Origin of the sequence: Rhizobium sp. B21/90, assembly GCF_019355815.1 — a bacterium.
GTDB classification, from domain to species: domain Bacteria; phylum Pseudomonadota; class Alphaproteobacteria; order Rhizobiales; family Rhizobiaceae; genus Rhizobium; species Rhizobium rhododendri.
Genome location: NZ_CP072162.1, coordinates 1632321 through 1746885, shown reverse-complemented (window position 1 = coordinate 1746885; position 114565 = coordinate 1632321). Strand labels below are relative to the sequence as shown.

Genomic DNA, 114565 nt, shown 5'->3' with positions numbered 1-114565 from the left:
CAGAGCGCGGATTGTCGTCGGTGACGATGACCACATCGGCCAGCCGGCAGGCAATCTCGCCCATGATCGGCCGCTTTCCACGATCCCGGTCGCCACCGCAACCAAAGACAACGATGACACGACCGGTGGTAAAGGGCCGAACAGCCGCCAGCACGTTTTCCAGCGCATCCGGCTTGTGGGCGTAATCGACATAGGCAAGCGCGCCGTCTCGCGTCTGGCCGATCAGTTCGAGGCGTCCGGAAGCTCCCTGCAGCTTTTCGAGCGCCTGCATGGCCACGGCTGCCGGAACGCCGGTCGATATGGCAAGCCCTGCGGCAACCAGCGCATTGGCAATCTGGAAATCGCCGGCGAGCGGAATGTGAATCTCGAAGATTTCAGTGCCGAAATGAACCTCGGCGACCTGCTTGTGGCGCGAATGCTCGACCCGCTTCAGCGTCAGGAAGTTGCCCTTGCGGCCAACGGTGCGGATATCGTGACCGGCCTGCCGGGCAGCAGCTACGGCCTGATCCGACCAGGCGTCGTCAGCAAAGATGACGGCCGGCGATCCCTGCGGCAGCAGCGTATCGAAAAGCCGCATCTTGGCGGCCATATAGGCCTCTACGGTCGGGTGATAGTCCATGTGATCGCGGCCGAGATTGGTAAAGCCGGCGGCCTTGAGGCGCACGCCATCGAGACGGAACTGGTCGAGCCCGTGGCTGGATGCTTCCATCGCAGCGTGCGTCACACCCTCGTCGGCAAGCTCGGCCAGCAATTTGTGCAGCGACACCGGGTCCGGCGTGGTCAGCGAGCCGTAATCGTTGCGGCTGGGCGAGATGACGCCGGTCGTGCCGATCATTGCAGCCGTGCTGCCGGCATGCGCCCAGATCTGGCGGGTGAAGGAGGCAACGGAGGTCTTGCCGGCAGTGCCCGTGACGGCGACCATGGTCTCCGGCTGGCGCCCGTAAAAACGCGCGGCTGCCAGCGCCAGCAGGCGGCGCGGCTCGGAGACGGCAACAACGGGTACAGAACCGGCATCCGCAACATGCTGGGCGAAAATCACGGCGGCGCCGCGCGCAGCAGCGTCGGCGACGAAGGCGGCGCCATCGGCCTTGCTGCCGGCAACCGCGACAAAGGCCATTCCCGGCGTAATCTGCCGGCTGTCGGCGGAAAGACCCGTGATGTCGATGTCGCCCAGCGAGCCGCCGACCGGTCCGTTCAACTCGGGAAAATCGGTCCCGACGAGATCACGCAATTTCATGGCGTCTACTTCTTTGTTCTAGGCCTGCCCGCCCCACGCGAATCGACCGCGTTATCCATTCAATCTCAATAAGACACCAGCAAGGCGGAGCCGCCCTCACCGAATTTCGGTTTTACACCGAGAATCGCCGCCGAACGGGCGATGATATCGCGCGCGATGGGAGCTGCCGTATAGGCTGAAATCGTGCCTCCATGCTCGCCCGTCAGCGGTTCGTCGCAAAAGCTCATGACCACATAGCGGGGATTGTCGATCGGGAAGGCTGCCAGGAAGGTGTTGAAGTTGGCGGTGTGGGAGTAGCGACCGTTAACGACCTTGTCCGCCGTACCCGTCTTGCTGCCGACATCGTAGCCGGGAACGCGGGCGGCACGACCGGAACCCTTGGAGCCGTTGAAGTCGAGCAGGAAGCGGACATCGTCGCTGGTGCTCTTCTTGATGACGGTTTTCGCGACCAGGTCGGCCTGCTCTGCCGTGCGTGGCAGGAAGGTCGGCTCGATGAGCTTGCCGCCGTTGACGAGCGCCGCACCGGCCACCGCCGTCTGCAGCGCCGTCGTCGAGACGCCGTGGCCGAAGGAGATGGTGATCGAGTTGATTTTCTTCCAGACTTTCGGCTGGCTGGGCGTCTTGACCTCAGGCAGTTCCGTCGGCATCCGGGTCAGGAGACCGAGGCGCGTCAGGAACTCCTTGTGGGCATCGATGCCGACGAGATCGGCGATCTTGGCCGTACCGATGTTGGACGAATACTGGAAGATTTCCGGAACGGTCAGCACGCGGCCCTGCCCGTGGAAGTCGTGGATCACGAAGCCGCCGATGCGGATCGGCGCGCTGGCATCGAAAGCGTCCCGAAGCGTCACCTTGCCGCTATCGAGCGCCATCGCCATCGTGAAGGTCTTGAAGGTCGACCCCATTTCGAAGGTACCGTTCGACATGCGGTTCAGCCAGCCTTCGGCGGCACTCGCATTCGGCTCATTCGGATCGAAATCGGGCGCGGACGCCATGGCGATGACTTCTCCGGTCTTGACGTCGAGGACGATGGCACCGCCACCCTTGGCCTTGAAGTTGACTACGGCCTTGGTCACGACATCGCGGGCAATCGCCTGAACGCGAACGTCGATCGACAGCTTGACCGGCTCCAGCGGGCTGTTGCTGGTCATACCTACGGCGGCGAGATCGGCCAGGCCCTGGTCGTCGATATATTTTTCCATGCCCATTACGCCACGGTTGTCGATGTTGACATAGCCGAGGATGTGGGACGCGGTCGGGCCGCCTGGATAGAAGCGGCGCTTTTCAGGCCGGAAGCCGATGCCGGGAATACCGAGCGCAAGAATCTGGCTCTGCTGCTTTGGCGTCAGCTGGCGCTTCAGCCAGGCGAAGTGCGACGTGTTGGTCGAAAGCTTCTTGTAGGTGCCCTTGAGGTCGATATCCGGCAGCACGGTCGAGAGTTTTTCGACGGCGTCGTCGACATCGACGATCTTGTTCGGCTCGGCAAACAGCGACACCGTACGGATGTCGGTCGCGAGCAGCGCCCCGTTACGGTCGACGATGTCGGGCCGCGAGGCCATCAGCCTGTCGGCCGGCAGAATGCTCGATACCGTATCGGGCATGGCAGTGCCATATTCGACCAGTCGCGCGCCGATGATGCAGTAGACGACGCCGAAGCTCACGCTCAACAACAGGACACGGCTTCGCGCCTGCCCCGTCTTGCGCTTTCGCGATCCCTCGACGACAGCGCTTGCAAGCGCGTCGACTGGCTTGCCGTTGGTACCGGCGGAAAAATGTGCCTTGCTCTTCAAGAGCATGATGCGGGACAGAAAAGACATCAGCGCTTCACCGATCCCGTTTTGATATCGTCGACACCGGACTTGCCATGCCTAGCCGGTGCCAGCCTTGCGACTGGTTTCGGCGCAGGCTTGGCTGCCACGTCGGCTATAACCTTGCGGATATCGGCATCGCTGTCGTCGCCCTTTGATGTGCCGGGCTTTGCGGTCGGCTTGCCGTCCATGATACCCGGAGGTGGCGGCAGCTGGCTGCGCAGCATGGGCAGTTCGTTCGGCTGCACGAGGGATGTCGACAGCGTCGGCTGCAGCTGCAGTTCGCTGTTATAGTTGGCGACCAACCGCTCGAGGCGGTTCGGCTGTACGACCAGCGCCCAGTCGGCCTTCAGCAGCTCGATGGTATCCTTCTCGAGCTTGATCTCGGCTTCGAGGTGATGCACCTCCTCGAGCTTGAGCTCGGCGCGGTGCTTGATGGTGTAGGTCACGGCTGCCGCAGTGGTCATGACGCCGATGAGCACGATATCGAAGGTCTTCAGCATCTCAACCTCCAAGCTTTGCAAGGGTGGCAAGGTTCGGCAGCTCGAAAATCGAGACGTCGGCTGCTTCTGCCGGCGCAGCGGTTCGCACAGCAGCACGCAGCTTGGCCGAACGGGCACGTGGATTGAGCTCGGCCTCGACCTCGCCGGCCGAGACGACCTGCTTGCCGATGGCATCGAAAGTCGCCGCCCGCTCGTGGACGACTGGCATATGGCGCGAGCCCGTCGAGCGGCCCGAACGATCGGTGAGGAACTTCTTGACGATCCGGTCTTCCAGCGAATGGAAGGTGACGACGACGAGGCGGCCGCCGGGCTTCAAAGCCCGCTCGGCGGCAAACAGCGCTTCTGCGAGTTCACCGAGTTCGTCGTTGACGAAGATGCGCAGCGACTGGAAGACACGGGTCGCTGGATGGATCTTGTCCTTGGCCTTGCGGGGCGTCACCAGCTCGATCAGTCCTGCAAGATCACGCGTGGTCTCGAAAGGCTTTTCGGCACGGCGCTTCTCGATGGCATGGGCAATGCGCGGCGCCTGCTTCTCCTCGCCGAGAAAGACGAAGATTCGGATCAGGTCGGCGAGCTTGGCATTGTTGATGACGTCGGCAGCAGACACGCCCTTTGCAGACATGCGCATGTCGAGCGGACCGTTCCTCTGGAACGAGAAGCCGCGCTCGGCCTCGTCGATCTGCATCGAGGATACGCCGATATCGAGAACGATGCCGTCGAGACCGCCCTCAGGAGCATGCTCTGCCAGCTGCGAGAATTGCGAGTGAATGAGAGTAAGTTTGCCGGGATGAGCTTCGACTAGCGCCTGGCCTGCCGCAATCGCCGTCGGATCGCGGTCGAGCGCAATCACATCGGCGCCCGACGCCAACAGCGCCGACGTATAGCCGCCAGCCCCGAACGTGCCGTCGAGAATGACCTTGCCGGGCGCAGGCTCCAGCGCCCTTACGACTTCGGCCAGGAGAACCGGAATATGACGAAGCGGCCCGCCACCGGCTTCAGCACAATCTCCGCCAGGTTGAGCTTCCATTCCGTCCCCTCGTTGTATCAGGAACGCATGCCCGCCAGCCTGCGCTCCTCTCTTGAGGTTGCCTGCAGGGCTTGAAACGCCTGCGGCTCCCAAAGCTGAAAGTAGTCCGCCCGACCCACGAAGGTCACCTCGTCGGTGATTCCGGTGAAATCGCGGATGAAATCCGTGACCATCAACCGTCCCTCGGCATCGAGCTTCATGAAGACCCCGCCCCCATGGATGAGGAGCGACATCTGATTCGCCTGCGACGAAAACGGATCTTCCGCCGCAATCTGTTGCTCGAACCGGTCGAGCAGATCCAGTCCGCCGATGCTGATCGCCGGGAACACGAAATCCTGGAAGCAGTACAGCTCCGGAATGGCGCGCTCCGACAGCACCGATCGAAATACCGAAGGCACGGAAACGCGGCCCTTGGCATCGATCTTGTTCGTCGCATTCGACAGGAAGCGTTTCATGACGCGAAACACCCGTTTCCATTGGTCGCGCGAAAATCCTTCGCCCACATTCACTGCCGCCATCGCACAAAGCTTCGCCCGCCGGAAAAACTATTGTCTTCCCGGTCTCCCCGAGAGGAGCACGACCTTTACTTTGCGATGATTGGGCCTTGATTTGCCCCTGTGCAGTGCGAATTTGGGATACCATGGGACCATATGGGCGTCAATGGGATACGGCCTGCGGAAGCCGGTTGCAGTCCCCCATATTCATAGGCCGTTAAGCTTAACGAAAGGTTAGGAAGTGCGGCATTTGCCCGCCGCGAGCGCCTGAGAGGCGATCGCATTGCTTGAAAAAATTGGACATTTGACTATCGATTAGCGACCGCAAATAAAGGGCGCGAGGCGCCACCGCAGTGCTCGAAAAAAATTACCAGTTGGCCTGTAAGCCGGGTTCTGTAAGGCCCCGACCGAAGTCGGAACGTGGCAGCCATTCATCTGGGACGACACTTGCGTGCCGCCTCGTGCAACCCACCCGGATGACAGGCCCGGAAACAGGCTGGTGCGCTTGCGCGCCCCGCGTCATCCCTATTCGGTTTTGCTCCCGGTGGGGTTTACCATGCCGTCGCTGTCACCAGAGACGCGGTGGGCTCTTACCCCACCCTTTCACCCTTACCCGGTCGGGACCGGGCGGTTTACTTTCTGTGGCACTTTCCCTGAGGTCACCCTCGCCGGACGTTATCCGGCACCGTGTTTCCGTGGAGCCCGGACTTTCCTCACCCCACCGCCTTTCGACATTGTGAAGCGCGGCTGCCCGGCCAACTGGTAGGCGCTCATTAGCCGAGGCCGCAGGCAATTGCCACCTTAAATCCAACGACCGCCGGCAAATCCGCTCACTGGCGAAAATATGGTGCAAAATCCGTGCTGTAGGCGTCGTCGTTGATTCGACCCTCGAGCAGCAATTCGGCACCAAGCCGGCCGATTTCATCCGAACTCTTCGCCGACGTGCCGCTGCAGCCGGTCAGGACGCCAATCCGCGGCGACGCCGTGTAGCCGATCATCGGATAGGTCGACGGTGAATAGGAGGTGACACAGGCGCCCGACGATATCGACAACGGCCGCAAATCGGGAACCAGCTGTCGAACGATCCGCGTCAGGTGATCGCGTACCGAGGCCCGGCCATCGGTGCGAAACCAGGCACGCATCTCGGCGTCGCTGGTGATGTCGTAGTCGTCGGGATCCCCGCCGATCTTGAGGTAATACTTGCCGTCGGGATATCGGATCGGCGGCAGCAAATAAATGCTGTCGACGTCATCAGGGCCCTTGGTGATCAGCGACGGCATGGTTCCGAGCGCCATTGCATCGGCTTCGCTGATCTCAAAATAGGCAATCGTCCGGCCACGGACAATCATCTCGACCGGAGCCGCCAACAGGCTGGCGGCAATGGAAAACCCGCCGGCAGCCAGCAGCGCCTTCTCCGCCCGGTAGACGTTACCCTCGCCCGTCGTCACCACGGCAATGCCGCCCTCGTCGCGGATCGATACTACGGTCTCTTTCAGCACCTTCGCCCCGACCTTTTCGGCAAGCAGCGATTGCGCCTTCACCAGCCGGCGCGGGCTGATATGGCCGGCACCCTGTGGCTCATAGATGCCCTCGCTGCCGCGGTCGAACGCAAAGAATGGAAACCGGGCACGCAGGCCATCGTCATCAAACCGCTCGGTACGCACTTTCAGAGCCTCGGCAGCTTTGGCGACGTGATCGATATAGGCATCTGCGCCACCCTGCCTCGGCCCGACCGCAAGGCAGCCAACCTGGGAGTAGAAGGCAATGCCGCTTTCCCGCTCCAGTTCGCGGTAGCGCGCAATCGACCGGTTTGCCAGCAAGGCCCAGTTCGGATCGGGATCTATCGTCCGGGTGATACGACCCTCGTCATAATGGCTGGCGAAGACGCCGCTGTGGACCTTCCGATCCGCAGGTTCGTCAGGCCCTATCACGGCGACGCCGTTCGTCTGGCGGGCGAGGTGGCGAGCAGCCGCCGCCCCCATCATGCCGCGACCGATGACGATGAACTTGAAATCCGCTGCCATGTCAGGTCTCCATCGATATCGGGAATCGATAGCATGACAATCGGCTGGATTTCCAGACGAAGTTCACCTGATAAACAATTCGTCTTCAAGCACTTGCCGCCTAGTCGAGAAGCGCCAGCACCTTGCCGCAGTACCGCTTGGACACCGGGTTCATGCGCGTCGCGCCATGGCCGGCATTGTATTTGAGGATAGTATTGCAAGTCTCGCCACCGCCGAGCGTCTGCGCCAGGGCCAGATATTTCATGCCGATGCGGATGTTGGTATCGGGATCGGCGAGCCCCTTGACCGAGCCGGAATAACCCATCATCCGTGCCGTTGCCGGCTTCACCTGCATCAGGCCGACCTCGCCATGGCTGCCGCGCATACGCGGGTTGAAGTTGCTTTCGATCTTGATGACTGCCGTTGCCAGCGCGACATCGACGCCGTTCTGCCTGGCATATTTGGTGATGATCTCGGAATAGCGATTGTCGCTCGGACCCGGAACAACGGTGTTGCCGGTGCTAGCCGTTGCATCCTGCCTGGCGTAACCGATGCTGCGGCCGAGTGTCTTGAACGATTTCGTCTCGACCCTGACCCGGTGCTGGCCTGCAAAAGCGCAATCGTATCCCATCAGCAACATGCTTGCGCATGCTGCCGTCGCAACAATCAAATTTTTCATTCAGTCTCTCGTCTCCGGGTGGGATCGCGGCAGCGGCGCATGGCGCTGCCCTGCCGTCGGGATAGCCATCTCGATGGCCAGTTCCCGCAAAAATCCACGTTGTCGTCTACGGCTGCTGTTCCGGATAAGTGAACGGTTCAGCGCCGCTGTTCATCGGCGCCGTTAGACCATCGCAATGCGCAGATAATAGGGAAATGCTGTGGCAGCGTCCGGATCTGCAGCCTTTTGCGATGCCGGAAGCCGTAAGCAGGCATTCAAAAGACAATTGGACAGGTGCAATCTTCAGGCGAAGTGCGGCAACGCCCGCAGCAGGCGATGCAGCGTATCGATGGTCGAGAAATCGGCGATCCCGTCGACCCGTTCCTGGCGGAAATGCCGCTGGAAAGCCTCGACATCGCCGGCCATGGCTGCGGAAAAATCGCCATTGATTTCCGTGCCGTAACCATAGAGTGACAGCATCGACTGCAGCGCCTCGACCGGCTGCCCGCTGTCGCCCATCTGGAAAAAGCGCCCCCCGGATATCGGCGATGGCTCCACCCAGTGACCGACCCCTGCGGCATGCAGCCTTGCCCACGGAAAGCGCTCGCCGGGATCGACCTTGCGAATGGGTGCTATATCGGAGTGACCGAGCACCCTTTCCGGCGCTATGGACCAGCGCTCGCCGCAATCGCGACACAATTCAATGACCGCATCGATCTGCGCATCGGGGAATTGTGGCAAGCCGCCCGGGTGGCCTGCATTGGCGATCTCGATGCCGATGGAGAGCGAGTTGATATCGTTTTCCTTGCGCCAGACACCCTTGCCCGCATGCCAGGCACGACGCGCTTCGGGCACGAGTTGCAGCACCCGGCCGTCTTCATGGATGAAATAGTGGCTGGAGACCTGGCTTTCCGTCCGACAGAGCCAGTCGAGGGCGCCATCGGCCGTGCCCATGCCGGTATAGTGCAACAGGATCATATCCGGCTTGCGCCCACCTGCCCGCTCGCCGTGGTTCGGAGACGGTTGCACCAGGGCACCGCTGTAGTCAGCCGCAAACGATGTCATGCGGCGCGGCGTTCCTTCTCGATTTCCTCGTAGGCAGCGTTCAGTGCCGCCATCCGCTCGTTGGCGATGACGTGGAACTCCTCGGGCACGCCACGCGATACGAGGCGGTCGGGATGGTGTTCGTAAACCAGGCCGTGGTAGCGCTTGCGGATGGTCGGGAAATCGTCGGAAGGCTTGACGCCCAGAACCTTGTAGGGATCGCGCCCGTTACCGGAGACATGCCGCGCCATGATCTGCTCGAAGCGTTCTTCGTCCATCTGGAAGATCTCGGCGATGTGGGCGAGGAACGAGATTTCCTTCTCGTGGATCAATCCGTCGGCCTTGGCAATGTGGAACAGGCCGTCCAGCACGTCCTCGAGCACGGGGCAGTTTTCGCTGCAAGTGACGCACAGCGTTGCCAGCCGTTCGGCATAGGCCTCGTAGCCGGCAACGTCCTGGCGCGCCAGATTGTAGAGGCGCGCGACATTCTTCGCCTGGTCATCCGGAAACTCAAAAATCTCGCGGAAGGCATTGACTTCATTCTCGGTGACGACACCGTCTGCCTTCGCCATCTTGGCAGAAAGCGCGATGATCGCGACCGAGAACGCCACCTTGCGGCGGGTTTCGGGATCGCCTTCGAACAACGTCCGGATGGCTTCGACCACGCCTGACAGGGCATTCCCCGCGGTGCCGACGGCATTCAGCAGCTTTTCCCAGATAGACATGACGATCCCGATTACTCCAAAGAATGAGCAACACGTTGATCAAAGAATGGTGGCGAATGCAAGCTGACCATTGGCCGCAGCGTTGAAAACACCTTTCACGAATAGGTAATGATCTAACCATAAATGCCGCTCCCATCGGTTTCGATGTTGCCCGCATAAGTCAAATGAATTGGACAGGGGCGCTCCGGCCTGTAAGCGCTGGCGTCACCCTTATCCCGGAGCCACCATGCCCTTTGCAGACCGACCGCAGCTTCTTGGCCTCGCCCTCGGGCTGATCGGCGTCCTCATTTTCAGTGCAACGCTGCCTTTCACCCATATTGCACTGGAAGGTTTCTCCCCGGCCTTCATTACCTTCGGCCGCGCGCTGGTCGCCTCCGCTGCCGCCATCGTGACGCTGCTCGTCCTGCGCCGCCGACCGCTGCCGCGCGGTCACTTCGGTCAGTTGTTCGCTGCCGGCCTCTGCGTTGTCTTCGCCTTTCCCGGTTTTTCGTCAATCGCCATGCAGACCATCCCGGCAAGCCACGGCGCCGTCGTCCTCGGCCTGCTGCCGCTGTTGACGGCGATCTTTGCCGCCATCATCGACGGCGAGCGACCCGGGATCCTGTTCTGGATCTGCGGCGTCATCGGCGCCACCCTGGTCGTCAGCTTCTCGGTGACGCAAAACGGTTTCCAGATGCAGCCCGGCGACCTCTGGCTGTTTGCCGCCGCGGTCATCGTGGCGCTCGGCTATGTCCTGCTCGGCAGGCTTTCGCGCAGCCTGTCGGGCTGGGAGGCAATCTGCTGGGCGCTGGTCGTGACCCTGCCGATCTCGCTCATCGGTACCGCCATGACAGCCTCGAACGGTTTTCACGCGCCAACGGTGACAGCGTGGGGCGCCTTTGCCTATCTCGGGTTGATGTCGATGTTTGCCGGCTTTCTCTTCTGGAATGCGGGGCTTGCGATCGGCGGCATCGGCCGCGTGGCCCAGGTCCAGCTGATGCAGACCTTCTTCACGCTCGGCATTTCCGCCCTCCTCCTTGGCGAGCATGTCGGGCTGGAGACCGTGGGCTTCGCGATGCTGGTCGCCTTCGTCGTCTGGCTCGGCCGCAAAGCACGCCATTCGTAAATTCTTTACTTTACAGCCCTCCCCACCTGTCGCATCCATCAGGCAACACCGAGTTGATGCACTGACCTTGCAAGGAGGCAACCATGGCCAGACAGAAAGTCGCAATGCTCACCGCCGGAGGGCTCGCGCCCTGCTTGTCGTCCGCTGTTGGCGGGCTGATAGAGCGCTACACGGACATCGCGCCCGACATCGAGTTGATTGCCTATCGCTCCGGCTACCAAGGTGTCCTGACGGCCGACCGAATCGAAATCACCCCCGCCATGCGTGAAAAGGCGCACCTGCTGCATCGCTATGGCGGATCGCCGATTGGCAACAGCCGCGTCAAGCTCACCAACGCCGCCGACCTCGTCAAGCGTGGGATGGTGAAGGAAGGCGAGAACCCGTTGCGTGTCGCTGCAGAACGGCTGGCATCCGACGGCGTCACCATCCTCCACACCATCGGCGGAGACGATACAAACACGACGGCAGCCGATCTCGCTGCCTACCTCGGCGCCAACGGCTACAACCTCACCGTCGTCGGACTGCCGAAGACGGTCGATAACGACGTCGTGCCGATCCGGCAGTCGCTTGGCGCCTGGACGGCAGCCGAAGTCGGCGCCCACTTCTTCGATAATGTCAGCAACGAGCAAACGGCGGCACCGCGCTCGCTGGTCATCCATGAGGTCATGGGCCGCAGCTGCGGCTGGCTGACGGCAGCAACGGCGCGCGCCTACATCCAGAAGACCAGCGCCAACGAATATGTCGATGGCATGATGACCAACGCCGCGATGAAGAGTATCGACGGTCTCTACCTGCCGGAGATGGCTTTCGACATCCATTCCGAGGCCGCCAGGCTGAAAGAGATGATGGACAAGAACGGCCATGTGACGCTCTTCGTCTCCGAAGGTGCCTGTGTCGATGCCATCATCGCCGAGCGCGAAGCTGCCGGCGAAAACATCAAGCGCGATGCCTTCGGCCACGTGAAGCTCGACAGCATCAATGTCGGCAACTGGTTCCAGAAGCAGTTTGCAGCCCTGCTCGATGCCGATCGGTCCATGGTCCAGAAATCCGGCTATTTCGCCCGCTCGGCGCCGGCCAATATCGACGATCTCAGGCTGATCCAGGGCATGGTCGACCTCGCAGTCGAAAGCGCCCTCAACAAGGTCTCCGGCGTCACCGGCCATGACGAAGGCCAGGGCGGAAAGCTGCGTACAATCGAGTTCCCGCGCATCAAGGGCGGCAAGAAGTTCGACATGTCGGCAAAGTGGTTCGGCGAAGTGATGGACCACATTGGCCAGCAATACCGCGAAGGATGATTGACGAAGCGTGAAGACGGTGTCTTCGCTGGTGGCGGATGGGATGAGGATGATTCGATGTCCGTTGAAACCTGGCTTGCCTTCGCCGCCGCTTCTGCCGTCATGCTGGCTATCCCCGGCCCGACGATCCTGTTGGTGATATCGTATGCGCTTGGCCACGGCCGGCGCACGACGGTCGCAACCGTTGCCGGGGTGACGCTCGGCGACTTCACCGCGATGACCGCCTCGCTTGCCGGCCTCGGTGCCCTGCTGGCAACTTCGGCAGGCCTGTTCACGGTGCTCAAACTGATCGGCGCAGGCTACCTGATGTTTCTCGGCATCAAGCTCTGGCGCGCCCCTGTCGTGACCGGCCCGATGGGCGACAACGATAACCTTCCCGAGGAAAGATCGTCCAAGATTTTCCTGCACGCCTATGTTGTAACGGCACTCAATCCTAAAAGTATCATCTTCTTTATTGCCTTCGTTCCGCAGTTCCTCGACCTCGGCAAGCCGTTCTTGCCGCAAACCCTTATCCTGGAAGCAACTTTCCTCGTCCTCGCAGCCCTCAATGCGTTTCTCTATGGCCTGCTGGCCGACGTTGCGCGCGGCTACATCCGCAAGGCCAGCGTGCAGCGCGCGGTCAACAGGACAGGGGGAACGTTGCTGATTGCGGCCGGCGCCGTCACGGCCGGATACCGGCGAATGGCGGCTTAGTCGCCGTCCCACCTTGCGGGGCTGTCACGAATAGGTTAATTGGCGTTCATAATTTAATTCCCCTGTGACCGAATTGCATCGCAGGTGGAACGCAATTTTCGAAAGAGACAGCATGATAGCCAGCGGATTTACGAGCCTGAAGCGCAGCGTCGCCGTCTCGGCAATCCTTTGCGGTGGCCTCGCCGGTTGTGCCACCCAGCAGCAGACATCCCAGGCAGATCTCTCTCATACGACGACAAACGTCCCCCACCCGACATCGACGGCACAAGTTTCCACAACAGCAGCGCCCGGTTCCACGACGGCGATTGTGTCGCAGGCCCAGCCACAGGCGACAGCGACCCTTTCGAAATCCGGCCGCCTGCCAGGGACCGAGACAGCTGCGGCGATAGGCCCACGCCTGCCGGCCGACCAGGCCTCGAATATGCAGGACCGCATGGGGCAACCTGCTGGAAAATCCGGCAAGGGCAGCGAGGCGCAGGTCGCCATTGCTTCGGTCACCGGCGCTCCTGCGGCAAATACCTCGGCGTCCGCCGCCTATGCCTCTTCAGACGATATGCTAATCCCGTCAGTGGTTGCCATTCCCACACCCAATCCTTCCCGCCCCGGGGATCTCACGCAGACCCCGGCCTTGAGCTCGGCGCTGGTTGAAAGCGGCAACGCTATCCCGATGACGCCGGAAATGGTAGCGATCCAGGCAGTCGTGCCGACACCACGCCCGGGCGAAGCCAGCCCCTTCACCGCGACGCAGGTTGCCTATGCCGCCCCCTCTCAGGCTGCAAACCTCAGCTACGCGGACAACCGTCTTCATTACGACTTCAACTTCGACACGACAGGCCCGAGCATCGTACCTGCCGTTCTGGAAGAGAGAAGCGATGACAATGTGTCCTCCGAGGAAAAGGGCCACATCACCACGCTGATCGAGAAATATGCGAAACTCTATCAGGTGCCGGCAGCACTAATCCACCGCGTCGTGCACCGAGAAAGCCGCTATGATCCAAAGGCTTTCAACAATCGCGGCTATTTCGGCCTGATGCAAATCAAGTACAACACGGCAAAATCCATGGGCTACGACGGCCCAGCCTCCGGCCTTTTCGATGCCGAGACCAACATCAAGTATGCCGCAAAGTATCTGCGCGGTGCATGGATGGTGGCCGACAACAAGCTCGACACCGCAGTCGCCCTTTACGCGCGTGGCTATTACTACGATGCCAAGAACAAGGGCATGACCAACGTCGCCAACGGCAACTACTGAGGTTGCCTTTGGGTTTTTACAGTTTTGAGCGCATCGACGATCTTTTGCACAAGAATCTGAGGCCGATAGTTCAATTCGTCTGGAGTAAGTCCGAGGCGAACGACAACGATATTGGCCGACGGCACGATCGCAACGCTCTGCCCGTCATGCCCAACCAGCCAGAACGTATCCAGCGGCAATCCGAAATGCCGGCTTCCACCGCCCGGGGCTGACAACCACGCCTGGCCTTGGGTGAATATCCCGTTTGATGCTTTTGTCGGCGTCCGCATCGCGCCCACGAAGCCCTCCGATAGCAACCGCTGCCCGTGCCAGACGCCATCCTGAAGCAGGAATTGCCCAAACCGCGCCCAGTCCCTGGCCGTCGCGTAGAGATAGGATCCGCCGACAAGGGTGCCGTGCTCGTCGGCCTCCAGCACGGCGCTCGACATGCCGAGCGGGGCAAACAGGGCATCGTGGGGGTAGTCCCGGGCCGCGTGCTGATTGTCGAACCTGTTCATCCAGATCCGCGACAGCAGCACCGCAGTCCCCGTGGAATAATGAAATTCCTGCTTTGGAGGAGAGACCTGCGGCGCGCTTGCAGCCATCGCCGCCATGTCCGGCTCCAGGAAGAGCATCCGCGTGACATCGGTGACCGAGCCATAGGATTCGTTGAAGGCAAGACCGCTTTCCATCGCCAGGAGGTTTGCCACCGTGATCTTCGATCGGCTGTCGCCGTGCCATTCCGGAAGCAGGTCGGCATCATCGAAGGACATCCGCCGCGCCTGCATGAGGCGCCCGATAATCGCTGAATTAACAGTCTTGGTCATCGACCAGCCGAGCAGCGGCATGCCGGCATCGAAGCCTTTGCCATAGCTTTCGGCCACCAGCCTGCCATCCTTAATGACCACGATCGCCCGCATCCCGGGCCCGCCAACGGCAGGATCCTTGATCACGTCCGAGATAGCGGCATTGGGTTCGCCGGCTGCGTTATCGCCGTCCGGCCAGTCGGCATCCCGTCCCGTCACGACCGGAACGCGAGGCATCGACAAGTGTGCGGCCATCTTCATGTCCCCGTCGGGCACGCTGGCGCAACCGAGCGGCCCGCGATAGACGGCGAAATTGGGAGCAAACAGGCCGAGCATCCGGGCAGAGACGACGCCCTCGTCGCGGGAAATGGAGAGGCGAACGAGCCTCAGCGCCGGATTGCCGGGCGCCTGCACGTCTTCGGAGAGAATAGCCTGGGGATCCCGGCCCGAAATGAAGACGCCGGAGCAGACTATCTTGGCGGCATAGCCATCGGCAACCCTCAGCAGATCGGGGGGCGCGATGGCGAGCCAGGCAGCGGCACCCGCCACGCCCGCCATCATGAACCCCGCCAATCCCAGCCCGATCTTCGCTCTCAAACGCATCGCATGTCTCCGCCAGTTCGATGACGAAACAAGCAGCAAAGTCGGCAGCGATCAAGAGGTGACCTATCAATAGACCGAGAGGGCCATGCTGGCCGCTGCCCCGCCGCGCCGGCCTGTCACGCGGCTGTAGCACTGCCGCGTTACATGCGCCGAACCGCAACGGGGTGACGAATCATGACGGAATTCGCTTCGGACAGCAGCTTCCCGAAGAACAGGAAGATCAAAGACGCGCTCCTCCAGCACAAGGCGCTGTCAAAGGCCGGCTTTTCCGAGCGCCTGTTCGGCCTTCTGTTTTCCGGCCTCGTCTACCCGCAGATCTGGGAAGACCCGGATGTCGACATGGAGGCAATGGAACTCCGTCCGCACCACCGCATCGTCACAATCGGCTCCGGCGGTTGCAACATGCTCGCCTACCTCTCGCAAAACCCCGCCTCTATCGACGTCGTCGATCTCAATCCGCACCATATCGCGCTGAACAGGCTGAAGCTCGCCGCCTTCCGGCTGCTGCCCGGCCACGGCGATGTCGTCCGCTTCTTCGGCACGCCGGATGTCGGCGTCAATAGTCAGGCATTCGATCGCTTCATCGCACCCGGCCTCGATGAGGCGACCGGCGCCTACTGGAACGGCCGCGACATGCTCGGCCGTCGCCGCGTCACGGTATTCAACCGCAACATCTACCGCACCGGCCTGCTTGGCCGCTTTATCGGCGCCGCCCATCTGCTCGGCCGCCTGCACGGCGTCAAGTTTGCAAAGCTTACGGAAGCCCGCACCCTGCAGGAGCAGCGCCAGTTCTTCGATACCGAGATCTCGCCGGTCTTCGAGCGGCGCATGGTGCGCTGGCTGCTTGGTCGCAAGAGCTCGCTCTTCGGCCTGGGCATTCCCCCGCAGCAATACGACGAACTGGCAAGCCTTGCCGGCGACGGCTCCATCGCTGCGGTCCTGAAGTACCGGCTGGAAAAGCTCATCTGCCATTTCCCGATGAGCGAAAACTATTTCGCCTGGCAGGCCTTCGCCCGTCGCTATCCCGAAGCCGACAAGGGGCCCCTGCCGACCTACCTCAGACCGGAACACTTTGCAGCGATCCGGGCCAATGCAGAGCGCGTCACCGTCCATCATCTGAACTTCACCGAGTTGCTCGCCACCAAGCAGGCAGCGTCGATGGATCGCTATGTGCTTCTCGACGCGCAGGACTGGATGAACGACGCCCAGCTCAACGAACTGTGGGCCGAGATCAGCCGCACAGCGGCACCGGGCGCCCGGGTCATTTTCCGCACGGCCGCCGAGAAAAGCATCATCGAGGGGCGCCTGTCTCCCGCCATCCGCGACCAGTGGGAATATGTCGAGGAGCGCTCGCACGCCCTCAACGCTCGAGACCGCTCGGCCATCTATGGCGGCTTCCACATCTACGGTAAAAAGCCATGAGCCGCGTCGAGGCCGGCCCGGAGCCTGAAGTCGGCGGCCATGCCGGCCTGATGGACGGCATGTACCGTTACCAGCGGCACATCTACGACCTGACGCGCAAATACTACCTGTTCGGTCGCGACCGCACGATCAACCATCTCAATATGCCCTTTGGCGGCTCGCTCCTGGAAGTCGGCTGCGGCACCGGCCGCAACCTGCTCTACGCCCACCGCCGCTTCCCATCCGCCCGGCTCTTCGGCCTCGACATCTCGCAGGAGATGCTGATATCGGCCCGAGCGAGCTTTCGCGGCATATCGCCGATGCCGGATTTCAAGGTTGCCGATGCGACCAGCTTCACCGCGCAGGATTTCGGCACAGAAGGTTTCGACCGGATCATGATCTCCTACGCGCTGTCGATGATCCCCGACTGGAAAGCCGCCATCGACGCCTCAATCGATGCCCTGAACCCCGGCGGTGAACTGCATATCGTCGACTTCGGCCAGCAGCAGCGCCTGCCCGGCTGGTTCCGCAAGGGGCTGCAGTCGTGGCTGCGAAGCTTCCATGTGACACCCCGCGCAGACCTGCAGGCCGTACTGGAAGAGCGCTGCAACAGGCTGGGCGCCAGGCTTTCCGTCGAAGATATCGGCCGCGGCTATGCGATACGGGCAGTTATTGTGACCGCGCGCGCATAATTAGCTTGAAGATAACGCATTTTTTACGTTGATATGATGAAAACGGCTTCAGTGCCTTTTCCGCCACGGCTGCGATTCGTCGGCCGAAAACTTGAACTTGGGCAGAATAACACCTCACCTGGATACGGGACGCCCATGCGCCGGCTTTTGTTATGTTTACTGCCGTTGGTCCTGCTGCTGAGCGGCTGCAATTCGAGCTATGACTTCATGGAGACGAAGTCGATCCCGAAATCTCGCTTCCGCGATACCAAGCCGCAGGATTTCGGCGCCGACCATCCGCAACTGCACCCCATCCACGGCATCGACATTTCCAAATGGCAGGGCGACATCGACTGGCGGACGGTCAAGTCGTCCGGCGTAGCCTTCGCCTTCATCAAGGCGACCGAAGGCAAGGATATCATCGACACCAAGTTCCAGGAATATTCGAGCGAGGCGCGCGCTGCCGGCATCCCGAGCGCGCCGTACCACTTCTACTATTTCTGCTCTTCCGCCGACGAGCAGGCCGACTGGTTTATCCGCAACGTGCCGAAATCGGCCATGGTGCTGCCGCCGGTGCTCGATGTCGAATGGAACGCGGAATCCAAAACCTGCCGGCTGCGCCCCGATGCGGTTACCGTACGGGCGCAACTGCAGCGCTTCATGGACCGCCTCGAGGCCTATTATCACATGCGGCCGATCATCTACACGTCCGTCGATTTTCACCGCGACAACCTCGTCGGCTACTTCAAGGACTACCACTTCTGGGTCCGCTCGGTTGCCAAGCATCCCGGCGTCACCTATGCCGATCGCCGCTGGGCCTTCTGGCAATATACCTCCACCGGCGTCATTCCGGGCATCAAGGGGCCAACGGACATCAACGTCTTTGCCGGCAACGAAAAGAACTGGCGGAACTGGGTCGAGGCGGTCACGAAGCTCAAGAATTCTTGAAGCCAGCGCCATTTCCTTCTTGCATCGAAGCTCATGTTCTGGGAAAGCGACCTCATCCGTAAGCAACGAGGACCGCCCATGGACCGCTTCAACGCTCGACGCACTGCACTCGCGATGATCTTCGCATCAACAATGGCAGGTGCTGCCGCGGCCCAGACGAGCGCCCCGGCCCCGCAGAACCCAACACCGGCAGCCGCCTGCGGCGGTGACCTCTCCACATTTCTCGAAGGCGTCAAGGCCGATGCTATCAAGGCAGGCGTAACGCCGGAAGCCGCTGAAAAGACGGTCGCCGGCGCCCAGATCGACCCCAAGGTCCTCGCCCGCGACCGCGCCCAGGGCGTGTTCAAGCAGACCTTCCTCGAATTCTCGCAGCGCACCGTCAGCCAGGCGCGCCTCGATATCGGCCGCAAAAAGATGGCGCAGTACGCCGACGTCTTCGCGCGCGCCGAGAAGGAACACGGCGTACCGGCCGGCGTCATCACCGCCTTCTGGGCCATGGAAACCGACTTTGGCGCCGTCCAGGGAGATTTCAACACCCGCAACGCTCTCGTCACGCTCGCCCATGACTGCCGCCGTCCGGACCGCTTCCGCGAACAGCTGATCGCACTCAGCGAACTCGTCCAGCGCAACGATGTCGAACCTGCAACGACCCAGGGCGCCTGGGCCGGCGAGATCGGCCAGACGCAGCTGCTGCCGAAGACCATCATCGCTTATGGCGAGGACGGCGATGGAGACGGCCTGGTAAAATTGCGCGAGAGCGCCCCGGACGTCATCCTGACGACTGCCAACTTCCTGCAGTCGCTGGGCTTCCAGCGCGGCCAGCCCTGGCTCCAGGAGGTGACGCTTCCGGCGACGCTTCCATATGAAAAATCAGGCATCGGTGGCACCATGACCGCCGCCGACTGGTTCGCCCTCGGTGTCAAGCCACGCGACGGCAACACCTCCTTCGGCAATCTGGTCTCTGCGCTGATTCTGCCGCAGGGCCGCTTCGGTCCGGCCTTCCTCACCTACCCTAATTTCAACGTCTATCTGGCGTGGAACCAGTCGTTCATCTACACGACGTCGGCCGCCTATCTCGCGACCCGCTTCGCGGGCGCCCCGACCTATAACAAGGGCACGCCGGAGAAGGGCCTGAGCGACACCGACATGCGAGCGCTCCAGACCAAGCTCAAGGCGCACGGCTACGACGTCGGCGAGATCGACGGCATCCTCGGCTCCGGCACCCGCATTGCCATCCAGAAAGAACAGTTCCGCCTCGGCCTCCCCGCCGACGGCTGGGCCACGGAAGCGCTGCTGAACGCGCTTTGAAGACGCAGACTATCGAGGATAGGGCGGCTGTGAAGACCGCCCTTGGAATGACAGCCAAAGTGCAGTCAAGTGCCTAGCACATCAAGTTTCGGCAGCCTTTGCTTTAGCGACGTCAAAGAGAACGCAGGCACACTTCGTTCCAGACCGGCGACTTCACGGCATCGAAAAGATCAGGCACACAGCTTACGGCTTCACCGGAATATTCCAACTGTGGAGACAGGAACGCATGGGCATATTGATTTCCGGCAGTTCCAACGTAGGCAAGACGACATTGGCGACGCGCCTCGCTCGCCAGCTTGGATGTGACATGATTTCAACGGATAGCCTCGCCCGTCATCCCGGGCGCCCTTGGCCGGAGGTACGGCCGCCTGTCGCTGAATATTATTCCCGGCTTTCCGATGAGACCATCTATTGGTTTCTAAGGGTCCATCACGAAAACATGTGGCCGGCCATACGGCAGCAGATCGACGCCAGGGTCCATTCCAGAACACCTTTTATAATCGAAGGCTCTGCGCTTCGCCCCGAGTTCATAGCGCCGCTTGTCTCTGACGAGATCTCTGCTGTTTTCCTGTATGCCGACAACGACGTCCTTCGGGAAAGAATGCGATCCGAGGCCGAATATGCCCAGCGCGATCAAGCCAGACGCAGCATCATCGACAAATTCATAGAACGATCCTTGCGTGACAATGCGGAAATGTACCTCGCCGCTCGCAGCCATGACATAACCACCCTCGACACCTCCGACGCCGTCGCCGTATCCAATCTGTGTGACGAGCTGGTGCAGCTTGAGATCAGTGCAAGGTCACGACAATTCTGAGTTTGCCAATAAAACGGGGGATTGTTTAGGATCTCCTCACCGCCCCCCTTCACCAACTCCGCCCCAACCTAACACCCCTTGCACGGCAAGCGGGAATCGGCTGGATGCAGGGGGTGGGAGCTGCGATTGTGTTGCTTTGGACTGGGGGAGCCGGGATGGAAGCTGACAATCGCATGAATGCGGTGACCTGGGGGCTGCTTGTGCTCCTCAGCCTGATCTGGGGCGGGTCGTTTTTCTTTGCGCGTATCGCTGTGCACGATGTGCCGCCGTTCACGCTGGTCTTCCTGCGGCTGATTTTGGCCGCCGCGGCGCTGCATCTCTATATCGGTGGCCGATACGGTATCTACGGCCTGCTGCGCAGCCACTGGCGGCAATTCTTGCTGCTCGGGCTGATCAACAACGCCATTCCCCACGCCATGATCTTTCTCGGCGAGACCGAGATTGGCGCCGGCCTTGCCTCGGTGCTGAACGCCACGACGCCGATCTGGACGGTCATCGTCGCCCATTACGCGACGCAGGACGAGAAGCCCGGTCGGGCGAAAATCATCGGCTGCTTCGTCGGGCTGATAGGCACCGTCGTGCTGGTGGGGCCGGGAGCGCTGGATGCCGCAGGTGCGCCGCTCTGGGCGCTGCTGTTGCCCATCGTCGCCGCCATGTCCTATGGCCTTGCCGGCGTCTATTCCAAGCGCTTCAAGGGCATCCCCGCGCCGGTGACCGCCGCCGGCCAGCTGACCGGCTCGTCGCTCATCATGCTGCCGGTTTCGCTGCTGGTCGATCAACCCTGGACGCTCGCCATGCCGCCGATGCAGACGATTGCTGCCATTGTCGCCCTGGCCCTGCTGTCGACCGCCTTCGCCTACATTCTCTATTTCCGCATCATGACGCTTGCCGGCGCCACCAACACGTCGTTGGTCACCTTGCTGGTTCCACCGAGCGCCATCCTCCTGGGCTTCGTCTTTCTGGGCGAACGGCTGGGCGCCACGCAGGTCGCCGGCATGCTGCTGATCGGTCTCGGCCTTGTCATCCTCGACGGACGGCTTTTTTCGCGAAGGGCACCTTCGACGGCAAAGAGATAAGCGAAGGCATGGCGTTAATCTGGCGTTAGGATTCGTGAAGAAATACACAATTATTTTGACGTTTAGAATCAACGGCTAACGACAAAACATTAGCGAATCTCGCACAGCCCGCTGCGGTGCAGTATGGAAATTGCTTTCGGGCGACATATTTGTGACATAGGCTTTAAGGGTTAACGGAGGAGGCAGACCATGGGACTGACGCAATCCATCAACGTCCTTCTGATCAGTGCAGCATTTATGTTCGTCGTGACGATGCTATTCATCTGAGACGCCGTTCGCGGCAATCCGCGACCGGAAATGCAGGCTTCTCTAAGCTTAACATACGGGTTTGAAATGAGCGCCGGTCCTGAAAAGGCCGGCGCTTTTTCCGTCGTTAGGCAGCAGCGCCTGCCGCCGCTGCAATCTTGGTGCGCTTGAAACCCAGTCGCTCGAGCACGGCGCCGACCAGGGGAGCGCGGTTCATCGTATAGAGATGAAATTCACGGTGGCCCCGGCGCACGAGATCCTCGATCTGCTCTGCCGCGACATCGGCCGCCACCTTGGCCCGCTCTTCAGGCTTGTCGTCGAGCCCGGCAAAGCGTTCGTCCAGATAGGACGGGATACTAGTGCCGCACATGCCGGCAAAGCGCTTTAGCTGCGTCAGGTTCTGGATCGGCATGATGCCCGGCAGCACGGGAATGGCGATACCGGCCGCCCGCACCCGCTCCATGTAGGTCTCGAAGACGTCATTGTCGAAAAAGAACTGGGTCAGAGCACGGTCGGCGCCGTTGTCGGCCTTGCGCTTCAGCATGTCGATATCGGCAGCCGTGTCGCGGCTCTCCGGGTGCTTCTCCGGATAGGCAGACACCGAGATCTCGAAGTCGCCGATATCGCGCAAGCCCGCCACCAGCGCTGCGGCATTCTCGTAGCCGCCGGGATGTGGCTGGTAAGCGGTGCCGATGCCGCCGGGCGGATCGCCGCGAAGGGCAACGAAGTGCCTGACGCCGGCCGCACGCAACTCATCGACGACCCGGTGTGTGTCTTCGCGCGTGGCACTGACGCAGGTCAGGTGCGAGGCAGTCGGCAGTGGCGTCTCGGCGATCATCCGGCGCACGGTATTCAGCGTCGGTGCCTTGGTCGAACCGCCGGCCCCATAGGTGACGGAGACGAATTCGGGCTGCCATTCCGTCAGCTCCGTGATGGCGGCCCAAAGCTGGCCTTCCATGTCGGGTGTCTTTGGCGGAAAGAACTCGAAGGAGATGCTGACGTCGCTGCGCCCTGTGTCCGGTGTAGAAGTCATGTCACGCCCTCTTTTCTGCGCGTAATGTTGGTTGACGGCTTTCACTGGTCGCGATCAGCAGGCGCGGATCGCGCGCCACCCAGATCGTTACCGTCAGATCCTCGCCACTCTGCTTTCCGGAATGAAGGTCCCTGACCTCCTCGAGCTCCAGCCCGGCCTTCTTCAACCACTCTTCCATCGTCGCGTGGCTGAAGCCGAGGCGGAGATGGGCATGGTCGTCGCGCAGGTATTCCAGCGCATGCGGGGCGAGATCGACGATCACAAGCCGGCCGCCCGGCCGCAGCATGCGCGCCGCCTCGCCGATCGCCAGTTCCGGCTGGTAGAGAAAATGCAGGACCTGATGAATGGTGATCAGGTCGAAATCCTGCGCCTCGAGCGGCAGGTTGAAGATATCCCCGTGGCGCACCGAGGCGGTGGTGATATTCGCCTTGTCGAGATTGGCGCGCGCGACTGCCAGCATGTCGCGGCTGGCATCGACGCCGATGGCGCGGCGGTAGACGCCGGACAGCAGCTGAAGCATGCGCCCCGTTCCCGTGCCGAGATCGAGAAACGTGTCGATCGGCCGGGTGCCGATCAGCTGCTTCAGCGCAGCGTCGACATCCTCGTCGGCCACATGCAGGCGGCGGAGCTCATCCCATTCGGCAGCGTTGTGGCTGAAATAGGCCTGGGCACGCTCGGCGCGTACATGCTTCACCGAACCGAGACGTTCGCTGTCGCGCAGCAGGACAGGGTCGCTCTCGTCGGCGTGGCGCAGCAGCGTGCGGGCGAGATGCACGGCAGCACCATCCTGCTTCAGGCGGAAATAGGCCCAGGCGCCCTCCTGGTAGCGATCGATCAGGCCCGCCTCGCCCAGAAGCTTCAGATGGCGCGAAATACGCGGTTGGGATTGACCGAGGATTTCGGTGAGGTCGGTGACCGTCAAATCGCCGGCGGCCAGCAGCGCCAGCAGCCGGAGCCGCGTCGGCTCGCCTGCTGCTTTCAGGACATCGACCAGCCCCTCGAGACCAAATTTAACAAGATCCGCCATACGCTCACCCAATCAAGACATAAACATATCTTTATGTGATTGAGGGCAATGGCGCAAGTGGGAAATGGAAGGTCGCTACTGTCAGATGCGAGCCGGCGAACCGGCAGTTCAGGGCCGCAAATGAAAACCCCCGCAGCTGCGGGGGATCTCGAATTTGTGTAGCGCGCGCCGATGGCAATCAGCGCGTCAGGCGCTTGTAGGCCTGGCTGCTCGGGTTCAACGCATCGGCGCCGAGGCGGCGGATCTTGTCCTGCTCGTAGTCCTCGAAGTTGCCTTCGAACCATTCGACATGGCTGTCACCCTCGAAGGCGAGGATGTGGGTCGCCAGCCGGTCGAGGAACATGCGATCATGGCTGATGATGATGGCGCAGCCGGCGAAGGATTCCAGCGCGCTTTCCAGTGCACCCAGCGTTTCGGTATCGAGGTCGTTGGTCGGTTCGTCGAGGAGCAGCACGTTGCCACCAGCCTTCAGCATCTTTGCAAGATGCACACGGTTGCGCTGACCGCCGGAAAGATTGCCGACCTTCTGCTGCTGGTCACCACCCTTGAAGTTGAACGCGCCACAATAAGCTCTTGAATTCATGTCGAACTTGCCGAGCTTGATGATTTCGGCGCCGCCCGAGATTTCTTCCCAGACGGTCTTCGAGCCATCCAGTGCATCGCGGCTCTGGTCGACATAGCCGAGTTGCACGGTGTCGCCGATGCGGATGGTGCCGGCATCGGGCTTTTCCTGGCCGGTTATCATCTTGAACAGCGTCGTCTTGCCGGCGCCGTTCGGGCCGATGATGCCGACGATGCCGCCGGGCGGCAGCTTGATCGACAAGTCCTTGATCAGCAGCTCGTCGCCGAACCCCTTGGAAACGTTCTCCATCTCGATGACAACCTGGCCGAGACGCTCGCTGACCGGGATGATGATCTGGGCGTCGCCGGGACGCTGCTTCTCGGCGGCATCGACCAGCTGTTCGTAGGACTTGATACGGGCCTTGGATTTTGCCTGGCGGGCCTTCGGGCTGGAGGCGATCCATTCCTGCTCGCGCGAGATCGCCTTCTGGCGTCCTGCCTCTTCGCGGTTTTCCTGCTGCATGCGCTTGGCCTTGGCAAGCAGGTAGGCCGAGTAGTTGCCCTCGTAAGGAATGCCGCGGCCACGGTCGAGCTCGAGGATCCAGCCGGTGACATTGTCGAGGAAGTAGCGATCGTGGGTGATCATCATCACGGCGCCGGGATAGGCGCGCAGGTGCTTTTCCAGCCAGGCAATGGTCTCGGCATCCAGATGGTTGGTTGGTTCGTCGAGCAGCAGCAGGTCCGGCTGCGACAGTAGCAATCGGCAGAGCGCAACGCGACGGCGCTCACCGCCCGACAGGCTGGTGACTTCCGATTCAGGCGGCGGGCAACGGAGCGCATCCATCGCCATTTCGACCTGGCTTTCGAGGTCCCAGAGGTTCTGGCTGTCGATGATGTCCTGCAGCTTCGAGCCTTCTTCGGCCGTCTCGTCGGAGTAGTTCATCATCAGTTCGTTGTAGCGCTCGAGAACAGCCGTCTTCTTGGCAACACCTTCCATGACGTTTTCACGCACCGTCTTGGTCTCGTCGAGATGCGGCTCCTGCTCGAGGTAGCCAAGGGTCGCGCCTTCGGCGAGCCAGGCTTCCCCGGTGAATTCCTTGTCCAGGCCGGCGATGATCTTGAGAACGGTCGACTTACCCGCGCCGTTCGGGCCGAGGATACCGATCTTGGCATCGGGGTAGAACGACAGGTTGACGTTCTCGAGGATTTTCTTCGCGCCGTAAGACTTGTTGAGTCCCGACATGTGATAGATGAATTGGCGTGCCATTGCTGGGCTTCTCCTAGGCGCAAGAGATCTGGGTTTGAGCCGCTATGTAAGGGAAACCACGCCGCGCGGCAACGCCGAAACCGGCCTTGTGCCGCATTTGTCGACCACCGGGGTGACGCAATCAGCCAAACCGCTGACGTCCAAGCCTGCCCCGCCGCTGACGATACCCATCGGACAACGCCGCCGCGCAGTCAGAAATCCTAGCGGCCGACTGCCTGCACCAGACCTTCGTTGCAGCCGAACGCTGTACTACCGGCGCCCTGGATCAGCTTGCCCAACCTCGGACCGCTCTCGCCGGGCGATACCGCATCCTGCGACAGGCCGATGGTGAGCTCGGAAATCACCCGCGCGCTGCCGTTGCCGCGGCAGCTCATCTTGACGCGGCCACTGGCGCCCTCGCCAAAACTCTTGTCGAATGCGGCCTTGATGCGTTCGGCATCCAGTGTCTTGCCGACGTTCGCCGCAAACAGCGCGCCGACGGCAGATGCGTTCAATTCATCGATCAGAGACACGGCAGTGCCGAAATAGGCGTCTGCCGAGAGTTTCGTGCAGGTTCCGTGCTTCAGCCACTCATGGCGCTCGAGGCCAGACTGCGTGCCCGGCATTGCCTTGTCGAGAGCGGCCTTGGTCGCCGCCGACAGTTCGACGGCAGGCAGGCTGTCCCAGCCATGACTGCGGTCGGCCTGTTGCAGCGCATCCGGCACACCGCAATAGTTCTGCCGCATCGGCCAGAGCCCGTGCAGCGACAGGTGGGTGGCATCGAAGCCGTTGGCGCTCTCGTCCCGGCACTCGGCCTTCTCAGCGTTGGTAGCGCAGAATGCCGGCTCCCAGCTGGCCGCAAGAATAAACCTAGTCTGTCCATCGCGTGCTTCGGCCGGAAGGGAGAGGCTGCCCAGCAAAACCGGCAGGCAGGCAAGAGCGGCCAGAAGCCTCAATGAAACAACGTGCATGATGACCCACCCCAGGAACAATAAGAGAACAAGTAAGCAGATCGCACCTTCCGTCGCAAGCTGTAAATTCCCCACCGCCGGATTATCATTATCCTGTGCGCCTCCCCGAAGTTGCATTGCAAAGTTCCAGCCATTGCCGTCAGGTGCAGCGATGCGAGGAGATCCCATGTTTCAAGAGATAAGACGGCACCAGAGCCCGACGGGCGCGACACTTGCCTACCGTCATCAGCCCGCATCGGGCACGGCGCGCGGCATCCTTCTCGTGCTGCACGGGCTTGCCGAGCATTCCGGCCGCTACGGTCGCTTTGCCGAGGCGATGGCGGGCAACGGTTATCACGTCTACGCGCACGACCACCGTGGCCATGGCCGCACGAAGGCGCCGGATGCGCCGCTTGGCCAATTCGCCCGCCGCGATGGCGTGGCGTGCGTCATCGCGGACGTCATGGCCGTGAGGTCGCTGGCCTCGGCTGACCACCCCGGCCTGCCTGTCGTCTTCTTCGGTCATTCCATGGGCGGACTGATCAGCCTTTCCGCCGCCATCGCCCATCCCGCAGACTTCGATGCCGTCGCAGTGTGGAACTCGAACTTTCATCCCGGCCTCGCCGGACGGGCTGGACAGCTGATCCTCGGCATCGAGCGCATGCTCAAAGGCTCGGATGTCCCGAGCGCCCTGCTACCGCGACTGACCTTCGGCGCCTGGGGGCAGTCCATCCCCGATCACCGCACGCTGTTCGACTGGTTGTCGACCGATCCGGCCGAGGTCGATGCCTACATCGCCGACCCGCTCTCCGGCTTCGATGCCTGTGTATCCCTCTGGCGCGACCTGCTGGCGATGAGTTTTGCCGCACCGAAGCGACGCCACCTCGCCCGGTTACGTCCCACCTTGCCAATCCATCTGGTGGCGGGCGCGCAGGATCCGGCGACGGATTACGGTAAAGCCATAACCTGGCTGGCAAACCGTTTGAAAGGATTCGGCTTTTCGAATATCACAACGGAAATCTATAGCGAAATGCGGCACGAGACCCTGCACGAGGTCGATGCCAACAGGGCCACGGCGAACTTTGCCGCGTGGTGCGAACGCGTCTTGCCAAAGCCCTGACGCCGGAGGAATGTCGATGCAAAGCCCCAGCCATACGCTCAGCCAGCGGCATTCGTCGGAAATGACGATGGGCCTGACCCTTATGTTCGTGTCGGTCATGCTGTCGCCGATCGTCGACATCTTTTCCAAGCTGGCGGCTGTCACCATCCCGCCGGTCGAGGTCACAGCGGCACGCTTTCTTTTTCAATGCCTGTTCGCCCTGCCGATGATCGTCTGGAAACGCAGTTGGATGCCTGGCACGTGGTGGCAGAGAAGAATTCACGCCCTGCGTGGCGGCTTGCTGGTGTTGTCGATGATCACCTTCGTGACGACGTTACAGGTGATGGAGGTTGCCGATGCCATCGCCATCTTCTTCGTCCAGCCGATTATCCTCACCGTTCTCAGCAGCATCTTCCTGAAGGAAACGGTGGGTTGGCGGCGTTACGCGGCCTGCGTCGTCGGATTCAGTGGCGCCTTGCTGATCATCCAGCCCAGCTTCCAGCAACTCGGCTTCGTCGCTTTGCTCCCCGTTGTTACAGCGCTCTGCGGCTCGATCTTCGTGCTTTTGACGCGCGTCCTGTCCCACAGCGAACCGGCCTCGTCGATGCAGCTGAACACCGGCCTCTGGGGATTGCTGTTCTCCGTGATCCTGCTGGCAATCGGCAGCCTCACCGGCAATGCTATCCTGTCGCCTGTCATGCCGGACGCCACTGCCGCACTCCATCTCCTCGGCGTCGGCGTGACGGCAGCCGTCTGCGGGATGCTGACACTTTATGCATACCGCGCCGTCCGGGCATCGACGCTCGCACCGCTGCAGTATTTCGAGATCATTTCGGCGACGATCTTCGGCTGGCTGGTGTTCGACAATTTCCCGAACATGCTGAAATGGGTAGGCATTCTCATCATCATCTGCTCCGGTCTCTACATCCTTTGGCGCGAGCGGCGGCTTGCATCCAAGCCGGTATCCGATACATCTCAATCGCTCCGCGCACCCTGATCGAAGATCTGCAAAACATGACCAACCGACCGATAAAAAAGCCACCGCTCGCAGGCATCCGCGTCATCGAACTCGCGCGCGTGCTGGCTGGACCTTGGGCAGGCCAGATGCTGGCCGATCTCGGTGCCGATGTGATCAAGGTGGAAAACCCGCATGGCGGCGACGACACGCGCCAATGGGGACCTCCGTTTGTCGAGGATGCGGAGGGCGCAAATCTCTCCGCCGCCTATTACCACTCGGCCAATCGCGGCAAGCGTTCCATCGTCGCCGATCTGCGCACTGCCGACGGCCAGGATCTGGTTCGCCGGCTGGCCATGACGGCAGACGTTCTGATCGAGAATTTCAAGCTCGGCGGCTTGGTCAAATACGGCCTCGACTACGAGAGCCTGCACAAGCTCAATCCGAAATTGGTCTATTGCTCGATCACCGGCTTTGGCCAGACCGGTCCCTATGCCAATCTCGCCGGCTACGACTACATCGTCCAGGGCATGTCCGGCTTCATGTCGATCACCGGCGAGACGGACGGACAGCCGATGAAGGCGGGCGTCGCCATCGCCGATATTTTCACCGGCATCTACGCGGTCTCGGCAATCGAGGCGGCCCTGATCCATGCCCTCAAATCCGGTGAGGGGCAACTGGTCGACATGGCGCTGCTCGACGTCCAGGCGGCAGTGCTGGCCAACCAGAACATGAACTACCTGATATCAGGCAAGGCGCCGGAGCGGCTGGGCAATGCCCATCCCAACATCTCTCCCTATGAGGTCGTGCCCGTCGCCGACGGCTTCCTGATTCTCGCCATCGGCAACGATGGCCAGTTCCGTCGTCTTTGCGGCCTGCTCGGTATCGAGGCTATCGTCGGCGACGAGCGCTTCGCCACCAACAAGGCCCGCGTTGCCAACCGCATGGAAGTTCGCCAGCTCGTCTCGACCGAGACGCTGAAATGGACCAAGGCCGCCCTGCTGCAGCGCTGCGAGCAGAATGGCGTTCCGGCTGGTCCCATCAATACCATCGAGGAAATGTTCGCCGACCCCCAAGTGGTGGCGCGCGGCCTGCGCATCGATCTCGACGATGCAGCCGGCAATGCCATTCCGGGCGTTCGCACCCCGGTCATTCTCTACGAAACACCCCTACGCTACGAACGGCCGAGCCCGAGGCTCGGCGAACATCAGGACGAGGTGCTGGCGGAACTCGCTGCCCTCGAAGGAAAGGCAAGATCATGAAACGCACAGGCGGCCAGCTCATCGTCGAGGCTTTGAAAGCCAATGGCGTCAAGCGCATCTCCTGCGTTCCCGGCGAAAGCTTCCTGGCCGTGCTCGACGCGCTGCACGACAGCGACATCGAGGTTCTCGTCTGCCGCCAGGAAGGCGGGGCTGCGATGATGGCCGATGCCTGGGGCCGGCTGACCGGCGAACCCGGCATTTGCATGGTGACACGCGGCCCGGGCGCTACGAATGCTTCTGCCGGCCTCCACATCGCCCGCCAGGACTCCATACCGATGATCCTGTTCATCGGCCAAGTGCAGCGCGATGCCCGCGAACGCGAGGCGTTTCAGGAAGTCGAATATCGCCGCGCCTTCACCGAGTTCGCCAAGTGGGTCGGCGAGATCGACGATGCCGCACGCATTCCGGAATTCGTCACCCGCGCCTTTGCCGTCGCCACATCCGGACGCCCCGGCCCCGTCGTGTTGAGCCTGCCGGAAGACATGCTGCGAGACCTCGTCGAGGCGCCCGAGGCAAAGCCCTATATGCCGGTGGCGAGCCATCCCGGTAAAAGCCAGATCGACGAACTCCAGCGCCGGCTGATGGCTGCGGAGCGGCCAATGGTCATCGTCGGTGGCACGCGCTGGAACGAAGAAGCGGTGGCATCGCTCCGGACGTTCGCCGAACGCTTCCAGCTGCCGGTCGGCTGCTCCTTCCGCCGGCAGATGCTGTTCGACAATCTCCACCCCTCCTATGCAGGCGATGTCGGTATCGGCATCAACCCGGCGCTCGGCAAGGAGATCAAGGAGGCCGACCTCCTCATCCTGGTAGGCGGTCGTTTCTCCGAAATGCCGTCCTCCGGCTATACGCTGATGGATATCCCATACCCGGCGCAGACGCTGGTGCACATCCATCCCGACCCGTCGGAACTCGGGCGCGTCTATCGGCCGGATCTTGCCATCTGCGCCAGCCCTGCCGATTTCGTCTCCGCTCTGGCGGATCTTCCCGCGCCGGCAACGCCCATCTGGGCAGAGCGCACCGCCCGGATGCATGCCGCCTACCGCACATGGTCCAAAACCCCTGAAACCAGCCCAGGCGATGTCCACATGGGCCGGATCATGGACTGGATCGAGGCGAACACGGCAGCCGATACCATTTTCACCAATGGCGCCGGCAACTATGCGACGTGGCTGCACCGCTTCCATCGCTTCCGCCAGTTCAACACCCAGGCAGCCCCCGCCTCGGGCTCGATGGGCTACGGCCTGCCGGCGGCGGTGGCTGCAAAGGCATTGTTTCCGGAGCGTGAAGTCATCTGCTTTGCAGGCGACGGCTGCTTCATGATGCACGGACAGGAGTTTGCGACGGCGGTCCAATACGGCCTGCCGATCATCACGCTGGTGATCAACAACGGCATGTACGGCACGATCCGCATGCACCAGGAACGCGACTATCCCGGCCGTGTCAGCGGCACGAAGCTCACCAACCCCGACTTCGCGGCTTTCGCCCGGGCTTATGGCGGCCACGGCGAGACGGTGAAGACAACGGCAGAGTTTGCACCTGCCATCGAGCGCGCACGGGCAAGCGGCAAGCCCGCAATCATCGAGATCGTACTCGACCCGCAGGCAATCACGCCGACGCGGACGCTCAACGAGATTGCCGGCCTGAAGTAGCCGGGGGGCGGCCTGCCGTCAGGCCGCATCTTTGGGACAAGTTCAGACTAATAGGCAGCCAATTCGGCGCTGCCGAAGTCGGGCTCCACGCCCAGCAATGGCGCCGCCCTGGTGATGATATCGTGCACCATGGGTGCCGCTGTTTCAGCGGCAAGGTTCAGGTTATGTACGCCCGTCAGCGGCTGGTCGATGAAGGTCAGCACGACATATCTCGGGTTCCCCATGGGAAAGGCGCCCAGGAACGAATTGAAGCTGAGCTTGTGCGAATAGACACCGTGGATGACCTTGTTGGCGGTGCCCGTCTTGCCGCCGACATGATAGCCAGGCACGTCGGCTGTTCTGCCGGTGCCCTGCTCACCATTGAGGCGGAAGAGGTAGCGAATAGTGTCGCTTGTGCTCTTCTTGACGATCATCGTTTCGGTTTTTTCTGCATCTTCCTGGGTTCGCATCAGGAAGGTTGGCTCGATCAGCTTGCCGCCGTCGATGAGAGCAGCACCCGCGACGGCAGTCTGCATCGGCGTCGTAGCAACGCCGTGGCCGAATGCGATGGTGATGGAATTGAGCTTCTTCCAGACTTTCGGCTGGCTTGGCGCCTTCACCTCAGGCAGCTCCGTCTGCATCTTCGATAGCAGTCCGAAGCGGGTCAGGTAGGCCTTCTGGTTATCCATCCCGACCTTCTCCATCATCTTGGCAGTACCGATGTTGGACGAATAGCGGAAGATTTCCGGAATCGACAGGACACGACGCGGCACATCCCGGTCGTCATGGATTGTAAAGCCACCGTAGTGCAGGGGAGCGCTGGCGTCGAAGGTGTCGGTCAGCTTAACGAGGCCGGTATCGATGGCCATTGCCACCGAGAAGGTCTTGAAGACGGAGCCCATTTCGTCGGTGCCGTTAGACATCCGGTTGAGCCAACCATCGGAGCCATTGGCATTCGGTGCGTTAGGATCGAAATCGGGTGCCGAAGCCATGGCCAGGACTTCACCGGTGTGAATATCGAGGATGACCGCTCCGGCGGCCTGGGCCTTGTAGGTATTGATAGCATCCACGACGACATCGTGAACGATGTTCTGAACGCGGATATCGATCGACAGCTTCACCGGTTCAAGCGGTTCGCTGCTGGCAAGACCCGCCGACGTCAGGTCGGAAAGGCCCTGGTTGTCGAGATATTTCTCCATGCCGGCAACGCCATGATTGTCGATATCGACATAGCCGAGCACATGCGCAGCGGTGCTGCCGCCGGGGTAGAAGCGGCGGACTTCCGGGCGGAAGCCGATGGCGGGAAGTCCGAGGGCGAGGATTTCGCCCTGCTGCTTCGGTGTCAGCTGACGTTCCAGCCAGACAAAATGCGACCGCTTGTCGGACAGCTTGCGATAGGTTGATTTCCTGTCGAGATTGGGAAATATCTTCGTCAGCTTTTCGATGGTGTCGTCGACGTCGACCATCTTGATCGGCTCGGCATACATCGAGAAAGTCCGGATGTCGGTTGCCAGCAGCGCGCCGTTGCGATCCTCGATATCGGGACGCGAGGCCATGGCCGGACCTGCGGGAATGTTCGTCGTGTCTGCCTGCGGCTGCATGCCGAGGAAGATCAGCTTCCCGAACACCACGCAGTAGACGACGCAGAGAGTACCGGCGAGGATGCCGAGTCGCGACTTGCTCTGCCGTGACTTGCGGACATTGCCCTTCTTGGAATCCTTGCCGCGGGGGGCGCCAAGACTAAGCCTTATCAGGCGATCGCTGCGAAGCGTAAGGGCGTGGATAAGAGACATCGTCCAACTTTTTAACAGGCACGGATGCGGTTGAAGACGGCAACCTTATAATCAGATTAACTTAGCGTTAAGGATATTAAGAAACCGTAAAGCCGGAGGCACCGCTGCCCTCACGGTTCCGTTACGACCGCCTATCCACAAAAAAGCCGGCGAGGATAAGGCACCCGCCGGCTTTCTTTGTACAATACCAATGATCAACCGATTGCGGCTGTGACCGTGAACTCGACCTTGTATTTCGGTGCGGCGAGCTTTGCTTCGCTGGTGGCGCGGGCCGGCGTGTTGGCCGGATCGACCCAGGCTTCCCAGGCAGCGTTCATCTCGGCGAAATAGGACATGTCCGAGAGATAGATCAGCGTCTGCAGGATCTTGGACTTGTCGGTGCCGGCAGCCGCCAGCAGGCGGTCGACTTCGGCCAGCGCGTATTTGCACTGTTCGGTAACGGTTTCGCCTTCGCCGACCTGGCCAGCGAGATAGACGGTGTTGCCGTGGACGACTGCGCCGCTCATGCGGGCGCCGGGGTCGATGCGCTTGATGCTCATGTGGTTCTCCTGATGGTGGTCGAATTCTATGGTCGTGATGCCGCAGGGCGCGGCACCGGCAGGCATGTCCGCAGGATGCGGATTACATGCGCATATGCTTGGTCTTTTCGTAGATCGCCGTCGAGCGCGCGCCGGAGCGGCAATAGCCGAGCATCGGCCGCGGAAACTCGTCAAGCGCATCCATCATGCTGCTGACCGCTTCCTCGGTGACACCCATCGGGCCGACCGGCACATGCGCGACGATGAAGCCCAGTTCCTCGGCGCGCGTGGCGATATCGTCGAACAGCGGCTGATCCGGGCTTTCATGGTCTGGACGATGGCAGACGATCGACTCGAAGCCCATCGCCTTGATCTCGTCGAGATCGTCGACCGATATCTGACCTGTGACCGAGTATTGGTCGTCGATCTTGCGGATATCCATGGCACATTCCTCCTTGAGACCGGTCTTTGGGATCGGCTTTCTCTGAAACGGTAACGCTGATCTACGACGCGAGACCGCGAGCGTCAACCGCTCAGCGGGCCTCGACAAAGGCAAAGCTGAGGCCGAAATTCCGCCCCTCGCCCGGCTGCAAAATGTTGAACTCGCCGGCCTCTTCGAGCTCTGCGCGTGGTACCCATCGGTGCGACACCGGTTCGATGCCGAGCACATCGGCGGGTGCCTTCTGGTTGCGCCAGACCTGCAGAAACGGCAGCGTTTCGGTTGCAATCCGCACCCGCAGCGTCTTGCCGCCGATCTTCGCAATCGGCCCGAGAGAAACCTCGGAAAACCCGGCCTCCGTTGCCGGCGCCGGCACGCAGAATATGCCGCCGAGTTCCTCTCCGAAAGTCCAGGGAAAACCACCGCCTTCCAGCATTTGCCCGGTCAGGCGCACAGCGTCGTCGAACCATTTTCCACCGATGTTCATGTGATACATCAGGAAGACAGGCATCGGCTCGCTGCCAGTGTTGATCACCCGGTCCTCGAGGAAAACCTCGCCCGTCGCCCCGTCGATCCTCCACAAGCGCTCGAGCCGCGCTGTGCGTCCTTCGGCCGTCACCACGTCGACATCGGCCCGGCATTCTGCATTGCCATTGTCGAAGCGCGTCCAGAGCACCCGGGCAGGCGTCGCCGAAAAAGACCCGTGCAGCGGATAGGTCCGGCCGGCATGGGCACCCTGCATCGGTTCGCGATGGCGGATATGGTCCGGGCCGCAGGTGAACAGGAAACCCTCGACCGAATGGGAAATCCGCGCATCGCCATCGTCCGGAACGGCCTTGCCGGGCGCAAGGTCGATGCCATCGACGACACAGGCGCCGATATCCATGACCGACGCTTCGTCCAGGTTCAGCTTCGGCCCTTTAATGGCTGAAAATTCGATCATGCGCAGTACCCTCCCTTGCGCCGGCGCTGCCTGCCCGCCACCGCGCGTTATAACACTGTTAACCATACCGACCGTGGCCTGGATCACGAAATCAGGAGCCGGCAACCAATCCCGCAGCGCGGCGTTACGTCGATAACCACAACGTGACGAATTTTTATCTTTTATTCAGCATGCTGCCGAAATATTCCACACTCGTGTCAAGATTGAAGTGTGTGTGGCAACCGACGACCGATCAAGGACAGACCTAACGTGAACCGATTCTTCCAGACAGGCTTATCGCTGGCCGCCGTGCTTGCTGCTTCCGTCGCGACGCTCTCGCCCGTCGAGGCGCAGCAATACTATGGAGGCCAGAACAGTGACACGGTGCTGGTAGCACCCGATGGACGCATCCTTGAGCAGATCCCGGAACAGGGCGACGTCGTGATGACGCGCGACCGCCGCGGCAACCGCGTCCTCGTCGACCGCTACGGCACCGTCATCGCAACCGAAATGCGCGCCAGCACCTATTACCCCAAGGCTCCGAGCCGCGATGGATATGGCGGCGGCGACACGAACCGTTATGGCGATACCGAACTCAGCAGCAACCGCGGCTATGGCAACGATTACGGCAACGGCCAGCCAGACGATTTCTACGGCCAGCGGGAACCCGGCGCCGTCACCGGCGGCATTCCGGGCAGCGGCTCCATCGAACGGATACCTTTGGACAACCAGGGCATTCCGGATGCGCAGGGCAATGGCGGCGGAAATGGCGACTATGCGTCGCTCAACCCCGATGACGCGCCCGCGAGACCAAGAACGGTAGAGCCCGTCATCACCCTCAAGAACAAGTCGAAGATGGAGATCACCGCGCTCGAGGTGTTCCTCGATCGCAAGGGTATTTCACCCGGTTCCATCGACGGCCGGATCGGTGGCAACGTCACCAAGGCGATCTACGCCTACCAGCAAATGACCGGCCAGCAACTCGACCCGAACAACACCGACGCCATCCTCGAGGATCTCCGCAACTCGGGCGGCATGCCGATCGTCAACTACACGATCACGCCGGCAGACGCAGCCGGACCTTACGTGGCCGAAATTCCGGAAGACTATGCCAAGAAGGCAAGCCTGACGTCGCTCGGATACACCTCCACGACCGAAATGCTCGCCGAGCGCTTCCATATGGATGAGGGTTATCTGAAAGAAATCAATCCGGGCGTGGATTTCACCGTGCCGGGTGCGACGGTCAAGGTCGTCAACATCGGCCCGCCGAAGACCGGCGAAGTCGCCCGCATCGTCGCCGACAAGGCGCGCAAGCAGGTGTTCGCCTATGACGCCAGCGGCGCACTGATATCCGCCTATCCGGCATCGATCGGCTCGACCGACACCCCCTCGCCTTCGGGGACGGTCACCGTCGAGCGCGTCGCCTTCAATCCGGGCTACACCTACAATCCGAAGATCAATTTCAAGCAGGGCGCCAACGACAAGGTGCTGGACATTCCGCCAGGCCCGAACGGTCCGGTCGGTACTGTCTGGATGGCCCTATCGAAGCCGACCTACGGTATCCACGGCACACCGGAGCCTTCCAAGATCGGCAAGTCGCAGAGCCACGGCTGCGTGCGTCTGACGAACTGGGACGCAACGGAACTGGCAAAGATGGTCAAGCCGGGCACTGTCGTCGAATTCGTCGACTAGAAAAAATCAGACACGATAAAAAGCTGCCGGACATCCCTCCGGCAGCTTTTTTATTTGAAGAACGCGGGTTTTCAGGAACGAGCACTGCCTTCCTCGCATATTGACCAAGCGCGATAGGAAGTTCCGAAATGAAAGTTTGATGGCGGCATTGCGCCAACAGCTGCCATACTCAATTCAACTTTTGAAAGTCGGAAAAGGGGCAGGGAGGGGACTGGCGGCTTTGAACCAATTGAGGGCAATAGCAGACATCAATCGGCATTCGGCATTGCGGTGAACGGGGCATCGTTCGGGGTGTGTCCCGGAGTCAAACATAAAAGGGAAAATCAGCACACCGCCGGCATTGGGCCTGCGTTTTGTTGATAACTACGAGTTTCGACACCCCATCGATTGTATGTTACGTGTGCTAGTATAGGTTGCGGGCTGCTGCCATTGTCGCAAACACCTCCAAGTAAAGCTTTGATTATGCACCAAGCTGGCCCGCCGAAAACTGTGCTTCAAACGATACTGGATTGGTCGCAAGGGCGTCCATTGTGGCAGCGAGATGCACTGCGGCGTATTGTAACGGGTGGTACACTTGATGCTGCGGCCATCGACCAAGTTTTGGACCTCTGTAAGAAAGAGCACGGCGCGCCCGATATCTCACTGATGGCCGCAGCGCTGGAAGCGGTGCATTTGCCTGCGAACCCCGGTAACGGCGCAACCATCGCATTAGTCTCCCTCGGCGATGTCGTCGGCGTGAACCAATTGGCTCCGAGGCAGACCCTTACGTTCGAACAACAGGGCCTGACAGTTGTTTACGGACCAAACGGAGCCGGCAAATCGGGATATGGGCGAGTGTTGAAGCGTGCCTGCAGGGCACGCAAAGCCGGTGAAATTATGCCCGACGCATTTTCCTTAACGATCGGCGGCAAGGCCACGGCCAGTTTTACAATCTCGCAAGACGGCGTGCAGCAGTCTGTGCTGCCATGGGAGGACAACAAGAATCCTGATCCGGTGCTTTCTGCCGTTAGCGTGTTCGACCGCGAATGCGGCGCAGTCCACATCCAGGACAAGACAGAGGTTGCCTTCCGGCCGTTCGGGCTCGACATTCCCGACGACCTCGCGGCGGTCTGCACGCAGATCAAAGTGCTGCTACAGGCCGAAGAGACCCAGTTCAAGGCGCTCCGCGATCCCGTGTTCGAGATGCCTACTTGGCGGGCGACCACAGCCGTCGGGCGTATCATGTCCAATCTCAAGCACAATACCAAGCTGGAGCCGCTGGCGACCCTCGCAGTCATGACCGATGCCGAACGGGCACGGCTCCAGCAACTCACCGAAGACCTCGCCAAAAATCCGGTTGAGGCCGCCGCCGAGCAGCACCAGTTTGCCGATGGTATCGCGAGGGTCCTGCGCTATCTCAGAAAGGTTGAGGAATACTATTCCGACGACGCTCTCAACACGCTGAAATCGCTTGCAGACGATGCCAGAACCAAACGGTTTGCCGCGACGATCGCCGCGGAAAACGCCTTCAAGGACGCCACCTTCCCCGGCGTCGGCGCGGAAGTATGGCGGGAGCTATGGGAGGCGGCGCGGCACTATTCTAAGCATGTTGAGCGGCAGTTCCCGGCGGCGGAAGGTGAACACTGCATATTGTGCCATCAGCCGCTCAGCGCCGAGGCCGGTGCGCGGCTGGGCGGCTTCGAGGGTTTCATCCGCGATGATACGGAAAAGCAGGCTGACGCGGCCGAGAAGGTCTATATGAATACACTCAAAGAGTTCCGGATGCGTAAACCGGATATTCGGCTAGTGGCGGACATACGCAGGCGGATTTCCATCCAGCGCGCTGATGTCGCCGCCGAGGTGCTGCGCTTTATGGCCACCGCCGATCTGCGTAGACTACAGTGTCTGCGAGACATCGAGCACAGCGTTGTCATGACACTGTCGCCGATGTCGGTGATCCCGGAAGCAGAGCTGCTGGCACTTGAGAGTGACACCCGTACCTATGCCGGCCAGTTAGAGGCGGCAGCCGATGTCGTAGGCCGTCAGATCCTGCAGGCCGAGCATGACGAGCTCGAAGACCGAGCTGCAGCTACCGCCCTTCACGCGGTCGCCATGAAGGAGGTCAAGCGGCTGGCAAAGCTCGAGCGCATTGCCAAGTGCCTGGGGCAGACCGCGACGACAACTATCACGAAACTTGGCAACGCACTTGCCGATGATATCATTACTCCCCGGATGCGTGATCGCTTCCAGAGAGAGATCGTCAGGCTTGCGGCGGAAAAGGTGCGTGTTGAAGTGGTGCGTTCCGGCGGCCAGTACGGCTCGCCAAACTACCAAATCCGTCTGTTCGCAAATCCCAAGACCAAGGTGCATCTGGTGCTGAGTGAAGGCGAGCAAACCTGCGTAGCACTGGCGGCTTTCCTGACCGAGCTCGCGACAGCCACACACAAGTCCGCACTCATCTTCGACGACCCTGTGACATCGCTCGACCACCGCTGGCGTAAGAAGGTCGCGCAAAGGCTCGTGGAGGAGGCGAAGGAACGTCAAATTATTGTTTTCACCCACGACCTGGTGTTCGTGAACGATCTGAATGACAACGCCCGCGGCCAAGGCATTCCCGCCAAGCTTGCAAACCTTTCACGCGGCCCGGAAGGTACTGGTATCGTGGGCGATGGATTGCCGTGGGATCATGCTGGCGTCAAGGCGCGCTTGGACCGGCTCGAGAAAGACCAACGGGCTGCCAAGGCTCTTTATGATGCCAACGACGAGGACGGCTACCGCAGCTCCGCCGTCAGACTTTACGGTTTTCTGCGGGCCACGTGGGAGCGCGCGCTCGAGGAGATCGTTTTCGCAGGTGTGCTGATGCGGCACCGGGATTACATTGATACCAAGCATTTGAAGAAGGTCACCGCGCTTTTGGAGACGGATACGGAAGCGTTCCGAGCAGCGTTTAATAAATGCAGCGACTTCATCGAGGCGCATGATCCGTCGCGCGTTCGTAATGAGGAGCCACCGCCACCTTCGGAGATCTCGGACGATATTAAGGCCCTAAAGGACTGGGCCGACGCTCTTCGTATTCGGCAGAATGCAGTAGCATAGTCATTCTGAGGCCCGCGTAGGAAACATGGCGCGGCAGCGAGGCTATGCCCGCTCTCGGGCGCGTGCCACTACAACATCTACGACTGCCATGAAGGCGCTAGGCCGACGTTGGCTTAGCGCCTCCTCGATGGCTGCTTCGGGCCGACAGCAGACTTCAGCCGTTTGTTCGTCCAGAATAATTCCACGGCATCGGCGGCGCTGACCGCTCAGCCGTCTGGCAAAGCGAGCCTCCGGATCGAGCCCAGGCAGTTCAGCCTCGATCCAATACAGCTCTGCAAGCCACTTAACGACTGAGCCGTTGCGGGTCATCTCGACCAGCTCGCGCCAGGCGTGCGCCCTGCAATACGCAAGCCGGATGTCCGGGCCAACGCGCCCTGGCCTGTCTGCTTTTCAGGCCGCGCGGGACATCAGTCGATGGGCTGCGATGCGGGCTGAGGAGGTGAGGCGGACGGGCAGTTTCGCCAGCATCTCCTCGGCGAATTCGCTGGCATTGTGGCGCGCCTTTTCGAGGTTGCTTACCCTGGTCGGGTCGAGCGTCTGCAGAGTACCGCCAACGTCGAAGATATCGCGGAAGGCCGAGCGTTCGACGATCGGCGTTTCCAGCACCGATACCTGACGCTGGTTGAGCAGCGTCTTGACGGTCTGCAGGGCGCGGGTCGTCACCATCGAATTGACACGCGTGAGCACGACGGAATGGTCGATGTGGATGCCGCCCTTCTGTGCGAGGTATTGCAGCAGTTCCAGCACCTGCGCCCCGCCGCGAGCATCCATGGCGCAGCCCTGGATCGGGATCAGCACATGGTCCGACAGGCCGATGGCGGTTGCCAGCAGCGGAGTGCGCGTGCCCGGCAGGTCGATGATGAAATAATCGGTCGATGCCTGGTTCTCGCGGATATGCAGCGGCAGCGACGTGGCGGTGACGAAGTCGATAACGGAGATATTGGCAACCGGCCCGGACATCTCGCTCCAATGCGAAATCCAGTGCTGCGGATCGGCATCGAGGATGGTGACGCGATAGCCTCTGCGAGCCAGTTCGGTCGAAAGCAGCAGAACCGCAGTGGTTTTACCGGCGCCGCCCTTGGTATTGGCAAATGTGATGACTGGCATGGTATGTCCTAGGCAAAGGGAGCTTCACCATCGCTCCGGCTTGCACCGGGGGTCATGGTGCGTTTAACCATCCTTTCGAATTATGGTTAACAAAGTACAAACGTCGCCACCCTCATTTCATGCGGACATTCTCATAATCACATCCGAACAGCGAGATGCAGCCTCAAGACCGGGAGCGCTTTCGCCTCCCCCGGCCGTCGTCTGGGCTCGCTCCAGCGGCTAGAAGCAATCGCGAAACAGCGTCTTTGTGTTTTCCAGCGTCAGCGGAACAGGATTGCCACCGGCGCTGGGATCTTCGATCGCCATCGCTGCGAGATCGTCGATCCGGTCGCTGGCGATCCCCATTTTGGTGAGGTTATCCGGGACACCGAGATCGGCCCGCAGTTGCAGCACGTAGTCGTAAAACCCGTCGAACCCGCCGGAAATACCGAGATAGGCAGCAGCTCGGGCGATCTTCTCCTCGATCGGCTTCCTGTTGAAGCGCAGCACAGCCGGCATGACGACAGCGTTGGTCATGCCATGGTGGGTATTGTAGACGGCGCCGATCGGGTGGGAAAGCGCGTGGATGGCGCCAAGCCCTTTCTGGAAGGCGACCGCACCCATGGCGGCAGCCGCCATCATGTTGGCGCGGGCCTCGAGATCGGTGCCCTCCCTGACTGCGCGCGGCAGGAACTCCTTCACCAGCCGCATGCCCTCGAGCGCGATACCGGCCGACATCGGATGATAGAAGGGCGAGGAGTAAGCCTCGAGGCAATGGGCAAAGGCATCCATGCCCGTGCCAACGGTGATGATCTTCGGCATCCCGACCGTCAGTTCCGGGTCGGAAATGACGACGCCGGGCAGGAACTTCGGGTGGAAGATGATCTTTTTGACATGCGTCACCGAATTGGTGATGACGCTGGCCCGGCCAACTTCCGAGCCCGTGCCCGCTGTGGTGGGCACCGCAACGATGGGCGCGATACCGTCGACGTTGGCGCGCGTCCACCAGTCGCCAATATCCTCGAAATCCCAGACCGGGCGCGTCTGCGCCACCATGAAGGCGACGCACTTGCCGAGATCGAGGCCAGAGCCACCACCGAAGGCGACGACACCATCATGGCCACCATCCTTGAAGGCCTTGACGCCGGCTTCCAGGTTTTTCTCGTTCGGGTTCGGGTCGACTTCGGCAAACATCGCCCGCCCGAGGCCCGCTTCTTCCAGAATGTCGAGAGCCGTCTTGGTGATCGCCATAGTCGCGAGACCACGGTCGGTAATGAACAGCGGCTTCTTCATTCCGAGGCTCTTGCAGGCCTCGGCCAGCTCCGAAATACGGCCACGGCCGAGCTTCAGGGAGGTCGGATAGCTCCAGTTGGCAGTAATCGCGCTCATGCTGTCACCTTCTTCAGATGGTAGGATTTGGGACGTGTCAGATTGTGGAAGCCAAGTACGGACAGCGAGCCGCCACGACCCGTTTGCTTGACGCCGGTCCAGCAAAGCGCAGGATCGAGATAGTCGGCGCGGTTCATGAACACGGTGCCGGTCTCGATCTCGCGGCCAAGCCGGGCTGCCCGATCCGAATCCTGCGTCCAGAGCGACACCGTCAGCCCGTACTGGCTGTCGTTCATCAGTTCGAGCGCTTCGGCGTCGCTTTTCACCTTCATGATACCGACCGCCGGACCGAAGGTTTCCTCGCGCATGAACGCCATGGAGTGATCGACATCGACGAGGATCTGCGGCGCGAGATAGGCACCTCCGTCATCGGCCGGAAACAGTTTCGGGTCGACCAGCGCCTTCGCACCCTTGCCGACGGCATCTGCAATCTGTTCGCGGACAACCTTGGCAAAGCGCTTGTGCGCCATCGGCCCGAGCGTCGTTTCCGGGTCGAGCGGGTTGCCAAGCTTGTAGTTCGATACCCAGGCAACGGATTTTTCGACGAAGGCATCATAGAGGGTTTCGTTGACGTAGATGCGCTCGATCCCGCAGCAGCACTGGCCGGAATTGAAGGTGGCCCCGTCCATCAGCGTGTCGACAGCCGCGTCCAGATCGGCGTCCTCCATAACGTAGCCTGGATCCTTGCCGCCAAGCTCCAGGCCAAGCCCGGTAAAGGTGCCGGCCGCAGCCCGCTCGACGGCGCGACCGCCTGCGACCGAACCGGTGAAATTGATGAAATTGAAGCTGCCTTCGGAGATCAACGCGTCGGCGATATCGTGCTCGAGAAAGACATTCTGGAACACATCGGCAGGCACGCCAGCCTCGACAAAGGCCTGCACCATGCGCTCGCCAACCAACAGCGTCTGGGCCGCATGCTTCAGGATGATGACATTGCCAGCCATCAGCGCCGGGGCAATCGTGTTGATCGCCGTCATGTAGGGGTAGTTCCAGGGTGCTATGACGAAGACCACGCCGTGCGCCTCCCGCTCGATGCGGCGTTCGAAGGTTGCACTGTCCTCGACCACCAGCGGCGCAAGCGCGTCGGCTGCAATGGCCGCTACATAGTTCGAGCGCTCGTTGAAGCCGCGGAACTCGCCGCCATACTTGATCGGCCGCCCCATCTGCCAGGCCAGTTCCGGCACGACGGCATCGACCATCTCGTTCAGCCGCGCCACGCCCTTCATCACCAGTTGCACGCGATCTTCCAACGGCCGGCGCGCCCAGTCCTTCTGCGCCTTGCGGGCGCGGGCGACAGCCTCCCTCGCCACTTCCAGCGACAGGCCGGGGCGCTCGGCATAGACCTCGCCGTTAACCGGCGAAATGCATTGAATCATGCTCATTCTCTCTGCTCCAAAAGGCTCAACAAGCCAATGTCTTGACGTGACCGGCGGCACCATAGGCTAGGATCGCACGGTCGCGGGTGATAATTGTCAGGTCGTGTTCGCGGGCGGTCGTCTGGCATGGCCAAGTGCCGCAAGGGCAAGGGGCAACAGCGATTCATTCCGAGCGCTGTCGATGTGTCCCATGGCGGCCTCCAAAGATCGTGGGCGAGCCTAGCATAGTGCCTCCATGGCAACAACAAAGCACAACCATTGCGATTATCTCAAGCCCGCTCGAACCCTCTCGCCACTTCCCAGTCCGTAACGCGCCGGTCAAAATCTTCCTGCTCCCATTCGCCTGCGCGGGTATAGTGATCGATGACATCGTCGCCGAGGGCTGCGCGCAACATCTTCGATTCCGTCATGGCAACCGTTGCATCCCGCAAGGTCCGGGGGACTTCGCGCACGTTGCGGGCGGCGTAGGCGTCGCCGACGAACGCCGGCTCCAGCGCCATCTTGTTCTCGATCCCGTCAATGCCTGCCGCAAGTAGGGCCGCGAAGGCGAGGTAGGGATTGAGGTCCGAGCCTCCGACACGGCATTCGATGCGGATGGCCTTGCTGTCGGCGCCGCAAAGACGATAGCCAGCCGTCCGGTTATCTGTGCTCCAGACGGCCTTGGTCGGCGCAAAAGTGCCCGCCACGAAGCGCTTGTAGGAGTTGATGTAGGGCGCCAGGAAATAGGTGATCTCGCCGGCATGGGCGAGTTGGCCGGCAATGTAATGCTGCATCAGGGACGACATGCCGTGCTCGGCCTTTTCGTCGAAGAACAAAGGCGTCTTGCCATCGGCGCTCCACAGCGACTGGTGGACGTGCGACGAACTGCCGGCAGATGCGGCGCTCCACTTTGCAAGGAAGGTGATGGACTTGCCCTGGGACCAGGCGATCTCCTTGCAGCCGTTCTTGATGATGACGTGGCGGTCCGCCATCGTCAGCGCGTCGGCATAACGGACATTGATCTCTTCCTGCCCGGCCGATGCTTCTCCCTTGGAATTTTCGACCGGGATGCCGGCGCCCTGCAGGCCCTTGCGGATAGCGCGCATGACGCCTTCTTCCTTGGTCGTCTGGAAGATGTGGTAGTCTTCGTTATAGGCGCTGGCGAGCGGCAGGTTGCGATATCCGGATGCCTGCGCCTGCTCGTAGCTCTGGTCGAACAGAAAGAATTCCAGCTCGGTCGCCATGAAGGCCTTCATACCCATCGCTTCAAGCCGTGCCACCTGCTTCTTAAGAATCGCGCGTGGCGAATGCGGCACGTCGGCATGGGTGTGGTGGTCGAGAACGTCGCAAAGCACCAGCGCCGTCCCCTCTAGCCACGGAATGCGGCGAAGCGTCGAAAGATCCGGCTTCATGGTGTAGTCGCCATAGCCCTTTTCCCAGCTTGTCGACGCATAGCCGGAGACGGTTTCCATCTCCATGTCGGTCGCCAGCAGGTAATTGCAGCTGTGCGTTTCCTTCCAGGCGCTCTCGAGAAAAAACTCGGCCTGAAACCGCTTGCCCATCAGCCTGCCCTGCATATCCACCTGGCATGCGAGAACCGTGTCGATGCGCCCTTCGGCCACATCCTTCTTCAAATCGTCAAACGTATAGATGCTGCTCATAAAATCCGCCCTGACCCTTTAAATTCTGCGATCTCGTCGGTCTTGCGTCCGACGCCCCTACCGACCGCCCTGGCGAGGAGCCGCCCGAAGGCGACCCCTCATGGCTCGATTATCGCTCAGATTTCCCCGACTGCCTTCTCGGCAGCAGCAATGCTTGCCGCGCGACGGGCGACTTCCTCGCCGATCGGTGGCCCCTTGAAGCGCCGGTTCTCGAACACCAGCCAGACGATCGCCGTCAGCACGAGAAAGCCGACGGTGATGTAGAGTGCCCAGTCGTTCGGCGGCTGTACGCCGATAACGAACATCACCACCATCGAGATCAGCGCCAGCACCGCCACGACGCGGAACAAGGTCGGACCGATGCTCCATGGACCCATTTTCGGCCATTTCGGCGTGCCGTAGGCGAGAAGGCCGAGGCCGATCGGAACGGCGAAAGAGAGAAACAGGAAGATTACCGTGCAAGACACGACGATGGCATAGGCCGAGGATTCGCCGATGGTGATCACCGAGGTGAGCCAGACGAACAGCACCGACAGGATCGATCCCGTCCAGATCGCAGCAACCGGCGTGCGGAACTTGGGGCTGACCTTGGCAAGCGTGCTGGAGCCCGGAAGGCCCTTGTCACGCGAGAAGGCATAGATCATCCGCGACACGGATGTCACCGTCGCCAGGCCGCAGAGGAACTGCGATACGAAGATGGCGATGTAGAGGATGATCTTGACCGTCGGGTTGACCTGGCTGTCCATCGCCCAGAAAAACACGTTCCAGCCCTGCTTGGCAGCATCTTCCATGTTGGGCAGCACCAGAACGAAGGCGCATAGCATGATGTAGCCTATGACCGAGGCCCAGACTGCGGCAGAGACCATGCCCTTCGGCACCGAGACGGATGCCTTCACGGTTTCTTCCGACGTATGGGCCGAGGCGTCGTAGCCGGTGATGGTGTAGATCGGCAGCAGCAGACCGAGCGCAAAGACCCAGGCACCCGAAACGGCCGGCCAGACCGGCGGCCCGCTCTGTGTTCCGTCCGCAGCCATCGTCGCCAATCCGGAATAGTTGGTGAAGGTGAACAACCGCGAGAACTCATAGGACGGCGCGCAGATCAGGCACACCACGGTCAGCGCCAGAGCCGCGCCGAGGATGAGATAGCCGGACATGTCGGTGAGCTTGGCGGTGAGCCCGATGCCCATGTGGTTGACCAGCGCCATGATGGCGGTGATCACGGCGACGAAGGTGATACGAACCACCACCGTATCCTCCATGCCGAAATAGGTGCCGAAGGCACCGAAGAAGAAGTAATAGGTGCCGACATTGATGGCACCGAGAACGGTGATCAGGCCAAGCAGGTTCAGCCAGGCCGACAGCCAGCCTGTGAAGCGGTTGCCGAGGATGGAGCCCCAGTGATAGAGGCCACCGGCTGTCGGATAAGCCGACGAAATCTGTGCCAGAGCCAGCGCGAAGAAGATCGACATCAGGCAACCGACCGGCCAGCCGATGCCGATGGCGATGCCGCCTGCCCCGGAAGTCGCCTGCGCCAGCGAATTGATACCCCCCGACATGATGCAAATAATGGAAAATGAAATCGCGAAATTCGAGAACGAACTCATCCGTCGCTCGAGCTCCTGGGCGTAGCCCATGGAGTGCAGGATGCCGACATCCTGCTTCTTATCCAATTCGGTATAATCCGACATGTGAAACGTCCCCTTCAACCGAAAGTCCGCGGAATTGCGGACCGTCCCCTTTTATGGCGTGGCAAATATGTTGCCCCGCCTGCCGCAGTTTGACTGTTCCCCGGGGTCTTTATTGTTCAGGCGTCCAGGCTACGCTGGATCAGCCCTGTCAGATAATCGGCCATGACCCCTTGGCCGACATCATCCACGATCAGGTCGTTGCGGACCTCGATCATGACATTCTTCAAATCGTTCGATACGCCGTGTAGTTGCAACGTGTGGGTAACCCCGTGTTGCGGCCCGTAGGGCTGGTTTCGCTCCGTTCGATAGAGCGGCGCTTCGCCTGCCAGCGCCAGCATGCGGTTCGCCAGCCGTTCATCCGTATCGTGCAGGATGCCGAGTTCGACCTCACGGTACCGGCCGTCATAAATCGGCGTGAAACTATGAATTGTGACAATGACGCTGGCCATCCCCAGCGCCGTCCGGCGCAAGAGTAAATCGCGGATACGTTGATGAAACGGCACATACAGCGCTTCGGTCCGCGCCCTGCGCTCCTCGCTATCCAGCTGTCGATTGCCCGGAATATCATAGATTTCGCTCACCTCCGGCATGGCTGCGGGAGACTCCGGCGGACGGTTGCAATCGTAAATCAGCCGCGAAAAGCGCTGGTAGACCAAAGGCGCATCGAGATTGCGAGACAGTCCCCTCGCAACGGCCAAAGCACCCGGATCCCAGGCGATGTGGCTGTTCCGCGCTTCTTCGGACAGGCCGAGATCGCCAAACCGCTCCGGCAACCTGGAGGATGCGTGCTCACAAATCACCACGACCGGGCTGCGACCATCGGGTCGCTCGACGGCAACACATTCCCCTTCTTGTTCGCTCAGCACAGCCTGATGCATCAGCATCCCGGCCCTCCACCCAAAGTTTAACAAAACCTTCACAGAAAAGAATTCTTCAGCTTATGGCGAGTGTCAACCGTAAACTGAAATTATCTCTTCAATTTAGACATTGACTCGATATGTGACAGCGTTGTTTAAAGTGTCATGGAGACAGGCAAAGACCGTCCCTGGGGGCTAAAATAGAGTGATCAACGCATCGAAAACCGTGGCTGACGTTATCCATGCCCATTTCGATGGGCTGACGCGGGCCGAGAAGCAGCTGGCGGAAAGCCTGCTGGACAATTACCCTGTCTCGGGCTTGGGAAGCATCACCACGGTTGCAGAAAATGCACGCGTCTCGACGCCGACTGTTGCGCGCATGGTGCAGAAACTCGGCTTCAAGGGCTATCCGGAATTCCAGTCCCATCTGCACCAGGAGGTCGAGGCAACGATCTCCAATCCGCTGACAAAACGCGGGCGCTGGGCAAGCAATGCTCCGGGCACGCATATTCTCAATCGCTTCGCCGATGCCATCAGCGCCAACCTGCGCCAGACGCTTACCGATCTCGATACAGCCACCTTCGACAGCGTCGTCTCCCTGCTTTGCGAGAGCCGCCGCGAGCTTTATTTCGTCGGTGGACGCATAACCGGCGCACTGGCAGAATACTTTTTCACGCACATGCAGGTGATCCGCGCCAACACGACGCTGCTATCCGCCAATTCGAGTTCATGGCCGCAATATGTGCTCAACATGAACCCAGGCGACCTGCTCATCATCTTCGACATCAGGCGCTATGAGCTTGAAATGGTGAGCCTGGCCGCCGCCGCCCGCCGCCGCGGCGCCGAGATCATCGTCTTCACGGACCAGTGGGCCTCGCCCGCCTCCAAACACGCAAAGCATACCTTCCGCGTCCAGATCGAGGCGCCGTCCGCCTGGGACTCCTCTGTGGTCACACTGTTCATCGTCGAGGCTCTCATCGAGGCCGTCCAGAACTCGACCTGGGACGAGACGAGCGAGCGCATGAAGACACTGGAAGGCCTGTTCGAACAGACCAAGCTCTTTCGTAAAATCGGCTAGAGGAGAAGAAAAAAGGTCGGCAACACGACCACGCCGAAAACGGCTGATGCCATCGATATTCGAGCGCAGGGAGACGCGCCAACATCCCGGCAATTTCCCGCTAATCGGGTGCAAAACAACCGTCACACAAGCTTCACGCAATGTCATTAACAGCTTCGCCAGACACTGAAGATCAAGGAGAACAACAGTGACCAGATCTATTCATCGCCTCCTTTCGCTCTCGACCGCAATCGTCATGGCGTCCACCGCCATAGCCTCTGCCGCGCCGAGCGACGACCTCATTGTAGCCGCCAAAAAAGAAGGCTCGCTGACCACGATCGCCCTGCCGCACGACTGGTGCGGCTACGGCGACGTCATCGCAGGCTTCAAGGCCAAATACGGCCTGACCGTCAACGAACTGAACCCGAACGCAGGTTCCGGCGACGAAATCGAAGCCATCAAGGCCAACAAGGGCAACAAGGGCCCACAGGCCCCTGATGTCATCGACGTAGGCCTGTCCTTTGGTCCATCCGCCAAGAAGGACGGCCTGCTGCAGCCTTACAAGGTTTCCACATGGGACTCGATCCCTGACAGCGCCAAGGATTCCGAAGGCTACTGGTACGGCGATTACTACGGCGTTCTGGCCATCGGCGTGAACAAGGACGTCGTCAAGGAAAGCCCGAAGAGCTTTGCCGATCTGACGGACTCCAAATATGCCAACGCAGTTGCCATGCCTGGCGACCCGCGCACCGGCAACAGCTCGATGATGACCGTTTACGCGGCCGGCACGGCCAAGGGCGGCAAGGGCGGCGCTGAAACAGCCAAGCTCGGCACTGCATTCATGAAGGACCTCAAGGCCAGCGGTAACCTGGTACCGGTCAACGGCAACGCCCAGAACATGGCGCAGGGCACCACGCCGGTCCTGTTCGACTGGGACTACAATGTCCTTGCCATGCGCGACAAGCTCGCCGGCAACCCGCCGATGGATGTCATCGTACCATCTGACGCCGTCATCGCCGGTGTCTACGTTCAGGCGATCTCCGCATTTGCGCCTCACCCGAACGCTGCCAAGCTCTGGATGGAATACCTTTATTCGGACGAAGGTCAGGTCGGCTGGCTGAAGGGCTATTGCCACCCGATCCGCTTCACCGACATGGCGACCCGCAAGGTCATCCCCCAGGCACTGCTCGACAAGATGCCAGCGGCCGAAGGCTATGCAAAGGCCATCTTCCCGACCCTCGAGGAGCAGTCTGCAGCCAAGGCCGTCGTTGCTTCCGATTGGTCCAAGGAAATGGGCGCCAAGTAATCGGATCGATAATCTCGCGCGGATGCCGGCACCAGCCGGCATCCGTTTTCATTACTTGCTTCAAGGGTGTTGTGCATGAGTGTCGCGAATAACGCCTCCAGGTCACCGCCGGGATCGCCTGCGAAGGCGCCGACCGCCCGCCGGACTGGAGCCATCAACTGGGACTGGCTTGGCGTTGCGCCGTTCTTCCTGTTCGCTCTCTTCTTTCTGATCGCACCCGTTCTCTACCTGGTCACCGGCGCATTCGAGAATTCGGCCGGCGGATTTACATTCGACAATTTCATTGCGCTGACCTCCCCGACCATTCTCTCCGCTTATTCCCTTTCGTTGCGCCTCAGCCTCGTCGCCGCTGCCCTCGGAGCGGTTGCCGGCTTGCTTCTCGGATATGCCGTGGTGCTCGGCGGGCTGCCACCCTGGGTGCGCACCGCGTTCATGACGTTTTCCGGGGTTGCCTCCAATTTTGCGGGCATCCCGCTCGCCTTCGCATTTATCGCAACGCTCGGCCGCCTCGGCCTTGTGACCGTGTTTCTGCGCAACGTCTTCGGTTTCAATCTCTATGGGTCGGGCTTCAGCCTTTTCTCGTTCGCGGGCCTGGCGATCACCTATCTTTACTTCCAACTGCCGCTGATGCTGCTGATCATCACGCCGGCGCTCGATGGCCTCAAGTCGGAATGGCGGGAAGCTGCGGAAATTCTCGGTGCAGACCGCAGGCAATACTGGCAGATGGTCGCGCTGCCAGTGCTGATGCCGTCCATTCTCGGCTGTTTCCTGCTGTTGTTCGCCAATGCCTTCGGTACTCTCGTCACGGTCTACGCCCTGACCGGATCGAGCTTCGGGGTCGTTCCGATTGTCCTCTACCAGCAGATCCAGGGCAACGTGCTCTACAATCCCAACCTCGGCTACGCGCTGGCGGTCGGCATGGTTGTCATCATGGGGATCAGCAACACGCTGTATCTCGTGCTCCGCAACAAGGCTGAGAGGTGGCGCCAGTGACCAAGCGTTTCCCCATCGTCTCGACGTTCATCGTGATCGTTGCAGCGTCCTATTTTCTGATACCGCTCTACGCGACCTTCCAGTTCTCGCTGCAGATGCTGCGCGGACAGTGGAGTTTTGCAGCCTATCGGTCGGTATTTTCCAGCGAGAAGTTCCTGGCGACCCTCGGCTTTTCGGCCACCGCATCGCTGCTCGCCATCATCGCCGGGGCCCTCATCGTCGTTCCAACCGCCTACTGGGTACGCCTGAAACTGCCGAAAATCCGCCCGATGATCGAGTTCATCTCGCTGATGCCGTTGATCATCCCGCCCGTGGTTCTGGTGTTCGGATATATCCGGCTGTTCGGCTCCAATTCTTTCCTGCCGTTGACGATGTCGGAAACAGGCACGAACGTACTGCTGGTCATCGGCTACGTGGTGTTGTCCTTGCCCTACATGTTCCGGGCGGTCGACAACGGCATGGCGGCCATCGACATCAAGACGCTGACAGAAGCCGCCGAAAGTCTCGGCGCATCCCGCTTGCGCACCGTCGCCCAGGTGATTTTCCCGAATATCCGGTCTGCCATCCTGTCCGGGGCCTTCTTGACATTTTCCATCTCGCTCGGCGAGTTCGTGCTTGCCAGCCTTCTGAACAGGCCGGCCTTCGGTCCCTACCTTGTGCAGACCGGGCAGGATCGCGCCTATGAACCAGCAGCACTCGCCATCATGTCTTTCGGGATCATCTGGTTCTGCATGGTGCTGATGCAGTTGTTTGCCACGAAAAGACCGGGACAGCGCTGGTTGCCGCGCCTGTCACAAAAAACTGCAAGGAGTGTAGAGCCATGAGCTTCCTCAGGATCGATTCGGTCAGCAAGAGTTTCGGCCCCAACACCGTCGTCAAAGATTTCAACATGGGCATCGAAAAGGGCGAGTTCGTCTCGTTCCTCGGCCCGTCCGGCTGCGGCAAGACGACGGTTCTGCGGATGATCGCCGGCTTCGAGACGCCGACTTCGGGCTCGATCCTGATCGGCGGCAAGGAACAGCGGGATCTGAAGCCGAACAAGCGCAACATCGGCATGGTCTTCCAGGCATACGCCCTGTTCCCCAACATGTCGGTGTTCGACAACGTCGCCTTCGGCCTGAAGGTCGCCGGCGCGCCAAAGGCGGAAATCGAAAGCCGCGTCAAGGAAATGCTGTCGCTGATCAGGCTCGATCATCTGGCCGACCGCTTCCCCTACCAGATGTCCGGCGGCCAGCAGCAGCGTGTGGCACTTGCCCGCGCCCTCGCTGTCAAGCCGCAGGTGCTGCTGCTCGACGAACCGCTGTCGGCGCTGGACGCCAAGATCCGCGTATCGCTGCGCGAGGAAATTCGCCTCATCCAGCAGAAACTCGGCATCACCACCGTCTTCGTCACCCACGACCAGGAAGAGGCGCTGTCGATATCCGACCGCATCGTCGTCATGAACGCCGGCCGCGCTGACCAGATCGGCACGCCCTTCGAGATCTACAATCACCCGGCGACCCGCTTTGTCGCCTCCTTCGTCGGGACGCTGAACCTGATCGAGGCGAAGGTCGTCGATCCCGCCACCAACCGTATCTCGATCGGCGACCAGGGCGTGACGCTGAAACAGTCGGTTACCGCCTTCAAGGCCGGCGACACCGTGTCGCTGGCGCTGCGTCCGGAAGCGGGATCGCTGTCCGAAGGTGCCAAGGGCGATACCTCGCTCACCGGCGACGTCACCTCGGCACACTTCCTCGGCTCGGTCATCCGTACCCGCATGAATGTCGGCGGCAACACGATTTCCTTCGACATGTTCAACGCTCCCGGCAAGATGCCGCCAGCCGTCGGCGAACGCGTCACCCTGCGCTTTGCCGCGGAAGACCTGCTGGTCATCAACGACTGATCTCCCTGTCAAGATACAGTGTTCACAAACGCCGGGTATTTCCCGGCGTTTTTGCTTTGATTTCTGTGTTGCAGCGCGGCATATTGGCTGTGTTCTCAGGGCGGGGTGCAATTCCCCACCGGCGGTATCAGGATCTGCGCGAATGCAGCGAATGGAGCCCGCGAGCGCCTTTCGCCCTCTAGCGGAAGGGTCAGCAGATCCGGTGCGATGCCGGAGCCGACGGTCATAGTCCGGATGGAAGAGAGCAGGCCTGATCGACGACCTTTCCGCGCGAAAGGTCTCGGGATCGGGCGTGTTCGCCCAAGGGATATTTGAAACCCTTGAAAGGCAAGATAGAACCATGACCATCTCTACACTACCGCAAAAAGGCAAGATCGCCCTCGTCCGCGCCCGCTGGCACGCCGAAATCGTCGATCAATGCATAGACAGCTTCATCGCCGAATGGAGCAAATACGACGATCGCGGTGCGGCCGCCGTCGAGGTCTTCGATGTGCCGGGCGCGCTCGAAATCCCGTTGCACGTCCAGACACTGGCCCGCACCGGCCGCTACTCCGCCGTGGTCGCCGCTGCCTTCGTCGTCGATGGTGGCATCTACCGCCACGATTTCGTGGCCGGCAGCGTGCTCGACGCGTTGATGCGGGTGCAGCTCGACACCGGCGTCCCCGTGCTCTCCGTTGTCCTCACTCCGCACCATTTCCAAGACACGGAAGCCCATCTCGGTTTCTTCAAGGAACACTTCGTCGTCAAGGGCCGCGAGGCAGCCGGCGCCTGCCAGCATATCCTTAGCGAACGCGCCCGGCTGATGACCTTTGCGGCCTGATGACAACAGGCGGCGTGCACTGCGCGCCGCCATGCCTGCCGGGATCATCGATCCGGATACAGCCTATCCCGGGGCTCGATGGCCGTGACACCAAATACCGCTTGAAATGCAGCCCCCAATCCCGCATGCAACCTGCGGAGTTGAGGCACAAACATTTCATCGGAGTTGATTGCCATGTCCCCTATTGCGACGACAACGGGGGCGCCGCGCCGCCTGACTTCCCAGGATTTTCGCACGCTGGGCCTCGCAGCCCTCGGCGGTGCGCTGGAATTCTACGATTTCATCATTTTCGTCTTTTTCGCCACGGTCATCGGCAAGCTGTTCTTCCCGCCTGACCTGCCCGACTGGCTGGTGCTGATCCAGACCTTTGGCATCTTCGCAGCCGGCTATCTGATCCGCCCCATCGGCGGTATCGTGCTCGCCCATTTCGGCGATCTATACGGTCGCAAGCGAGTGTTCGCCTTCTCGCTGCTGCTGATGGCGCTGTCGACGCTCGGCATGGCCGCCATGCCCACGTATGCATCCATCGGCATTGCCGCTCCCATCCTGCTCGTCTGCCTGCGTATCCTGCAGGGGGCCGCCATTGGCGGCGAGGTGCCGGGCGCCTGGACTTTCGTCGCCGAGCACGTTCCCTTCCGTCGCGTCGGCTTTGCCTGCGGCTTCCTCTGCTCCGGCCTGACGCTGGGCATCCTGCTCGGCTCGTTCATCGCCGCCATCATCAACACGGTCTTTACTCCTGATGAAGTCGCCTCATATGCCTGGCGCATCCCCTTCCTGATCGGTGGCATCTTCGGCCTGATCGCCGTCTACCTGCGCCGCTGGCTGCACGAAACGCCGATCTTTGCCGACATGAAGAAGAGCCGGGCGCTGGTATCGGAACTGCCGCTGAAAGCGGTGCTGCGCGACTATCCGAGGGGCATTGTCATCTCGATGCTGCTGACCTGGATCCTGTCGGCCGGCATCATCGTCACCACGCTGATGACCGCCACCTTCCTGCAGAAGCTCTACCACTACACCGCCCAGCAATCGCTGGCCGCCACCAGCTTCGGCACGCTCTTCCTGATCGTCGGCACGGCAGCCGCTGGCGCCATTGTCGACCGTGTCGGCTCCGGTAAATTCTTCACCGTCGCCAGCGTGTTCTTCGGCGCCGCCACCTTCGTCTTCTACAGCTACGCCGCCACCTCCCTGACAGTCATGTTCATCCTCTACGCGGTGATGGGCCTGTCGGTCGGCCTCGTCGGCGCCGTACCCTATGTCATGGTCCGCGCCTTCCCGGCCCGCGTCCGCTTCACCGGCCTGTCCTTCTCCTACAATGTCGCCTACGCGATCTTCGGTGGCCTCACACCGATCGCGGTCAGCACGCTGCTGGCCATCAACCCGATGGCGCATGCCTATTACCTCCTCTTCATCGCCGCCCTCGCCTTCTGCCTCGGGCTCTACCTGATGGCCAAGGGCGATGAGATCGAAGCACAAGCCGGCATCGAGGAACTGACGACGCGGCTGGCAGCAGGTTCCTAGACACTTTCAACGACCGTCCGGAGATAGCCCATGATCACCTGCCACCTCCGCTACATCATCGACGCCTACAAGATTGCGGAATTCGAGGACTATGCACGGCGGTGGATCCCCATCGTCAACCGCATGGGCGGCACGCATCACGGCTACTTCCTGCCCTCCGAAGGCGCCAGCAACGTCGCCGTGGCACTCTTCTCCTTCCCGAGCTTCACAGCCTACGAAGCCTACCGCAACAGCATGGCCGCAGACGCAGAATGCCAGGCGACGCTCGAACTTGAGGAGAAAAACCGCAGTATCATCAGCTACGAACGCAGCTTCATGCGGCCGATACTGGGGTAGCGACTACGCGCCTTATTCACGACCACTGCGCGGCAGCAACAGAAGGCCGACAATCCGCCACGGCCGCAGACTATCACGAACCTCGTCGCGCGACATTCCGGCATCGCGGAGCAAATGATCGTTCTCCCTGCGCGCAATGACTTCCAGCGCGCTGTATCCGGCCAGCCACAACCGAAGTCTTTCCATCCGCGTCACTGGCGCTTTGTTTTCGTCCTTTTGACCCGCGCTCATCCACCGCCCTCCACCATGACAGGCCTTTGGTTTGAACCGCTGATTGACATCGCACAAACGAATAGTAACGATATCTGACATTGAGAAATCTCATGGCTGGCGACAATGAATCTTCCCCTCGACAGCGATCTGCTGCGAATGTTCCTGGTGGTTGCCGACACCGGCAATCTCACCCGTGCGGCCAGTGATGTCGGAAGGACGCAATCGGCCATCAGCCTGCAACTGAAGCGTCTGGAAGAGAGTGTTGGCCAACCGCTGTTTGACCGGGGGCCACGCGGTGTGGCGCTGACAGAAAGCGGGCGACAACTGCTGCCCTATGCCCGCCGGATTGTGGGCCTGATGAATGAGACGACCGCCGCTATGCGACGTAAGCCGCTGGACGGCGTCGTCAGGATCGGCATTCCAGAGGAATATGGCGACACCGTTCTTCCACGGGCACTGGCAGCCTTCGCCGAAAGCCATCCTTCGGTCGACGTGACCGTTTTATGCGGCTACACTTCACAGCAGATGGAGGCGCTGGAAAACGACCAACTCGATCTTGCCGTTGTGTTCGATTGGAGCTCCCAGACTCAAGGGGAGGTTCTGTATATCGACCCGACCGTCTGGGTGACCTCGACAGTCCACAGGCTGCATGAGCGCAATCCCATTCCGGTTGCCATCTACGGACGCTCAAACTGGTGCCGTGACTTTGCCATTCGCTCTCTGGAACAGCACAACCTGCCATTCCGCATCGCCTATAGCTGTGATACTTCAAGTGGCCTGAAGATCGCCGTCATTGCCGGTCTGGGCATAGCCCCGCTCTCGCGCAGCAACATACCGCCCGATTGCCGAGAGCTCGGTGTTGGAGATGGCTTCCCACCTATCGACGCCTCCCGCGTCGTGCTGAGGCGCAACGCTTACCATTCTAACCCCGCGGTGGAGAGCATGGCGGAAGTGATCCACCAGTCCTTCCGGCCGATGACGCGGCCCCGCTGATTGGGTCCTTCTAAATGATGCCCACCTTCCTTCCGGGTGACCTGACCATGATATTCACCGCCTATCGGGCTGCCCGATCATCCTTGCCGAACAATGCGTATGCGCCCGGTCTCGCGTCGCGCACAGTGTCGCGTCGGAGGGCGTAACAGCGAGGGAGGGCGATGGCGTACTATCCGCCCCCTACCGCACCGCCTTGTCGTCTTCGCCGAAGCGGTGCATGTGGGCCGGGTCCGGTGTGGCAAAAACCGTCTCGTCCGGGGCATAGGGATGCTCGCCGAAAAGGCGGACCGTCAGGAGGCCGGTCTGGTCGGTTTCGAGGTAGAGTATGGTGTCGGCGCCGAGATGCTCGACATGGACGACCTTGGCAGGCCAGGTCCCGTTTTCGCGCGACAGGGTGATGTGTTCGGGGCGGACGCCGATGGTTTTTGCGCTCTCGCCAAGCTTGGCGCCCGGGATCATGTTCATCTGCGGCGATCCGATGAAGCTGCCGACGAAGACGTTGGCGGGACGGTTGTAAAGCTCCATCGGCGTGCCGACCTGCTCGATGGCACCGGCGTTGAGAACGACGATGCGGTCGGCCAGCGTCATTGCCTCGACCTGGTCGTGGGTGACGTAGATCATCGTCGCCTTCAGGCTGCGGTGAAGACGGGCGATCTCGAGCCGCGTCTGGACGCGCAGCGCCGCATCGAGATTGGACAGCGGCTCGTCAAACAGGAACAGCGCCGGTTCGCGGACGATGGCACGGCCGATGGCAACGCGCTGGCGCTGGCCGCCGGAGAGTTCCGCCGGACGACGGGCCAGGTAGGGCTCGAGGGAGAGCATGCCGGAGGCCTTCGCAACCCGCTCCTCGATAGCATCCTTCGGCGTGCCCGCCTGTTTCAACCCAAGGCCCATATTGTCCTTCACCGTCAGGTGCGGGTAAAGCGCATAGGACTGGAACACCATGGCGATGCCGCGCTTGGCCGGCGGGGTCGTGGTGACGTCGACGCCGTTGATGATCACCGTTCCGTCGGTCACATCCTCGAGGCCGGCGATGCTGCGCAGCAAGGTCGACTTGCCGCAGCCGGACGGGCCGACGAAGATGACGAATTCGCCGTCCTTGACCTCGAGGTCGATGCCCTTCAGCACCTCATGGGTGCCATAGGCCTTGCGGATGGATTTCAGTTGAAGCGATCCCAAAGCTTTTATCCTTACAAAGTGACGGTCTTGCCGGTCCGGACGCTCTCGTCCGCGGCAAGGCAGATGCGCAGCGACTGCACGGCATCGTGCATGTGCCGCGTCAGGTCGATGTTTTCGCGAATGGCTTTCAGCACATAGGCCTGCTCGAAGTTGCAAAGCTCCTGGTGACCAGGCTCGCCATCCATATGCAGGTCGCGATCAGGCCGGATGAACCTGCCATCCGGGCCGGTTTCGGCATTGTGCAGCCGGATGACCGATGTCTTGGTGTGCGTGTCGATGTCGTCGGACTTGGCGTTCGGGTCCATGACGATCGAAACGGCGCCGTTCGGCGACATCACATCCTTCACGAAGAACGCCGTCTCCGAGATCATCGGCCCCCAGCCCGCTTCGTACCAGCCAACGGAGCCGTCCTCGAACTTCACCTGCAGATGGCCGTAATTATACATGTCGGGCGCAATCTCGTCGGACAGGCGCAGGCCCATGCCGCGCACTTCGACAGCCCTCGCATCCGTGATCTGGCACATGACATCGACATAGTGCACGCCGCAGTCGACGATCGGCGAAGTCGTCTGCATCAGAGCCTTGTGGGTTTCCCAGGTCGGGCCGCTCGATTGCTGGTTGAGGTTCATGCGAAAGACATAGGGACCGCCAAGATTGCGGGCCTCGGCAATCAGCCGCATCCAAGACGGATGATGGCGTAGGATATAGCCGATGACGAGCTTCTTGCCCGCCGCCTTTGCGGCTGCAACCACGCGCTCGGCATCGGCTACGGTCGTTGCCAGCGGCTTTTCGATGAAGACGTCGCAGCCGGCCTCGAACGCCATGACCGCATAGTCGGCATGGCTGTCGGAATAGGTACAGATCGAGCAGAGATCGGGCTTCAGTTCTGTCAGCGCGGTCTGGAAGTCGGCGTGAATCGTATAGCCGTGCAACGCTTCGTCCAGCACTGGCTTGGAGCGATTGACGAGGCCGACGATCTCGAAGCCTGCGTTATTGTGATAGGCGAGCGCATGGCTTCGGCCCATGTTGCCAAGCCCGGCGACAAGCACGCGGATGGGTTTTTCGGATAGGCTCATTTGACCGCTCCCGCAGTGATGCCGCGGATCAGCTGCCGCGAAAAGATGACGTAGAGGACCAGGATCGGAAGGATAGCCAGCGATAGCGCCGCCAGAACGGCATTCCAGTTGGTGACGAACTGGCCAATGAAGATCTGGCTGCCGAGCGTGACAGTCTTGGTCGCTTCGCTCGGCGCAAGGATCAGCGGGAACCACAGATCGTTCCAGATCGGGATCATCGTGAACACGGCGACGGTCGCCATGGCCGGACGGATCAGCGGCAATACCAGCCGGATAAAAATCGCATACTCGTTCAGACCATCGATGCGGCCGGCGTTCTTAAGGTCATCAGAGACTGTCCGCATGAACTCGGACAGGATGAAGATCGCCAGCGGCAGACCTTGCGCGGTATAGACGAGGATCAGTGCCGTCAGCGTGTTGACCAGACCGGCGGCGACCATGCCCTGCAGGATGGCAACGGTACCGAGCCGGATGGGGATCATGATACCGATCGCCATGTAGAGCCCGACGACCATATTGCCGCGAAAGCGATATTCCGAGAGCGCAAACGCCGCCATCGCACCGAACAGCAGCACCAGCACGATCGAGACGATGGTGACGACGAAGCTGTTCTGGAAATACATGGCGAAATTGCCCTGCCCCAGGACCGTCTGGTAGCCGATCAGGCTAAAGGTGGTCGGCGTCGGCACCATCATCGGCGCGCGAAAGATCGCGCCGCGATCCTTGAACGAATTGATGACGGTCAGGAAGACCGGAAACAAGGCGATCAGCGTGTAGCTGATCAGGGCCAGATGGACGAGACCGGTGCGGATGGTGGATGAGCGTGCCTTGGACATCGGTGCCGCCTCAGAACTGGTAGCGGCGGATGCGCCGCTGGACGATGAACAGGTAGAACGAGACGCCGGCAAGGATGATCAGGAACATAACGGTTGCGATCGTTGCGCCCATGGAGCGGTCGCCAAGCTGCAGCTGGAAGCCGAAGAAGGTGCGATAGAGCAGCGTGCCCAGAATATCGGTCGAGCCATCAGGCCCGGCGAGCGCACCCTGCACGGTATAAACCAGGTCGAAGGCGTTGAAATTGCCAACGAAAGTGAGAATCGAGATGATCCCGATAGCCGGCAACACCAGCGGCAGCTTGATCTTCCAGAACTGGCTCCAGCCGGTAATGCCGTCGCATTCCGCAGCTTCGATCACTTCTTCTGGGATGTTGAGCAGCGCCGCATAGATCAGCATCATCGGGATGCCGACATATTGCCAGACGGAGATCAGGGCGACCGCGATCAGCGCCGAACCCGGTTTGCCGAGCCACGGGCTGAACAATGCCTTGAGGCCAACGAGGTCCATCATCCACGGCGTGACGCCCCAAAGCGGCGACAGGATCAGCTTCCAGATGAAGCCGACAATGACGAAAGACAGCAGCGTCGGCAGGAAGATTGCCGTGCGGTAGAAGGTGACGAAGCGAAGCTTCGGCAACGACAGCATGGCGGCCAGCGCCACGCCGATCGGGTTCTGCACGCACATGTGGATGACGAAGAAGATGAAGTTGTTGCGAAGCGCATTCCAGAAATCATGCGCCCACCTAATATCGCCGAACAGCACCTTGAAGTTGGCAAGGCCGACGAAGGTAAGCTGCCCGTCGACCAGATTGTAAAAGGATTGCCGCAGGGTCTCGACCAGCGGCAGGATCATCACCACCGTGTAGACCAGGAACGCCGGAAAAAGGAAAACGAGAATATGCCAGCGCCGCTGGCGCTTGATCGAAACCGGCTGCAAGGCCGCTGAAGTGGTGATGTCGCTCATGGCTTTGCCTGTTTTCTTGGGGCTTGCGCGGGCACAGCATGATCACGGTACCTCCCCCTTGAGGGGGGAGGTCGCAGCGAGGCTGCGGGTGGGGGTGACGCCACACGCGCAAGGATCACCCCACCCCGGCCGTCGGGCCGACCCTCCCCATCAAGGGGAGGGTAAACTTCTTACTTGGCAGGCTTGAACCAGCTGTCGAGGCCGGTCTGGAGCTTCTTGGCAGCAACTTCCGGCGTATCCGTGCCGTTGATGACGTTGGCCGATTCCACCCAGGTTTCGTTCTCGAGGTTAGGCGTGCCACGCGACAGGATCTGGTAGGTCGAGCGAACCGTCGACTTGTACGGGCCGCGCCAGGAGACGAATTCCTGCGCCAGCGGATCGCTCATCTTCACCGGTGTCGAGTTCAGGCTGAAGAAGCCCGGCAGCGAGTTGGCGTAGATGTCGGCGAATTCCGACGAGGCAACCCAGGACAGGAACTTCTTGGCTTCTTCCGGATGCGCCGACTTGGCATTCAGGCCAACGCCGATATCCGGATGATCCGAGATGTAGCCCGTGTCGCCGGCCTTCGGAACCGGTGGCGGGAAAGCGCCCATCTTGAACTGGGCTTGGGCTGTGAACAGCGCAATTTCCCAGGAGCCGGCCGGATAGATGGCGGCGCGGCCGAGAGTGAAGAGGTTCTGGCTGTCGGCATAGGTCTGGGCTTCGAAACCGTCGCCGAGGTATGGCTTCCACTTGGCCAGCTGCTTGAAAGGCTCGACCCAGTCGGCGTCGGTCAGCTTCTGCTTGCCTTCCATCAGCGCAACGCGGCCTTCTTCGCCCTTCCAGTAGTTGGGACCGATGTTCTGGTAGCCCATGGTTGCGGCTTCCCAGAGGTCCTTCGTGCCCATGGCCATCGGGATATAGGTACCGTCAGCCTTGATCTTGTCGAGCGCGGCGTAGAACTCGTCGGTGGTCTTCGGAACGGAGATACCGAGCTTCGCGAAGGCATCCTTGTTGTAGATGAAGCCGTGGATGACCGAAGCCATCGGTACGCAGAAGGTCGACTTGCCGTCATCCGTCGACCAGGCAGCCTTGGCGACCGGCGAGAAATTGCTCATGCCCGGCAGCGTTGTCAGGTCGGCAAGGTGCTTCTTGTTGAACAGGTCCAGAGAAGCGTCGAACGGACGGCAAGTGATGATGTCGCCCGCAGAACCGGCATCGAGCTTGGCGTTCAGCGACGCGTTGTACTCGGTCGGGGCCGTCGGCGAGAAGGTGATCTTGATGCCCGGGTTCTTGGCTTCGAAAGCCGGGATGATCTTCGTCTGCCAGATCGACAGGTCGTCGTTGCGCCAGCTCTCGACGTTCAATGTCACGTCCGCCGCATGAACGAACCCGGCCGAGCTCAAAAGGCTGGATGCGAGCAGCAAGCCCTTCAGAATTTTCTGTGTCATTTTTTCCCTCTCCTGTTCCTGGCGTCTCAAGACGCCGTTTTCGATCTGAAACGAGCACCGGCCGGCTCAAGCCAGCGGCGACCCATATCCCCGCATGAAACCGCAGCAGGAATACATATCAATCAGGAAAACGCTGCAACGTCACGCCGCACGGATCGAAATCGATCCGCCCTTTGCCGCGACATCTGCTGACGAATATTGTCGTCCGCCTGGCGCTCCGGCTATTTTTGTTTGCCGCTTCCGCCGATGTCCGTCGATGCTGTTCCCTTGACCGGAATTAAGTCCAAAAAAATACCAATTGTCCAGTTGAATTTAACCTTTCCGTCGCAAAAAATCCTGGAAACGAAAAATTCATAACAAAAACAATCGAATAAAAACAAACGGCGCAGATCATCTTCGCACTTGGTAAATGGTATTTTTTTGGTATGGTAGTGAAAAACGCGGGAACAGACGGCATCCGGGGGCTCACATGACGAAGTATGCAATCGGCATAGATGGCGGCGGAACGAGTTGCCGTGCCGCCGTAGCAGATGCGACCGGCAGAATTCTCGGGCGCGGCAACGCTGGCCCTGCCAACATCATGTCGGACCGCGTGATGGCACTTGAGAACATCGTTGCCTCCAGCCGCAGCGCCTTGGAGAATGCCGGGATTGATCCATCCTGCCTCGCAAGCAGCACCGCCGTGCTTGGCGTTGCCGGCGCCAATGTCGGCCCGCACGGTAGCCTCATCCGCGAAGCACTGCCATTTGCAAAAGCCGATGTCGTCACCGACCAGCTGATCGCCCTGCAGGGAGCGCTCGGGCCCTCGGACGGCGTTGTCGCTTCCTTCGGCACCGGTTCCGTCTATGGCGCAAGGCGTCACGGCAAGGTGACGGAAATCGGCGGATGGGGGTTCGTCATCGGCGATCAGGCCAGCGGCGCCAGGCTTGGCCGCGACCTCCTCGAGCTGGCACTGCTTTCCCATGACGGCGTCTATGTGCACACGCCGCTGACGCGCATCGTCATGGCCGCATTCGGCAACAATCCGCAAAACGTCGTGGAATTCGCGCACAGTGCCACGCCGGGGGATTTTGCCCGGTATGCGCCCCAGGTTTTCGAGCACGCTGCTGCTGGCGACGCCATTGCAACACGGATCGTCCGCAAGGCGACGTCCGACATCGACAACAGCCTCGACGCCCTGCTCTGGCCAGATTGCACCACCGTCTGCCTGCTCGGTGGCCTCGCTCTCGCCTATCGCGCGTGGCTGAGCACAGCGCATCAGGCGCTGCTTGTCGATCCACGCGGCGACGCGCTGCAAGGGGCCGTTTCGTTTGCGGTAGCCCTTGCCGGGCAAGACGAAAGGCGCAGCGCATGACCGGCGACCTGACCCTGATTTTCTCTCCCGCCCGCATGCAGGAAGCAGGCACCGGCCCGCTCTACGTCAAGCTGCGCAGAACGCTGGAGGAGGCCGTCAAGGCCGGTACTTTGAAGCAGGGCGACGCACTGCCACCGGAGCGCGACATCGCCGAATATGCCGCCGTCAGCAGGGTCACCGTGCGCAAGGCCATCGACAATCTGGTGACCGACGGGCTGCTGGTGCGGCGCCACGGTTCCGGTACCTTCGTCAGCAAGCCGGTCTCCAAGGTCGAGCAGAAGCTGTCGCAGCTGACCTCGTTCACCGAGGATATGGCGCGGCGCGGTATGACGGCGCGATCGCAATGGCTGCACAAGGGCATCCACACGCCCTCGCCCGACGAGATGATGATCCTAGGCCTTGCCGCCGACACCAAGGTTTCCCGCCTGAGCCGCCTGCGCATCGCCGACGACCAGCCGCTGGCGATCGAACACGCCAGCGTCTCCGGCGAATTCCTGCCCGACCCGTCGACCGTTACCGCATCGCTTTACGCCGAGCTTGAGAAGCGCCAGGTGCGGCCGGTGCGCGCCGTGCAGCGCATATCTGCGACAAACATGAAGGAGACGGATGCGGAATTGCTCGGAGTATCGGCTGGAGCAGCCGGCCTGTCGATCGAGCGCATCTCCTATCTCGCCTCCGGCCGCGCAGTCGAATTCACCCGCTCGCTCTATCGCGGCGATGCCTACGATTTCGTCGCGGAACTGACCATCGGGCCGGGTTGACGTTTACCAGATACGAGCGATCCAGTCTCCGAGATCGTCGAGAGCATCGAACACCACGTCGGCCGAGATGATCGCGATGCGACTGTCCATGGCCGTTGCTGCAAGCAACCGGTCGAAGGGGTCGCGGTGGCCCCAGTTCATCATCGAAGCATATTGCAGGAGTAAGATCAGCGATTTCACCGCCCTGCTGCTGGAGAAGCGCCGGAAGCTCCTCGACAAACGGCTCCATCTCAGGCCAATTGCCGAGGCGGACCTTCTGGCCGATTTCAAACAGGCTGATCGGGCTGACGAAAATATGCTCCGCCTTCTCCATCACTGCGACCGCTCGCGGTGAGAGCCGCTTGTCGCCCGTCAGCGACCATGCCCAAACATGGGTGTCGAGCAGGAATGAACTCACTGCGCGCCTTCCCAGAGAGCCAGTTCTTCCTCATCCATGTCGGTGAGAAAATCCGGAGCATCGCCGATCAACTTGCCTTAGAGAATGCCTATCTTGAACGACCGCTGCTCGATGGGCACAAGCTTCACGACCGGCTTGCTGCCCTTGGCGATGACAACCTCTTCCCCGGAAAGCGCAGCATCGATGAGCTTGGACAGATTGGTCTTTGCGGCATGGACGGTGACTTGCATCTTCTGGCCCTCAGCTAAGTTAGCCAAAATAACATCGGGGCAAACGCATCACCATCCATTTTCAATCGAGCGCTATGTGCTGCCTGATCAAACACTTACGGCCGAAAGGTGAATCACCTTCCGGCCGCATGAACGTGAATCAAATCGCCAGCGTCTAGCCCTAACCGCTTGCAAAGACACGCCGATCAGGCGGCAGCGTCGATCTTTTCCTCGCGCTTGTTCGGCACGTAGTTGAGCACCGGGCCGAGCCAGCGCTCGACTTGCTCGACCGGCATTCCCTTGCGGGCGGCATAATCCTGCACCTGGTCGCGCTCGACTTTGGCGACACCGAAATAGTAGGAGCCGGGGTGGCCGATATAGACGCCGGACACTGACGAGCCCGGCCACATGGCATAGCTCTCGGTCAGCTTGACGCCGGTGGCCGCTTCCGCATCGAGCAGCCGGAACAGCGTTTCCTTCTCGGTATGATCAGGTTGGGCCGGATATCCCGGCGCCGGCCGGATACCGGCATAGGTCTCGCTGATCATCTCCTCGGGCGACAGGGTCTCTTCGGTCGCATATCCCCAGAATTCGCGGCGCACCCGTTCATGCATGCGCTCGGCAAAAGCTTCCGCAAAACGGTCGGCCAGCGCCTTCACCAGGATGGACGAGTAGTCGTCGTTGGCGCCGGCGAAGCGTTCAGAAATCGCCACTTCCTCGACACCAGCCGTGACCACGAAGCCACCGATGTAATCCCTAGCGCCGCTGTCGACGGGGGCCACGAAATCCGACAGCGCCACATTCGGCCGTCCATCGCGCTTCGAGAGCTGCTGGCGAAGCGTGTAGAAAGTCGCAAGCTCCGCAGTCCGCGTCTCGTCGGCAAAAAGCTTGATATCGTCGCCGACGGCACCTGCTGGCCAGAAACCAATGACGGCGCGCGGACGAAACCACTTTTCATCGATGATTTTCTTCAGCATCGCTTGTGCGTCAGCAAACAGTGCGCGTGCCGCCTCGCCCTGCTTTTCGTCCTCGAGAATGGCGGGATAGCGGCCCTTCAGCTCCCAGGTCTGGAAGAACGGCGTCCAGTCGATGTATTGCGCCAGCTCGGCGAGATCATAGTCCTCGAAGATCTTCGTGCCGAAGAACGACGGCGTCTTTGGGGTATAGGCCGACCAGTCGAGCTTCTCAGGATTTTCGCGGGCACGGGAAAGCGGCAGGCGGACCTTTTCCAGTTCGTTGCGGGCATGCGCTGCCGCAACCTTGGCGTATTCCTCGCGGATGGTGTCGACATAATTCTTCTTGCCCTCCGGCGACAACAGCGCCGAGACGACGCCGACTGCGCGCGACGCATCGGTGACGTAGACCGCCTGGCCAGAGGAATAGCCCGGGTGGATCTTCACCGCCGTATGAACGCGGCTTGTCGTCGCTCCGCCGATCAGCAGGGGAATATTGAAGCCCTGGCGCTCCATCTCTGCGGCGACATGCACCATTTCGTCGAGCGACGGGGTGATCAGGCCGGATAGGCCGATGATGTCGACCTTCTCGCGGATTGCTGTCTCAAGGATCTTCGCCGCCGGCACCATGACGCCGAGGTCGATGATGTCGTAGTTGTTGCAGGCAAGCACGACGCCAACGATGTTCTTGCCGATATCGTGAACGTCGCCCTTGACCGTTGCCATCAGCACCTTGCCGGCCGCCTCGCGCTCGCCGTTGCCGCCATTGGCCAGCTTTTCAGCCTCCATGTAGGGCAGCAATACGGCGACGGCCTGCTTCATGACTCGAGCGGATTTGACCACCTGCGGCAGGAACATCTTGCCCGAGCCGAACAGGTCGCCGACGACGTTCATGCCGGACATCAGGGGGCCTTCGATGACGTGCAGCGGTCGTTCGACACCCTGGCGCGCCTCCTCGGTGTCGGCCTCGATAAATTCGGTAACGCCGTTGACCAGCGCGTGCTCTATGCGCTTTTCAACCGGGAGCTCGCGCCAGGACATATCCTGTACACGGGCTTCGCGCACGCCGGTTCCGCGATAGCGCTCGGCGACCTCGAGCAGCCGCTCCGTGCCGTCAGGGCGGCGGTTGAGAACCACGTCCTCGCAAGCCTCGCGCAGAACAGGATCGATGGTGTCATAGACGACCAGTTGGCCGGCATTGACGATACCCATGTCCATCCCCGCCTGGATGGCGTGATAGAGGAAGACAGAGTGCATCGCCTCGCGCACCGTATCGTTGCCGCGGAACGAGAAGGACAGGTTCGAGACACCGCCGGAGATATGCACCAGTGGCATGGTCTGCCGGATGGTCCGCGTCGCCTCGATGAAATCGACGCCGTAATTGTTATGCTCCTCGATGCCGGTGGCGACCGCAAAAACGTTCGGATCGAAGATGATATCCTCGGGTAAGATGCCCGCCTGTTCGGTCAGGATCTTGTAGGCGCGGGTGCAGATATCGACCTTGCGCTGGTAGGTGTCGGCCTGGCCGGTCTCGTCGAATGCCATGACGACGACCGCGGCACCATAGGCATGTACCAGCCGTGCCTGCTCGAGGAACTTCTCCTCGCCTTCCTTCAGCGAGATCGAGTTGACGATCGACTTGCCCTGGACGCATTTCAGGCCGGCCTCGATGATCGACCATTTCGACGAGTCGATCATGACAGGCACGCGGGCGATATCAGGCTCGGCTGCGATCAGGTTCAGGAACTCGACCATCGCCTTCTCGGAATCGATCAGGCCTTCATCCATGTTGATGTCGATCACCTGGGCGCCGGCCTCGACCTGGTCGCGAGCGACAGCCAGGGCCGCGTTGTAGTCGGCATTGGTGATAAGCTTGCGGAATTTCGCCGAGCCGGTGACGTTGGTGCGCTCGCCGACGTTGACGAACGGAATATCCTTGGTGAGCTGGAACGGCTCGAGACCCGACAGCGACATGAAGGGACGATGTTCGGGGATGGCGCGCGGCTTGTATTTCGACACGGCTTCGGCGATGGCGCGGATATGGTCCGGCGTCGAGCCGCAGCAGCCGCCGACGATGTTGACCAGACCCTCGGCTGCAAAGCCCTCGATCTGCGCCGCCATCATCTCGGGCGTCTCGTCGTATTGGCCGAATTCGTTCGGCAGGCCGGCATTCGGATAGGCGCAGATCAACGTGTCGGCAGCGCCTGACAGCTCCTGCAGATGCGGCCGCATGGCATTGGCACCGAGCGCGCAGTTAAGGCCGATGGTGAACGGATTGGAATGGCGAACCGCGTTCCAGAACGCCGACGGCGTCTGGCCGGACAGGGTACGGCCGGAAAGGTCGGTGATGGTGCCGGAGATCATAACCGGCAGGCGGACGCCCTTGGCGATAAAACGCTCCTCGCAGGCGAAGATCGCCGCCTTGGCGTTCAGCGTGTCGAAAATGGTTTCGATCAGGATGATGTCGGCGCCGCCATCGATCAGCCCATCGATCTGCTCGCCATAAGCAATGCGCAACTCGTCGAAGGAGACGGCGCGGAAACCGGGATTGTTGACGTCGGGCGAGATCGATGCCGTACGGTTTGTCGGGCCGATGGCGCCGGCGACAAAGCGGCGACGGCCGTCTTCACGCTCGGCACGGATGGCAGCCCGGCGCACGACGCGTGCCCCCTCCTTGTTGAGATCGTAGACAGCGCCTTCCATCTCGTAGTCGGCCTGGGCGATGCGCGTCGAGGAAAACGTGTTGGTTTCCAGGATGTCGGCGCCGGCCATGGCGTAGCGATAGTGGATTTCCTCGATGGCGTCGGGCTGGCTGAGGATCAGAAGGTCGTTATTGCCCTGCTGGTGACAGGCGCAGCCGATGAAGCGATCGCCGCGGAACTGCTCCTCGTCGAAGCCAAGCCCCTGAATCTGCGTGCCCATGGCACCATCGAGCACCAGAATACGCTCGCTGGCTGCCTGCTTCAGCGCCGCGAACACGTCACTGCCATCCCGCTTTGCCGCTTCCGGACCAAAAAGATCGTCAAACACCAGCATACTCCCTCGACCCGACTGCGACTCCGCATTCAATCACATAAAGATATCTTTATGTCAATATATGCGGTCGACTATAGTGATTTGCAATATAGCCGCTCTTTTTGCCGAACGGCAAAAAACATGCAGGTGTGCCCGCCATTACCGGACTTCGGTCTTGGTTGCTGGCGCCTTGACCGTCGCAAAACACGCTGCAGCCGCAGAGGGCAAGGGTGGTGAAGTGCGGCTTGATATCTATGCAGCCTGCACCACGTTTTTCAGCGATCCACCGACAAGCACCCCGAGTGCGCGCAACGCACTTGACGCCGCAGCTCTGTTCTTGTCGGATCACTGACACTAAGAATCCCGGCCAAGGGCGCGCTCTGCGCTCGGCATCTATAGACTCCCGGAGGAAACACTTATGATCGCAGCTGAACCCGCCACGCTGGGAAACTGGAGCAACCGCGACTATCATCGCCGCTGGCTGCTCGATCAGGCCAACGGCTTGTTCGATTTCTTCCAGTATCGCGCCGTCAATCCGAAGGGCGGGTTTTACGACATGGACGATGCGGGCAAGCCGCTCGATGCCGACAACCCGGTGCGCGGCATTCATTCGTCAGCCCGCATGGTCCACTGCTTTTCGATCGCCAGCCTGCTGGGGCGGCCCGGGGCCGACGAGATCATCGACCACGGTATGAGCTACCTCTGGCATCATCACCGCGACAAGACCCATGGCGGCTACTTCTGGACTGTCAACAATGACGGTCCCGTCGATGCCAGCAAGCAGGGTTACGGCCACGCCTTCGTGCTGCTCGCCGCATCATCGGCAAAGACCGTCGGCCATCCGCTGGCGGACGAGATGCTCGCCGACATAACGAAAATAATCGACGAGAAATTCTGGGAAGACAGCCACGGCGCCATCGCCGAAGAGTTCAATCAGGATTGGTCACCGATCGGTGACTACCATGGCCAGAACTCCAACATGCATCTGACCGAGGCGCTGATGGCAGCGTTCGAGGCGACGGGCGACAGGTCATACCTCGACAAGGCCGAGCGTATCGCCGACCTCATCATCCGCCGGCAGGCAGCCGTCGTCGGCTTCCGCGTGCCCGAGCATTTCGATGCCCAGTGGCAACTCGACAAGACCTATCGCGGCAACGAGATGTTCCGCCCGTCCGGCACGACGCCCGGCCACTGGCTGGAGTGGGCACGCCTCGTGCTGCAGCTCTGGACGCTGGGCGGCAAGCACCACGACTGGATGCCGGAAGCGGCTCGCCACCTGTTTGCGCAGTCCATGTCACTGGGCTGGGACAAGGAGATCGGTGGCTTTTTCTACACGCTCGATTGGGAGGATGTCCCGGCCAAGCGCAACAAGCTGTGGTGGCCGGCCTGCGAAGGAGCCGGTGCTGCCCACTATCTCAACGCGCATCTGCCTGATGACTTCCACGAGCAGAGCTATCGCAAGATCTGGGATATCGTCGGCAAGGCGTTTATAGACCGTCAGAACGGGGGCTGGCATGAGGAACTGACGGAAGATCTGGCCCCTGCCCACACGCTGTTTACCGGCAAGGGCGATATCTACCACGCCCTGCAAGCCTGCCTGATCCCGCTATTTCCGGCGACCGGCAGCCTGACCAAAGTGATATCGGAAGCCTGCGGCAAGCTCTGATCGCAGTTCGATGACGACGCGGGGCGATGCCGTCCCGCGCCGCATTTCGCGTGGCTATTCCGTCGCCAGGCTGAGATTGTGCAATTCATGCCCGAGCGTCAGTGCCAGCGCCTCGACCACCAGATTGTGGTCGTCGCGCTGTGGCAGGCCGGAGACGGTGACGGCGCCGATGCAGCCTGTGCCGATGACGTGGATCGGGAAGCTGCCGCCATGCGGCGCATAGTCGGCCGACGACAGTCCGTTGTTCTCGACAGTCTTGCCGGCCTTCTTCAATTCAAGACCGCTGGCATAGCTGCTGCGGAAATAGCGCAGCACCATCGCCCGCTTGCGGCGGATCCAGTTGGCGTTATCCGGCGTCGAGCCGGCAAGCGCTACGTAGAATACCGGCATCGAATGCAGGGTGATGTCGATGGCCACGCCGAGATTGCGCTCGCGCGCCAGATCGTGCAGCAGATTGCCAAGAACCCAGGCGGTGGAGAGATCGAACGAGTCGAAGCGCAGCACTTCTTCCTGCACGGCAATGCGGCTGAGATCGTGGTCAATGGTCATGGTCGGAACTCCCTCGTCTTCTCTGAACGCAATCAAGCCCCAAGCGCGCTGTTTGTCCACCGGCTTGTCTTCGATTGTCCAATCACCGCCCCTTGCCGAGGCGCTGCGTACACGTCAATGATGCGACAATCGAAATATGCCGGAGCCCGACTTAATGCGCGCCAAGATCATCTTTCTGGCCATCCTGACCGCGATCTCGCGGATTGCCAGCGCCCGGGCGGAAGACGGCGGTCAGCAAGTGCTGCGCGACGGCTTCGACGGGAAAGATTTCGCCCCGGCCGGTCACCTCTACTATCGCAATAACGCCGAGCAGAAGGCAGGCACCTACCAGTTCCAGTCGGCGGTGAGCCGAAGCGGCGGCGGCGCGTTGAAACTCACCATCAAGCCGAATTGCGCAGCCGGCAAAGAAAATTGCAGCGAACGCGCCGAGATCTGGGAAAAAACCAAATACCGCGTCCCCTATGATCAAGGCGTCTGGTACGGGTTTGCGGTCAAGTTCGCCGATCCGATACCATCAGGAGACCATCGTTACCTGATTGCCCAGTGGAAGCGCGAGATCGGCCCGGAGGCCAAGGGCGACTTCAGCCCCTTCCTCGCCCTGCGCCTCAACAACGGCAAGTTGTTTGCGACTGTCGAGACGAACTATGTCGCGCCGCCGACGGGTGCGCCAAGCGCAAATCCCGGATCCTGCGCTTCCGGCCAGACGCCTGTCTGGTACCGCCCCGACACCAACCAGATGCGTGCCCTCGTCGCGACAGACGCCACCTGGACCAAGAGCGACGGCGGCGAGTTCACCAGTTGCACGGATGCAATGACCATCACCGATCGCGGCAACAAGCTGCCGACGCCCGGTTCAGGCTGGATCGATTTCGCCATCTACACCCAGCCCGGACCAGACGGCACCGGCCGCATCGAGATTTTTGCCAACGATAAATGGATTGTCACCGTCAAGGGACATATCGGTCATGCGGACAAAGGTCTCGGCAGGAACCAGTATTTCAAGTTCGGCCCTTACCGCGACGCGGACACTACTGAATGGACCATGTATTACGATGATTTCCGCCGTTCGCCCCGCTGCAGGGATGTTCTGGCCGACGCATCGCTGTGTCCCGCAGACTAAAGGCGAAACAGCGACGAAATTGTTTGGAGGAGCGAACCATTGCGCGCATGGTGCGTTTAGTAAAGTTGTCATCAGGAGGCGATAGCTATGCTTAACACAACCCGTGACTGTGCTCGCGATAGCGCGAAAAATGCAATTCCGTCGCTGGGGGAAATCGAAGGTCGCCTCGCGGTGCTGGAGATCTTGGCCCAATGCGCCCTCACCCACGCGCTCAGCGAAGGCGATCAGAAGGTCGACAAGGCTCTTCTGGAGGAAATTCGCCGCGCCATGCATGCGAAGTGCGGTGAACTGAAGCTCGGCAGCGAGGACGCAGAATCTGCCTTCAGCTTTGCCGAGGAACTGATCAGCGCATCAATAGAAGCATCGAGGCTTAATCGCCAGTGATCTCGCGTCGCGCACAAATCATCCTCGCAGCCATGGTCGGGCTGGCCGTCATCCTGACTGTGCTGCTTCTCGTCGTCCCAAAAGTCCCTGAAATTCCAGGGACCGATCTGCCCCAGTCCGGGGCAGCAGCGCCTTCCAAACAGCAGTAATGTACCGTTACGGAACGGTGGGTGTCCCGTTTTCGGAGGATATTAACACCCCCGCGCGGTCTTGCTTGAATATTAGCAAAATCGCGGCTTTATGGGATCGTCACCTGATCGCGGGTGCTTTCATCAAGAGGGTGGCGATATGACCATGCTGATCCAGACGCCGATCTGCTCCGAAGAAGTCGACGTTCTCGCCGGTGCCCTCTACGCTTGGTGTGCGGAACGGGAAATTAAACTTTCAAGCCAGGCCGGCCTTGCGGCAGCCAACAGGGCAATCGACCTCTTTCATGCGGGACATCGTACGCAGGAAGATCTTCTCAGCGCTTTGCACAACGCATGAACCTAAGGGGCTGACCGACGTCGGACCACGGGGTCTCGGCCTGACGTGAGATATTCGCGCAACAGTCGCAAAAAACAACCCACGCGACAGATTGATAATTGTTAAATCAACCATGCGAATCTGCGGGCTTGCCGTTACGGTAAGCCTAGCATGACTTCAAAATCGACTTTCAATTCCATATCCCAGACCCTGATCGACAACTGGCTGGATGCAACCAGCCCGATAGAAGATCCGGAGACGTTTTGCGGCACGATAAGCGAGGCCATGTCTCTGAAGATGTCGCTCAACTTCATCGACACCAGAAGCGATGATCCTCTCGACTGGTATTTCCGGCGCATCAAGCCCTACGGGATCAACAGTCGCATTCTCAATCTGAAAAAGATGTTTCCCGACGGTCCGTTGAGGAACTTGCCAGACAGGACCTACCTCCTCGACGCCGTCATCCCCCATTACAGCCGCGCGCTTTCGCTGCGAAAGCCCTTGATCGATCTGGTCCTGACAAAAATTGCTGGCATCAATGTCGGCTACGACCGTTTGCTGATTCCTCAAAAGACCAACGACCGGGCGGAATGGTGCGTATCGTTCACCGAAGGCCGTTTCCTTTTCAAGGCGCCTGTTGACGCCAAGCTGGACCCGGTTGACGAAGTCATCATCCAACTGCTGATGGAGGGCGAGACCGCCAGGGAAATCGCCGTGGAGCTTGGCTTGTCGCAGCGGACCATCGAGCACCGGATCGACAAGATGAAGATCCGCTATGAGGCGCGCAACGTCGTCCATCTCACCGCCAAGCTTTTCTCCATCCACATGGACCGCCGCATGGCGGAAGACCGGATTATCGATGCGGGCCAAAGGGAAGACTAGCGCGGCCTACCTCTTGCGCGCAGCCGCCTGCGCCCTTGCCTTCAGTTGCTCCATCGAAAGGCCGGTGGCAGCGGCGGCAACATTGTAAAGCGCCTTGTTCAGATCCTTCGTCTTGAATGCGATACCGTCGACGCCGCGCTTGCGATCGAAACCCAGCGGATTACCATCCCGATCAACCACGACATGCACGCCAAAAAACATCTGGTCGAATTCGCGACTATTCGGCTTGTAGAAGCTTGCACCGGCGGAGGTGTCGAATTCCCCGTCGAAATTGGCGATGAAAAGCTGCAGCACCGAATAGCTCGCGGACGACTGGCCGACCACCACTTCGCCGAACTTGCAGCTGCCGAGATAGGGGATGGAAGGCAGCACGCTGGAGCGGTTCGCTTTCCTCATCCGGTTGTTGGCCGGCAGTCGATCGGAAAAAAGATCATGCGCGTCGTTCCCAAGGATCGACAGGTTTTCGCGCGTCGCCGACGCAACCTCGATGGCGTCCATTGTCGGCAGGATCTTGCGGAAACGCGCTCGTGACGTCTCGGATGGCTCCGGTATTACCTCGCCGTTGCTGAACCATCGGGCGTATTTCGCAGCTGCGATTTCGGATTCGGAAGATTGGGAGGCAAGGCTGAGGGAGGCATTCGCCAACTTTACGATGTCGTTTCCGAAGCGATTTCCGTATTGTAGCTTTTCGGCGGCCTTCTTGTCAGACACTGCAATTCCCCTTGTTTTCCCGAGCAGTCTAGTTGCGCTCTGTTGGGATGCTATGGACGAAATCTTAATGCGACGGCCGATTGGCACCGTAGATTTACCGTGCCAACGTCAAGTTGTGTCTCCCACGTCGGTTGATGGTTAGCAAACTGTGATGATCGGACAGGCGCCATTGATAGGCAAGCAACGCCCAAATTCGACAAAATTGACGGAAAAAAAGGCGACCCTGAGGTCGCCTTTGTAGTCGCTGAAGCTGATATTGATTACTGGATCCGGATACGGAACGCGCCCGATGGATACCAGAAACCATCGCTGTGGCGGCGATAGCCGGGACGGCGTTGCTCATAGCCACGATAACCGTTCCAATTGCCGCGACGATCGCGCGGAGGACCGCGTCGGAAGCCAGGGCGTTCATCGTTGCGGTAACCAGGTGGGCTGCGGCGATCGCGGTTCATGCGACGAAGCGGTGGCGCATCGGGATTGTACTGGACAGTCGTAACGTCAGAGCCACCAGCCATTGTCATGGCAGGCAGCGGCGCGGCAGAAGCCGGCGCAACTCCGGAAAGGCCAACCATCGCAGCAAGCGCTGCTGCAGCAAAACCTGTAAAAATTTTCTTCATCGGTACTCCAATTCGGCGTTATCGCCGCTCATTTCTCAAGGAGCGCGATGGGAATGACATAGGGTGCAGGCAACATCCGACAAGACGTAAGGTTGTGTAATCTGCAGGTATGCGCCCGATTGTCCCTCACGAGGCTACTGATCGTCCTCCGGAACCTGAACCTCGCCTTGATCCTCCCCGTCCCAGTAATGGACGCGTTCGGCATGGACGTGGATCATCACAACGCCCGGGGTATCCACACCGTCCTGGAACCAGACGTCCAGCTCGCTCGTCCAGTGCTCGGCAAATCGTGCCTTGTCGCGGATCAGCGCTGCTTCGCCTTCTACAGCGACCGCGAAAGACTTCTCGCCTTGAAATGTCAGCGACACCTTTGGATTGGCCTCGATGTCGGCGACCATCTTGGCCTCTTCCCAGGTGAAGTAATAGCTGTCGCCATCGTAGTCGACATCGCCGTTATTGCTCATCGGCCGCCCGGCAATTGTACCGTTTTCGGCATGCGTCAGGAGCATGGCGATATCGATATCGCGCATCTTTTCGGCCAGGTCTTTCAAAGTCATTTCGCTCATCCCGACAGTCCTCCAGGTTGCATGAACACGTCTAACGTGTTCATGCGGTGAAGGTTCAGGCAGTCGGAGGCTATAAATGCCGATATACCGTCGGTTCAGACTTTTTCGGTCTTCTTGACGGGCGCCTTCTTCTGGGGCTCGACCGGGGCATCGGGTGTCGGTGCCAGCAGCTTGCGCAGCGAGCTGATCTTGTCTTCCACCAGTGGCCGGAAACGGGAGGCGCGATAAGGCATGTCGGCAGCACCATAGCCTTCCGGACCGTCATCGTCCCCACGGAAGATCTCGGCTACCTTGATGCCGAGAAATTCGCCGTCGATGTAGTGCGAATACATGCCAACCCAGCGGATCGTATAGATCTCGTCCTTGCGGATCAGCTGGTCGATCGACACGTTCTTGAACTTATCGTCGATACAGACGACTTTCTGGCCGACGTAAAAATCGTTCATCTCATCCTCATGCAAGAAAACTATCGTCGCCTTGTGCTGCCGGTGAAGAAAACCGCAGCTGCAAGTTGACAGCCTTATCGCATAATTTATGGCATTTTGCCGACCGGCGCAAACGTTGCGCTTAAAAATTGGCCGCTGTCGGCGATCAGTGAATGCTGTCGGAGGGAACGTCCTCGCCAAGAATACGAAAGGCTTCGCTGAGGGCAGCGACCAGAATGTCCGTCAGTTTGTCTGCATCATTGTCCATCAGGAAAAGAGCGACAGTGGAATCCTTGGGGTCGCGGTAAGTCTCTGTTTCGTTCGACATATCATTGTCCTTTTTCCCGCCGCGTCACATCCCGGCGTCTTCGAAGAGTCATAGGCGGCATGGCTTGTGCAAAGCTTGTTAAGGTCTGGCGCGCGGCGACATCAGCGAGAGGTCAGTGGCGACTTCCCGTCCAGCCCGTCAGCACCGTGTCGTTGACGTCGAGGTCGATCCAGCAGTGATAGTCTTCGTCCCTCGAGCTTCCGGAAGCACTGACTTTCCGCTGGCAACGCGAGGCTCCGGGCCCTCCTTCGCTTCCGAAACGGCGCGTGATCAGCGTAACGCCAGCGGCGGACGTATCGCTGGTCTCGGCACCAAGGGTTTCGAGCGCGTCGTAGAAATACCTGGCGCCGTCGTCATCGCAGGCAATCTGCGCCACGGGCTTATCCTTGCCGAGAACCACGGGCCTGTTTTCTTCGGCAGCCTGCACGATGCATGCCGTCAGCGCCTTGCCGATGCTGTGCGGCTGGGCAGAAGCCGTCATGGGAACGGCCACAAGCGCGCAGAACGCCAGGAAAAGCCGTCTTTCCATTTCTTTTCTCCCATATTTCGGCCGCACGGATTGCCTATGCAGCGCGTCGTCATCGTACCGTCATATTAACCACCCGGTCCGGAATGGCGCAACGGTCAAGACGGCCGAACTGTTCCAAAAACGAACGCCAAGGTGCCGCTCTTGAGCCGCGACGGACAGAAATTTGCGGCAGAGGCTTCTAATATTCACCGCGTAAAGGGTTTAGTTACCAAGATTCTTCATTCTTTGAGACGAGCGGCGGGAAGCAGCGGAGACGAACATCGTCTAGCTGACCACCAGCACAGGCTCCGGCAATCCGGATCGCCTGGCCGCCCGAGTGTGTATCAGTGTGGAACGAGTATCATGGCGTTTGCGATCGAGACGTTTAGGGACGTCAGTCCCAGGGCAGGAAAGGCCGGCAAGAAAGGCTCGTCCCGCGTCATGACGGTCGGCACCGTGATGATCGGCACCGGCGTGGTCGCCTTTTCCTGGGTAGTAGCCACCGCCTTCGCTCTTCAGGGCGTCGTCGGCCCCTACGCAGCAGGCTCTCCCATCCTGCAGAAATCCGGCCCAGCGCTGGTGGCACGAGCAGCGTCGCAGCCTGTCGGCCATCCAAGCCTGCGGCTTGCGACCCTCGACCCCGCCGGCATCAATGCTCTCGCGCTCGCCAAAGCCCATCGCTCGGCAATCGCTGCCGAAATGGCCGCCCTCGCCCCGAGCTACTCCGTCATTGCCAAGAGCGACCGCGTCGTACATGCACCGACCGAGATCGCCGATGCAGGCCAGTCTTCCCATGCGCTCGCAAAGTCGGGGCGCCCGTTGCCTGCCGACGTCATGGCCGCCCTGAAAGTGGCATTGGCCGCCGTGCCGGCCGGAACAGCCGATGCCGCCGCCGTCCGCACGGCAAGCGTCGATCTCGACCGCGCCGCAGCGACCAGCGAACGCGCATTGACAGCCTCGGCTCCTGCCCTCCCCGTGACCTCACGCGACGACAGGCTGGCGCTTGCCAGCGCCGCGCCGACAGGCCCTGGCTCGCAAATTCCGACACCTATGCCCAACCCGACGACGGCAGCGACAGCGTCAGCCGCAGACCGGCCTGTCCAGATGGCAATGATCGACCCGACGCCTGCTCCCGCACGCGACGCGACGGCCCTCGTGCCAGCACAACGCCCGCAGGCCGCCGCAAAGCCTGCCCGTCCGACAGTTGTCTCCACCCGTGAGATCGTGCCGCAGCAGCGCCCCGCTGAAAACGACGACGGTCTTCCGTCCAGCGCCGCTGCCATGGTCGAGCCCGATGCACGGCGCGCAAACGTCGCTGTCGAACAGACCTTCGGACTGGTCATGCCGACCGCTTCCGGCGATTCGTCTGGCACGTCTTCCGCTGATGACATGCTGATGTCGAGCATTCCGCTGCCAACCATGCGCCCGGCCCCTTCGCCGGATGCGGCAACGACGCCGGCCGCAAAGCTGACCCGCCCCTCCAAGGTGCTGCTCGCCTACGCCCGTCCTGACGATGCAGGGATGGACAACGAGCCGGTCTTCAAGGCACCGACCTCGTTGCCGAACGCCCGCACACGCGTTGCGATCTACGATATCTCGGCGGCCCGCGTGTACCTGCCCAATGGAGAGCAGCTTGAGGCCCATTCCGGGCTTGGCCAGATGATCGACAACCCGCGCTACGTCAACCAGAAGAACCGTGGCCCGACGCCACCGCACACCTATGACCTGACGATGCGCGAATCGCTGTTCCACGGCGTCGAGGCGATCCGCCTCAACCCCGTCGACCCGCGCGCCATCTACGGTCGGGACGGGCTGCTGGCCCACACCTACATGCTCGGCCGCCGTGGCGATTCCAACGGCTGCGTCTCCTTCAAGGATTACCGCCGCTTCCTCGCAGCCTTCAAGCGCGGCGAAGTCAACCGCCTGCTGGTGGTTCCCCACCTCTCGGTCGCCCCCGGCCGTATCGCCTCGCGTTAAGCGCTTCGTCCCAGCCGATCCACGCGACGGCCGGGACGACTACGTTAAGGTCCGCCGGCACTTCCTTCGGATTTAATTAAACATGTCCTGATATATCTGCGATGCGCCTGTATCGAAATCCAAGTACCTGCGTTTAGATCGAGACAGAGCAACGGACAGGAGCCAGGAATGGCAAGCGACAGAATGACGGTCTTGGTCGTCGAGGACGAAGCGCTGATCCGCCTCGACATCGTCTGCGCACTCGAGGATGCTGGTTTTGAGGTTCTCGAAGCCCCGAATGTCGCAAATGCCGTGGCTGTCTTGACCGCCCATCCAGAAATCTGTGCTGTCTTTACGGATGTCGATATGCCGGGGTCGATGGATGGACTGAAGCTTGCAGCCGTGGTGTCGATGCAATGGCCGGACACCAAGATCATCGTCACCTCCGGTCGTTGCAACGTCCAGCCATCCGACCTGCCCGCGGCCAGCCGTTTCGTCGGCAAGCCCTACCATCCGGAAACGATTATCAACAATCTCAGCCAGATGCTGGCCGCTTAGCAAGCACGCACCAGCGCACTGTCGGAAAGTCGAACCGACTTAATGTCGGGGCATACAGTCACGCAGTTTGCTGCCGGGGCCTAACACTCACATCGTGATTTGTGCCGGCCTCTCCGGGAGAACGGCGGACTGCGCACGGAGGTCGTATCCGTGCGCAGGCGATTGAACCCTCGGACTGTGCTTCCTCAGGCGCGCCGCAGCTGGCGCCTGGCGGCAGGGGCAAGGTCATCCATCTCGGCATCGGCGTGGCGGAGGGTGGTTGTGCGGTTGAGCTTGAAGCGGCCGACGAGCTCCGTCAGCACGCTGGACCCGGAGAACAATTCGTTGCTGAGAGCTGTCGTCTCTTCGGCCATGGCGGCGTTTCTCTGTGTCATCTGGTCCAGCGCGTTGACGGCCGAACTGATTTCCTGGAGGCCCGTCGCCTGCTCGACGCTGGAGGTGGCGATGGCTTCCACCTTGGCGTCAATCTCGGAGACAAAGCCTTCGATCTTGCGCAAGGCAATGCCGGTCTCTCCCACCAGACGGACGCCGGTCGAGACCTCGTTGGACGAGTTGACGATGAGCGCTTTGATCTCTTTTGCAGCCTTGGCCGAGCGCTGCGCCAGTTCGCGCACCTCATGGGCAACGACAGCGAAGCCCTTGCCCTGATCTCCCGCCCGCGCCGCCTCTACGCCCGCGTTCAAAGCCAGCAGGTTCGTCTGGAAAGCGATTTCGTCGATGACGCCGATGATCTGCGTAATTTCTCCCGACGCCGCCTGGATGCGGTTCATGGCAGCAACCGATTCCTGCACGGTCATGATCGAGGTATGCGCACACTGCTTGGCATCGGCAACGAGGTGACGCGTCTCGAGGCTCCGCTCCGACGAGGACCGTACGGTAGCAGTCACTTCTTCCAGTGCTGCGGAAGTCTCTTCCAGCGCCGAAGCCTGCTCTTCAGTACGCTTGGACAGGCTGTGCGCAGCCTCCTGCATCTCGGTTCCGTTGCCGTGCACCAGCCGGGTCTTCTGCAGCACTTCTTCCAGCGTCGTCTGGAAGTTTGCCAGCGAATTGTTGAAGTCGGCACGCAGCGGTTCGAACTGCTCGCTGAAGCTTGAATCGATCGTCGTCTGCATGTTGCATTGGGCAAGCCGGCCAAGCCCGGCGCCAAGGGCGTCGATCACCATCTTGACTTGCCTGGATTCTTCCAGCCGCTCGGCCTCGCGACCGCGCCGCTCGGTTTCGGTCTGGGCTCTCGAGGCCTCCGCCTGATCGTGCAAGCTTCGATTTTCGAGGCCTGCCGTCCGGAAGACATTGAGCGCCGCAGACATCGCACCGATCTCGTCGGTCCGGTCGGCGTAAGGGGCAGCCTCGTCGAGATTGCCGCCCGCCATCTTCGACATGGCTGTCGTCATTTTGGTGATCGGCTGGATCGCTCTCTGCCGGATGGTGACGAGGCCAGCCAGGAACACCACGACCGACAGGCCACCAGCACCGAGCGCCAGCGACATCAGGCTGGACGACATGCGGGCGGTTTCGGCCTCCTGCGCTGCCGACAGCGCGTCTGACATCTTCACCAGCTTGAGGACTGCCGCCTCATGTGCATGGAACGTGTCTTTCAGCTCCATCAGAGCCGCATGCCTGTCAACCGAGCTGTCGGTAGACAGAAAGCGCTCGTCCATGACCTTCCAGAAAACGTCTCCCTTGGCGAGAACATCGTTCTCCAGCTCGTTCTTGATTTCATCAGGGAGCCCGGATGCACGCCAGTACGCACGACGCTCGTCGTAGTCCTTCCTCAGCGACCGTATCTTTCCGGCATTGACCGCATAGAGATCGGGGTTGCTGCCGATCTCGTTTGCCAGCATGTAGGACTCTATCAGGTAAAGAGGCGGCGGCAGGATGTCGGCAACCAGATCCTTGCCCTCGACGATCGACTTGTAGATCGGTCCGTTCACCTTGAGCTTCTCGATCGCATAGGTCTGAAGACCGATGGACACGAAGAGGCCGGCGCCGACGACCAGCCCGAACAGCAGCAAGGTGCGGGAAAGATTGATTTTCATTTAGGGAGTCCTCATTTAATCGAAGACTGGCATTCAAATCTCAATAAATTATGCACTTAGCGGCGTCCGTGCCCCCGGATCCTTAACGATTCCAGTAATTCTCCGGCCGGCGGACGGCAATGCAGCCACGCATTGAGGATCGTCCGAACCGACTACACGCTCCGATATGCGAGCGTCAATACGCTGTAAACACATGTATTTTAGCAAGAGGCAATCTTCGCGAGCGCGCCGGCCTTGATCACGGGAAGAACAACCCGGTGGCTTAAAGGGTGCCGGACGGTGGAGCAGATCGCTGCTCCACCGTCCGGTTCCGAAATCCCTTCACAGAAATGCGATGCGCTTAGAACTCTTCCCAGCTGGCGCCTGAACTGCCGCCGCCTGCTGCCATCTTGCGTGGTGCGGCGAACTGCGCCGCCGGGCGGGACTGACGCGCCGGAGCAGCCATGGCCTGCGCCGTCTGCCTGAGCGCCGATGACTGTGTATTCCTGACACCTTCGAGCTTGAACTGGCTGACGAGTTCGAGAAGCGTATTGGCCTCGTTGGCGAGCGTATTCGACGCGGCGGTCGACTGCTCCACCATCGCGGCATTCTGCTGTGTCGTCTGGTCCATCGAGTTCACGGCCTGATTGACTTCGTGGAGCCCGGTGGCCTGCTCTTTTGCAGACGTGGCGATCGAGTCCATGTGGCCGTTAATCTCGACGATGAACTGCCCGATGGTTTTCAGGGCATCGCCGGCATCGCGCACCAGCTTCACGCCGTTTGCGACTTCGGACGAAGAGCTATGGATTAGACCCTTGATTTCCTTGGCTGCCTGCGCCGAACGCTGGGCAAGCTCGCGAACCTCCTGCGCTACCACGGCGAACCCCTTGCCTGCCTCGCCGGCACGGGCTGCCTCGACGCCGGCATTCAATGCCAGCAGGTTGGTCTGGAAGGCGATTTCGTCGATGACGCCGATGATGTTGGAAATCTGCTGCGAAGAAGTCTCGATCTTCTCCATTGCCTCTTCGGCCCGCGAAACGACTTCAGCAGACTTTCCAGCGGACTCGTTGGCGCGAGACGCCACGTCGCGTGCATCTTCGGTGCGCTTGGCGGAGTTAGCCACGTTGACGGTGATTTCCTCAACGGCCGCAGCGGTCTCCTCGATCGCGGCAGCCTGTTGCTCCGTCCGCTTCGACAGATCGTTGGCGCCGGCTGCAATCTCGCGAGTGCCGTTGCCCATGCTGGATACGCTGGTGGTGATGGACGACAGGGCGCCGCCGAGCTGCTCGACCGACCGGTTGAAGTCGTGGCGCAAGGCATCGAAATCCGGAGAAAATGCTTCCGTTAGCTGGAAGGACAGGTCACCTGCTGCGAGGCGCTTCAGACCATCTGCAAGGCCCGAGGTTGCGATGCGCAGACGTTCGGCCGCTTCTTCTTCAGCCCGGCGCTGACCCTCGATCCGGTCGATTTCAGCCTGCCGCCTGTTGTCTTCCGCCTCGCGTTCCAGGCGATTGTTGGAAATCGCTGCCTGACGGAAGATTTCGACCGCGCCGGCCATCTGGCCGATTTCATCGGCCCGGCGGGCAAAGGGAATTTCCGAATCCGTGTCGCCTTCCGAAAGCTTGCGCATCGAGGTGTTGATGCCGGCAAGCGGACGCGAGACGTTCATTATGGCAAAGAGCGCAGAGGCAATGCCGAGAAGGAGAGCAAGCCCAAGGCACGCGTAGGTGACATCAGACGCGAAGGAGATGGTGTGCAACGTAGCGGCGCCTTCGTCCTTGGTGTTCATGGCGATGTCATCGACAGCTGCCTGAACGGCGTCGCCGGCCGAGCTATAGTCGGTGAGCGCCTTGCCATAGAACAGCGCTCTCGCCTCATCCGCTTTGGCATTCTTTGCGAGATTGCCCACTTCACCCCAAGACTGCAGGCCTGCGCTCCAGTTGCGCTTCAGCGTGGCAAACAGCTCGATGTCTTCCTTGTCTACCAGAAGCGGCTCATAGGTGCGGATGTCATTCTCGACCTTATCGATTGCAGTCTTCAGTATATCTGAGAACTTCTGGCGCTGCTCCGCTGGAGCGTTCAGTACGGCGCTTTGATAAATGCGAACATCGCCGATGTCAGCATTCATCTGCCCAAGAAGAATGAAACCCGGAATGCGCTTTTCAATGATGACATGGTTTTTCATTTGAATAGAATCGAGAGAATAAACCGCAAAAAAACCTAGTCCGGCGGTCATGGCCACAGACACCGAAAATATGCCTAAAAGCTTCGTTGCGACAGAAAGTTTCATACTCTTGACCCCGATTCGCTGCTGCTGGAAATACCAACTGTCAAGAAAATATCGGACAATCGTTAATTATAATATAAACTACTTGTAAAGTATAAAGGCGTTTCTGCAACGCACTACGCATTGACTATTCGATACTGAATCTATGCTGCTTTCGGGCACAGGCGTTGATCGGGGCCGGTTGCCGGCCCCGATTCCGGCTCAGGCGGGCCTCACCCAGGAACGCACGGTCGTGCCGCCGAAAATCACCTCTTTCGGCAGATCGAAGATGAAATACGGGTTGAACGCCGGCGGCGCACCGATCGAATCGAGGCGATGAAGGTGATCCCCCGTCAGTACGATCTCGAGCGAGGCTATGTTTTCCGTGAGTTGTCCGGCGCGGCTCGCCCCGACGAGCACGGAGCCAACGCCCGGACGCTGCATGAGCCAGGCGAGAGCGACCGCCGCCATCGGCCGGCCCAGTTCGGCCGCAACCTCCGTCAGCACATCGACCACCGCGAAGTTCTGCTCGGTAAACAGGAGCCCCCCGAACGGATTGTCACCGTTGAGGCGGCCATCGCTTTCGCCCTCGCCGCCATCGCCGGCGGTGTCCGGAATTGCCCCAGCCGGCCCGGCACGGCTCAGCATGTCGCGGCCGTATTTGCCGGTCAGCAGACCCGCAGCAAGCGGGCTCCATGGCACGAGGTCCATTCCGAGTTCGGCAGCCGCGGGAAGAATGTCGAGTTCGACGCCGCGATCAACGAGCGAATAGGCATATTGCAGGCCGATGGGCACCGGCAGGCCATGGGCAGCAGCCAGCGTCGCGAGCTTGGCGACATACCAGGCCGGCGTGTTCGAGAAACCGTAATGCAGGATCTTTCCGCTCCGGACCGCATCTGTCAGCGAAAGCAGCACCTCTTCTGCAGGCGTCGTGCGATCCCAGACATGGATCCAGTACATATCGATATAGTCGGTCTGCAGCCGTCTCAGCGATCCCTCGATGCCGAGCCGGATGTTCTTGGCACCATTGCCGCCATGGAGAGGCGTGCCCTGGCTCCGGGAAAAGCCCGACTTCGTTGCGATCACCACCCGGTCGCGCAATCCCGCCTCCGCGACAAACTCCCCCAGCATCTCCTCGCTGCGCCCGCCGGAATAGACATCCGCCGTATCGAAGAAGTTGCCGCCGGCAGCGATGTAGGTATCGAAAAGCTCGCGCGATGCCTTGCTGCCCGAACCCCAGCGCCCGGCGCCGAATGTCATGGTGCCGAGCGCAAGAGGGCTGACGATGAGGCCCGAACGTCCGAGCGTGCGATAGCTGGTGAGATCCATGGGAATATCCTTCCGGTTTGACGTCTTGCTGCGCTCACCCTACAGCACGCCGCAAACCTCGATTATCCGTTGCACGCCGCATGAACTTATGAGCACACTGCATCAATGGAACGCGGCGAACTGAATGATCTGATGGCCTTTGCCGCCGTGGCGCGTGAGCGCAGTTTTACGCGGGCAGCAGCAGCGCTGGGAATTTCGCCCTCGGCTCTCAGCCATGCGATCAGGGGGCTCGAAGAGCGGCTTGGGGTCAGGCTGCTGGCGCGCACGACGCGCAGCGTCGCGCCGACCGATGCCGGACAGCGGCTGCTGCAGCACATCCAGCCGGCCTTTACACAGATAGAAGCCGGGCTGGAAGCGCTTGGCGAATGGCGCGACAGTCCGTCGGGCAAGGTCAGGCTGACGACCTTTTCCTACCCGGCCCGGACCATTCTCCGCCAGAAGCTCCCGACCTTTCTTCTCGACAACCCCGATGTCGAGGTCGAGGTCGACATCAATGACCGGCTGGTGGATATCGTCACCGACGGTTTCGATGCCGGCATTCGGTTCGGGGAAACCGTGGCGAAGGACATGATTGCGGTGCGCGTCGGCCCGGATCTCAGGACCGTTGTCGTCGGCACGCCGTCATATTTCGAAAACCACAGGAAGCCCGAGGTGCCGGGCGACCTAGAAGGACACAACTGCATAGGCTACCGGCTTGCCAGCGCCGGCGGGCTCCTGCCATGGGAATTCCAGTCAGGGGCACGCGAGATCAAGATCAGGACATCCGGATCCTTCGTCGTCAACGATGGCGACCTCGCCGCTGCAGCCGTTCGCGCCGGCGCAGGCCTCGGCTACGTCATGGAAGACGACGTCGCCGACGACATCGCCGCAGGCAGGCTGATCCGCGTCCTCGATGCATGGTGCCCGCCGTTCCAGGGCTGCTATCTCTACCACCCCAGCCGCCGCCAGACCCCACCAGCCCTGCGCGCCCTCATCGCTGCGCTGAAGGAGGAGGCGTGATCTCATCCGAGGTCATGTAGGTATGCATCGCGGACCTTCCGGCGCGAACATTGCCGTAATGGCATCCGGACGCTCTTGCAGAGACCACTGAGCCTAGCTGCGGGCGTAACAGCTGAGATCAGACGTATGAATCGCCGCAGGCGTCATGATTGTCCTATAATTGTAATTTGCGCAGTCACGGTGTGTTGCTACGCTGAAGCTGGATGCCGACCGCTCGAGCACGCCTTTCGACGGACCGTCCGAACCTATTCCCGCTCTATGAACGATCCACTCCATGTCGTTGGCCTCTGTCGCAAGATATTGCATCACCGCTTCGTTGTCTTCATGCTGACCGATATAGGCGCGGGCCAAGGTGTTGCGTATCGTCCAGAAGAGTGGAGAAAGTCTCCCGTTATAGGGTCTGCTCAATCCTCCCGCCTGGTAGAGAAAACGCTTTACGCCGTGCCGCCGCATCGAGGGGACAAGCCTTTTCACGAAGGCGGTATTGATCCTGTCGGTCCTCTGGAGCTTGACATCGCCGAGCATCGAAATGACGAAATCGACCCCGCTCACCAAGGCATCCGTGTCGATCGGATCCGTGATCGAACCCTGACGCACCTCGAGGTTCGCAGTTGCAACGCCCAGCTTTTCCGGAGACCTCGCCAGTGCCCTCACCCTGTGGCCGCCCGCAAGAGCCAGGGAAACGAAATGCTTGCCCGTACCGCCAGTGGCGCCGAGTACCAGAAAAGTCGATTGTTGGGTCATCCATGAAATCCGTTCGTTAGTGCAACCACGCCCCGGCATCATAGGAGTGAGGCCCTTGCCGCTTGGCTCCGAGTCCAAAGCCTGCCGCCATCGTTCGCATACAGCCGGCTGCTCCCGTGAGGAAACTCGCGTCTTTCGCTCCCATTTCCGTGAGTTGAAATTAGACCGGGATCTCCGTAGGTTCTATGGCATGGAATCCACATTAGTATCGCGATCGTCCATTCTGGCCAGCCATCCGCTCTCGGACGTGCTGTCACTGGTGAAAACGCGCGGCTATATGTCGGGCGGGTTGGATTTTGGCGGCAACTGGTCCTACGCCTTCGCGGCGGATTCAGCCTTTCGCTGCTTCGCGATCGTATCCGGCCAGTGCTGGCTCTCCGTTGCGGATGGACCGGACCCTATCCTGCTTAGGGAAGGAGAGTTCTTCGCCCTGCCCCACGGCCACCGTTTTTCCCTGGCAAGCGACCCGGCAATCGAGCCGGGCAACATCTATGACGAGGTGGACGGTCCCCTCAACGGGCGCGTGCTTCAAATCGGCGGCGGCGGTAGCTGTTGCCTGTTCGGTACCATTTTCACGTTCAGGCAGGAGCTGTCGAGCCATCTGCTCAACGCCCTTCCCGAGATACTGCATATCGGTGATGGCGCGGATCGATACGCCCTCAAAACCTATCTGGACCGGATGATGGCGTTGCTGAGGCATCCGCAACCGGGAAGCGTTCTCGTTGCCGAATACCTTGCCGAGACGATGTTGGTCGAGGTTTTGCGGCTGCACCTCGCGCAACAGGCAGAGATCGGCATAGGCTGGCTGTTCGCCCTGTCGGATAAGCGCCTTAACCGAGCCGTTACCGCCATTCACGAACAGCCCGGCCACAGATGGAGCGTTCGGCAACTCGCAGAGCGCGCCGGCATGTCCCGCTCGGCCTTCGCTTTCCGGTTCAAGGAGAAAGTCGGAGTATCGGTGATGGAGTATGTCGTGCAGTGGCGAATGATGCTCGCAGCGGACCGCCTGCTGACCACCCCGGACACTATAGCCAACATAGCCAGCAACCTCGGATACGATTCCGAAAGCGCATTCGTATTCGCATTCCGCAGGGAAATTGGCTGCACACCGCGCCAGTACAGCCGCCGAGCCGCGCGCGCGGCCTAGCCTTTGCCAATGCGGCCGTGATGGCTGGCAGGGGTCAGCGAGCGTGAAATCTCAGCCCGCCCGTCTGGCAGCACCACATAGCTTTACGACGCCGAGAATTTTACCGTTACGCCGCGCTGGCGAAAGTAGGCCTGCATCAGCTTTCTGCCTGAACGATTGTTCTGCACGAGCCGTGAAGGGTCGAATACGGCCTCTTTCAGGCCTGCTCGCGTCAATGCTGCCTTCAGATCCGCGATATGTACGTCGATATCGGCATTGTTCGCCTGAAGCGATTCATAAACCCGGTTTGTTGCATCTGCTACGGTTGGTTCGCTCACGATCACTCCGGTCGCCGTCTGTTTGGCGATTGCTAGGTTTTTCGTAAGCGCTTAGCCGACAGCGTCTGCCTTATAATTCCAGGGCATTAGCAGCTCGATATCGGCGGCGGGCCAACCGTTTGCGATGCGCGTCAGCGTCTGGGAAAGCCAGGCAAGCGGATCGACGTTGTTCATTTTCGCTGTTTGCAAGAGTGTGGCGATCGTTGCCCAAGTCTCTCCACCGCCTTCGCTTCCCGCAAACAAGCTATTTTTTCTGGTAATTGTCTGTGGCCGGATCGCGCGTTCGACGATGTTGGAGTCTATCTCGACACGGCCATCATTCAGGAAGTGCTCCAGCGCCTCTCGGCGTGTCAGAGCGTAGCGGATTGCCTCGGCTGTCTTGGACTTCCCGGAGACTTTGGATAGCTCCTTTTCCCACACCTGGAAGAGATCGGCGACGATGCCAGCGGACGTCTCCTGACGACGCCTTGCGCGGGTCTCGGCGTCGCTGCCGCGGATCTCGTCCTCAACCTGCCAAAGTCCCGTCATCGCGGTGATCGACGCTGTCGCGGCGTCATTGATGCCACCGACGTGCAGTTCATAAAACTTGCGGCGGACGTGCGCCCAACATCCGGCCAGCTTGATCGTTTCATTGCTGCCGGACTTGGCGCGTTCTTTGAGCATGCTGGTATAGGCCGAGTAGCCGTCAACCTGCAGGATGCCGCTGAAGCCTTCGAGATGACGCGCGACACACTTCCCACCCCTGCTGACTTCGAAGCGATAGGCAACCATAGGCGGGCCAGACCCGCCAAAAGGTCGGTCATCGCAAGCGTAGGCCCATAACCAGGCCGTCATTGTCTTGCCAAAGCCTGGAACCAGCGTCGGCAAGGTCGTCTCGTCCGCAAATATCCGCTCGCTGGCTTTGATACGCTCCAAGATGTAATCCGAAAGGATCCGCAGCTCGAAGCCCAGATGCCCCATCCATTGGGCCATCAAGGAGCGGCTGAGAACCACGCTGTCGCGCAGATAGATCGCCTCCTGGCGATAAAGCGGAAGACCGTCGCCGTATTTGGAGACAGCGATATAGGCCAGCAACCGTTCGCTCGGCAGGCCAGCTTCGATGATATGCGCGGGTGCCAAAGCCTGTAGCACACCGTCACGCTCCCGGAACGCGTATTTGGGGCGGCGTGTGATGATGACCCTGAACTTCGGCGGGATGACATCGAGCCGCTCTGATCGATCTTCGCCGATCAGAACCCTCTCCAAGCCCTGGTATTCTTCTGGGATCTCCGGCTCGATGACTTCCTCTATGCGCTCCAGATGGGCTGCAAAACCTTTGCGAGGACGGGCTTGCCTCTTTGGTCGTTCTCTGCCGACCTGGCTGAGTTCACGATCAATCGCGGCAAGGTCAGTCTCGACCTCCTCGAAGGCGAAGTCGATCTGGTCGTCGTTGATCGCCAGCCGCAGACGCTCGGAGCGCGTTCCTTTTTGAGCACGCTGCAAAACCTTTAAGATTGCCGTCAAATTGGTGATCCGCTCGTCGGCCTTCTGTTGGGCAACCTTCATTCGAGCGATTTCAGCATCAGTCGCAGCCTTCTCCGCGTTCAAAGCGATGATCATCGCTTTCAGCGCATCGACGTCGTCGGGAAGGGCGGGACCGGGTAAAATCATGATGCCAGTAAAGCACAAAAGCGGCCGATTTCCCAACACTTACAGCGACATGATTCATCTTGTCGCAGGCAATTCAGCCCGTTGACAGTGGTCGGCGCACTTGGACGGGATGGATCTTTTTCCAATCCATTCCGGCTAGAAGTGCCATCAACTGCGCATGGTCGAGACGGATACGGGCGCTGGACTGCCCTGGCCAGCAGAAGCCATTTTCCTCAAGAATTTTTGCGTAAAGGCAGACACCTGTCCCATCCCACCAAACAATCCGGATCCGGTCTGCTCGCTTCGACCGGAAGACAAAAAGTGCGCCACTAAAGGGGTCAAGGCCGCCATCCCGCACCAGGACCATCAGCGACGCGGCTCCTTTGCGGAAGTCGACCGGTTGGCACGACACGTAGACCACGACACCCGAAGCGATCATGCCTGCCGTACCGCTCTGACAATGCCGCTCAGCAGCGCCGGATCGATCGAGGCGCTGACGCGAAGTGTCGCGTCGCCAACCTTTATCTCGACGGTGTCCGTTCGGACTGCTTCGAAACGGGTAAAGGCCTCGCCATCTCCGGCTGCGCTCAGGCGCTGAACCGAACCAGACGCAAGCGCTATTCGCCGCCAACCAAAAAGCTGCGACGGGTCCATTCCATGAGCACGCGCAACCGCAGACACATTCGCGCCAGGAGCAAGCGCTTCCTCCAAGATCTGAGATTTCTCCTCGTCTGACCACAACTTCGGCTTCCGCCGCGTTCGCACAGGATCAGCCGTCAGAATTTCGAACGTACGACCCTGATTCATATCTTCACTCATAGGTTTCCCAGCATGATTCACACTGAAAATGAGCGATTTTCCTGCTCAATGCTACGTGGGGTAGCCTTAGCGCTTACGGTTTTTCCGCCCCGATCCTATTGTGGTGAAAAGCGCTGGCGTCAATAGGGCAACATGGATTGAAACATTGCGACCGGGTCGGAGAAGCGCGATACACATCATATATTGTGAAACCGGTCAGTGCCCCTGCCTGGCGGGCGATCCACCAGACCGCCCCGCGAGATGTGTCCGATCCGAATTCTACAGTGAATGGCGGCGACGGTCTTTTGCTGTCGGCCGGGCTTCAGACACCGACCTGTCCGCGACAGTGGGACCAACATTCCTGGCGGCGGTGACCAGTCTCGGAAAGTCTAATTTGGCAACAAGCATGCAGCAAACCATCGACAACCTGTTCGGCACGACGTTGTCACCTATGTCTCCGGGTCGGACATGACGAGACAAGAGTCCGCCGCAACACCTAAGTGATTGAAAAGATTCGACGTCACTGTGATTCACGCAACAAACCTGCAATGATTCACGCATCAGCCCGACTATTATGTAATAAAATCAGCAATTTAAGTTTTTACGAAAATTGGCGATTTGTCGCCAAAAATGCCCAAATGAAGCTTCGGGCGCTGTATCGCGATTGTTCGACAACACCCAAATCGACGGAAGCGCTCACCCGAGAGTCGTGCATAGGGATACCCTTTAGTGTGTTGTGAGCGTGGGACAACATGTAGATCTGTTCCCCATAGACCCAGACCCTCGCCACATCAAGGTCGTCATTTAGACTGCCTGGTACGCTCGAAACACTGGCCATAAGATCCACGAGACTGGTACCCATCTTTCCGCGTCGATCGACAAGCGACGTTCTATTTTGAAGTTGCGCACGCACTTCCATTTGCGATAGCGGATCGTCTTGCGTTCGGCGGATATGATGTTGCAGGCCCGTCGTTCCGAAAGACCCATGACGGTCTTCAGATGTGTAACGGCGTCACGCTGGGCGGCGGGCCCTACCATTTTTTGCAAGAAGCTCGCGGAGTGCGGCCGCATCCAGCATCTGCTCGGCCAGCAACTTCTTTAGCCTGGCATTCTCGTCCTCAAGCGCCTTCAGCCGCTTCGCCTCGGAGACTTCCATGCCGCCGTATTTGGCCTTCCAGTTATAAAATGTTGCTTCTGAAATCCCGTGCTTGCGGCAGAGATCGGCAGCCTTCGCGCCAGCCTCCTGCTCCTTCAGCACACCGATAATCTGCTCTTCCGTAAATCTCTGCTTCTTCATTCGTCCGTCCCTTAATAGGCCGGACCCTTACCCATTATGGAGGAAATTCTCAGTGGCAGGTCAGCCGATTATCAAGGACACTCCCGAATGGTAGCCTATCAACCAACTTGAAGAAAGCGTGTTGGCAAGTCCCGCCCATGGGTCTGGATTTTCAAATCATTTCCACAAGGAAATATATTTTTGTCCATGTTTACTTACTTTCGTCGAATGGAATATATTGCTTAAAGGGCCTTTTGGGGTCGGGAGCTTCTCCGCTTGGATAGAGCAGACAATACATTTTGCTGTGATACACGACGGCTAGAGGATAACATGAGTCAGCCGCGCTCATGCCACGAGCAGAACATATACTGAATCCCTTCCCAATATCCTGAGATGTACATTTCTCGCCAGGACAAAAGTACTGTGTTATCCCGGTGTATCCTTTGGAAAAAAACACAACTGGCTTCGAATACATGTCCAGATACCCAACGGTCTCGGCTAGCTTTTTGTAGGCTTTGTCGACATCACTCTTATCGCCAAAACTGAAAGTCGATGGTGTGTCGTTCGTATAGTCGAACTTAGAAACTTCTGTTTCACAGTTCAGAGCGAAAGCCGGTGAGAAAGAAATGATCGCGCCGATCAGTCCGAGAAAGATGACATATTGGTGTGATTTCATCAATTTAGGTCGATCCTCCCACTATCAATAACGACACGCTTCTCGCCGTTTACTTCAATCTCGTCAAAATCCAGGAAAAGTTTAGTGTCTGAGATGGCGATTGAACCGTCTTCGCGCATCAAGACATTTGAATTGCCACAGGTTAGGTGAAGTTCACTGTTACTCTGCAATGCAGTGCTGTTTTGGCTCGTTAAAGAGAGTGTGTCATTGCTCATAAGGTTAATACGTGAACCTGCGTTGACGCTGTAGGACAAACCGACATTCGTCGTCATTCCTGCACCAACATTCACTGCATTAAAAACACCCACGCTCTCGGTCTTGTTCTTCTCGACAATGACCGACATGTTACCTTCGCCCGGATTCAGTATTCCGGGAAAGCCGAGTTTTTTGCCACCTCACCTATTCCGCCGGCCAAAGATGTCAACAAGGAAGTCACTATCCTACCAATGCCGCTTGGCCCCACCGTAAGCATCATGTTTCCGCCAATGACCTCCGTGGTGATTGTTTTCCGCCTCAGTTGCACCAATCGTTGCATTTGTTGCAGCGACCATTGGTTTCGTCAGGACATAGAAAAATGTGGTGGGCCCGGAGAGACTCGAACTCCCAACCAAGCGGTTATGAGCCGCCGGCTCTAACCATTGAGCTACAGGCCCTACCTTGCGCTCTGCGCAATATATCGGAGCAATGGTCCTCCGGTATGTCTTGCCTCTAGCCCAAAACTTGTGTCACGACAAGGGATTGCCGCATTGGCTACACAATCAATCGACACAAGGGTATTCCAGAAGAACAACGGAGGAAACCGATGACCCTGCCCCAGCCAGCCAGACTTGCCTGCAGCGCCTTTGCCGGCCTTGCCCTGCTGACGCTCACCAGCGCGACGGCCTTTGCAGCGGGCGAGCCGCGCCAGGCGCTGATCAGCGTTTCCGGCGAAGGCCAGGCGGCTGTCGCGCCCGACATGGCGGTCGTCACGCTGTCGGTCGTCAAGCAATCAAAGACTGCCCAGGATGCACTCGATCAGGATAACAAGGCGATGGGCGCAGTTCTGGCAACCCTGAAGAATGCCGGCATCGCCGAGCGCGACCTGCAGACCTCCGGCTTTGCCATCCAGCCGCAGTATAATTATCCACCTGCAAAGGACGGCCAGCAGCAACAGCCGGAACTGGTCGGCTACCAGGTGACGAACGGCCTGACCGTGCGCGTGCGCGACCTCGGCAAGCTCGGCGGCCTCATCGACCAGGCGGTCGGCCTCGGCATCAACCAGGGCGGCGACATCCAGTTCGTCAACGACAAGCCGGATGCGGCAATCGAGGCGGCTCGCAAGGACGCCATGGCCAATGCCGCCGCCAAGGCAAAGACGCTCGCCGAAGCCGCTGGCGTCAAGGTCGGCCGCGTCATCGAGATCACGGAAAATGCCGTGCGCGCAGCACCGCAGCCGATGATGCGTCCGCTTATGCTCAAAGGGGCTTCGGACGCGGCCATGCCGGTGGCCGGCGGTGAGAACAGCTATAACGTCACCGTCAACGTGACCTACGCGCTGGAGCCATAGGGCCAGCCGCAACGTTCACGGCAACGCATCAAACGAAAGCCGCCCCGGGTTCGAAAACCCGGGGCGGCTTTTTTTCGTTCGACGGTCAGAGGCCTCAGCGGCCCATCATCGGGCAGCCGCGGACATTGGCGAACATGATGGTGTCGGGACCACGGCGGCTGAAACCGTTGACGACGACCCGGCGCGGCGTCACGTCGACGACGCGGGCGCGGCGCAGGCCGTAATCGCGGGCTATGCCTTCTGCCTGGCGCGGATCACAGCCGCGACCACGGAAGCCGGGTGGCGGCATCGGCGGACGGCCGTAATAGTCCGGCGGTGGCGGACGGTGATGTCCAGGACCGACGTAGATGTCGAGGTTCTGTGCAGAGGCCGAGGTCACCGTGCCGGAAAAGGCACCGGCAATCAGCGCCGCCGTCAGGGCGGCTTTGGCCAGAATAAGTTTCATGTCATCCTCCATGGAGCGTAAATACAATCAGCGCCCACCGCGCCTCCCACGCAATCGGCGCTGGTGCAACGGCTGGAACCGAAAACGGTTCAGAATCAGCCAAAGGCATCTTCCAGTTAAAAGCAAGTCCCGCGAGACGCCAGATCAAATATCGCCACGCGGTGCGGAAAGCCTGTCGTTCTATCGGCGCAGCACGGGGCAATCGGACTGGTTGGCAAACACCATCCGTTCCATGCCATGGTGGCTGCGGCCGACGACCACGACGCGGCGCGGCGTGATCTTGGCAATCTCGGCGCGCCGTATGCCGGCGGCCCGCGCCTTGCGCACGGCCATAAGCGGCGAGCAGATATCGCGGCCATGATGTTGGTAACGGACCGTTTCCGCAGGAGACGAAAGACCGGCAGCAGAGACCGAGGGCGCCATGACCGACACTGCGCTCAACGCAATCAGGCTGGCGGTTCCGAGTTTCGCAAACAGGTTCATCACATTCACTCCGTTTCCTCAATTTCATTGCCCGACGGATCGGGCATGCGGTGAAAACTAGAGGAGCGAGCTTGAACGACAAGCCAACGGCCCGCTCACTTCCTATTCAGCGGCCGTTTCAGAGGCTTATGCGCCGAGATGCAGTATCACCTCGCGCTGGTGCGGCCGATCCCTGTGTTCGAAAAGGTAGATCCCCTGCCAGGTGCCGAGCAGCAGGCGACCGTTGTTGACGGGAATGCCGATGGACGTCTGCGTCAGCGCCGCCTTGATATGGGCCGGCATGTCGTCGGCGCCCTCGGCAGTGTGGATCACCCAGCGCATGGACGGATCGGAGGACGGTGGCACCAGCCGCCGGAAGAAGGCATCGAGATCGGTCCTGACGTCGTCGTCGGCGTTTTCCTGGATGATCAGCGAGGCCGAGGTATGGCGCACGAAGACGGTGAGCAACCCTTCCTCCGCACCGCTGCGGCGCACGAACGCCGCCGCCGCATCCGTGAATTCGTACAGCCCCTGGCCATGGGTCGACAGCTTGAGAACGGTCTGCGGCATGAAAACTCCTTCGCGCACGGTTTCCCGTGAGGTCGGTCGCGGCGGCGACAAAGTCAAGGGCAGCGAGACCGCCGGCCGGCTATCGACCAGCCGGCGGTCTTTTCAGGCCGGTAAACCCCGGCATGTGTCGTGGCGTACCCGCCCCGTTCAGTCGCTGTGGCTTTCGTGAAAGCCCGCGCTGCCATGGCGCCAGTAGCCGGCCGACTTTATCCAGCCGCGCGGCACGCCGCGTTGCTCCACCAGCACCTTGCGCAAGGCCTTGGCGACATCCGTCTCGCCGGCAATCCACACATAGCCGTCGCCATCAGGCAGGGTCAGGTCGGAAAGCGCGGCAAACCAGACGGCTGTGTCGCTTGCAGCCGACAGCGGTCGGTGAAGCCATCTGATGTCGAGGTCTGCGCTACTGGCAAAGGCCTGCTCTTCGGCTGGGCCCGTCACGGCGGCGATAACGATGGCGCGCACGCCAGTGCGCAGTTCCTCCAGCCGTCGGCCGATGGCTGGCAGCGCCGTCTCGTCGCCGACCAGAAGGTACCAGTCGAAATCGTCGGTCACGAGGAAGGAGCCGCGCGGACCGCCGACCCCCAGCCGGCTTCCCGGCACCGCGTTGACGGCCCAGTCGCTGGCCGGACCGGCCTCGTGCACGGCAAAGTCGATCGTCAGTTCCTGCCTGTCGGCATCGTATCGACGCGGCGTGAAGTCACGCACCGGAGACGCGACGACGCCCTCTGCCAGTGGCGTCGCATCCGGTCCGATGGCCGGCCACACCGGTAGCTCCTCGCCGGGTTTGGGAAAGCATAGTTTGACATGGTCGTCATAGCCGGCGCTGACGAAGCCGGCGAGATCCTCGCCTCCGAGCGTAATGCGCAGCATGTCGGGCGTCAGGCGCTCGGTTGCCGTGACGGTCAGAAGGCGGCGGCGCAGTTCGTGGCGAACCCGGCCGATGGCGTGTTTTTCGGTCATGAAATCTCCTGTGGTGGAGGCGGCCTCTAGCCGCGATTGATTTCGGCGACGGCGCGGCGGAGGATGTCTGCCAGCCGGCTCGCTTCGTCGGTGGAACAGCCGCGCTTGTGAAACAGCGCCGTCTTGATCGCCAGCCGGGCCACTTCAAGCGCCTCGTGACCATGGGCCTCTGGGTCCTGACCCGCTCGTGGACCGCGCCCCTCCATCACGTCGCGCACCGCATCCATCTTGGAACCGATATGGGCGAGATCGTCGAGAATACGGTCGGCGCCGGCCCTGTCCGCCGACAGCGCGGAAAGACCGGTCTCGGTGATGCGAAACAGCTTCTTGTTGCCCTCGGCCTCGCAAACCGCATGACCGATCTCGTCGAGATAGGTGAGCGCCGGGTAGATCATCCCAGGGCTCGGTGTATAGAAGCCGCCGGAAATATCCTCGATCGTCTTGATCAGCTCGTAGCCATGGGCAGGCTGTCGGGCCAGCAGCGCCAAAATCAGCAGCTGCAGATCGCCCGAGCTGAGCTTGCGGCCGGCCCGAAAGGCGCCGCTGGCGGCAAAGCCGCCCTCGAAACGACCATGCCCACCCCTGCCACGTCCGTCTCGTCCATGATGATCGCGCATCACCATTTCCTTACGTAAGATACAACAGAAAACATATCTTAAGATATATCGGCATGGAGATGTTCGCAAGCGGAGATCGATCCAGCCGTCCGATGCGAAAGAAGAAAGAAATCCGCCTCCTGGATACAGTTGCGCCGGCCAACGCGATCCTGGGTGAACCGCATTGGCCGGCGCTTGTCAGGTAAAAAGCTTGGACTATTGAAGCGTGCGTCGCTGTGCCTCGGCGACGGCACTGGCTGCCATTTCGCTGTTGGTCTGGCTGCGGTCGAGGCCGGTGGCAACCACGGAGACACGGAATGCGCCATCGAGATTGCGGTCAAAGATCGCCCCGACGACGATATCGGCGTCCTCGTAAACTTCATCGCGGATGCGGGTGGCGGCTTCGTCGACTTCGAACAATGTCATGTCCATGCCGCCGGAGATCGACACCAGCACGCCCTTGGCGCCCTTCAGCGATACGTCGTCGAGCAGCGGATTGGCAATTGCCGCTTCGGCCGCCTTCATCGCACGTCCCTCGCCCGAGGCCTCGCCGGTGCCCATCATGGCCCGGCCCATGCCCTGCATCACGGATTTCACGTCGGCGAAATCGAGGTTGATCAGGCCTTCCTTGACGATCAGGTCGGTGATGCAGCCAACGCCGGAATAGAGCACGCGGTCGGCAATGACGAAGGCATCGGCGAAGGTGGTCTTGGCATCGGCAATGCGAAAGAGGTTCTGGTTGGGAATGACGATGACGGTATCGGCCGCCTCGCGCAGCCGCTCGATCCCCTCTTCGGCAGCTTCCATCCGGCGCTTGCCTTCGAAGGTGAAGGGCTTCGTTACGACCGCAACGGTCAGGATACCGGCAGCCCGCGCTGCAGCGGCGATCACCGGAGCTGCTCCCGTGCCGGTGCCACCGCCCATGCCGGCGGTGACGAAGCACATGTGGGTGCCTTGCAGGTGGTCCATGATCTCGTCGATCGATTCTTCCGCAGCCGCACGGCCGATTTCCGGCAGCGAACCGGCGCCGAGACCTTCGGTGACCTGCGCACCCAACTGGATGAGACGGGTCGCCTTCGACATGGTCAAGGCCTGCGCGTCGGTGTTGGCGACGACGAATTCGGCGCCGCTCAGACCTTCCGCGATCATGTTGTTGATGGCGTTACCGCCGCCGCCGCCGACGCCGATGACGGTGATTTTAGGCCGCATCTCGGCAATGTCGGGCTTTGTGATGATGGCCATGTGTCGTCTCCCGTGCCCACGGCGCGGTGGGCTTTGCTATCCTGGTGCGCGTCGGACCGGTCGCCTGCGACGACCGCTCCGAATCAATTGGCCCAATGTAGCGGGTTAAAAAGGCTAAGAGCAGGCATATATGCAAAAACAGGCGAAAGCCGCGCGGGATTTTTAAAGCCGCTCAAAGCATCGCGCCCGAACGGTTGCTGGCCGCCGACGTGGACCATGTCCGGTTGTACAGGCAGCGGAGGCCGGCCTATGCGGACCGGCCAGGCTGGAGGTCAGGCTTCGACGGCGTGCGTCCAGCCATGCGGATCGTTGGTGGCGCCCTGCTGCATGCCGACCAGCGCAGTGCGCAATTCCGCCGTCAGCTGCCCGGTTTCGCCATCGCCGATGGTGAACTGGCCGTCCGAATGCTTGATCAGGCCGATACCGGCAAGCACAGCCGCAGTGCCACAGGCAAAGGCTTCGCGGAGTTTTCCGCTCGCCGCATCCGCTTGGAACTCCTCGAACGAGTAGCGCTTCTCCTCGACGCGTAGACCCTTGGCCTCAGCCAGCGCGATCACCGATTTGCGGGTGATGCCGGGCAGGATCGTCCCGCCGAGCGGCGGGGTCACCATGCTGCCGTCCTTCATCACGAAGAACACGTTCATGCCGCCGAGTTCCTCGATCCAGCGATGCTCGGCGGCATCGAGAAACACCACCTGGTCGCAACCCTGCTTGGCTGCCTCGGATTGCGCCACAAGGCTGGCCGCATAGTTGCCACCGCACTTGGCAGCACCCGTGCCGCCGTTTGCAGCGCGCGTATAGTGCTTTTCGACCCAGACCGACACGGCCTTGCTGCCGCCCTTGAAATAGGAGCCGACCGGCGAGGCGATGATGCAGAAGATATAGTCATGCGCCGGCCGCACGCCGAGAAAGGCTTCATTGGCGAACATGAAGGGGCGAAGATAGAGGCTCGCGTCGCCCGACGGGATCCACGCCTTGTCAACCCGCACCAGCGTCTCGACTGCCTTGATGAACAGGTCCTCCGGCACCGGGGGCATTGCCATGCGGATGGCGCTGTCGGAGAAGCGTCGTGCATTTTCTTCCGGACGGAACAGCAGGATACGGCCATCGGCAGTCTTGTAGGCCTTCATCCCCTCGAAGATTTCCTGCGCATAATGCAGCACGGCGCTGGCCGGATCGATCGACAACGGCTGGCGAGCGGTCACCTTGGCGTCGTGCCAGCCCTTCTCCGTGGTCCAGCGGGCAAGCACCATATGGTCGGTGAACACCTTGCCGAAACCCGGTGTCGCCAGCGCCAGCGCACGGTCGGCGTCGGAGACCGGCGACGGGTGAAAATCGATCTTGATATCGGCAATCTTTGAAGTCGTGTCCATTCCATCCACCTTGTAACGCAGCGATCGACCCTGCCGCCCGCCAATGATTCACGGGACAATAACGGGGAATTCCGCAAATGGGCAGTGCTGCCTTGGCCAAAAACGTCGTCAAATCGCGTTATCCGCGTGGGCAGAGCGTCAATGACGCCCTCGCGACATTGCCCTCTGAGGCGAACCGGCGATAGATGACGGAAAGAGCAAGGGAGTTGTGCATGCGATTGGGATTTGTCGGAACCGGCGCAATTACCGAAGCGATCGTCACCGGTGCGCTCGGTGCAGATCTCGCCATCGCATCTATCCTCGTGTCGCCGCGCAATGCCGATGTCGCAGCCAGGCTCGCTGCCGCCTCTCCCCTCGTCCGTGTCGCCAAAGACAACCAGACGGTGGTCGATGGCGCCGACATGGTGTTTCTCGCCATCCGGCCGCAGATCGCCGAGACTGTTGTGCGGGCTTTGGCATTCCGCGCCGACCAGCACGTGGTCAGCCTGATCGCAGCGACGGACCGGACCGCCCTTTCCGACTGGATCGGTACGGACCTGCGGCTGACCCGGGCGATCCCGCTGCCCTTCGTCGCCGAGCGGAAGGGCGTGACAGCCATCTTTCCGCCGGACGAAGACGTCGCCGCCTTTTTCAACGCGCTGGGATCGACCGTCGAGGCAAGGACCGAGGAAGAATACCAGCTTCTCGGCTCAGCCAGCGCCATGATGGGAACCTTCTTCGGCATTCTCGAGATCAGCAGCCGCTGGCTGGAAGCGCAGGGGATGCCCTACGACCAGGCGAAGAGCTACCTTGCGCCGCTGTTTGCCAGCCTCGCCGATACCGCCGCCCGGCCGCAAGCACCGGATTTCGACGTGCTGCGCGGTGAATTCTCGACCAAGGGCGGCCTCAACGAGCAGGTCTTTGCCGATTTTACAGCCGCGGGCGGTGCGAAGGCGCTGACCGAAGCGCTCGACGGCGTCCTCGCCCGCATCAGGGGGAAGTAGACATCGGGAGAAGCCATCCCGTTCAGCGCTGGCTGGATATCGCGCGGTATTCGGACTTCAAAAGCCCCATCATCGCCATATCCCATCTTTCATCGCCGACACGGGCGCAGGAGCGACGCACGCCTTCATGCACGAAACCGAGCTTTTCATAGGTGCGGATCGCGGCGCTGTTGAAAGTGTAGACGTTCAGTTCCAGCCGCTCCATGCCCTCGATGGCAAAGGCATGTGTAACGACTGCCGAAAGCATGGACAGGCCAAAACCACGACCGCGTTCTTCAGGCGCTATGGCGACGCGCGCCGGGCGGCCCACACCATTTCGGCGATCCAGCGCCAGTTGCACGTGGCCGACGATGCGGCCATCCAGCGCCCGCGCCGTCCAGATCAGCCGCTCGGGCGCTTCCCCTTGCGTCTCGGCCAGCATCGCCTCGCACTGGGTGATATCAAGCGGAAACGCCAGCGTCGGACCCGCCCACTGGATCAATTCGACCTCGGTACCAAACCAGCCAATCAGTGCCTCGAAATGCCGCGGCGCAAATGCCTCGAGGGTTACTGCCTCAGCCATTCAAAGTCTCCACCTTGGCGAGCGCCGGGAACAACCTCATCCACGCCAGCACCACCACGATTGTTCCAATACCGCCGATGACGCCTGTCGCCACCGGCCCGAGGGCCCCGGCCAGCATACCCGATTCGAATTCACCGAGCTGGTTCGACGTGCCTATGAACAGCGAATTCACCGCATTGACCCGGCCGCGCATCGAATCCGGCGTCAGCAGCTGCACCAGCGAACTGCGCACCACGACGCTGACCGTATCGGAAGCGCCGACCACCAGCAGCGCCAGCACGGAAAGCGCGATGTTGCCAGACAGCGAGAAGACGATGGTCGCAACTCCGAAAATGGCGACGGCGAGCAGCATCGTCTTGCCGACCCCGCTTTGCATCGGCCGGCGCGCCAGCACGATCGACATGGCAAGCGCGCCAACGGCCGGTGCCGCCCGGAGCAGGCCAAGCCCCCAGGGACCGGCCTTGAGGATGTCATGGGCGAAGATCGGCAACAGCGCCGTTGCCCCGCCGAGCAGCACCGCAAACAGGTCCAGCGAGATAGTGCCGAGCATGATCGGCCGGCTGCGGATGAAGGCGACGCCGGCAAACACCGAGCTCAGGGTGACCGGTGCACGGGCCACCGGTGCCCGACGCGCCATGCGGATGGAGATGACGTTGAAGCTGGCGACGGCAAACAGCACAGACGCCATGACAAAAGGCGCGACCGCGTCGAGGCCGTATAGCAGCCCGCCGACAGACGGGCCGATGATCAGGGCTGTCTGCATCATCGATGTCGAGGTGGCGATGGCTTTCTGCAACAGCGGCGCGGGCACGATATTCGGCAAAAGCGCCGCCATCGTTGGCCGCTCAAAGGCCTGCACGGCCCCGAGCACAGCAACGGCGGCTAGGATGCCGGCGGGCCCGAGCCAGTCGCGCCAGACGGCGATGGCAAGCACCACCGCCGTGACCGCCTCAACGATCTGGCAGGCAAGACCGATGCGACGCCTGTCGAAGCGGTCGGCAACATGGCCGACGACGAAGGTGAGGATGACCATCGGCAGGAACTGGCAAAAGCCGACAAGCCCGAGCGCATAGGCACTGTGGGTCTGGTCGTAGATCATCCAGCCGAGTGCCACGGTCACCGCCTGGAAGGAAAGTTGCGAACAGACCCTGGACGCGACAAAGGAGAGATAGGCAGGGTTGCGCAGCACGCTACCCCCGGCAGGTTGATCGCTGTCCATCGAATGTCCTCGGGAACACCGGCCGCCTGATACAGGTCGGCGCGGAGACTGCTATGGGAGACTTACTTCTCCTGCTCCGCTCGAAACATCGATTTGTCAATTCACGAAATCCGGCGTCTCTCCGAAAGACACGACGGCGACGTCGTGGAGCGCAGCTGTCGACAGCCTCTCAAGGCGCGCCCGAACCACCGCGTTCCGGCGGACGCTCGAGAGAAGAGCCGGGCAGGATGTCGTCGAGCGTTTCGAGCAGTTTCTTCACTTGATCCGAGCGGCACGAAAAATAATCCGTATCCGCCCGCTTGGTACAGATCACCAGTCCCGCACCGCGAAGCGCACCGAGATGCTTGGAACATGCCCCGCTGCCGATACCCGTTATTAGCGCCAGCGCATTGAGCGGCAATTCACGCTTCAGCAAGATCCTGAGGATCAGCAGCCGGTCGCGATCTGCAAGTGCCGCCAGCAATGCCGCGCCCTGCTCGAAAAAAGCACTGTCTCTCAAGGGTCCATCTAAAGGCATCAAGGCTCCGCGATCATAAACGCTGCCGTACTCGTACGACCGATGTGAATGCCGGCTAAGGAAACTGCATCGTACCGACCGGGGTGATACGCAGGCAACGGACGGAAAGTTTCAGGAAATTGCGCACAATGTCGTCGGCGCACAGCGGATGACAGGACGCAACATTCGATTGAAACTCCCGCCAGGCCGCCCATCATCGGGGCTTTGGCCGTGCAACCTCAAGATTAAATCGCCAGCGTTTTCGCTTCCTTAATCACATTTGCCAATATTGCCGAAAAAGCCCGCAGGAGTTGCGCTGATGAACCGATTGCTTCCTTCAACCATTGTCTCACAGATTGTTTTTGTCACAATAGGGCTGATTTTTCTCGGAATTTCGGCTGTCGCTGGAGCAACGTACTATCAGTTGCGGGAGCGCGTCCTGACGACTGCGGCTGACGATGTCAGGGATGCAAGCCGCGCGATGGCGGTCATCTACAGCGTGAAACTCGCCGGCACGACAGTCGATATACGCGACGGCGAACTTCGCGGCATCGTGCATGATGGCGCCCAACAGGTTTCAGATCATGATCTCGTCGACAAGGTGGCCACGTCGATCGGTGGCGTCGCTACCATCTTCCAGGTCCAGGACGGCGACTACCTGCGCATTTCGACCAATGTGAAGAAGGAAAATGGCGAGCGTGCTGTCGGTACCAAACTCGCCGCCGACCATCCGGCCCGACCGATGCTTGCCGCCGGCAAGCCCTACTACGGCGAGGCCGTTCTGTTCGGAAAGCCGTATATAACCGGCTATTTTCCCATCCGCTCAACCGCCGGCGCGACGACCGGGGTTCTTTTTACCGGTATCCCGATGCAGGTCTATTCGGACCAGATCGATGCGCTGAGAACGCTGATTTTGATTGTCGGCGCTGCCGCCATGATGGCCATCGGACTGCTCGCCTATGTAACAACGGGGCGTTTGATCCGCCCGCTGACGGTCCTCAGAGGCTCTGTGCAGGCGATTTCCTCCGGCACGCTGGACACGGCCATACCCTACCTGTCCCGCCGCAATGAATTCGGCGACATAGCCCGGGCACTGGAAGGGTTTCGCGACAACGCCCGTGCCAAGCAATTGATGGAAGGCGAAAACGCCAGGCAGCGCGCATCCGTCGAGGAAGAGCGGGCTCGCAACGAAAGCGACAAGCGCAGTCTCGACAGCCAGATCGATTTTGCTGTCGAACAGCTCGCCGGCGGCCTCGCCCGGCTTGCACAGGGCGACCTGTCGCACGACATCGACACACCGTTCGCCGGGCGGCTGGAGCAGTTGCGCATCGACTTCAACGGCTCGCTGGTGCGCCTGAAGCAGACGATGGTGCAGATCCGCGAAAATACACTCTCGATCCAGGGCAGCGGCTCAGACATGCGTCAGTCCGCACTCGACCTTGCCAAGCGTACCGAAGATCAGGCAGCATCGCTGGAAGAGACAGCCGCTGCTGTCGAGGAAATCACCGTCACCGTGCGCTCTTCGGCTGACCGAGCCCGCGATGTTCAGCAGGTTGTCGGCAAGACGCGCAAGACCGCCAGCAGTTCTGAATCTGTCGTCAACAATGCCATCGAGGCAATGGGCCGCATTGAAAGCGGCGCGCGGCAAATCGAGCAGATCATCGAGGTGATCGACAGCATCGCCTTCCAGACCAACCTTCTGGCCCTCAATGCCGGCATCGAGGCTGCACGGGCCGGAGACGCAGGCAAGGGATTTGCCGTCGTCGCCCACGAGGTACGCGAACTTGCACAGCGCTCGGCCGACGCAGCAAAGCAGATAAAGGGGCTGATCGACCAGTCGACCGCCGAGGTCAAGACCGGATCGGCGCTGGTGCGCGAGGCCGGCCAGGTGCTGACCAGCATCAGCACGCAGATTGTCGAGATCAGCAAGCACATCGATACCATCGCCACCGCCGCCCAGGACCAGGCCTCGGCCCTGCAGGAGGTGAACAGCTCCGTCAATGCCATGGACCAGATGACCCAGAAGAACGCCGCCATGGTTGCCGACACGACAGCCGCCAGCAACGAACTGGCCGACGAGGCCGACGCCCTGCTGACCATCGTCCAGCAATTCCGCACGGACGACGTAACGCAGGCGACGCCACGGATGGCCCGCGCGGCGTGAGACGTACGCCTGCAGCAGCAGACCGTGCTGATAGGGTTAAGCACCGACTGACGTATGAAGGAGGATGGCCATGCTGATTGTATCGATGAAGCGGCCGTCGATGTGGACGGCTCGCCTGAGAACCCCCTCGGTTGCGAAACCGACCTTCTCGTAGAGCGCGATGGCAGCGACATTGTCCGCATGGACGGAGAGCTCGACGCGGAGAAAATCCCGCTCTCGTGCTTGCTCCAGAGCCGCCTCGATCAATCTCCTGCCGAGCCCCCGTCCGCGAAATTCCGGGATCAGCCCCATCGCCAGGCTACCGCGATGGGCGTGGGCAGGGAAAAAATGACGGGTGATGTCACACCATCCCACAGCGCGGTTGCCGGCGATCGCCACCACATGCGGGTTTTTCCGCCCGATCATATCGAGTACATGGGCGCGCGTTTCCGCCAGCGAGAAGGCTTCGAGCATCGTCAGATATTTTCGCTCCCGGGCAACCGTGTCGAGGGCAGCGTGGAAGCTTTCGACATGCTCGTCTGAGGTCGCGACAATCTCGATTTCCTCTTTGCCCGTCATGACCATAGTCATCCACTCCCCTTCCCGAAAGCATGTGCTTGCAGACTATCCTCCACCGTAAAACGACCGCAAGGCAATTAGCAGATTGCTCAACCAGATGCGGTGGAGAACAGAATAGCGCGGGATGGCTGGCTACTGCGGTACTGAAGCTGGCTAGTTGTCCGGGAAGCCACGGCTTCGCCATTCGCTCCGTGGCACGGGCTCGCCGATGTCAAAGGAAAAGGACTGTACTTTCGTCGCCTCAGCATCCAGTTCGCAGCGAAAGCGCAGATTGTACCACTGTCCATCGGCGCGAAACTGGCTGCGCTTGACGTCGAGAACGTTGCCTGACGGCAGTCGGTAAGCCGGCAGCAGCTCGGGCCGATAGACGGGCGCTGCGTGGCGCAGCTGTTCACGCAGCTCGCTGGCGCACAATTCTCCGGCGCGAACCCCACGTGGGATATTGCCCATCGCTCGGGTCGCAGCGGCATCTCCGGTCTCACTGCGGGAAAACAGCTTCTTTGCCTTCGTCATTGCTCCATCGGCGGGCTTTCCACCCGGCTTTGGCGGCGCAGGCTTGTCCTTCGGTAACTCGGACGGCGGCGCTGGCGCTAGTTCGACCTTGGCGCTGTCGGGACTGTTGGAGGGTGGGCCATTCTTTTCGGCAGTGCTGTCGGGCACGTCTACCTGTGGCAGGTCGATGTTTGGTGGCAAAGGCCCTGCCCCGCCCGGCGCATCCACCGGCGGGGTATCGGTGAGGGGTGTCTCACTCGGTGGCATTGCAGCCGGCGGCTTGTCGGTCGGGGGCACCTCCGGTGGCGTTTCCGGAGTTGCTGCGGCGTCCGGCGTTTGCGCCGCCGCATCATCTGGCTTGGCATCCGTCGCATCGGGCTTGGCCGCATCGTCAGCCGTCGGCTCCGGCTTGGTGTCGCCCTCCGCGCTGTTGCCGTCTTCCGATTTCTTCGGCCCGGCATCCTTGTCGCCATAACGAAACACCGGATCGAGCGCGCGGATCCGCGACTGCTCGGCGGGAGGCGTCGCCTTCGGGGGTTCCTCTGGCGGCTTCTCCTCCGGTGGCAGTGCCTTTTCAGGTGGCGGCGGAGATGGCGGCTTTTCCTCCGGCGCTTTCTCGGGCGGCGGCGGGGGTGGCGCCGGCTTTTCCTCCGGCGGCTTATCAGCGGCTGGCGGGGGCGGCGGCTCGGGAGGAGCCGGCGGTTGCTCGGCTTTCGCAGGTTCGGCTGGTTTGGCCGGTTCGGGCGGCTTTTCCGGCTCCGGCATTTTTAGCGGCTCGGGCAGCTTGTCAGCCTCCGGCTTCGGCTCGGGCGGTTTTGGCTCTTCCGGCGGCGGCACCAGTTCGACGCTGACGCTATCTTCCTTGGCGGGCTCCGGCATCTTCATGGCGTCCGGCAGGAAGAACAACGCCACGACCAGCACATGCACGACAAGCGAGGCAAGCACCACCCAAAGCGTCTTCCGCCACCGCACAAGCCGTTCGCTCGCCATGCTTCAGTGCCGGTCCATCGACGCGTCGCCGCCTGGAAAATATGCCAGAATACCAATCATACGAATTCCTTAACGCCTGCCGACTTGCGAAGATACCGGATTCTCGATCACCATCCCGTCAGCAGACAGAGAGAGCTGAGATGGGGATTGCGGGACGCCGCGTCCAGCCATGATCGGCAGAGCTCGCGAAATTGCCGCAAGATTGCCGGTCTTCGAGGCCGCGGCCCGCCTCTGTGATCGACATGAGCTCGGGATACGCGCAGCCGACGCATTGCATCTGGCGATTGCCATGGACGCGTCCGCAACCCTGCTTACCTTCTGACCTGCCACTGAACTTTCATCCAGCGGCGGTTAGAGCCTCGGCGGCTTTGAATACGCCAAATGGCGCGGTGTGAGCAACCGGCGGAAACGCGAAGCTTTCATCTTGCGTAGCGTTGGAGCCGGTTGCGGCGATGAGCCCGGCATAGTCCGCCGGGGTCTGATATCCGAGCGATGAGTGCGGCCGGAAATGGTTATAATCCTCCGCCCATTCAGCGATGGCGCTGCGGGCATGATCGAGGCCGAAGAAGAGGCTCTCGTTGAGCAACTCGTCGCGCATGCGTCCGTTGAAGCTCTCGACATATCCATTCTGCATTGGCCTTCCCGGCGCGATGTAATGCCATTCGACCTTGTGATCTTTCGACCAGGCAAGGATGGCATTCGAGGTGAGTTCGGTGCCGTTGTCGGAGACGATCATTCCTGGCTTGCCGCGTCGTTCGATGAGGGTCGTCAGTTCGCGAGCGACGCGACGACCGGAAATCGAGGTGTCCGGGATCGCCGCCAGGCACTCGCGCGTCGCGTCATCGACGATGTTGAGCACGCGGAACCTCCTCCCGCAGGCGAATTGGTCGTGGACGAAATCCAGCGACCATCGGGCGTTGGCCTTCGCTTCGACCAGGATCGGTGCACGCGTGCCGACCGCACGCCGCCGGGCTTTGCGCTTGCGAACGGAAAGCCCTTCCTCGCGATAAAGGCGATAGATGCGGTTGATCCCGGAGGGCTCTCCCTCCCGCCGAAGCAGGACGAACAGTCGGCGGTATCCGAAACGTCGACGCTCATTGGCGAGGTCGCGCAGCTTCGCTCGCAACTCGGTTTCCGGGGGTCGGTTCGACTGATAGCGGATCGTCCTGCGGTCGGCGGATATGATTTGGCAGGCCCGTCGTTCCGAAAGACCCATGACGGTCTTCAGATGCGTGACGGCGTCACGCTGGGCGGCGGGCCCTACCATTTTTTTGCAAGAAGCTCGCGGAGTGCGGCCGCATCCAGCATCTGCTCGGCCAGCAACTTCTTTAGCCTGGCATTCTCGTCCTCAAGCGCCTTCAGCCGCTTCGCTTCGGAGACTTCCATGCCGCCGTATTTGGCCTTCCAGTTATAAAACGTTGCTTCTGAAATCCCGTGCTTGCGGCAGAGATCGGCCGCCTTCGCGCCAGCCTCCTGTTCCTTAAGCACACCGATAATCTGCTCTTCCGTAAATCTCTGCTTCTTCATTCGTCCGTCCCTTAATAGGCCGGACTCTAATCCATTCTGGAGGAAATTCTCAGTGGCAGGTCACTTCGACCACCTTCTCCTGAAAGCCGCGTCGAGCCTTGGCCACCCCTGCCCGCCCCATGAAAAAACCCGGCCAGTGAAAACTGACCGGGTTTCTGTTGGTAACCTCTCGTAGAACCTCAGCTGTCGAGGAACGAGCGCAGTTTGCGGCTGCGGCTTGGGTGCTTGAGCTTGCGCAGCGCCTTGGCTTCGATCTGGCGGATACGTTCGCGTGTGACCGAGAACTGCTGGCCGACTTCTTCCAGCGTGTGGTCCGTGTTCATGCCGATACCGAAGCGCATGCGAAGCACGCGTTCCTCGCGCGGCGTCAAGGATGCCAGCACCCGGGTCGTCGTTTCGCGAAGGTTCGCCTGGATGGCGGCGTCGATCGGCAGCAGCGCGTTCTTGTCCTCGATGAAGTCGCCGAGATGGCTGTCTTCCTCGTCGCCGACTGGCGTTTCGAGCGAGATCGGCTCCTTCGCGATCTTCAGGACCTTGCGGACCTTTTCGAGCGGCATGGCGAGCTTTTCGGCCAGTTCTTCCGGCGTCGGCTCGCGGCCGATCTCGTGCAGCATCTGGCGCGATGTCCGGACGATCTTGTTGATCGTCTCGATCATGTGCACCGGAATGCGGATCGTGCGCGCCTGATCGGCAATCGAGCGGGTGATCGCCTGGCGGATCCACCAGGTCGCATAGGTCGAGAACTTGTAGCCGCGGCGATACTCGAATTTGTCGACCGCCTTCATCAGGCCGATATTGCCCTCCTGGATGAGATCGAGGAACTGCAGGCCACGGTTGGTGTACTTCTTGGCGATGGAGATGACGAGACGCAGATTTGCCTCGACCATTTCCTTCTTGGCGATGCGCGCCTCGCGCTCGCCCTTCTGGACCATGTGGACGATACGGCGGAATTCCGAGATGGAGATGCCGGTTTCGGTCGCAAGGCTCTGGATATCGCCCCTGATGTCGAGGATCGTCTTGGCTTCGCTCTCGGCAAACTGCTTCCAGCCGCGGCCGGTCAGGTTGGAGATGAAGGTCATCCAGTTCGGATCGAGCTCGGCACCGGAATAGTGCTCGAGAAAGCTGTCGCGCTTGACGCCGTAGGATTCCGACAGGCGCAGCAGCTTGCCCTCGTTCTGCACGAGACGCTTGTTGATGTCATAAAGCTGCTCGACCAGCGCATCGATGCGGTTCTGGTTGAGCGACAGAGACTTGACCGACTTGATGAGCTCGTCCTTGAGCTCCTTGTAGCGGCGCTCCTGGGCCGACGACAGGGCGCCGGCGGCAGCCAGACGCTGCTCGACCTGCTGGTCCTGCAGCTTGCGCAGCTTCTTGTAGGTCTCGGCAATGGTGTCGAGCGTCAGCATGACCTGCGGGCGCAGCTCGAATTCCATCGCGGCAAGCGAAAGGCTGGACTCGTCGTCCTCCTCTTCCTCTTCCTCGCGCTGGCCTTCGCCGCCGACATTGGTGATGTCGTCGTCGCCGAAGCGTGCCTTGCGGGTCTTTTCCTTTTCCTCGGCGAGCTTACGGTCGGCCTCGATCTTCTCAGGCGACTGGAATTGCGGAGCGGCCTTTGCTTCCGGGCCGGAATAGGTGGTTTCGAGATCGATGATCTCGCGCAGCAGCGTCGTGCCCTCGTTGAGCTCGTCGCGCCAGATGATCAGCGCCTGGAACGTCAGCGGGCTCTCGCAAAGACCGCCGATCATCGTCTCGCGACCGGCCTCGATGCGCTTGGCAATGGCGATTTCGCCTTCGCGCGACAGAAGCTCGACAGAGCCCATTTCGCGCAGGTACATGCGCACCGGATCGTCGGTGCGGTCGGTCGGCTCCTTCTTCTTGGCGGTGGCCAAGGCGGTGCCGGCCGAAGGCGCAAGCTCGCCGCCTTCGCTCTCTTCCTCGTTGTTGTTGTCATCGTCGTCGGAAGAGGCCGGCGTACCGGGCTCCTCGACGTCCTCGTCTTCCACGACGTTGATGCCCATGTCCGAGAGCATGGCCATCGTATCTTCGATCTGCTCGGAGGTGACTTCCTCGGACGGGAGGACGGCATTGAGCTCGTCCATCGTCACGTAGCCGCGCTTCTTGGCGGCCTTGATCATCTTCTTGACCGCGTCATCGGAAAGATCGAGAAGCGGGCCGTCGGAGGCGCCGTCGCGTTCGACTTCAGCTTCTTCGTTTTCTTTGACTTTGGTTGCCATCTATATAGTCGCTTTCCCTGACGCTGCCCTGCCTGCGGTTGGGCTTGAGAGCCCCGAGCAAAAAACTCGCCCGCCGCAATTGTTCACGAACACCTACGGAATGATCTTTAATTCCGAATTAACCACGCGCGCCCAAAAGCTCAAGGCCAGACGGTTCACCTGGCGAACTGCTGGACATTGCTGCCCCATGACGCGCGAGACCTTCTCTGCCTGAAATGGTGATTCCCACTATTTCCCTTCCCGTCAAGCTATTCCGCGAAGAATGATGCGGAAAACCCGGAAAAAGCCCGACATACATGGGCCGACTTGGCACGGAGGCCGGTATGGGTGGGATATGGGGAGGATTGGGGGAAAGACAAGGGTGGGGGTGGATGGGGCGCGGCCCTACCATCCAGGTAACGGAGAAGCGCACGCATATCGGATCGAACGCTACCGTTCTTACGTCGCGGAAAAATCCGAGAAAAGCATTTTTAGTTCCGCCGCGATCCAATCATGCGCAAGGGTAAGCGCCGGAGTTTCACCCGTGAAGCCACCGTTCGGAGCGTAGCCATCAAACGCAGGCAATTGTCCAGAACTTGTCTCAACAGTTACATCAGACGGCCTACCCAACTTATCCAGTCGCGACAAAACATTTTGGTAATGCTCATTAAATTCAACCCGCTGACTGGCGATGTCAAGTTCTGAAACAGGCTGAACAACAACTTTGGGGTCAGTGTAGCTTTCAACAGGAATCCACCACTGCTTTAGTTGCCAATCTCCATCTTCTGAACCATTCAATCTCAGGCACCACTGAATTGGCCTAATTAGATATCCCTGCATTTCGTCACGGATAGCGGGAAAACTGAAGTGAACAATCTCACAAAATATTTTTTCTGCGCGCTTATATGTCTCAATTAGTGCCTCGGGCGCTTTTCCGAAAGCAATTCCGCCACATTCGCCAGAATACTTTGTCCACCAAACATCAATTTTGGCGTCACCAGCATCTAGGCAGATTTGTAAGTCGTCTAACAGCGCGCTGATAGCGAAGTCTTCATCTTCACTCTGGAAATCACTAACGCAAACAAAACTTTCTCTTGCAGGATCGAGAGCCCTCTTGATCGAAACAAGATCAATGCAGTCTTGTGGGAAATTTTCCTGCTTAACCAATATCCTCATACGAGATACTAATCGCTCTCGGGCAAGGCTGACTCCACCCTTTAATTTTCGCCCACTAATAATCTTATTGAGGGTTTCACGTAAGACTCCGACACCGATCGCGCGACCATCGTCTAGCCTTAATCTTGAAAGTAGGACATTTACACCTCGTTGACGAAAACCGGTGTCCGTCTGAGCTAACGAGACCCGAGCATCATTTGCTGAACGCATCTGGAACGAATATGAAACGGTCGACAAATGGGCGTCCAACAGCCCTCCTATACATAATCCACAATTGCTAACACCTACTTCTTCGAGGCAAATTTCATCCCACAATTCTGGAAAATAGGCTAAACTTGTCTGCTCGAAGCCATCAAGAATGTCTTGCAACACATTTTCTTGAGCCTCCACCTCCGAAAGCTGGAATAGCATGGGGGACGCGTCGGCTCGAAATTTGAAAGCTGCAAGATATTCGCATATGCCAGACTGGCTAAGCCGATACCACAGTGCACGTTGATACTGGAGATTGGGTATTTGGCCCATCAGCAACGTTGCTAATAATGAATCGTTTCGAAACGTAGTCCGCTCGATAGAGGTCCTAAATTCCTCTAAAGACAGCGATGCAAGATGCTTCGCCCTTAGAAAATCTGCCAGCGCCTCATGTACCAGTTCAACATTGTTCTGCGAAATATTAAGCGCATCAGATTGTACCAACGCATTAAAAATCTCCTCATCGAAACCTGCTTCTATTAACATACGATAAGCGGCTATGTTTGAAAGTGGCTCAACAAGGCTCTGCTGCGCAAGCAAAAGCAGGGCAGCTTCACGCCGCACACGTATTGCAGGCGACCCATCCGACCATCCCAAAAATTTTGTCAGCCAGTCATCAAAGAGCTTTGTTAGGGTTTCTGGACGACTTCCAAATTTGCTATAGTGCTCACAGATTAACCTGAGGAATAAAGGGTGCCCCAACCGAGCATTGAGCGACTTCGGCAAATCCCACGATATATTGTGAGCTATTCCTGAAATTATGCCCTTCTGGAACTCTTGTCTTTGTTCGTAGTCCAACTCCTTAAGTCTGACCGCGGGGAGGTAGATATCAGCCGTAGCGGATGGACGTGAAAAGACGAATAGGACAACTTTCGGAAAGTCGCGTCGAATGGCGGAAATATCTGCGGCAATGTGTGCTCTACGTGAACTCAGGACTCTCTCTAGCCCATCGCAGAATATTATTGCGCCATCCTGCCTCCACACATCCCGCCATTTAGAATCTGTAATATGTGGACAATGCGCATTGATCCGCTCATGGGTATATTTGAAGATAGAGATCCCTTCTGCCACCAACTCTACTAAGGGAACTTCAACTGGAATTTTATCACTGGCAGATTTAGAATAAGATCCGACGGCAACATGAAAAAGATGCTCGCATAGCTGAGTTTTGCCGAAGCCGGATGGTCCGGTTATCAAAGCGCCCTTAGGAAACTCTGCGTGCAACTCGGCGCTTGAAATTGTCGGCAGGTCCTGTCCCCTAGCTAATGTCCGTTGGACAAATAGCTTCGCAGGATTTGTCCTATCGATCTCGGCCGCAATGTAAGCCGCCATTTCACTCGCAGCGGTGGCAAAATCCTTTCCCCACAGTCCCTGACAATGTGACATAGCGGCCTGACGCGATATCAATGCCTCAACATCACCGCGCCGTAAGGCCAGTTCAGTTACGCTACATGTAAACACCAGACTGTTTTCAGCGGACAATTGCTGCTGCCATATTTCAAACTTGAGGCCGTTTGTAATAATAATGAAGGGTGTTCGAAGCACTCGAGCGTAAGATTCTACCTGCTGACACGCACCCTTTAT

Annotated in this window: 103 protein-coding genes, 1 tRNA gene, 1 other RNA gene, 2 pseudogenes and 1 riboswitch (2 of these 108 only partly in view); of the genes and pseudogenes, 40 read left to right on the top strand and 67 right to left on the bottom strand. The window is 60.4% G+C overall.

The genetic code is table 11. The features are described from left to right. The 10 genes from J5278_RS08300 to J5278_RS08255 all read right to left on the bottom strand — a co-directional run. Window positions 1–1237 carry the 5' portion of a UDP-N-acetylmuramoyl-L-alanyl-D-glutamate--2,6-diaminopimelate ligase gene (locus J5278_RS08300; RefSeq protein ID WP_209184153.1) on the bottom strand. 227 nt of this gene lie to the left of the window's left edge, so 1237 of the gene's 1464 nt are visible here — the first part of the coding sequence; its start codon is at window positions 1235–1237; the stop codon falls past the left edge of the window. Window positions 1238–1302: 65 nt separating this feature from the next. Beyond that, on the bottom strand, window positions 1303–3054 hold the full coding sequence (locus tag J5278_RS08295) for a penicillin-binding protein 2 (RefSeq protein ID WP_209184155.1): 1752 nt from the start codon (window positions 3052–3054) through the stop codon (window positions 1303–1305). Next, on the bottom strand, window positions 3054–3548 hold the full coding sequence (locus J5278_RS08290; RefSeq protein WP_209184161.1) for a hypothetical protein: 495 nt from the start codon (window positions 3546–3548) through the stop codon (window positions 3054–3056). Before J5278_RS08290 ends, J5278_RS08295 begins: the two co-directional genes overlap by 1 nt. 1 nt (window position 3549) lies before the next feature. After that, window positions 3550–4575 carry a 16S rRNA (cytosine(1402)-N(4))-methyltransferase RsmH gene (gene rsmH, locus J5278_RS08285; RefSeq protein WP_142823202.1) on the bottom strand — a complete coding sequence of 342 codons (1026 nt, stop codon included), beginning with the start codon at window positions 4573–4575 and terminating at the stop codon, window positions 3550–3552. 17 nt (window positions 4576–4592) lie between these two features. Beyond that, window positions 4593–5030, bottom strand: a complete 438-nt coding sequence (gene mraZ, locus J5278_RS08280) for a division/cell wall cluster transcriptional repressor MraZ (RefSeq protein ID WP_209184256.1) — start codon at window positions 5028–5030, stop codon at window positions 4593–4595. A 405-nt stretch (window positions 5031–5435) separates the two neighbouring features. Continuing rightward, window positions 5436–5832, bottom strand: an RNA gene (gene rnpB, locus J5278_RS08275) — RNase P RNA component class A. 67 nt (window positions 5833–5899) lie between these two features. Next, window positions 5900–7093 carry an FAD-binding oxidoreductase gene (locus tag J5278_RS08270; RefSeq protein ID WP_209184163.1) on the bottom strand — a complete coding sequence of 398 codons (1194 nt, stop codon included), beginning with the start codon at window positions 7091–7093 and terminating at the stop codon, window positions 5900–5902. A gap of 100 nt (window positions 7094–7193) precedes the next feature. Beyond that, window positions 7194–7751 carry a lytic transglycosylase domain-containing protein gene (locus J5278_RS08265; protein WP_142823204.1) on the bottom strand — a complete coding sequence of 186 codons (558 nt, stop codon included), beginning with the start codon at window positions 7749–7751 and terminating at the stop codon, window positions 7194–7196. Between the two features lie 282 nt (window positions 7752–8033). Continuing rightward, window positions 8034–8795: an N-acetylmuramoyl-L-alanine amidase gene (locus J5278_RS08260; RefSeq protein WP_142823205.1), complete on the bottom strand. Its 762-nt coding sequence runs from the start codon at window positions 8793–8795 to the stop codon at window positions 8034–8036. Beyond that, window positions 8792–9499: a DnaJ family molecular chaperone gene (locus tag J5278_RS08255; protein WP_142823206.1), complete on the bottom strand. Its 708-nt coding sequence runs from the start codon at window positions 9497–9499 to the stop codon at window positions 8792–8794. Before J5278_RS08255 ends, J5278_RS08260 begins: the two co-directional genes overlap by 4 nt. Before the next feature lie 226 nt (window positions 9500–9725). Between J5278_RS08255 and J5278_RS08250 the strand changes: the two genes are divergently transcribed. The 4 genes from J5278_RS08250 to J5278_RS08235 all read left to right on the top strand — a co-directional run bounded on the left by J5278_RS08250 (window position 9726) and on the right by J5278_RS08235 (window position 13844). Further along, window positions 9726–10604 (top strand): DMT family transporter, encoded by an 879-nt coding sequence (locus J5278_RS08250; RefSeq protein ID WP_209184165.1) that lies wholly within the window; start codon window positions 9726–9728, stop codon window positions 10602–10604. A gap of 83 nt (window positions 10605–10687) precedes the next feature. Further along, complete coding sequence (locus tag J5278_RS08245) at window positions 10688–11899, top strand: pyrophosphate--fructose-6-phosphate 1-phosphotransferase (RefSeq protein ID WP_142823208.1); 1212 nt, start codon at window positions 10688–10690, stop codon at window positions 11897–11899. 57 nt (window positions 11900–11956) lie between these two features. Beyond that, window positions 11957–12592 carry a LysE family translocator gene (locus J5278_RS08240; protein WP_142823209.1) on the top strand — a complete coding sequence of 212 codons (636 nt, stop codon included), beginning with the start codon at window positions 11957–11959 and terminating at the stop codon, window positions 12590–12592. Between the two features lie 112 nt (window positions 12593–12704). After that, window positions 12705–13844: a lytic transglycosylase domain-containing protein gene (locus J5278_RS08235; RefSeq protein ID WP_209184167.1), complete on the top strand. Its 1140-nt coding sequence runs from the start codon at window positions 12705–12707 to the stop codon at window positions 13842–13844. Here the strand turns inward: J5278_RS08235 and J5278_RS08230 are convergent. Further along, complete coding sequence (locus J5278_RS08230; protein WP_209184169.1) at window positions 13838–15232, bottom strand: serine hydrolase; 1395 nt, start codon at window positions 15230–15232, stop codon at window positions 13838–13840. The two genes, J5278_RS08235 and J5278_RS08230, sit on opposite strands and share 7 nt — an antisense overlap. A gap of 174 nt (window positions 15233–15406) precedes the next feature. Between J5278_RS08230 and J5278_RS08225 the strand changes: the two genes are divergently transcribed. The 6 genes from J5278_RS08225 (at window position 15407) to J5278_RS08200 (ending at window position 21453) form a co-directional block, all read left to right on the top strand. Next, window positions 15407–16654, top strand: coding sequence for a DUF3419 family protein (locus tag J5278_RS08225; RefSeq protein ID WP_142823212.1), 1248 nt, complete (start codon window positions 15407–15409; stop codon window positions 16652–16654). Next, window positions 16651–17325, top strand: a complete 675-nt coding sequence (locus tag J5278_RS08220; protein ID WP_209184177.1) for a class I SAM-dependent methyltransferase — start codon at window positions 16651–16653, stop codon at window positions 17323–17325. Before J5278_RS08225 ends, J5278_RS08220 begins: the two co-directional genes overlap by 4 nt. 135 nt (window positions 17326–17460) lie before the next feature. Beyond that, window positions 17461–18252 carry a GH25 family lysozyme gene (locus tag J5278_RS08215; protein WP_209184179.1) on the top strand — a complete coding sequence of 264 codons (792 nt, stop codon included), beginning with the start codon at window positions 17461–17463 and terminating at the stop codon, window positions 18250–18252. Between the two features lie 78 nt (window positions 18253–18330). Then, a complete protein-coding gene (locus J5278_RS08210) occupies window positions 18331–19560 on the top strand; it encodes a lytic murein transglycosylase (RefSeq protein ID WP_209184181.1) in 1230 nt (409 codons plus the stop codon). 226 nt (window positions 19561–19786) lie between these two features. Next, on the top strand, window positions 19787–20377 hold the full coding sequence (locus J5278_RS08205; RefSeq protein WP_219258332.1) for an AAA family ATPase: 591 nt from the start codon (window positions 19787–19789) through the stop codon (window positions 20375–20377). Window positions 20378–20532: 155 nt separating this feature from the next. Further along, window positions 20533–21453, top strand: coding sequence for a DMT family transporter (locus tag J5278_RS08200; RefSeq protein ID WP_209184184.1), 921 nt, complete (start codon window positions 20533–20535; stop codon window positions 21451–21453). 373 nt (window positions 21454–21826) lie between these two features. Here the strand turns inward: J5278_RS08200 and metF are convergent, their stop codons facing one another. The 4 genes from metF to J5278_RS08180 all read right to left on the bottom strand — a co-directional run bounded on the left by metF (window position 21827) and on the right by J5278_RS08180 (window position 26537). Beyond that, on the bottom strand, window positions 21827–22732 hold the full coding sequence (gene metF, locus J5278_RS08195) for a methylenetetrahydrofolate reductase [NAD(P)H] (protein WP_209184186.1): 906 nt from the start codon (window positions 22730–22732) through the stop codon (window positions 21827–21829). A gap of 1 nt (window position 22733) precedes the next feature. Beyond that, window positions 22734–23759: a metalloregulator ArsR/SmtB family transcription factor gene (locus J5278_RS08190; protein WP_209184188.1), complete on the bottom strand. Its 1026-nt coding sequence runs from the start codon at window positions 23757–23759 to the stop codon at window positions 22734–22736. A 178-nt stretch (window positions 23760–23937) separates the two neighbouring features. Then, on the bottom strand, window positions 23938–25587 hold the full coding sequence (gene ettA / locus J5278_RS08185; RefSeq protein ID WP_142823220.1) for an energy-dependent translational throttle protein EttA: 1650 nt from the start codon (window positions 25585–25587) through the stop codon (window positions 23938–23940). Between the two features lie 200 nt (window positions 25588–25787). After that, entirely contained in the window at window positions 25788–26537 is a 750-nt protein-coding gene (locus J5278_RS08180) for a ribonuclease (protein WP_209184190.1), read from the bottom strand. Between the two features lie 166 nt (window positions 26538–26703). Between J5278_RS08180 and J5278_RS08175 the strand changes: the two genes are divergently transcribed. From J5278_RS08175 to J5278_RS08160, 4 genes are read left to right on the top strand one after another with little or no spacing between them, the layout of a single operon-like run. After that, window positions 26704–27636, top strand: coding sequence for an alpha/beta fold hydrolase (locus J5278_RS08175; protein WP_209184192.1), 933 nt, complete (start codon window positions 26704–26706; stop codon window positions 27634–27636). Window positions 27637–27652: 16 nt separating this feature from the next. Continuing rightward, window positions 27653–28612 carry a DMT family transporter gene (locus J5278_RS08170; RefSeq protein ID WP_209184193.1) on the top strand — a complete coding sequence of 320 codons (960 nt, stop codon included), beginning with the start codon at window positions 27653–27655 and terminating at the stop codon, window positions 28610–28612. A gap of 17 nt (window positions 28613–28629) precedes the next feature. Continuing rightward, window positions 28630–29832, top strand: coding sequence for a CaiB/BaiF CoA-transferase family protein (locus J5278_RS08165; RefSeq protein ID WP_209184194.1), 1203 nt, complete (start codon window positions 28630–28632; stop codon window positions 29830–29832). After that, window positions 29829–31481, top strand: coding sequence for a thiamine pyrophosphate-binding protein (locus J5278_RS08160; RefSeq protein WP_209184195.1), 1653 nt, complete (start codon window positions 29829–29831; stop codon window positions 31479–31481). The genes J5278_RS08165 and J5278_RS08160 overlap by 4 nt, the downstream gene beginning before the upstream one ends. A gap of 47 nt (window positions 31482–31528) precedes the next feature. On the opposite strand, the gene J5278_RS08155 is transcribed toward J5278_RS08160, so the two are convergent. The 4 genes from J5278_RS08155 to J5278_RS08140 all read right to left on the bottom strand — a co-directional run bounded on the left by J5278_RS08155 (window position 31529) and on the right by J5278_RS08140 (window position 35153). Next, the gene (locus J5278_RS08155; protein WP_209184196.1) at window positions 31529–33253 is read right to left on the bottom strand and encodes a penicillin-binding protein 2; all 1725 of its coding nucleotides are present in this window, start codon (window positions 33251–33253) and stop codon (window positions 31529–31531) included. Between the two features lie 194 nt (window positions 33254–33447). Further along, window positions 33448–33792: a RidA family protein gene (locus tag J5278_RS08150; protein WP_111223016.1), complete on the bottom strand. Its 345-nt coding sequence runs from the start codon at window positions 33790–33792 to the stop codon at window positions 33448–33450. Between the two features lie 82 nt (window positions 33793–33874). After that, window positions 33875–34213: a beta-lactamase hydrolase domain-containing protein gene (locus J5278_RS08145; RefSeq protein ID WP_142823227.1), complete on the bottom strand. Its 339-nt coding sequence runs from the start codon at window positions 34211–34213 to the stop codon at window positions 33875–33877. 91 nt (window positions 34214–34304) lie between these two features. Continuing rightward, window positions 34305–35153 carry a DUF4432 family protein gene (locus J5278_RS08140; protein ID WP_209184197.1) on the bottom strand — a complete coding sequence of 283 codons (849 nt, stop codon included), beginning with the start codon at window positions 35151–35153 and terminating at the stop codon, window positions 34305–34307. A gap of 249 nt (window positions 35154–35402) precedes the next feature. Here J5278_RS08140 and J5278_RS08135 point away from each other — a divergent pair, with 249 nt between their 5' ends. Next, on the top strand, window positions 35403–36824 hold the full coding sequence (locus tag J5278_RS08135; RefSeq protein WP_219258331.1) for a L,D-transpeptidase: 1422 nt from the start codon (window positions 35403–35405) through the stop codon (window positions 36822–36824). Between the two features lie 528 nt (window positions 36825–37352). After that, window positions 37353–39899, top strand: a complete 2547-nt coding sequence (locus J5278_RS08130; protein WP_247749111.1) for an AAA family ATPase — start codon at window positions 37353–37355, stop codon at window positions 39897–39899. Window positions 39900–40289: 390 nt separating this feature from the next. On the opposite strand, the gene J5278_RS08125 is transcribed toward J5278_RS08130, so the two are convergent. From J5278_RS08125 to J5278_RS08100, 6 genes are all read right to left on the bottom strand, one after another. Then, the gene (locus J5278_RS08125) at window positions 40290–41006 is read right to left on the bottom strand and encodes a ParA family protein (RefSeq protein WP_209184200.1); all 717 of its coding nucleotides are present in this window, start codon (window positions 41004–41006) and stop codon (window positions 40290–40292) included. Window positions 41007–41225: 219 nt separating this feature from the next. After that, window positions 41226–42374: an iron-containing alcohol dehydrogenase gene (locus J5278_RS08120; protein WP_209184201.1), complete on the bottom strand. Its 1149-nt coding sequence runs from the start codon at window positions 42372–42374 to the stop codon at window positions 41226–41228. Further along, entirely contained in the window at window positions 42371–43756 is a 1386-nt protein-coding gene (locus J5278_RS08115; RefSeq protein WP_209184202.1) for an aldehyde dehydrogenase family protein, read from the bottom strand. The genes J5278_RS08120 and J5278_RS08115 overlap by 4 nt, the downstream gene beginning before the upstream one ends. Before the next feature lie 263 nt (window positions 43757–44019). Then, entirely contained in the window at window positions 44020–45390 is a 1371-nt protein-coding gene (locus J5278_RS08110; protein ID WP_209184203.1) for a glutamine synthetase family protein, read from the bottom strand. A 116-nt stretch (window positions 45391–45506) separates the two neighbouring features. Then, window positions 45507–47078, bottom strand: coding sequence for an amino acid permease (locus J5278_RS08105; RefSeq protein WP_209184204.1), 1572 nt, complete (start codon window positions 47076–47078; stop codon window positions 45507–45509). Between the two features lie 116 nt (window positions 47079–47194). Beyond that, the gene (locus tag J5278_RS08100; RefSeq protein ID WP_209184205.1) at window positions 47195–47962 is read right to left on the bottom strand and encodes an N-formylglutamate amidohydrolase; all 768 of its coding nucleotides are present in this window, start codon (window positions 47960–47962) and stop codon (window positions 47195–47197) included. 178 nt (window positions 47963–48140) lie between these two features. Here J5278_RS08100 and J5278_RS08095 point away from each other — a divergent pair, with 178 nt between their 5' ends. The 8 genes from J5278_RS08095 (at window position 48141) to J5278_RS08060 (ending at window position 55847) form a co-directional block, all read left to right on the top strand. Then, window positions 48141–49013 carry a MurR/RpiR family transcriptional regulator gene (locus tag J5278_RS08095; RefSeq protein ID WP_111222809.1) on the top strand — a complete coding sequence of 291 codons (873 nt, stop codon included), beginning with the start codon at window positions 48141–48143 and terminating at the stop codon, window positions 49011–49013. A gap of 187 nt (window positions 49014–49200) precedes the next feature. After that, a complete protein-coding gene (locus J5278_RS08090; protein WP_209184206.1) occupies window positions 49201–50298 on the top strand; it encodes an ABC transporter substrate-binding protein in 1098 nt (365 codons plus the stop codon). A gap of 75 nt (window positions 50299–50373) precedes the next feature. Then, window positions 50374–51291 carry an ABC transporter permease subunit gene (locus J5278_RS08085; RefSeq protein ID WP_209184207.1) on the top strand — a complete coding sequence of 306 codons (918 nt, stop codon included), beginning with the start codon at window positions 50374–50376 and terminating at the stop codon, window positions 51289–51291. Beyond that, the gene (locus J5278_RS08080; RefSeq protein ID WP_111222807.1) at window positions 51288–52115 is read left to right on the top strand and encodes an ABC transporter permease; all 828 of its coding nucleotides are present in this window, start codon (window positions 51288–51290) and stop codon (window positions 52113–52115) included. The genes J5278_RS08085 and J5278_RS08080 overlap by 4 nt, the downstream gene beginning before the upstream one ends. Beyond that, a complete protein-coding gene (locus J5278_RS08075) occupies window positions 52112–53173 on the top strand; it encodes an ABC transporter ATP-binding protein (RefSeq protein ID WP_209184208.1) in 1062 nt (353 codons plus the stop codon). Before J5278_RS08080 ends, J5278_RS08075 begins: the two co-directional genes overlap by 4 nt. Window positions 53174–53260: 87 nt before the next feature. Next, window positions 53261–53423: riboswitch (FMN riboswitch) on the top strand. Between the two features lie 90 nt (window positions 53424–53513). Further along, window positions 53514–53993: a 6,7-dimethyl-8-ribityllumazine synthase gene (locus tag J5278_RS08070; RefSeq protein ID WP_209184209.1), complete on the top strand. Its 480-nt coding sequence runs from the start codon at window positions 53514–53516 to the stop codon at window positions 53991–53993. Window positions 53994–54167: 174 nt separating this feature from the next. Beyond that, window positions 54168–55511, top strand: a complete 1344-nt coding sequence (locus J5278_RS08065; RefSeq protein ID WP_209184210.1) for an MFS transporter — start codon at window positions 54168–54170, stop codon at window positions 55509–55511. Between the two features lie 30 nt (window positions 55512–55541). Next, window positions 55542–55847: an NIPSNAP family protein gene (locus J5278_RS08060; RefSeq protein WP_209184211.1), complete on the top strand. Its 306-nt coding sequence runs from the start codon at window positions 55542–55544 to the stop codon at window positions 55845–55847. 12 nt (window positions 55848–55859) lie between these two features. On the opposite strand, the gene J5278_RS08055 is transcribed toward J5278_RS08060, so the two are convergent. Continuing rightward, window positions 55860–56159, bottom strand: a complete 300-nt coding sequence (locus J5278_RS08055) for a hypothetical protein (protein WP_209184212.1) — start codon at window positions 56157–56159, stop codon at window positions 55860–55862. A 24-nt stretch (window positions 56160–56183) separates the two neighbouring features. On the opposite strand from J5278_RS08055, the gene J5278_RS08050 reads away from it, so the two are divergent. Continuing rightward, window positions 56184–57053: a LysR substrate-binding domain-containing protein gene (locus J5278_RS08050; RefSeq protein WP_209184215.1), complete on the top strand. Its 870-nt coding sequence runs from the start codon at window positions 56184–56186 to the stop codon at window positions 57051–57053. A gap of 180 nt (window positions 57054–57233) precedes the next feature. Here the strand turns inward: J5278_RS08050 and J5278_RS08045 are convergent, their stop codons facing one another. The 5 genes from J5278_RS08045 to J5278_RS08025 all read right to left on the bottom strand — a co-directional run bounded on the left by J5278_RS08045 (window position 57234) and on the right by J5278_RS08025 (window position 62538). Then, window positions 57234–58232 (bottom strand): ABC transporter ATP-binding protein, encoded by a 999-nt coding sequence (locus J5278_RS08045; RefSeq protein WP_209184217.1) that lies wholly within the window; start codon window positions 58230–58232, stop codon window positions 57234–57236. An 11-nt stretch (window positions 58233–58243) separates the two neighbouring features. Further along, window positions 58244–59308: a Gfo/Idh/MocA family protein gene (locus J5278_RS08040; protein WP_209184219.1), complete on the bottom strand. Its 1065-nt coding sequence runs from the start codon at window positions 59306–59308 to the stop codon at window positions 58244–58246. After that, window positions 59305–60144, bottom strand: a complete 840-nt coding sequence (locus tag J5278_RS08035) for a carbohydrate ABC transporter permease (protein ID WP_142823244.1) — start codon at window positions 60142–60144, stop codon at window positions 59305–59307. The genes J5278_RS08040 and J5278_RS08035 overlap by 4 nt, the downstream gene beginning before the upstream one ends. A gap of 10 nt (window positions 60145–60154) precedes the next feature. Then, a complete protein-coding gene (locus tag J5278_RS08030; RefSeq protein WP_142823245.1) occupies window positions 60155–61108 on the bottom strand; it encodes a carbohydrate ABC transporter permease in 954 nt (317 codons plus the stop codon). A 170-nt stretch (window positions 61109–61278) separates the two neighbouring features. Then, window positions 61279–62538, bottom strand: a complete 1260-nt coding sequence (locus tag J5278_RS08025) for an ABC transporter substrate-binding protein (protein WP_111222796.1) — start codon at window positions 62536–62538, stop codon at window positions 61279–61281. Between the two features lie 469 nt (window positions 62539–63007). On the opposite strand from J5278_RS08025, the gene J5278_RS08020 reads away from it, so the two are divergent. Beyond that, window positions 63008–63892, top strand: coding sequence for an N-acetylglucosamine kinase (locus J5278_RS08020; RefSeq protein ID WP_209184221.1), 885 nt, complete (start codon window positions 63008–63010; stop codon window positions 63890–63892). After that, a complete protein-coding gene (locus tag J5278_RS08015; RefSeq protein ID WP_209184222.1) occupies window positions 63889–64653 on the top strand; it encodes a GntR family transcriptional regulator in 765 nt (254 codons plus the stop codon). The genes J5278_RS08020 and J5278_RS08015 overlap by 4 nt, the downstream gene beginning before the upstream one ends. A gap of 3 nt (window positions 64654–64656) precedes the next feature. Here the strand turns inward: J5278_RS08015 and J5278_RS31600 are convergent, their stop codons facing one another. The 3 genes and pseudogenes from J5278_RS31600 to metH all read right to left on the bottom strand — a co-directional run bounded on the left by J5278_RS31600 (window position 64657) and on the right by metH (window position 69242). Beyond that, complete coding sequence (locus tag J5278_RS31600; protein WP_247749112.1) at window positions 64657–64833, bottom strand: hypothetical protein; 177 nt, start codon at window positions 64831–64833, stop codon at window positions 64657–64659. 213 nt (window positions 64834–65046) lie between these two features. Beyond that, window positions 65047–65280, bottom strand: a pseudogene (locus tag J5278_RS08005) (type II toxin-antitoxin system Phd/YefM family antitoxin). Window positions 65281–65465: 185 nt separating this feature from the next. Next, window positions 65466–69242, bottom strand: coding sequence for a methionine synthase (gene metH / locus J5278_RS08000; protein ID WP_209184223.1), 3777 nt, complete (start codon window positions 69240–69242; stop codon window positions 65466–65468). Window positions 69243–69645: 403 nt separating this feature from the next. On the opposite strand from metH, the gene J5278_RS07995 reads away from it, so the two are divergent. Beyond that, window positions 69646–70893 (top strand): AGE family epimerase/isomerase, encoded by a 1248-nt coding sequence (locus J5278_RS07995; RefSeq protein WP_209187497.1) that lies wholly within the window; start codon window positions 69646–69648, stop codon window positions 70891–70893. Between the two features lie 54 nt (window positions 70894–70947). On the opposite strand, the gene J5278_RS07990 is transcribed toward J5278_RS07995, so the two are convergent. Next, a complete protein-coding gene (locus tag J5278_RS07990; RefSeq protein WP_209184227.1) occupies window positions 70948–71442 on the bottom strand; it encodes a heme-degrading domain-containing protein in 495 nt (164 codons plus the stop codon). 154 nt (window positions 71443–71596) lie between these two features. On the opposite strand from J5278_RS07990, the gene J5278_RS07985 reads away from it, so the two are divergent. From J5278_RS07985 to J5278_RS07970, 4 genes are all read left to right on the top strand, one after another. Continuing rightward, entirely contained in the window at window positions 71597–72562 is a 966-nt protein-coding gene (locus tag J5278_RS07985) for a polysaccharide lyase (protein ID WP_209184228.1), read from the top strand. 87 nt (window positions 72563–72649) lie between these two features. Beyond that, entirely contained in the window at window positions 72650–72946 is a 297-nt protein-coding gene (locus J5278_RS07980; RefSeq protein ID WP_209184233.1) for a hypothetical protein, read from the top strand. Window positions 72947–73240: 294 nt separating this feature from the next. Continuing rightward, window positions 73241–73432, top strand: coding sequence for a hypothetical protein (locus tag J5278_RS07975; RefSeq protein ID WP_374108584.1), 192 nt, complete (start codon window positions 73241–73243; stop codon window positions 73430–73432). 150 nt (window positions 73433–73582) lie between these two features. Beyond that, window positions 73583–74293 (top strand): LuxR C-terminal-related transcriptional regulator, encoded by a 711-nt coding sequence (locus J5278_RS07970; protein WP_209184237.1) that lies wholly within the window; start codon window positions 73583–73585, stop codon window positions 74291–74293. 6 nt (window positions 74294–74299) lie between these two features. Here J5278_RS07970 and J5278_RS07965 read toward each other — a convergent pair whose 3' ends face one another. The 6 genes from J5278_RS07965 to J5278_RS07940 all read right to left on the bottom strand — a co-directional run bounded on the left by J5278_RS07965 (window position 74300) and on the right by J5278_RS07940 (window position 77469). After that, a complete protein-coding gene (locus tag J5278_RS07965) occupies window positions 74300–75004 on the bottom strand; it encodes a hypothetical protein (protein ID WP_142823257.1) in 705 nt (234 codons plus the stop codon). 260 nt (window positions 75005–75264) lie between these two features. Continuing rightward, window positions 75265–75621, bottom strand: coding sequence for a hypothetical protein (locus J5278_RS07960; protein ID WP_209184238.1), 357 nt, complete (start codon window positions 75619–75621; stop codon window positions 75265–75267). A gap of 134 nt (window positions 75622–75755) precedes the next feature. Further along, complete coding sequence (locus J5278_RS07955) at window positions 75756–76187, bottom strand: pyridoxamine 5'-phosphate oxidase family protein (protein WP_142823259.1); 432 nt, start codon at window positions 76185–76187, stop codon at window positions 75756–75758. 95 nt (window positions 76188–76282) lie between these two features. Continuing rightward, window positions 76283–76633: a CAP-Gly domain protein gene (locus tag J5278_RS07950; protein ID WP_142823260.1), complete on the bottom strand. Its 351-nt coding sequence runs from the start codon at window positions 76631–76633 to the stop codon at window positions 76283–76285. A gap of 145 nt (window positions 76634–76778) precedes the next feature. Beyond that, window positions 76779–76940 (bottom strand): hypothetical protein, encoded by a 162-nt coding sequence (locus J5278_RS07945; protein ID WP_162854782.1) that lies wholly within the window; start codon window positions 76938–76940, stop codon window positions 76779–76781. Between the two features lie 112 nt (window positions 76941–77052). Then, window positions 77053–77469 (bottom strand): hypothetical protein, encoded by a 417-nt coding sequence (locus tag J5278_RS07940; protein ID WP_142823261.1) that lies wholly within the window; start codon window positions 77467–77469, stop codon window positions 77053–77055. Between the two features lie 342 nt (window positions 77470–77811). Between J5278_RS07940 and J5278_RS30905 the strand changes: the two genes are divergently transcribed. Both J5278_RS30905 and J5278_RS07930 read left to right on the top strand, forming a co-directional pair. Next, window positions 77812–79425, top strand: a complete 1614-nt coding sequence (locus J5278_RS30905; RefSeq protein ID WP_247749113.1) for a tlde1 domain-containing protein — start codon at window positions 77812–77814, stop codon at window positions 79423–79425. A gap of 168 nt (window positions 79426–79593) precedes the next feature. Then, window positions 79594–79962 carry a response regulator gene (locus tag J5278_RS07930; RefSeq protein WP_209184239.1) on the top strand — a complete coding sequence of 123 codons (369 nt, stop codon included), beginning with the start codon at window positions 79594–79596 and terminating at the stop codon, window positions 79960–79962. Window positions 79963–80147: 185 nt separating this feature from the next. On the opposite strand, the gene J5278_RS07925 is transcribed toward J5278_RS07930, so the two are convergent. From J5278_RS07925 to J5278_RS07915, 3 genes are all read right to left on the bottom strand, one after another. Continuing rightward, entirely contained in the window at window positions 80148–81998 is a 1851-nt protein-coding gene (locus tag J5278_RS07925; protein ID WP_209184244.1) for a methyl-accepting chemotaxis protein, read from the bottom strand. A 340-nt stretch (window positions 81999–82338) separates the two neighbouring features. Beyond that, window positions 82339–84267 (bottom strand): methyl-accepting chemotaxis protein, encoded by a 1929-nt coding sequence (locus J5278_RS07920; protein WP_209184246.1) that lies wholly within the window; start codon window positions 84265–84267, stop codon window positions 82339–82341. A 198-nt stretch (window positions 84268–84465) separates the two neighbouring features. After that, complete coding sequence (locus J5278_RS07915; RefSeq protein ID WP_209184248.1) at window positions 84466–85572, bottom strand: aldo/keto reductase; 1107 nt, start codon at window positions 85570–85572, stop codon at window positions 84466–84468. A gap of 105 nt (window positions 85573–85677) precedes the next feature. On the opposite strand from J5278_RS07915, the gene J5278_RS07910 reads away from it, so the two are divergent. Beyond that, window positions 85678–86571, top strand: a complete 894-nt coding sequence (locus J5278_RS07910; protein ID WP_209184250.1) for a LysR family transcriptional regulator — start codon at window positions 85678–85680, stop codon at window positions 86569–86571. Between the two features lie 93 nt (window positions 86572–86664). Here J5278_RS07910 and J5278_RS07905 read toward each other — a convergent pair whose 3' ends face one another. Beyond that, window positions 86665–87315 (bottom strand): NAD(P)-dependent oxidoreductase, encoded by a 651-nt coding sequence (locus J5278_RS07905; protein WP_209184252.1) that lies wholly within the window; start codon window positions 87313–87315, stop codon window positions 86665–86667. Window positions 87316–87370: 55 nt separating this feature from the next. Between J5278_RS07905 and J5278_RS07900 the strand changes: the two genes are divergently transcribed. Further along, entirely contained in the window at window positions 87371–88462 is a 1092-nt protein-coding gene (locus tag J5278_RS07900) for an AraC family transcriptional regulator (protein ID WP_209184254.1), read from the top strand. Between the two features lie 83 nt (window positions 88463–88545). Here J5278_RS07900 and J5278_RS07895 read toward each other — a convergent pair whose 3' ends face one another. The 7 genes and pseudogenes from J5278_RS07895 to J5278_RS07865 form a co-directional block, all read right to left on the bottom strand. Next, window positions 88546–88782 (bottom strand): hypothetical protein, encoded by a 237-nt coding sequence (locus tag J5278_RS07895; RefSeq protein WP_111223012.1) that lies wholly within the window; start codon window positions 88780–88782, stop codon window positions 88546–88548. Window positions 88783–88830: 48 nt separating this feature from the next. Beyond that, entirely contained in the window at window positions 88831–90429 is a 1599-nt protein-coding gene (locus J5278_RS07890; protein ID WP_209187040.1) for an IS66 family transposase, read from the bottom strand. 73 nt (window positions 90430–90502) lie between these two features. Beyond that, a complete protein-coding gene (gene tnpB, locus J5278_RS07885) occupies window positions 90503–90847 on the bottom strand; it encodes an IS66 family insertion sequence element accessory protein TnpB (protein ID WP_209187038.1) in 345 nt (114 codons plus the stop codon). Then, window positions 90844–91227 carry a transposase gene (locus tag J5278_RS07880; protein ID WP_209187039.1) on the bottom strand — a complete coding sequence of 128 codons (384 nt, stop codon included), beginning with the start codon at window positions 91225–91227 and terminating at the stop codon, window positions 90844–90846. Before J5278_RS07880 ends, tnpB begins: the two co-directional genes overlap by 4 nt. A 900-nt stretch (window positions 91228–92127) precedes the next feature. Next, window positions 92128–92503, bottom strand: a pseudogene (locus J5278_RS07875) (transposase); the annotation flags it as partial. 654 nt (window positions 92504–93157) lie between these two features. Further along, window positions 93158–93502 (bottom strand): hypothetical protein, encoded by a 345-nt coding sequence (locus J5278_RS07870; protein ID WP_247749153.1) that lies wholly within the window; start codon window positions 93500–93502, stop codon window positions 93158–93160. 233 nt (window positions 93503–93735) lie between these two features. Further along, window positions 93736–93811 (bottom strand) — tRNA-Ile (locus J5278_RS07865). 149 nt (window positions 93812–93960) lie between these two features. Between J5278_RS07865 and J5278_RS07860 the strand changes: the two genes are divergently transcribed. Beyond that, complete coding sequence (locus tag J5278_RS07860; protein ID WP_209184260.1) at window positions 93961–94704, top strand: SIMPL domain-containing protein; 744 nt, start codon at window positions 93961–93963, stop codon at window positions 94702–94704. Between the two features lie 94 nt (window positions 94705–94798). On the opposite strand, the gene J5278_RS07855 is transcribed toward J5278_RS07860, so the two are convergent. From J5278_RS07855 to J5278_RS07825, 7 genes are all read right to left on the bottom strand, one after another. Continuing rightward, entirely contained in the window at window positions 94799–95149 is a 351-nt protein-coding gene (locus J5278_RS07855) for a hypothetical protein (protein ID WP_142823270.1), read from the bottom strand. A gap of 180 nt (window positions 95150–95329) precedes the next feature. Next, entirely contained in the window at window positions 95330–95632 is a 303-nt protein-coding gene (locus J5278_RS07850) for a hypothetical protein (RefSeq protein ID WP_247749154.1), read from the bottom strand. A gap of 126 nt (window positions 95633–95758) precedes the next feature. Then, the gene (locus J5278_RS07845; RefSeq protein WP_142823272.1) at window positions 95759–96181 is read right to left on the bottom strand and encodes a secondary thiamine-phosphate synthase enzyme YjbQ; all 423 of its coding nucleotides are present in this window, start codon (window positions 96179–96181) and stop codon (window positions 95759–95761) included. Window positions 96182–96328: 147 nt separating this feature from the next. Further along, window positions 96329–97141, bottom strand: coding sequence for a siderophore-interacting protein (locus tag J5278_RS07840; protein ID WP_209184261.1), 813 nt, complete (start codon window positions 97139–97141; stop codon window positions 96329–96331). 26 nt (window positions 97142–97167) lie between these two features. Then, the gene (locus tag J5278_RS07835) at window positions 97168–97758 is read right to left on the bottom strand and encodes a PadR family transcriptional regulator (RefSeq protein ID WP_209184263.1); all 591 of its coding nucleotides are present in this window, start codon (window positions 97756–97758) and stop codon (window positions 97168–97170) included. Between the two features lie 195 nt (window positions 97759–97953). Next, complete coding sequence (ftsZ, locus tag J5278_RS07830; protein ID WP_111222763.1) at window positions 97954–98979, bottom strand: cell division protein FtsZ; 1026 nt, start codon at window positions 98977–98979, stop codon at window positions 97954–97956. Between the two features lie 272 nt (window positions 98980–99251). Then, entirely contained in the window at window positions 99252–100352 is a 1101-nt protein-coding gene (locus J5278_RS07825) for a branched-chain amino acid aminotransferase (RefSeq protein ID WP_209184264.1), read from the bottom strand. A 212-nt stretch (window positions 100353–100564) separates the two neighbouring features. Here J5278_RS07825 and J5278_RS07820 point away from each other — a divergent pair, with 212 nt between their 5' ends. After that, the gene (locus J5278_RS07820) at window positions 100565–101335 is read left to right on the top strand and encodes a pyrroline-5-carboxylate reductase (RefSeq protein WP_209184271.1); all 771 of its coding nucleotides are present in this window, start codon (window positions 100565–100567) and stop codon (window positions 101333–101335) included. Between the two features lie 22 nt (window positions 101336–101357). Here J5278_RS07820 and J5278_RS07815 read toward each other — a convergent pair whose 3' ends face one another. From J5278_RS07815 to J5278_RS07805, 3 genes are all read right to left on the bottom strand, one after another. Beyond that, window positions 101358–101897 carry a GNAT family N-acetyltransferase gene (locus J5278_RS07815; protein WP_209184274.1) on the bottom strand — a complete coding sequence of 180 codons (540 nt, stop codon included), beginning with the start codon at window positions 101895–101897 and terminating at the stop codon, window positions 101358–101360. Beyond that, window positions 101890–103116 carry an MFS transporter gene (locus tag J5278_RS07810; protein WP_209184275.1) on the bottom strand — a complete coding sequence of 409 codons (1227 nt, stop codon included), beginning with the start codon at window positions 103114–103116 and terminating at the stop codon, window positions 101890–101892. Before J5278_RS07810 ends, J5278_RS07815 begins: the two co-directional genes overlap by 8 nt. A gap of 169 nt (window positions 103117–103285) precedes the next feature. Further along, window positions 103286–103615, bottom strand: coding sequence for a helix-turn-helix transcriptional regulator (locus J5278_RS07805; RefSeq protein WP_247749155.1), 330 nt, complete (start codon window positions 103613–103615; stop codon window positions 103286–103288). A gap of 316 nt (window positions 103616–103931) precedes the next feature. On the opposite strand from J5278_RS07805, the gene J5278_RS07800 reads away from it, so the two are divergent. Beyond that, entirely contained in the window at window positions 103932–105776 is a 1845-nt protein-coding gene (locus J5278_RS07800) for a methyl-accepting chemotaxis protein (RefSeq protein ID WP_209184277.1), read from the top strand. Between the two features lie 36 nt (window positions 105777–105812). On the opposite strand, the gene J5278_RS07795 is transcribed toward J5278_RS07800, so the two are convergent. Further along, complete coding sequence (locus J5278_RS07795) at window positions 105813–106334, bottom strand: GNAT family N-acetyltransferase (RefSeq protein ID WP_209184280.1); 522 nt, start codon at window positions 106332–106334, stop codon at window positions 105813–105815. Between the two features lie 153 nt (window positions 106335–106487). After that, window positions 106488–107816, bottom strand: coding sequence for a DUF930 domain-containing protein (locus tag J5278_RS07790; protein ID WP_209184278.1), 1329 nt, complete (start codon window positions 107814–107816; stop codon window positions 106488–106490). 169 nt (window positions 107817–107985) lie between these two features. On the opposite strand from J5278_RS07790, the gene J5278_RS07785 reads away from it, so the two are divergent. Beyond that, a complete protein-coding gene (locus J5278_RS07785; protein ID WP_219258330.1) occupies window positions 107986–108138 on the top strand; it encodes a hypothetical protein in 153 nt (50 codons plus the stop codon). Between the two features lie 15 nt (window positions 108139–108153). Here the strand turns inward: J5278_RS07785 and J5278_RS07780 are convergent. From J5278_RS07780 to J5278_RS07770, 3 genes are all read right to left on the bottom strand, one after another. Further along, window positions 108154–109343 (bottom strand): IS3 family transposase gene (locus J5278_RS07780; RefSeq protein ID WP_219258329.1). Its coding sequence is split into 2 segments (ribosomal slippage): window positions 108154–109091 and window positions 109091–109343, totalling 1191 coding nucleotides; the frame shifts between segments, so codons are not numbered across the junction. A 179-nt stretch (window positions 109344–109522) separates the two neighbouring features. Further along, window positions 109523–111577, bottom strand: a complete 2055-nt coding sequence (gene rpoD, locus J5278_RS07775) for an RNA polymerase sigma factor RpoD (RefSeq protein ID WP_142823284.1) — start codon at window positions 111575–111577, stop codon at window positions 109523–109525. A gap of 438 nt (window positions 111578–112015) precedes the next feature. Beyond that, on the bottom strand, window positions 112016–114565 hold the 3' portion of the coding sequence (locus tag J5278_RS07770; RefSeq protein ID WP_209184281.1) for an NACHT domain-containing NTPase. It continues 270 nt past the right edge of the window; only the last 2550 of its 2820 coding nucleotides appear in the window; the start codon falls outside the window, past its right edge; the stop codon is at window positions 112016–112018.

What these genes read in the sequence shown, in the direction of transcription:
- J5278_RS08295 (WP_209184155.1), bottom strand. Translation starts at nt 3,054, where the DNA reads ATGTCTTTTCTGTCCCGCATCATGCTCTTGAAGAGCAAGGCACATTTT.
- J5278_RS08290 (WP_209184161.1), bottom strand. Translation starts at nt 3,548, where the DNA reads ATGCTGAAGACCTTCGATATCGTGCTCATCGGCGTCATGACCACTGCG.
- rsmH (WP_142823202.1), bottom strand. Translation starts at nt 4,575, where the DNA reads ATGGAAGCTCAACCTGGCGGAGATTGTGCTGAAGCCGGTGGCGGGCCG.
- mraZ (WP_209184256.1), bottom strand. Translation starts at nt 5,030, where the DNA reads ATGAAACGCTTCCTGTCGAATGCGACGAACAAGATCGATGCCAAGGGC.
- J5278_RS08270 (WP_209184163.1), bottom strand. Translation starts at nt 7,093, where the DNA reads ATGGCAGCGGATTTCAAGTTCATCGTCATCGGTCGCGGCATGATGGGG.
- J5278_RS08265 (WP_142823204.1), bottom strand. Translation starts at nt 7,751, where the DNA reads ATGAAAAATTTGATTGTTGCGACGGCAGCATGCGCAAGCATGTTGCTG.
- J5278_RS08260 (WP_142823205.1), bottom strand. Translation starts at nt 8,795, where the DNA reads ATGACATCGTTTGCGGCTGACTACAGCGGTGCCCTGGTGCAACCGTCT.
- J5278_RS08255 (WP_142823206.1), bottom strand. Translation starts at nt 9,499, where the DNA reads ATGTCTATCTGGGAAAAGCTGCTGAATGCCGTCGGCACCGCGGGGAAT.
- J5278_RS08250 (WP_209184165.1), top strand. Translation starts at nt 9,726, where the DNA reads ATGCCCTTTGCAGACCGACCGCAGCTTCTTGGCCTCGCCCTCGGGCTG.
- J5278_RS08245 (WP_142823208.1), top strand. Translation starts at nt 10,688, where the DNA reads ATGGCCAGACAGAAAGTCGCAATGCTCACCGCCGGAGGGCTCGCGCCC.
- J5278_RS08240 (WP_142823209.1), top strand. Translation starts at nt 11,957, where the DNA reads ATGTCCGTTGAAACCTGGCTTGCCTTCGCCGCCGCTTCTGCCGTCATG.
- J5278_RS08235 (WP_209184167.1), top strand. Translation starts at nt 12,705, where the DNA reads ATGATAGCCAGCGGATTTACGAGCCTGAAGCGCAGCGTCGCCGTCTCG.
- J5278_RS08230 (WP_209184169.1), bottom strand. Translation starts at nt 15,232, where the DNA reads ATGCGTTTGAGAGCGAAGATCGGGCTGGGATTGGCGGGGTTCATGATG.
- J5278_RS08225 (WP_142823212.1), top strand. Translation starts at nt 15,407, where the DNA reads ATGACGGAATTCGCTTCGGACAGCAGCTTCCCGAAGAACAGGAAGATC.
- J5278_RS08220 (WP_209184177.1), top strand. Translation starts at nt 16,651, where the DNA reads ATGAGCCGCGTCGAGGCCGGCCCGGAGCCTGAAGTCGGCGGCCATGCC.
- J5278_RS08215 (WP_209184179.1), top strand. Translation starts at nt 17,461, where the DNA reads ATGCGCCGGCTTTTGTTATGTTTACTGCCGTTGGTCCTGCTGCTGAGC.
- J5278_RS08210 (WP_209184181.1), top strand. Translation starts at nt 18,331, where the DNA reads ATGGACCGCTTCAACGCTCGACGCACTGCACTCGCGATGATCTTCGCA.
- J5278_RS08205 (WP_219258332.1), top strand. Translation starts at nt 19,787, where the DNA reads ATGGGCATATTGATTTCCGGCAGTTCCAACGTAGGCAAGACGACATTG.
- J5278_RS08200 (WP_209184184.1), top strand. Translation starts at nt 20,533, where the DNA reads ATGGAAGCTGACAATCGCATGAATGCGGTGACCTGGGGGCTGCTTGTG.
- metF (WP_209184186.1), bottom strand. Translation starts at nt 22,732, where the DNA reads ATGACTTCTACACCGGACACAGGGCGCAGCGACGTCAGCATCTCCTTC.
- J5278_RS08190 (WP_209184188.1), bottom strand. Translation starts at nt 23,759, where the DNA reads ATGGCGGATCTTGTTAAATTTGGTCTCGAGGGGCTGGTCGATGTCCTG.
- ettA (WP_142823220.1), bottom strand. Translation starts at nt 25,587, where the DNA reads ATGGCACGCCAATTCATCTATCACATGTCGGGACTCAACAAGTCTTAC.
- J5278_RS08180 (WP_209184190.1), bottom strand. Translation starts at nt 26,537, where the DNA reads ATGCACGTTGTTTCATTGAGGCTTCTGGCCGCTCTTGCCTGCCTGCCG.
- J5278_RS08175 (WP_209184192.1), top strand. Translation starts at nt 26,704, where the DNA reads ATGTTTCAAGAGATAAGACGGCACCAGAGCCCGACGGGCGCGACACTT.
- J5278_RS08170 (WP_209184193.1), top strand. Translation starts at nt 27,653, where the DNA reads ATGCAAAGCCCCAGCCATACGCTCAGCCAGCGGCATTCGTCGGAAATG.
- J5278_RS08165 (WP_209184194.1), top strand. Translation starts at nt 28,630, where the DNA reads ATGACCAACCGACCGATAAAAAAGCCACCGCTCGCAGGCATCCGCGTC.
- J5278_RS08160 (WP_209184195.1), top strand. Translation starts at nt 29,829, where the DNA reads ATGAAACGCACAGGCGGCCAGCTCATCGTCGAGGCTTTGAAAGCCAAT.
- J5278_RS08155 (WP_209184196.1), bottom strand. Translation starts at nt 33,253, where the DNA reads ATGTCTCTTATCCACGCCCTTACGCTTCGCAGCGATCGCCTGATAAGG.
- J5278_RS08150 (WP_111223016.1), bottom strand. Translation starts at nt 33,792, where the DNA reads ATGAGCATCAAGCGCATCGACCCCGGCGCCCGCATGAGCGGCGCAGTC.
- J5278_RS08145 (WP_142823227.1), bottom strand. Translation starts at nt 34,213, where the DNA reads ATGGATATCCGCAAGATCGACGACCAATACTCGGTCACAGGTCAGATA.
- J5278_RS08140 (WP_209184197.1), bottom strand. Translation starts at nt 35,153, where the DNA reads ATGATCGAATTTTCAGCCATTAAAGGGCCGAAGCTGAACCTGGACGAA.
- J5278_RS08125 (WP_209184200.1), bottom strand. Translation starts at nt 41,006, where the DNA reads ATGCCAGTCATCACATTTGCCAATACCAAGGGCGGCGCCGGTAAAACC.
- J5278_RS08120 (WP_209184201.1), bottom strand. Translation starts at nt 42,374, where the DNA reads ATGAGCGCGATTACTGCCAACTGGAGCTATCCGACCTCCCTGAAGCTC.
- J5278_RS08115 (WP_209184202.1), bottom strand. Translation starts at nt 43,756, where the DNA reads ATGAGCATGATTCAATGCATTTCGCCGGTTAACGGCGAGGTCTATGCC.
- J5278_RS08110 (WP_209184203.1), bottom strand. Translation starts at nt 45,390, where the DNA reads ATGAGCAGCATCTATACGTTTGACGATTTGAAGAAGGATGTGGCCGAA.
- J5278_RS08105 (WP_209184204.1), bottom strand. Translation starts at nt 47,078, where the DNA reads ATGTCGGATTATACCGAATTGGATAAGAAGCAGGATGTCGGCATCCTG.
- J5278_RS08100 (WP_209184205.1), bottom strand. Translation starts at nt 47,962, where the DNA reads ATGCTGATGCATCAGGCTGTGCTGAGCGAACAAGAAGGGGAATGTGTT.
- J5278_RS08085 (WP_209184207.1), top strand. Translation starts at nt 50,374, where the DNA reads ATGAGTGTCGCGAATAACGCCTCCAGGTCACCGCCGGGATCGCCTGCG.
- J5278_RS08075 (WP_209184208.1), top strand. Translation starts at nt 52,112, where the DNA reads ATGAGCTTCCTCAGGATCGATTCGGTCAGCAAGAGTTTCGGCCCCAAC.
- J5278_RS08070 (WP_209184209.1), top strand. Translation starts at nt 53,514, where the DNA reads ATGACCATCTCTACACTACCGCAAAAAGGCAAGATCGCCCTCGTCCGC.
- J5278_RS08065 (WP_209184210.1), top strand. Translation starts at nt 54,168, where the DNA reads ATGTCCCCTATTGCGACGACAACGGGGGCGCCGCGCCGCCTGACTTCC.
- J5278_RS08060 (WP_209184211.1), top strand. Translation starts at nt 55,542, where the DNA reads ATGATCACCTGCCACCTCCGCTACATCATCGACGCCTACAAGATTGCG.
- J5278_RS08055 (WP_209184212.1), bottom strand. Translation starts at nt 56,159, where the DNA reads ATGTCAGATATCGTTACTATTCGTTTGTGCGATGTCAATCAGCGGTTC.
- J5278_RS08050 (WP_209184215.1), top strand. Translation starts at nt 56,184, where the DNA reads ATGAATCTTCCCCTCGACAGCGATCTGCTGCGAATGTTCCTGGTGGTT.
- J5278_RS08040 (WP_209184219.1), bottom strand. Translation starts at nt 59,308, where the DNA reads ATGAGCCTATCCGAAAAACCCATCCGCGTGCTTGTCGCCGGGCTTGGC.
- J5278_RS08035 (WP_142823244.1), bottom strand. Translation starts at nt 60,144, where the DNA reads ATGTCCAAGGCACGCTCATCCACCATCCGCACCGGTCTCGTCCATCTG.
- J5278_RS08030 (WP_142823245.1), bottom strand. Translation starts at nt 61,108, where the DNA reads ATGAGCGACATCACCACTTCAGCGGCCTTGCAGCCGGTTTCGATCAAG.
- J5278_RS08025 (WP_111222796.1), bottom strand. Translation starts at nt 62,538, where the DNA reads ATGACACAGAAAATTCTGAAGGGCTTGCTGCTCGCATCCAGCCTTTTG.
- J5278_RS08020 (WP_209184221.1), top strand. Translation starts at nt 63,008, where the DNA reads ATGACGAAGTATGCAATCGGCATAGATGGCGGCGGAACGAGTTGCCGT.
- J5278_RS08015 (WP_209184222.1), top strand. Translation starts at nt 63,889, where the DNA reads ATGACCGGCGACCTGACCCTGATTTTCTCTCCCGCCCGCATGCAGGAA.
- J5278_RS07995 (WP_209187497.1), top strand. Translation starts at nt 69,646, where the DNA reads ATGATCGCAGCTGAACCCGCCACGCTGGGAAACTGGAGCAACCGCGAC.
- J5278_RS07990 (WP_209184227.1), bottom strand. Translation starts at nt 71,442, where the DNA reads ATGACCATTGACCACGATCTCAGCCGCATTGCCGTGCAGGAAGAAGTG.
- J5278_RS07985 (WP_209184228.1), top strand. Translation starts at nt 71,597, where the DNA reads ATGCGCGCCAAGATCATCTTTCTGGCCATCCTGACCGCGATCTCGCGG.
- J5278_RS07980 (WP_209184233.1), top strand. Translation starts at nt 72,650, where the DNA reads ATGCTTAACACAACCCGTGACTGTGCTCGCGATAGCGCGAAAAATGCA.
- J5278_RS07975 (WP_374108584.1), top strand. Translation starts at nt 73,241, where the DNA reads ATGCTGATCCAGACGCCGATCTGCTCCGAAGAAGTCGACGTTCTCGCC.
- J5278_RS07970 (WP_209184237.1), top strand. Translation starts at nt 73,583, where the DNA reads ATGACTTCAAAATCGACTTTCAATTCCATATCCCAGACCCTGATCGAC.
- J5278_RS07960 (WP_209184238.1), bottom strand. Translation starts at nt 75,621, where the DNA reads ATGAAGAAAATTTTTACAGGTTTTGCTGCAGCAGCGCTTGCTGCGATG.
- J5278_RS07955 (WP_142823259.1), bottom strand. Translation starts at nt 76,187, where the DNA reads ATGAGCGAAATGACTTTGAAAGACCTGGCCGAAAAGATGCGCGATATC.
- J5278_RS07950 (WP_142823260.1), bottom strand. Translation starts at nt 76,633, where the DNA reads ATGAACGATTTTTACGTCGGCCAGAAAGTCGTCTGTATCGACGATAAG.
- J5278_RS07945 (WP_162854782.1), bottom strand. Translation starts at nt 76,940, where the DNA reads ATGTCGAACGAAACAGAGACTTACCGCGACCCCAAGGATTCCACTGTC.
- J5278_RS07940 (WP_142823261.1), bottom strand. Translation starts at nt 77,469, where the DNA reads ATGGAAAGACGGCTTTTCCTGGCGTTCTGCGCGCTTGTGGCCGTTCCC.
- J5278_RS30905 (WP_247749113.1), top strand. Translation starts at nt 77,812, where the DNA reads ATGGCGTTTGCGATCGAGACGTTTAGGGACGTCAGTCCCAGGGCAGGA.
- J5278_RS07930 (WP_209184239.1), top strand. Translation starts at nt 79,594, where the DNA reads ATGGCAAGCGACAGAATGACGGTCTTGGTCGTCGAGGACGAAGCGCTG.
- J5278_RS07925 (WP_209184244.1), bottom strand. Translation starts at nt 81,998, where the DNA reads ATGAAAATCAATCTTTCCCGCACCTTGCTGCTGTTCGGGCTGGTCGTC.
- J5278_RS07920 (WP_209184246.1), bottom strand. Translation starts at nt 84,267, where the DNA reads ATGAAACTTTCTGTCGCAACGAAGCTTTTAGGCATATTTTCGGTGTCT.
- J5278_RS07915 (WP_209184248.1), bottom strand. Translation starts at nt 85,572, where the DNA reads ATGGATCTCACCAGCTATCGCACGCTCGGACGTTCGGGCCTCATCGTC.
- J5278_RS07910 (WP_209184250.1), top strand. Translation starts at nt 85,678, where the DNA reads ATGGAACGCGGCGAACTGAATGATCTGATGGCCTTTGCCGCCGTGGCG.
- J5278_RS07905 (WP_209184252.1), bottom strand. Translation starts at nt 87,315, where the DNA reads ATGACCCAACAATCGACTTTTCTGGTACTCGGCGCCACTGGCGGTACG.
- J5278_RS07890 (WP_209187040.1), bottom strand. Translation starts at nt 90,429, where the DNA reads ATGATTTTACCCGGTCCCGCCCTTCCCGACGACGTCGATGCGCTGAAA.
- tnpB (WP_209187038.1), bottom strand. Translation starts at nt 90,847, where the DNA reads ATGATCGCTTCGGGTGTCGTGGTCTACGTGTCGTGCCAACCGGTCGAC.
- J5278_RS07880 (WP_209187039.1), bottom strand. Translation starts at nt 91,227, where the DNA reads ATGAGTGAAGATATGAATCAGGGTCGTACGTTCGAAATTCTGACGGCT.
- J5278_RS07870 (WP_247749153.1), bottom strand. Translation starts at nt 93,502, where the DNA reads ATGTCGGTCATTGTCGAGAAGAACAAGACCGAGAGCGTGGGTGTTTTT.
- J5278_RS07860 (WP_209184260.1), top strand. Translation starts at nt 93,961, where the DNA reads ATGACCCTGCCCCAGCCAGCCAGACTTGCCTGCAGCGCCTTTGCCGGC.
- J5278_RS07855 (WP_142823270.1), bottom strand. Translation starts at nt 95,149, where the DNA reads ATGAAACTTATTCTGGCCAAAGCCGCCCTGACGGCGGCGCTGATTGCC.
- J5278_RS07850 (WP_247749154.1), bottom strand. Translation starts at nt 95,632, where the DNA reads ATGAACCTGTTTGCGAAACTCGGAACCGCCAGCCTGATTGCGTTGAGC.
- J5278_RS07845 (WP_142823272.1), bottom strand. Translation starts at nt 96,181, where the DNA reads ATGCCGCAGACCGTTCTCAAGCTGTCGACCCATGGCCAGGGGCTGTAC.
- J5278_RS07840 (WP_209184261.1), bottom strand. Translation starts at nt 97,141, where the DNA reads ATGACCGAAAAACACGCCATCGGCCGGGTTCGCCACGAACTGCGCCGC.
- J5278_RS07835 (WP_209184263.1), bottom strand. Translation starts at nt 97,758, where the DNA reads ATGCGCGATCATCATGGACGAGACGGACGTGGCAGGGGTGGGCATGGT.
- ftsZ (WP_111222763.1), bottom strand. Translation starts at nt 98,979, where the DNA reads ATGGCCATCATCACAAAGCCCGACATTGCCGAGATGCGGCCTAAAATC.
- J5278_RS07825 (WP_209184264.1), bottom strand. Translation starts at nt 100,352, where the DNA reads ATGGACACGACTTCAAAGATTGCCGATATCAAGATCGATTTTCACCCG.
- J5278_RS07820 (WP_209184271.1), top strand. Translation starts at nt 100,565, where the DNA reads ATGCGATTGGGATTTGTCGGAACCGGCGCAATTACCGAAGCGATCGTC.
- J5278_RS07815 (WP_209184274.1), bottom strand. Translation starts at nt 101,897, where the DNA reads ATGGCTGAGGCAGTAACCCTCGAGGCATTTGCGCCGCGGCATTTCGAG.
- J5278_RS07810 (WP_209184275.1), bottom strand. Translation starts at nt 103,116, where the DNA reads ATGGACAGCGATCAACCTGCCGGGGGTAGCGTGCTGCGCAACCCTGCC.
- J5278_RS07800 (WP_209184277.1), top strand. Translation starts at nt 103,932, where the DNA reads ATGAACCGATTGCTTCCTTCAACCATTGTCTCACAGATTGTTTTTGTC.
- J5278_RS07795 (WP_209184280.1), bottom strand. Translation starts at nt 106,334, where the DNA reads ATGACGGGCAAAGAGGAAATCGAGATTGTCGCGACCTCAGACGAGCAT.
- J5278_RS07790 (WP_209184278.1), bottom strand. Translation starts at nt 107,816, where the DNA reads ATGGCGAGCGAACGGCTTGTGCGGTGGCGGAAGACGCTTTGGGTGGTG.
- J5278_RS07785 (WP_219258330.1), top strand. Translation starts at nt 107,986, where the DNA reads ATGATCGGCAGAGCTCGCGAAATTGCCGCAAGATTGCCGGTCTTCGAG.
- rpoD (WP_142823284.1), bottom strand. Translation starts at nt 111,577, where the DNA reads ATGGCAACCAAAGTCAAAGAAAACGAAGAAGCTGAAGTCGAACGCGAC.